Genomic DNA, 115343 nt, shown 5'->3' on the forward strand with positions numbered 1-115343 from the left:
TTCTCGACGCCGACGGGGGTTGCGGTGGTGGAGGGGGTCTGTGCGTTCGCACTCCCAAGCGTCGCCACAGACGCGGCGACAACGCAGATTACAGGCAAATACGGCATAAAATCTCCTCGATAATGCAATAGGTTACTTAAATCCCTAGCTTTGGGATTTTCTGTCGGTTGGCTTTCCAGATCCCCGCCGCGCACTTTGCTGCATCCTCCGAAAATTCGGACGTCCGCCGGCGAGGGAATGTTTACCGGTGAAATAGGAGACGCGTGTACGTCCTGGTGATTGTGGCACTTCGCTTGCCGTCCGCATCGAAGTATCTGTCTTCGCGGCATAGCCGCTCTTTGACGTCGCGGAAGATGCCATTGGCGAAAGTGAACTCCGCTTGGTCGAAATCACCCTGTGAAAACCGTTTGATTGCAGCCTTCTTACCAAGGTGCTTTTGCGTCAACCGGCGCGAAACACCCGTATTGTCGGCGCACATGTAGCGGTCACAGAGCACGCCTTTCTCCGGTGAGCGTAGCCCGCCCGCAGAAGAGGGTTTCCAAACGCTGCAGCCAGGAGGAGGCAGGAGGCGCTTTCTCGCTCGCATGGGGGACCACCGTGTCGCGGTTGTTTGCTGAGGGCAGAGCCGGACGCTAGATCAACCGGCTCGTGGAATACTTGAAAATTGTACAGAAGCCCGAGAATATTATCGTGCCGACAGAGCGGCTTCTTCCGCAACGCAGCTTGATGCCTCGGCCGCCCCCGCAGTCTTCAATTCGTCGCGTGCCGCCGCGACATCCGAGAGGAACTCTGCATTGTTATGCAGTTTTGCGACCGTCGCCGCACCCATAATGCGTCCCGCATCGACGTCGCTCTGCCAATGTGCATCACAAATTACGCGGCTCTGGCCGAATTCTATGCCGCGTTTCATCAGGAAATCGGCGCGTTCCGGGCTGATTTCGCTCAACACCAGCGCCCAGGCCCAGCCAGCCGCGGTATGGCCTGAAGGATACGAGCCGTCGGTTCGCAGCAGCGGCTCCTGATCGGGATAGCAGGTGCCTTCGTTATGGACCACGAAAGGACGAGTGCGATTGTAGGTGTTCTTCACGCCATACGTCGACAGGCCTGCATCAGTCAGGACCTTCTGCATCAAGCGATATAGGTGAGGGGTCTTTTCTTCATCAATATCGACGCCCATTGCGCAGGAGAAGTTTTTCGCCGGCTGCGGGAATTGCAGATCAGCGTCTGCGCGCGCCAGATCCCAGCGCGGCGTACCGCGCAGAGGTATGGTTGCGGCTCTCAACTCTTCGTCACGCGCAAGCGTCGCAGTACCGTCGGCCGGCGGCGGGGCAAGCAGCACAAGGCTATCGGGCAGATCCTTTTGCTTGAGATAGCCCGAAGCCAACTGGAAATGTGGATCCGTAATCTCTGGCTTTGCGGCGGTTTCTGCCGCGGCCGGTTCTATGCCTTGGCCGGCAAGTGCGATGACCGAGCACAAGGCCAATTGATAGATCTTCGATAGCATGCAAGAGCTCCTGGATATGCGATCTCGAGACGACCACATACGCGTGGCCGAACAATTCGATGGGGATGTGGGCAGGCATCAGCCGTAAACACGTAGAGAAGCCGGCTTACCCCTGATCGTCGCGGCCTCTTTCTTCTCGCCATAAAGTTGATACAGAGCTTTTGAACGGCACATTGTGTCGAACCGCACAATCTGGAGAAGAAAATGGCGCGTATGTCACGGGCGCATGCGGAACGCATCATGTGCGAGGCTGGGTGGCTGGCTCAAATGCCTGAAGCCTTCAGGGTACGCTTGCTGCAAAATGCGCTACTTCTGAAATTTGACGCAGGTCAGGTCATATTCCGTCCGGGCGACCCGGCCGGGGGCATTTATGGTCTTGTTTCAGGGACTGTGACCGTGGACACCGCGCCTCTCGACTCAACGCCGCGCCTGATCCACATCGCCGTACCCGGCGGATGGACCGGCGAAGACAGCTTCATGACCGGCAAGCCAAGACGGATCGAGCTGTTCGCGCGGAGCGAAACCTGGGTGATGCACGTCCCGCTGGAGACGATGGAGCAGATGGCCGCATCTGACCCGAACAACATTCGGGCTTTCGGCGTTATTTCTATCTTGGCGGCGGATAAACTACTTAGAATCGTACATGATCTGCAGAAGAAGAGTGTCAGCTCAAGAATTGCGTCAGTTCTGCATCGCATGTCCTGGTCGACAGATGCTCCTATTTCCGTTTCCCAGGAAAATCTCGGTATCTTGACGAACACATCCCGCAAGCAAGTCAACAGCGCCATCCAACGTTTCGTCGAGGCCGGTTGGATTGAAACCGGTTATCGCTCAATAATCGTTACCAACCCGTCGGCTTTGCGGCGGCATGCTGAACAGGATGTGGCAGACTGATATGTTTCAGCGACCAGAGAGCCCTGTTGTAAAGAACGAAATGGGTGCGGAATGGGATCTTTTGTGTTCACGACTACGTCAATGCGCGCGAGTCCGCCTGGATGCTTCGCAGAGATCGTGCGATACGCGAGCTGCTGACATGATCCAGGCGACGCTGCTCAATGGGAGCAATCCGCCGCGCTAAATCACGAGAGCGGCACTTTGGGTTCGAGTGGTGGCGCTATTTACCCCGCGCATATCTGGCCGAAAAAGCTAGTCGGCTTCGAGCCACCAACAAGAATGAGCGTACGAAGCGCCAGCAGCGCAGCTGACAGAGCCCGTTCGCGCGCGGTTTGACCGGTTAAAAAGCCTCGTCTCGGAGGATCAGCATCGCGACGGCAAACGGCCGAGATCCGGGAAGCCTAGGCCCGGCAAGCCGCTCCAATTGAAAAGCGCCCTGCCCTCACCTGCCCGACCGGACCAGCAAACCTGCGTATCGATGATACCGTCTCTGGCGGCCGTTGGATCCTCATTGAGACGATGCAGGGCGCATGCGTGGATGCCGCTCAATCTCTTGGTTTGGAAAAGCGAACGCCGACGCCACCACCATTTTCTGGGATGAACTCGATGCCGGCTTTTTCAAAAGCAGCTTGCACGACGTCCATGGTTGAATCTCGAAGCCGCTCGCCTCGTTCCAGTCGGGCGATGGTGTCAGGTGACACGCCGGCATTTTTTGCCAGATCCCGAGTGCCCCAGCCCAGCGCCACACGCGCCATTTTACACTGAATTGGCGTCATTTCGTAACACCGATACGATTTTGTATTGAAGAGAACGGCATTGGCAGCTATCGTATCCACGTTACGAATTTAAACTCGGCGCCGCTCCCCAAGCGGCCAAGACCAAAATCTAGTTTCAGAGAGCTTGGATCATGGCTGATTCTGAGAATAGCAGAACTTTGCCTGCAATCACCCGTAGAGAAGAAAATTTTGAGAACGGCGCGATCGAAAAGCTACCGTACGTGATCGACCGCCGAAACCTTCTGCCGGTCGCGGCGCGCTTTCTGAGCGCCCGTATTGCCGATCCGAACGGCCCGCGAAGAGCGAGCGGCCCAACGCCTGTCCGCGAAATGTGGCCACGATGGTATGCCCGTCATAAGCAACTGTTGGAGGCGACGCGCTTCAGACAAAAGCTAGAAGCAGAAATGCTGGAGCAGGCCGGCGGTTTTCCGGTTGCCGAACTGCAGATTGTTGGAAGCAACCAGCCGGTGGTGGTGCACTCTTTCGCCGAGCTCAATCGCCTGACCCAGGTGGATGCCGACCAACTGTCTCGGTCAAGGACTGAACTTCGTCAGCGCCGGAAACAATGGAAAAAGGCCGACAAGCACCTGGGCTACAGCGACGCTGTTACCCTGGAACAGGAGCTCGCGCGACATCTCGGAATATTGGGCCGTGTCATGTGGATCACGAGGCCGTCCTGCCTGATCGAAATCACCGCGAAGTTCCATTGCCTGATCGTGACACACGATCCGGGCTTAAAGCTCGAAGAGGCACCCTGGCCAGAGCTGCGGACCATGCTGAGGGATCTTATGCGCATGGAAGAACGGGCCGGCGAGACACGGGCTTGTCGCTCGAGCCTGGAGGCAAGCTGAATGGACCTGGCCTATCCTGATCAATCAGCAAAGGTTCGAGACATTCTGGCCTTGGCGACGCAGTACCGAGACGCGGCCGTCACGCTTGGTGAGGGCGTGTCCAAGTCCGGCCACCCGCCGCGACGCCTTCTCGCTCTCCATTCCATTGAGCTCCATCTGAATGCTCTCCTGCTTGCCAAGGGCCTCGATCGCGACACCGTAAATGGCTTGCAGCTCGATCTTGGCGAGCGGACACGAAGAGCAGTGGACGCCGGCCTCGTTCTACGCAGGCGCACGGCGGAGCACCTGGCCAGTCTCTCCTCAAACAGAGAGTATCTCGTCATCCGGTATCGTCCAGACCTGACTGCCTCGATCTCACAGATGAGCCGGCTTATGGCGACCCTTGATGAACTCTCGCGCAAGGTCAGAAAGATATTACGGGCTTCGTCGTGATCGAAAAAACCCGTCACCCAGGCTGCATTCTCCGCACCACGCATGCCTGGTTCACAACGTCCTTCGCTGCCTTTCGGGCCGCCGGGTTTTGGAGCGGCCGCACCCGCGGTTGCTCGTGGTGCATGGCGTGGGCCACTTGGATTCTCTTCGTTGAACCGGTGCGGTAGAAGGCTTCGCTCACCGCCTCTTCATCGGGTTTTGAAGTTGCCCGCAGCCGCGGCTGCGGGCCTTTTTTTTCAAAGGTCGAGTTCGGTCGGCATAACTCGCTTGGGGAATGGCGCGCGCAGCGATGGAAGTTTAAAGACTGGCGGACGGTGGCAGCCGTTGGGATATTCGACGCGTCGGCACGAGGCGACGCTCGAATATCCCTCGCCCATCATTCCGGCTCACGCTGCACCGCGGTCGTCAAGCCAAGAGCGCGGCCGCGCACCCTTTGCGGTGTCACGGCGACGTCGCCCACACCATTTTGTCGAACGCAAGGTGCCGATCAATGAAATGGCACGCCCACTCGGTCGGCATCGATTGAGGATCTATCGCGAGATCAGCGCAATACACTCCTCGATCGCGAGCTGCCGGGATATGGCGGTTACTTCTCGACGGTTGCCGACGACATCAGCAAGAGCGTCGGCGGCGCTTGAGGAAGCTCAGACGTCATCCGCAATTGCGCGAACTGGTCTTCGACAGATTGAAGGCCTATTGGTCGCCCGACTGAACCGATCGGAAGCGGCAACATGCCGCCAGCCCGGGATGTCGATTTCTATCCTTCGCCTTGAACGGAATCGAACCCTCGGCCCGGGAAAACTCTCTTCTCCACAAAAGTTATGCCAACGGCGAGATTCTGATGGCACTACGTTATTTGCTTTGATGCAACGGTTGCACAAACGATCGTTTGCACAACACGTAAATGGAAGTAGCATCGCCGCACCCACGCCCAGGGGGGACAATGCGAACGTTCGATTCTTGGATTTCAATTTCTGGCACCATCTTTTCTGCGGTGGCGGCGATCGCCGCTAGTGCAGCGCTCTATCACAGCTCTCAACAGGTGAGCCTGGCGAGAGAAGCGTTAAAGTCGAACGATCGCAATCAGGCGTTCGTTACCTATCTTAACGAGGTAGGGGCCTTCTGTGAGAGCCTGGATTTCAGCCAAGGTCAAAACGAACTCGAATGGAGTACATTCAAGAACGGCGCGCGGGTTAAAGTGTTCGCAAGTTACCGCTTCAATATGCTGGTAAAAAAAAGTAATGCCGCGATCTTGCTGGAAGCCTCCCGAAAAAAATATCGTGCAATTCAAGATGCCGGCATCAGCCTACAAGTCTGGCTCGACGACGGTGACTACGATGCCATATTTCGCGCGATGGATGGCCTGCATCGCGAATATTTAAGAAGGCTCCAGGCTACGGCAGCCGCCGGCGACCCCCAGAAGTATTTCGAATTGGCTGCGCTTTGTTACGGCATGCGGGACGCACTAATCGGGTGGTACAAACAATGCGAAACTCCTTTGTCGGAACGGATTCCGACGCTTTCGGATGTCACGGTTATCGTGCGCCCTGGTGCCATCTGATGCCCTCACGAGACCATCGGGCTGAAATAAGAGCGTATGAAATCTCCTGCGGTGCCCCAGCTCTCCCAGTCGAACGCGCCTTTTTCATTCTCACTCATGACCGCCCCCTAAGCAGTGTAAGTTTTATTTGCGAAATCCGGCCCAAAGCGAATCTATTAAATTAGATATCAGGGTTAGTTTCAGTGTAAACGCATCTCTGGCATAAGAATCTCCGCCGCGCATGAAAAATACTTCGTAAACTTTGCCCACAATATACAAAAACGCTAACCACAGTACTATAATTATGCTGTACTGACTAACGCATAGCGCAGCTACAATTCCTATTAATACCAAGCGATATAGCAATATGTGGGAGCGTATTAGATCTAACATTTCTGTTCCGTTTCAAATTCACGCACCGTTCTGGCCAGACGTTAGAAAAAGCGCTTCCAGGTTAGGTGTTATCGTCAGATTTGGTATTACGAGTAGCGGTAAAGTTGCAATAGGATAAAAAACCCAACTGCGTGAATGGATTACTTAAAAGTCAGTTCCTTACGAAACAAATGTCCACTCCTTACTGCGCTCTATCGCCGAAGCGTTGCTGAGCCCGCAAGCTGGCAGTCTTCGAACCGCCTGCCCTGGATTGCAAGTCCACCGCCTCTCCGACTGCTGCGTTTGGCTCTCGGCCATTCGGCGCGCGACGTGGGGACGCTACCTATTAAGGCCGGATGCTCCTCGCGCGATTTAATCCGGGTTGGACGGTGGTCAGCGCTCCGGCGTTCGTCATCACCAAGCCTTGGGATGGCAGGGCTAAGTCCAAATAGTGTTCAGCTCGCATCGTTTGGCCGCCGAGGAAATCTCGCCAGTTGGAGATGGTGTCAGCGATCTGCACATTCCCTACGACTCCCTACGGGATTTGTTACCGAAACCCGTGACAACATGGTGGCGACAAAGGGACTCGGGAACAAGGCCGCGAAACAGATCGCTGCTCAATGGAGCGATAACAATGCTGAGAAGTTCCACAAATTGGAGCTTGCCATTATAACGCGTCTCTTTCATTGCCCTTCTTGAACGTTGATGTGGTCGTGTTCCCGGAGTTCGCTCGCTACCTGGCCTCGACGAGCACGAAGCGATGGATTAGCTATCGCGAGGAGCTTCTTTCACCGATCCGGACGTTGCGGTATCTGCACATTCCGGACGATACATTATGCGATCTTTTTGGCCCAAAAGGTGAACATCACAGCAACACGCGGTGCAACGCTCGTGGGAGCACGAATCTGTCCGCCCCTAAGGCGACGTCCACGCTTAGGTCTGTGGACGGCAGCATTGCGCCCCCCCATGTCAGACGTTCAGAGGATAGGTGTTTGATCCTGATAGCTGTCGTTCGTCTGACCTGCCATTCATCCAGCGGCGATTAGAGCCTCGGCGGTTCTGAGGCAGTGCGAAATTGATAAACACACTTGTCTTGATCGTGCCCTCAATGCAACTATAGATGGCGGCAATTGGCCGCTCGACAGTCGGGTAGAAATGATGCGAGTAGCTCGAATTGTGATTCAGAATTTTCGTACGTTCGCGTCACTCGACGTGAATGTCGCGGATGATCTGTGCTGCATCATCGGAGAAAACAATACTGGCAAGACCGCGATCCTTCGCGCAATCCAGATTTGTCTAGACAATATGCTGCCATCGAGTTTCCGGTCGCTGCTGCGCGAGGACATCCACTCGGCGATCGATATCGCCGAGCCAAGCCAGGTTCTGATCGGAATTGAGCTGACTGGGTTCGAGGGGCGGGTGAACGAAGAGGCGCTGGTCAGTACCTGGAAGACGGCTCCGGACCGCGCGCGTATATTCTACCGCTTCCGCCCGCGCCCAATTGTCCGGGAGCAGCTTGCAAGTGGCGACATTGCACCCGGGGCGTTGACCCTTGAGGACTATCAGTGGGAAATCCGCGGTGGCGGTGATCCTGCGATCGACCTTACGGACATTGCCTGGAATGACGAGGGGATCGGCGAGTCCGTGCGCTTCGCCGATCTGCAGTCTTACCTCCTCGTTCATCTGCCCGCGCTCCGCGATGTTGAGAACGACCTGCGCAATCCCCGCCAGTCACCGCTCATTCGCCTGATCGAGGCGTTCGAGATCGATGCGGCCGAGCAGGATGCCCTGATTGCAATCCTCGACCAGGCCAATCAGGCAATCGCGAACTCGGCGACTATCGCCGAGATAGCAGGGGCAATCGACGCACGGTTCAAGGATGTCTCTGGCCCCGCGTTCGAGATGGACGCCGCGCTCGGCCTGTCCGCCGCGACCTTCCGCGCGATCATCCGCAACCTGAAAATCATTCTGTCGGATCTGTCACTCACCTCGTTCGAACCCGGCCGCAACGGTCTTGGCATGAACAACATCCTCTACATCGCGATCCTGATGGAATATCTACAGCGGCGGATCGCGCTCAACCGCTCGGCCGGCCAGTTGATCCTGATCGAGGAACCCGAAGCGCATCTCCATCCCCAGTTGCAATTCTCGCTGATCGCGGCACTGCGCGCGATCGGCGTGCAGACCATCCTGACCAGCCACAGCACCCAGGTGACCTCGCAGGTTCCGCTGAGCAGCATTGTATCGCTCACCAAGCGCGAGGACGCGACCATTGCTGCCGGCAATCTCGCGCTCAATGCGGCGCTGACCGCGCCAGAGATTGCCGATCTCGAACGCTATCTAGACGCAACCAAGAGCGCATTGCTTTACGCCCGCAAGGTCATGCTGGTCGAAGGGCCAGCCGAAATGTTCCTGATCCCGGCGCTGATCGAGCAGGTGTACGGCGTGAAGCTCGAGCGGCTCGGTATCTCGGTTATTGCGATCCACGGCGTCCATTTTGACGTCTATGCCAAGCTGTTCCGCACCGGCTCGCTCGAGAAGAAATGCGCCATCGTGGCCGATGCTGACATGAAGCCGTCCGACGCCGAGGACTTCGATCCGGAAACCGACGCCCCCGATCTGGTGGCACTGGAAAGCGACTTTGTGTCCACATTCGCGGGCGCCACTACTTTCGAACGCGAGTTGGTATCGGTCGGGCGCCTGCCGATGCTGATTGAGACCGTTCGTGCTCTCGACGCGCCGCAGATCCTTGCGCAGATGGAGAATGGGCTCACAACGCTTGCGCTTGGGGGACTGGGCCTCGCCGAAGAGACGGCGCTACGCGTCGAGCTTGGCCGTATCACGCTCAATACGGCCAAGCGCTTTGGCAAAGCGCGTTTCGCGCAGATAGCAGCGCGCTACGCTAACCTCGCGACCGATCTGCCGCCCTATATCGAGGAGGCCTATGAGTGGCTCACCGAATGATCCGGCTGACACCCGAACAGCGCGAGGCTGTCGAACATGACGGCAATCTGTTGCTGACTGCTTGCCCAGGCAGCGGCAAGACGCGGGTCATCCTCGCCAAGCTGCTGACGCTGGCCGATCAGGTCGTCGGCACGCCCCAGTTCATCGGTTGCATCACCTATACCAATGCCGCGGTCGATGAGATCGAGGCCAGGTTGCGCACCTACGGCAACAACGCGATCGCGGACCGCTGTGAAATCTCAACGATCCACGCTTTCTGCCTGCAATTCATTCTGCGTCCCTATAGCTGGCTGATTCCCGAGGTGCCGGCGTCGTTTCAGGTGCTCTCCCGCGAGAACAGCCTGTTCGAGCAGATCGTGACGGCGGTCGAGGACGCCTTCGGTCGCATGCCCGCCGGGCAGGTGTTCGAGGACTATGAATCGCTTCGCATCGACGTGAACGGCGAACCCTGCGGCCAGGGTATCGAGTCCGGCATCGTCACCTATGAATCCGCCGCGCTCTATTGGGAGCGGGTCCGCGCCCACGGATACCTCGATTTCGCGATGATCCTCTATTATTCATGGAAGATTGTCGAACAGCATCCGTTCGTCGGACGCGGCATCGCGAGCCGCTTTGCCTGGCTGCTGATCGACGAATTCCAGGACACCACAGACATCCAGATCGCCATCTTCGGCGCACTCCAGCATTTCCTCCACACCCGCTTCTTTCTCGTCGGTGACCAGAATCAGTCGATCATGCGCTTCGCCGGCGCTCGCCCCGAACTCGCCGAGCAGTTCGGCGATCAGATCGGCGCGCACCGCGACACGGCCTTGACTGGCAACTTCCGGTGCGGGCCGGCGATAGTTAGCACTGCATCAACACTGATCCCGACCGTGCCGGCGATGCAGTCGGCGGGCGATGCAGCCCAGCTCGCGGCGCAAGTGAACTACGTCCATGTCGGCCGGCCGATCGACGCCATCACCGACCATTTCCTGCCCGCCCTGCAGGATGCCGGCATCCCGCTCGGCAAGGCCGCTATCCTTGCGCCATGGTGGACGCATCTCATCCCCGTCGCCCGCGCCCTCCGCGAATTGGACGTGCCGATCTTCGGTCCGGGTGCACGCCCGTATAGACGTCGGCGTCTGCTTGCCGGACTTGCCGAGCAACTCGGAGCCTGCGCCGAGGCCGGCAATTACCTCGGAATCCCGGGTGTCGAGCGGGCACTGTTTCGGCTCATCGGCGACCTCACCGGGAACTCGCGCTATGACATGTTCAGCTATCAGGGGCGTCGTGTGGCGCTCGGCCTTATCTATCTCGCTCGCGAACTTGCCGACCAGCATCCCGGCGGCGTCGCTTGGCTGCGCGCCATCGCCCGCGAAGCTGGTGACTATCTCGATTGCGAGGAATGGTTGCCGGGCGGCGCCAAACAGCCGCTGATCGATTCCGCCGAGGAAATGCTGTCCGACATGCAGGCCAGCAAGGTCGATCTCGCGAATCTGCTGATCTCGGATATGGGCCTGTTCGCCAATCCCGAGCAGGCGCTCAAGCTGATCACGCTACACAATTCCAAGGGCCGCGAATTCGATGGCGTCGCCCTGATCTGCATGAACAATGGCAGTATCCCGCATTTCTCGACATCGACGCAGGAGGCGTATGACGAGTCTCGGCGGCTATTCTACGTCGGCCTAACCCGCGCCAGGCGCATCCTCGTTGTGGCGTCCGACCAGTCTCACTGGAAGAACACTCCGACCCCCTTCATCGCGGAGGCTGGCCTTGAATGAGACCATGCTTGTTGCGCATCGTTCGACGGCCGGTTGTGGTCGGTCGCTGAACGGCCGCTTCTTAAAAGTAGGTAGCCAAAGCGGACTATCCGCAACCGGCCCATTTGAGACGCTCGGATCATACTGGCCAGTATCCGCTCCTACAACGGGAAGCCGGCAACATGCCGCCCGGTCCGGATGTCCTACGCCTTGAATGGATTTGAACCGGCGGATCCGCAAAGGACCCGCAATTTAGCGTCCTAACTACCTGAGAATTTATGATATATCTCCTTTGTCACATATAGGATCGCCATCCAGCGGCCCGTTTATGAAACGGGTTCACCCGCGATCCAGAATCTAGTTGCCGCCTCGGCCAGCCGCGCGAATGATCGACGGATGTTCGCCAGTCATCATCGTCGAGAAAATCACCCGCGGTCGGGAAAGCTCCTTGCGGTCTGCACGTGTTACGTTGCCGTCGATAGCCCTTCGTATATCCTCCGGTATGTTATCGGTCGCGGTAATGGAACGCGTAGGGATGTCGATGATCGGACCCTTATCCCTGAGGTTTTCAAAGCGCCGCTCAAGACGTGCGGCGACAACATCTGGATGAAATGCAGGTGCAAAGGGAAAAACGCCCCGTGGTCCGCCGCTGATCTGAAAGCCAATTGTTCCCCGCGGCGACGGGCCTGACTTCGGAAGAGACACGAACGGCCAACATAGAATGTCGGAGAGCGGCATGAATGATGCGCGCCAGGTTTCAACCCTCTTTCGTTCCCGTTTGCAGCCACCGGCAACCACCGGTGCGACCTGATGGGCAAACACCAGGTTGATGCCCTCCACAGCAGGCTTGGTGGCAGACTTCGCCGATAGAGCTGAACTCGGATGATAGAAAATGTAGAGCGGAAGCGTGGACATGCCGTCTGGCGAGCTGCCGGCGAAAGCCATCAAGGTCTTGGCTTGCTTTCCCTTATCATGGTCAAGATGGTGATAGTACCAGTATCCACCCTTCGACTTGGCGAACTGGGCGCGCTTCGCCTGCAAGATGATCCGCAGATACCGTCCGCCCCGAATGTCCTGTGGAGCGGCGAAGATCCAATCCATATCACCACCGCTAGTCGGCTCGTCGGGAAAATCGACACGTATGCCAAGCGGCTCCAGACCGATCAGGCTTGCCATTAGAAAATCGGTCACGCTCTCTTCGCGGAAGTTTCGCTTAAGGCCGCGATCCCTTTCGAGCAATTCTGCAACTTTTGGCGGAAAGGAATGAGCGAGATCGCAAAGCATACTGCAAAAATCCAAGCGACAAATTCTTTGGGTGTGTTCAAGGGGCATAGCACACCAAAAGGTGTCGGCACACAAACGCAGTGCAAATTCCGCGCCTTTATGGAAGCCCACCTCCTCGCCTTAATAGTCGGTGATCTTAGAGAAATTGTCTTCGGCATCGTCCTTGCCCACGTCGTGCCAACTCGACGTGTCGATATATATGTTCTTCTTTTGTTCTTTTCATGCTATCGTCTGCGGGATTACACCTCTTCAGGCTTTTCCAGATGTCACGAAAGATAATTCATATAGACATGGACGCTTTTTATGCGTCAGTGGAGCAACGTGACAATCCGGCGTTGCGCGGCCTTCCGATCGCTGTAGGAGGCTCGGGGGCGCGCGGTGTTCTAACAACCGCGAGTTATGAAGCGCGCAAGTTCGGTGTCTACTCGGCAATGCCTTCGGTCACCGCAGTTCGCAAGTGCCCAGACCTGATACTCGTAAAACCGCGTTTCGAAGTCTATCGCGCCGTGTCACAGCAAATCAGAGAGATTTTCTTTGACTACACGCCGCTTGTTGAACCGCTGTCGCTCGATGAGGCTTACCTGGATGTTACCGAGAACTTCAAGGGAATGGGGATTGCGACCGAGATAGCTTCCGAGATTCGAGCGAGAATTCTGGCCGTGACCGGCCTGACGGCTTCAGCGGGCATATCGTACAACAAGTTTCTCGCAAAAACCGCGAGTGACCTCAACAAACCAAATGGGCAGGCCGTCATCGCGCCCAAAAACGGGCCTTCATTCATTGAGCGGCTCCCCGTCAAGAAATTCCATGGTGTTGGCCCTGCTACGGCAGAGAAGATGCATAGGCTGGGGATAGAGACCGGCGCGGATCTGAAAGAGCGACCAGCCGAGTTCCTGACACAGCACTTCGGCAAGGCAGGCGCGTACTTCTATGGCATCGCGCGCGGGCTCGATACCCGGGAAGTGCAGCCTGATCGAGAGAGAAAATCGATCGGCGCCGAGGACACGTCTCATGAAGACGTTTTTGAGCTCGAGACTGCACGCGACCAATTGCTTCCACTCGTATCCAAGGTGTGCCGGTTCTGCAGCAACAACGACACCGGGGGAAAGACCGTAACGCTGAAAGTCAAGTATTCCGACTTTCAGACGATTACCCGCAGCCGAACCTCACCGGTGGCCAATCGCACCGAGGCTTCTGTCTGGATGGTACTGGAGCCTTTGCTCCAATCCGTATTCCGACAAGAAAGGGTATCCGTCTGCTCGGTGTCAGCCTTGGAAGCTTGGAGGGAGCAGATCAGAATCCGTAGCTAGATCTTGCTCTCTAGGCAGAGGGCTTAAGGCTTGGCACCCAGGTCGTAACCACCAAGCTCTTCGCTGATCGTGGTCAATCGATCGAGCGCCGCTAGGCGTTTAGCATCACGCGCGGTCTTGAACGCTTCAACATCGTTGGCACGGAGCAGGCGATGCGTTCCGACCTTCTCTGCACCAATCTCACCCCGATCGATCAAGCGAACGAGATATTGCCGAGATACAACCAAAATCTCTGCTGCATCTTGGGTAGACAAGAGCTTTTCATCGGCAAGCACCGTGACATGTCGTCCCTCGGCCACCAACTGGGCTACGCGGAGCATCACGTCGGAAAGAACACTTGGCAATTCCACTGACTCGCCACTGACCAGGACGATTTGTACGGACTCTGGCTGCTTGGTCGAGCGAGAGACGAGCATTTTCGCGAGGCGCGCAGCGGCAGTCCTCTCCAAGGGGAGAACTGTACTAGACGACTGTTCCGATATTCCTGAGGAAGGATTGCGATGTGATGTAGCCACGGGCGCAATAGGACTGGACGCAAGCCGGCAGACGCAGCCGACACTTTGCGTGAGGTTATGGATGAAGCATTCCCCGAGGCGATGGTCGAAGGGTAGGACGAACTTGAACCAGCGATGACGCAACTACAGCAAAGACCGGCATGTTGCGGTGGCCGCAGCGGCATCGGGCGCGGTTGCATTTGTTACCACGAAAACCCGGGACTTCTATGATCTCCCAGCTGGTATCGGTAGGGCGCATCCTGATGCGCTTTGTTCGACGCAACGACTTCGAAGGTAAGCGACGTGCTCCATCGGCGAGCTAGCGGCTATCGCAGGCCGACGCTTTGTCGTTGAGCACATGAACGAACAGGGCTAGCGGAGCGCTCTTGCAGACCAGGCCCGACTACTGACGTGTGCCGCTCACACGCTGTCGGCAACCTGTCGCAACGAGGCCGGAAGACTTCGGCAGGCGGCAATTCGTGGCCCGAGTAGCTGGGCAATGAAACTATGATGGCGCTCGGGAATACCCATCCTGGCTCCGGTAAGTCCGTTGAAAACAAGGTCAGCAACTTGCTCACGCCCCAAGGCGGACATAACCAGATCCGAACATAGGATATCAGCGGTCGCGATCACTTGCAGTGCAGCAAATCGATCCGCGGCAATCCTGAGCGCCTTGCGTTCATCAATGACGACCGTTCGACCGTGCATCACTCCGAGCGCAAGGGTCGCAGCCTCACCGTCGTCCAGCGTCTGTTCAGCGGTCCCGGTGACAAGACTGGCGAAGATGAGCTCTCCGTCATCATCGAACGGAACGAATTCGAGAAGTCTATCGTCAACCAGTGCGCGCGCCAGCCCTGCGTCGTCGCGCCCATTGAAACGGTCAATCAGAAGCTCATCTCGCACAACCGTGCTCGCGCAGAGCGTCACTCCGAATGCTCGGACGATATCCGACGCCCGGCCCGTTGCGTTTAAGTTGATGATCACGCTCGAATCCACAACGAGGGGAGCCGAGATTTCACCGGAGAATAGAGGTTGCCGCATTGGGCCCACTTTCTTCGGCATCTATATCCATGAGAATGTCGCGCACTTTGACACGGTCCAGGCGTAACATTCTTGAAATCTGGCCTTCGCTAAGAAGTCCTCGTTTGGCTGCTTGGTAGGCCATGAGGCCGGTCTTGATAGGAACTGGTAGCGCCGCGTCATCCTTCATTCGATCATTTTGGGCCACCTCCCCCAAGACCTGCCTGACATGATCATCCGTGATGCTTCCATTTGCTTGAAACCAGTCCCAGGTTCCACGTTTGGTCAGCTGCAGCTCTTCGAGCCTTCGCACCATTGCCTCTCGCGAAACGTGAAAGAAATGCGCAAGAACGATTACGTGGCGGCGAGTGAGGCTGGAAGCGCCGGCAGTCACCTCTTCGAATTTCTGCCGGACGGCCTGAGCTGGAGTAAGGAACCCCCGCGCAAAGGCATTGGCATATTTTTCCTCTCGGGAGCTTTCCAGTTCGTCAATTTCGCTGACTTCAGCCTGCATTCGCGTCGCCACCAGATGGCCAACCTCGTGGGCTGCAGTCTGCGTTCGACGATCGAGGGGATGGCTCGCGTTCAGGAGGATGCAAGCGCCAATCGACTCTTCGAATGCGAAGAGCCCGGAAATTTTTCCGGGTAAGCGGCGGACATAGAGGCGAACACCCATCTGCATTTCCAGAACGGCGCCGATATCAGATATAGGCGCCAGTCCGAGCCCCAGCCAGTGACGCAGCTCCAGCGCATGTTGCTCCGCCTGCTGGCGAACATCCCCCGCCAGGATTGCGCGCTCGGGCGGAAGGTTTCGGACGTGGGCGATACCAAGAAGCGTTTCCAGCTCGACATCCGCACGGACAAGCTGGGCCATCAGTTCCGCTGCCGTATTGACGACCGGTTCGTCATGATCGGCCAGCTTGCGGAACTTAGGCGTGAGCTCAACATGAACGGCTTCTTTGCGCAGCAGCGCGTTCACGCTCGTGCCGTAGAAGTGGGCGAGTTGCTGGAGTTCGCCAATCTTGACCCTGCGTGCGCCCTTCTCGATTGCAACGAGGGTGGTACGTGCCGCACCGATCACCGCTGCCGCATCCGCCTGCGTCTTCGCTGCGTTTTCGCGGGCGATGCGCAAGCGTTCGCCGATCTGCTCCGGACTGAGCTGCTCGTGACTCTCGCTCATGACGTCACGCCAACCATTGGGCAACAAATGATTTCGGCCCGAGATCCTTCATAAACGCCTTCCATTCTCTGTCATGCTGTTCGAGTAGGCCGAAAAGTCTCTCCTCGGCTTCAATTGTCGTCATTTGCAGCTCCTCCGCCAGTTGCCAGGCGTGTCGCTTCAAGCGTGCGCGGTAGAGGGGGGAAGAGCGCATTTCGGCGAGATGATCAAGATGCAGCGCTCCGGCGATACCATATCGCTGCATTGCCCGGGTGACTTTCGTGAAGCCCGGGACGACTCCACCCTCGAATTTTTCCGACCGCAGATCTTCCCAAATGTAGTTCTCTATCGGCTCGCTAATCCCGGCAGAATGGAAACTGAGCCTGCGGAGCATACATGCTGCACAGATTCCGCAATGCCTGCGCGTTTTATCGAACGACGAATTTCTGCTCTGCTGCCAGCAAGAGCGAGTCTTGTTCCACTCTTCAGGACTGGATTCGATCGCAGCAAACTCTGCCAGGGTCTGTCCCTTCGTTTTCCAGAGTTGCGGCAATCGAAAATGGATCGAATAATCGAATAGAGCTTCAAACACGTCCTGCATCTTGCGTAGGAAGCGAGGGTGATTGCGATAGTCTTCATAGCCGTGGCTGGTCGGAACAAGAGTCGGTCCTAATGCACCTTGTCCGCTTTCCGGCATAGCCACGTCATGGGTTCCGACGAGATAAGCGGCCAGCGCGCTTAGTAGGGTGAACTTAAATCCCCGGCTTCGGACCGACGACTCTTTGATCCCAATCGGCTTCATGTTGACGGAGAATGGAATATTCAGAAACGGTACCTTCCTGCGATCGCGAACGGGCCGATCGTCGGCTTTCGAGCCGACGCGAACCCTGATCAACCTATCGATGCGTCCCTGCGCGGCGAGGATTGCCGAGACAGCACGCGAGTCTAAGCCATCGCTGAAGGGCGTAATCGTTCGACCGGGATCGCCCCATTCGAACAAGCTTTGTTGTCCGAAATCGTTGTCGGCGCTGACCTTGGCACCGGTGAAGGTCAGTATCCACTCATCTCCGGTCAAAAACTTCAATGCGGCGGCAATGCAGTCCATCACGCGTGGGTTTTGCCAGAGCGCGACGTCGTGCACGGGCAGCTGCAACTCAATGCGGCGCGCCCAGCCGAAGCCTGGGCGCTTCATGGCCTTGTCGCAATACTCGACCGCGGCGATGAGGACCATCGCATCATAAATGCGGCTGTCCCAGTTTTTCGTCCTGTAGTCGTTCAAGTCTTCCGTCTTGAAGACGATAGCCTTTCCGATTTCGGCCGTGCGCCAGCCTTCTGCCCCTTTAGCCCCGGGTTCCACAACCGCAACTCGGATCATAGGTATTTCCAAGGGGGCTTCGCTCATAGTGGAGGCCCCTGATCGACGCCGTCGTGCACCGTTGGCGATCTGGTTATGTTGACGGTGCGATCGCCAAGTATTGACCTCGCCATGCGGTTGAACGTTCCGCCGGCAGTCATCTCCCCGATGGTTTCTCCCATTCGTCGGCGCATTTGCTGGCAGGCGCCTGGACCCGCTTTCACAAGGTAATGCTCTTCCATCGCGCGAGCGCCGGCGGCCAAGCGTTCGCCAAGCGATGCGGCCAGGCCCTTCTCTACCGCAGCCAGTCCAACATATCCTTCCGAGATAGCCATTTGCGTTGCCTCGATGGCGCTTGCTGCCAAAGGCTGTACCGATGGATTGACGCGGAGGCGGTCGAGTTGTTCATTCGCGGAAGAAGCCAGCGTGAGAAGATCCCAACCGTCAGCTATCGTGACAAGCTGCTTCAAAGCCGGAACAACCTCAATTCTGACATCACGCATGAGTGCGGCTTCAGCCGCCTCGCTGACTTGTTGAATGCCAAACGCTGGTCTGTACGCCCATGCTGCGACACGTTGGTATCCGTGGCGTAGAGGCAAGCTTTTATGCGGGCCGTCGCTCATTGGAATCTCCTAATGTCAGGTAACTTGAATTTTTTTATATGACATGTCAACATTCGCGCGTAGATTGATTTTCACCGCACGCATGAAGGGAGAATAGATGAATTCGGATCGCTACAAGAGTTTTGACGAACTGGCCGCGTCTGAAGATGCAAGTGCTTTCCGTATCGAGGCAGAAAAACGGAATTCCAGTATCTGCGTGCTTGCTCCCCATGGTGGAAAGATTGAGCTGGGAACGTCTGATTTGGCCCGAGCAGTTGCTGGCAATCGTCTCAGCTACTACCTGTTTGAGGGCCGAAAACCGAAGGCCAATCGCGACCTCCATGTGACATCTGCGAACTTCAATCAGCCGCAGGCGATAGCGGTCGTCGAAAGCAGTGATGTTGCCCTAGCAATGCATGGTTGCGAAGGAGATGGCGAGGTGATCTATCTCGGGGGAAGGCACAGCAAACTGGCTGCAAGCATCGCAAAAGCGCTTTCAAACCGAGGCTTCTCGGTTGGGACTCACAAAAACCCTTCATTGCAAGGGATCGATCGATCAAACATCTTTAACCGCGGAAAACTAGGAATGGGTGTGCAATTCGAAATTACCCAGGCCCTTCGCGTTCGGCTGACTGATAAAAAGGGCCAGTTAAAGGCGCCCTCGCTCAAGGACTTTGTCGATGCGATCAACGAAGGACTGAGCCAATGAAGGCGCGTGATCTGTGACCCTTGTCGTTGACCACCTACCTCGCATTTTTCAAGCAAACCTCGAACGGCTATTTGTGCGCGTCATCCTACCAACGATGGACGCACTGGTGCCCCATCCCTCCTCGAAGAAGACGACGCCGGGTCGATGAATGAGTTTCTGGATCGCGCTGCCGCCCAGGTCAACAATTACACAGCAAACGAGGCAGCCAAGTCCTTTGTGCTAACGTTGGCCGCCATCTTCGAACGGCAGCTCAGTATTTGGGCAACGTCGACGGGGAGGAAGGATTTGGCGAAGTTGCGCGGCTTCCAAGAGCATCTGCAGGCCTGCGCCCAGCACGCGGGCGTCAACTTGGCGCCTGACGATCTTGGCGCCGAGCTCGACGAAATGTTCATGGTGGCCAAGGTCGTGCGTCATGGCGAGGGACCGTCATGCGAGCGCCTTCGTACCATGGCGCCCGCACTCTGGGACCACACGATCGCAGAATATCGTGACCTTCTACCGGGGCCTCCGCGCCCGAGCGAGACACTCAGGATCAGAAAGAATGATCTCGTCCGGTATATCCGGGCGACGACGAGGTTCTGGGGCCGGGCGGACCCTTTACCTATGGGCAGTAACGGATCCACCGTACTGGTCAAGTTGATTGAGCGGAGACGAACCATTGGGCGACGACGACTACATGCATGAAGAATATAATGATCGGCCGCGCTATCGCCCGGTCGCCGAAATCGGCCCGGGCGAACTTGTCGACGCGCTGATGACCCTTGCCGGGTTTTCTGAGAATACCTTCCTGGTGATGCAAGCCCACCAGCTCGGGATGGTCGACAATCTTTTGAACGCGCTGGAAGACGAAGTCATGCGCAATCGGGCCGATGACGATCCGCCTCGCGACAGCATGGCCTTGTTGGGGGCGCTGTCGCATATGTGGATTTATGCGGCCTATGAGCTCCAACGGACCTGGCGTCAGCGCTGTGAAGAGGTGATCAAGCTTGCTGATAGCGGCGGGCTGGATCTTAAGGCAGCTCATCTCGAGCGTGATCTCGGCTACCAGCATTATGACCGTGAACTCAGGGCCGAGCAACTGCGCACCGCACAACAACGTCCGGAGCTGGTCGCACAGATGCGCACCGACCTGCGGCGCACGGAAATGGGCTTCACCATGCTGGAATTCATCAGGGTAGCGCTCGCCAAGCATGAGGTGAGCAAAAAGGGCAGCAAGAAGCCGCCGATCGCCTTCGCTCCCGGACTGGCGCGGCAGAACCGCTACTGCGGCTCGATGGAATACGAGATGAGCAACGGCGGCACGATCATCGACACCATCACGCGCCGCGATATCGCCGAGACGATCAGGTTCATCCCTGAAGCCGAGATTCCGAGCGACGACGCACTCGCGGGCTTCCGGGCCTACATGAACCCGCCCGACGTCGATCCGTTTGCCAGAGGTAGACCTTGAGCGAAGAGGAGCAACCGGATTCGCCTAAGAGGCAGAAGGCCTTCGACTTACTCGCGTCGGTGGCGGTCTTTGCACGCAAGAACGGCATTGCGCTCAACGATCCCACGCTGGTCGATAGCTTCATGGCAGCCGCCGCACCGCGTTTGCGGGAAGCGCTGGCCGATCCGGCACTGATCCACGGGTCTAGGGTCGAACGTCTATTCGAAGCGACGGTACTGAGCCTCGGGCACTTCAAGCTTTTGAAGACCGAGGACGTCGGTCGCGTCCACGCCGCTGAGACCTTGCGCGCGCCGGACTTCCGCATCGTCCTGGATGACGGCGGGCAATGGCTTGTGGAGGTCAAGAACGTACGCAGGACGGACCCCTCCAGGCAGGAGTTGCGGATGTCGCGGAAGTACCTCGAGTCGGTGCAGGCCTATGCAGATGCCGTTGGAACGCCTTTAAAGCTCGCGATCTACTGGTCGGCGTGGAGGTTCTGGTCGGTGATCTCGCCGGAGCGCTTTCGGACCCGCAGCGGAGGGCTGCGCGTCTCTATGCAGGAGGCGATGCTCGCCAGCGAATTCGAGCGGCTCGGCGAAAAGCTAATCATGACCAAGCCGCCATTACGCCTCGTGCTCAGCGCAGCGACGGACGTACCGCGGTCCGTCAGCGACGAGGGCCTTCCTAACTTCATGATCGCATCGGCAAGGATCTACAGCCGCGACGTCGAGCTGACTGATCCGAAGGATCGCAAGCTCGCCCAAGTCTTCCTGTTTCATGGAGAATGGAAAGTGGAGGAACCTATTGCGCTAACGGAAGGTGACAAGATCGTTGGCGTCGAATTCGTTGCAAACCCGGTCGAGCCGACGCATCAAGGCTGGGAAGGGATCGGCTTCGCTAGCCGGATTTTCAGCAGCTTTTATGCCGAACAGACGATCGACGGCGACCAGGTCATCCAGCTCGATGGGGAACCGGCGCCGGACTGGTTTGCCCCGCTTGCGAACTGGGATTTCAAGAACAGCAAGTTGCCGCTGTTTCTCGGCGTTATTCAACCTTCGCACGGGCCCTAACCGTCCCCAGTCTCTAAACGCGATTGTCGAACAGCCGGAAGCGGCGCCTCAGCTCTCCCAATTTGAGCCAATCGCTCATCCTGTACCGATTTGTTAGTCTCGTCGTAGGCGGAACAGAAAACTGGGTGTTCCGCAATGACCACTAGTCTGCGCCATTCGACCATTTTTCCGGCATGCTGTTAGCAAGCCGCTAAATGCCACGGATTAAAAAGGTGAATTACACGTGCGCAAAGATGTACTTTGGGTTGCATCGGTCGCAGCTACCGTTATGACACAACCCACGACATCTGGGCTCTCCGCGCGCAAGTGAGAAAATAGCTGTGATCATCCGAAAATATCTCCGATGCCTGACATGCGATCAGGTTCACGCGCTGCGCATAGCAATTGGCGATGCAAAGCGACAGCCGCATCATTTCGCGTGTAGGAACTGCGGAGAGGAACTTGAGGTCGTGCTTACCCTTGGCACCGGAAGCGGCGAAGGGGCTTTTTCGTGTTCCGAAAACGCTGAATTTTGCGATGAAGAAGCCGGGGCCCTTACTGTCAATCTGGACCCCAACTTTGTAATTCCAAAAGATCAGGCAAATTCGCCGCTTTCGTTTCCCCGACTTGAGCAAATGAGGACGATGGTCAAGGCGATGGAAGCACGCGGTATAACGCTCGATCAGATGGCGCGCGCCTCCCGCGAACAAGGACCGACGTTTCCGACAGAGTGGACGCATCTGAGAAAAGCGATCGGACTTGAAATACGGGGCAAGTCGAAGCTTTCAAGGCGCGAAATCGACAAGAGTGGTGAGCTATTTTACGGAGTCGAGAGGCTCGACAGTCTAGACGATTGGTTCATTCGGTTTCTACGGAGGCTCGTCGGCCCGGACGATGCCAAGCTCTTTGAAAAAATCAGCAAGGAGGTCGAACGCATCGTTGAAGCGAAGGACGCGGACGACTTGATGAAGCACTATCTTGCCGATCTTAGAACCGCCAGACGAGACGCATATTTCGCGATCCTGACCGACTTCTTCCGGAACTATTCTGAATTTTCTCAGGTGCTGTATCGCGTCCGACTGGGTGCCGCACCGCCAGAAGATGCAACAGCCGGCTCGACGAATTTCGAGAATGTGAAGACCTTCTATGGAGATGCCTTTGAGACTTTCGCCGGTCTGGTGGAGCTTTTCACGATGCTCAACAACCTGGACGCCGGGCGCGAATACGACCAGGGAGAACGGCTGACCTTGAAGAAATATCGGGAACTCGACAACGCGAGCAAGTTCAATCCCTTCGCCGGCAACGCGGCCTTCACGGAACTCTGCGTCGAAATCGACAACCAGATCAGAAATGCTTCACACCATCGAGGGATCAAGCTTTCCGAGGATCGTCACAGCATTCTATACCGTGCGGGTAAGGGGGGCACCGGGGAAGAACAGTCCATGACCTATGTGACCTATCTTGATCGGTGCGTGCGTATTTTTATGCAGATCGCTGTGTTGCTCTGCGTCGAGATCGTGATGAACTTTCGCCAGGGACAGGCGCTATTTGGAGGCGAATCGACAAGCTAGTGGGTTCAGCGTCGCAAGGTGTGGCGCCTTCAAATAATCCCCACGCCCAAAAACCTCCCCCTCCCCGTCATCTCGCGAAGACCGAGGTCGCCGACGATCAGGCGCCGCCTGCGGCGTGACCTCGAGCGTCTTCACGACCATGCCGGCCGAAACCCTGGCCATGACCAGCTCAATCAGTTCCGGCAGCTTTGACGACGCCCGCCGGCCGGTGAGCCTTCGCTCTATCATCTGGCGCGCCAGCGCCAGCCGGTCGTTTCCTTCAGCCCAAGCTCGACGGCGGCGATCTGGACGAAGGGATGCCGCCGGTCCCGCCTGCCGGAGACCGTCGGGGCTGAGCGCCCAGCCGGGCGGCTGGGATGCAAGGCGCCGACGGCTCCGCAGCACGTCGCGGGCAATGGTCAGTTCGTGGGTTGGGGTGCGGATGTCGTGGCCGGCGTCGTGCAGGGGGGGACGAGCTCGCCGTCGATCCACAGCGAGGCGCAGGCATCGGCAAAATGGGATCGTTCAATCCACCCTTCGCCAACAGGGAAACGCGATGCCGGTGTGGGTTTGACTTTACCGTTTCAAACCGAAAATTGTTATATGTCCGTTGAGTTTAGGCGCTCAACACCGTCCGATTTTCCGCTAACGATTTCAGCGCGTCCCTTTTTGCAAGGCCATTGCAAGATCGAACATCAACAGCAACTTCGGCACTTGCGAGCAGCGATTGTCGATAAGCGTTCGTTCTGGAGCTCGGGCGTGCCAGCGCAGCCCGAACCACAGCGTCGGCCGCAGCTTCCGGCGCAATTTCCCCAAAGCGCCCGGGCTTTGAAAGCGCCCTCCCCCGGCTTGGCCTGAAGCCGTTCGGTCAAAGTTTCACGTCGTATTTTTCGCTAAGCGACTTCAATTGAAGTCAGGAAGTAAGAGCCACAACCGCCAGACAATCTGCCCCGGTGACGCGGCAATTGATTATTTAAATGATCATTAACCATATGAATTAACGTCTCAAATTTCACAAACGGAAGTCAATTGGCTTCATTTTTCCGTCATCCAGACGCGGCTTTTCGCACCCGTTCACTATCGATAGGTATCAAGTATCGATAGTGAGATGGTCCACCAGTTGACCAACACGTACGTGCGCTCTATTTTTAGCTCAGAACGTCAAATTTGCGCTCGTCCGAAATCTGCGCGACGAGAGCCATTGTTCAGCGGAGTTTCCATGAGCGTCACCGTCAAAGTCGCCGAGGCCAAGGCGCATCTCTCCGAACTCCTGGCGCGCGTCGAAGCCGGTGAAGAGGTCATCATTTCCCGCGGCAACGATCCGGTCGCCAAGCTTAGCCGGATCCACAAGGACAATGAGCTCGGCTTCCTGATGGCAGAAGTCCGGGCGGCTCGCTTGCGTGCCAAACCCGTTACCAACGATGAGATCCTTGACTGGAAGCGCGAAGGACAGCGATTTTGAGCGTCTTCGTTCTCGATGCCTCAACCGCAGCCGCCTGGCTGCTTCCGGAAGAGCACAGCGAAATCGCTGAAGAACTGATCGCCAGCATATCCGGCCAGTGTCCGGTCCCAGGTCTCTTCTGGCACGAAGCCAGGAGCATCCTTGTAACCGCCGAAAGGCGCCAGCGCATTGCGGCGGGTCAGGCATTGACGGCGATGACCAGATTGCGGCGCCTCCCACTTGAGGACGCCGGCGCCGGCCAGGACGGATCGGTGATCGAGCTTGCGACGGCGCAAGGGCTCAGTGCGTATGATGCTGCCTATCTCGAGCTCGCGATCGCCCGGTCCCTTCCGTTGGCGACCCTCGATCGAAAGCTGGCGGCTGCAGCGCGGGCAGAGAAAGTGCCGGTCCTGGGACCGTTCGGCAATGAGCACTGACGGGATCCAATCAAGTGCTCTGGCTCGAGCCGAGCAACTCGACGCCCTGGACGCCATCCTGCCCTTCGACCGCCGCGACCAGCTTGCTGCACTTCTGACCGACAACGATGTTGCGACGCTAAAACACCTCGCCAGCGAAGGCATGGGCAACAATACCCTGAGGGCGCTTGCTTCTGACCTCGGCTATCTCGAGGCCTGGTGCCAGCTCGCCACTGGCACTCCCCTCCCCTGGCCGGCGCCGGAGAGTCTGCTTCTCAAATTCGTCGCCCATCACCTCTGGGACCCGGCTAAGCGGGCCGAGGATCCAGGCCATGGCATGCCGGCAGAGGTGGAAAGCGGCTTGCGTTCTCAACGCCTCTTGCGCGCCGACGGGCCACACGCCCCGCAAACCGTTCGACGCCGGCTAACAAGCTGGTCGATCCTCACCCGTTGGCGCGGCCTCATCGGTTCCTTTGACCGCCCTTCGCTGAAATCCGCCCTGCGGCTAGCCGTTCGCGCCAGTGCACGGCCGCGGCAACGCAAGAGCAAAAAGGCTGTCACAGGCGATATCCTGGCGAAGCTTCTGCTCGCGTGCGCTGGCGAGCGCCTGGTCGATTTACGCGATTGTGCACTGCTTTTGGCGGCGTTTGCCTCCGGCGGACGCCGCCGATCAGAAGTGGCAGCGATGCGCGTTGAGGATCTCAACGATGAGGACCCGGTTCGCACAGATCCAAACGACGAGAAATCCCCTCCCCTCTCCTGCCTGTCGATCCGGCTCGGCCGCACGAAGACGACGACGAGTGATGGCGACGAACATGTGCTGCTGATCGGCCGGCCAGTGGTTGCGCTGAAACGTTGGCTGGGGGAAGCCAATATCGAAGAGGGGCCGGTGTTCCGACGCATTGACCAATGGGGGAATATCGACCAGCGGGCGCTGACGCCGCAGTCGGTCAACCTGATCCTGAAGGGCCGCTGCAAACATGCCGGGCTCGACCCGACGCTATTTTCCGCGCATGGGTTGCGGTCAGGCTATCTGACCGAGGCTGCCAATCGGGGCATCCCGCTCCCTGAAGCCATGCAGCAGTCGCTGCACAAATCCGTCACGCAGGCCGCTCGCTATTACAATGACGTGGAACGCAAACAGGGGCGCGCCGCCCGGCTGATCACCTGAAAGCGCTGGTCATGCCGGCGGAGGCGTGTGGTCCTGGACGTCCGGCCAGAGGCACCGCTGGAGCAGAACAAACACTGACTGCAGTAAGCTGCAGAATCGCAATGGGCTCAGGTCTGGAAGTTGTCGGCCGATATCTTGCCGGACTTATGGTCTTTCACCAGCTCATAGGTAATCTTCTGGCCGTCGTTGAGTCCGCGTAGACCAGCTCGCTCCACCGCGGAAATGTGGACGAACACATCGGCAGTTCCGTCATCCGGCTGGATGAAACCGAAGCCTTTTGTTGTGTTGAACCATTTTACCGTACCGGTTGCCAAAGTATCCTCCTTTGATCATTGTCCTGTCGGACTGATTGGCTCGAAGGACACTGGTGCGCTCACATTAGTAGACGGTTCCGGCGTCAACGGAAAGTCATGCGCCGGCAGAATTGATATGCCCGCCCTCTCAAGAATGCAGGCCATCGTCGCGGCCGCATTTTCCGGGGCCATGGCGTCGGTTGGCGCTCGGACTGACACCGAGCATTGATCGGACGACCATCGCGGCCGTCATCAGTTCGCGCCAACTCGAAATCGCGCCGTCCGGCCCATACATCGCGATCTTCTGAGAGCGCGACTTCAGCGGTTTCTTCGCAATCCATCAGCCCGGATACTTCTCTTGCATCAACACTGCGGTCAGGTAGAATACAGAAAATCAGGAACCTAGGAACCTTCGATGGCGCTCAGTATTAAAGATCTGGAGACCGAACGGCTTGCCAAGGCCCTGGCCGAGAAGACCGGAGAAACTATCACCATGGCCACGCGCCGCGCCCTGGAAGAGCGGCTGCGGCGCCTCGCAAATGCCGGAAATCGCGAAGTGCTTCTCGAGGAACTGGCGGCGAGCCGTAAACGCTGGGCGAAGCTCCCGGTGCTGGATAAGCGCTCTGCCGGTGAGATTTTGGGGTATGACGAAAACGGCCTTCCCAACTGATGGTCATCGACACATCAGCAATTGTTGCGATCGCGTTCAACGAACCGGACGCAGAAACCTACGAGCAAAAAGTAGTCGACGCTCCGCGGCGTTTCATTTCAGCTGCGACAATTCTTGAACTGTCCATCGTGATCGAGGCTCGCCTCGGCGAGGCGGGCGCTGCCGAGCTCGATCTATGGCTCTACAAAGCGGGTGTCGAAGTCGTCGCTGTCGACGCGGAACAGATTGCTATTGCAAGACGTGCCTGGCGCAACTTTGGCAAGGGCCGGCACCCGGCGAGCCTGAATTTTGGGGACTGTTTTTCCTATGCGCTGGCCAAGTCGCGCAACGAGCCATTGCTCTTCAATGGCGACGATTTCTCGCGCACAGACATAGAAGCAGCCTGACAATCAATGACCGGCGCAGGCTGCACTTGCCGTATCGAATGATAGGCGAATGTCGCGCGATGGAAACTCGCGCGCGATAACGGTAGGGACCGACTGTTCATCAGGTCTTGCGAAAGATGGATCCGAAATCGGCATCAAATGCCCCGTTCGCCAAAGCCCTGCCCGCGGTGCTACCTCCAACAACCGCCTGTCTCAATAGACGCAACATCGCTCAAAAGCGAGTCTGCCTGATCGATCTGCGCGATTCAGGCGGTGCTGCTGAGCGCGTTTGCGTCCGGGCCGCAGACGCTACCGCCGGCCTGGTGTAGTCCGCACGGCGTTAATTCATTGATTCTTCATCGGATTGTCCCGAAATTGCCGGCCGACAACTTCTTGCCTTACGGGCCCACTCGCGAGCGTTTTTCGGTCCAGGCTTTCATGCTGACCAAATCTCCGAATACACCATTGGGTTTGCACACCAATTTTCTGCTTGCTGGCAGACAAACTTTAAGACTCACCCGGCCTTCAGGATCCCTTTTGCAAACGGTCAATCTGTCCAAGCCTCCCAGCAAAGAAAGTGATCGAAACGAAAGCCCGTTGGGGCTCCCATTCAATCCTTCGCGGACAGGAACTCGGCGTAAAGCCGATCCAGATTGTCTGCGAGGTATTTGCCAAACCGCCCGGCATTCTTCGATTTCATCGAAAGCGCGAATGCCTTTCCGGAGTTCGAGTACTGAGCTTGCACAGCCTTATCTTCGGCTTGCCAGTGATCCTTGACCTGGAGCACCGCCTTCCTGACAGGCTTCCTCGAGGTCGCAAGCGCGTTGAAGAGCGCATTGAAACGCTCGTCGCTGGTGAGCGAGCCAAACGAGGGCTGTGCCAGAACTTCGCCGATCTGTCCCGCGTTGTCCGCCTTTCCAGCGAGCAGCGAGAGCTCAAGCCAACGATCGCGTCCGGTCGACGGGGCAGGGCCAATGCTCCTGATGACCTCCGGCGAAATCCGTTCGGTCACGGTCATCATCTTCGAGATCGCCGTCTTGTCGGCGGTAAGGGATGAAGAGATTACCGAGCGATCATGCCCAAGCGCCTCCAGCCGATGGGCAAAGCTCGCCCGCTCGATGAAGGAGAGATTGGCGCGCGCGGAATTCTCCTGCCCCTGCGCAATGACATGCGTGCGATCATCCAGCGCTCGAACAACGGCCTTGACCTTGGCGCCGAGTTCGCGGGCGGCCCGGACACGGCGATGTCCGAACACCACCTGATAGCGACCAGGCGCCGACGGGTGAGGGCGCACAAGGATCGGCGTATCCTGGCCTCGTTCGGCAATCGCGTGCTTGAGAGCTTCGAATTCCTCTCGGTCATCCTCAAGGCGGTCGACCACGAAGGATCCGTCGATCGAATCCGGGTCGAGTTCAACAATCGTTTCGCCTTCAAGGAACTTGTCGGCCTGCCTGGAAAGTTCATCAAGCGAACGAACCATGCTCTTCGATGCACCCCGCATTGGATAGGCAGGCGCGATGTCTGTCTGCGGAGTATCGGCCCCGTCAACCAGACCTGCCAGTAAGTTCTTTCTCGCCATCTCGTTACTCCGTTTGTCTGTACCGCATGAGCGGTCATCCCATAGTCGATCGTCAGCCGGCGACCTTACGTCCCCAGGAGGCGTGGACCAGGTCAGCGATTTCCGAATTGACAGCATTCAAGGCATCCATGGCGCGCTCATAGGTTGAGCGGGTCATCTGGCTCTTGTCGACTTCATAAAGTGTCTGCTTGGTGATGCCGGCATCCGACACCGCCGTTGATTTCAGCATCTGGTTCTTCAGGACGAACTGGTGAAACAGCGTCTGCATGAAGCCAACCATCTGTCCTTGCGGTCCGTCGGTCGGCTCGTACCTGGTGATCAGATAACGATACCATTCCAGATTGACCTCCGCGCCCGCATCGCGGATCGGCTTCAAGATGCCGCCGAGCATCAAGAGAAATTGTCCCATAGACATCACATCGAGCATCTGAGGATGAATCGTAATCAAGACGCTCGTGGCTGCAGTCAATGCCGTGATGGTGAGATAACCCAGCTGGGGAGGGCAGTCGATCACCACGACGTCGTATCGGTCATCCACTTCGGCCAACGCGCGCGAGATACGCGTGAAGAAGGTCTTACCCTCGTTCGAGCTTCTGTTAGACATCGCAAGCGGCGTATCATACTCGAACTCCTGCAGTTCGAGGTTCGCAGGGATGATATCAAGACCGGGGAAATTCGTCGGTAAGATCACCTCAGAAATCGGCCGGCGCTCTTCATCGTAACGGATCGCGTCGTAAAGCGATGGTGTCTGGTCGAGTTCCGGCTGGAAACCGTGAAGCGACGACAAGGAGGCCTGCGGGTCCAGGTCGACTGCCAGTACCCGGTGTCCGGTCAGAGCCAGGTACTGAGCCAAATGGGCAGCGGTCGTCGTTTTGCCCGAACCGCCCTTGAAGTTGACGACCGCGATGATCTGAAGTTTTTCACCGGCTCGGCGTTTCGGCATGTAATGGCGCGCTTCCGAGCGACCATGCTGGTCGAGATATCTGCGCAACTCCACCATCTGTTCGGCGCTGTAGGAACGCCTTCCCGACGTCGATGTCTGGGGGAGGGGACCCTTACCTTCAAGGTGCAGCTTCTTCAGGGTGCTCTGCGACACGCCCAGAAACCGTGCGACTTCATTCAGCGAAAACTGACGCAGCAGCTTTTTGGCGTTCGGGGGAAACTGCTGCATGCTGAGGAGATGGAGCTTCTTCGAGATCAGATCGCCCTGCTCCAGGATGAGGTCCTCGAACTGCGTTGGCTGAGCACGGGCTGCGGGAGGTGAATTAGCGTTCATTGCATGGGAGCTCTCGAATAACGGTTTTTCAGCCGGAAGGACTGCCTAAGCGTTATTATGGGTGAAATCGCCCTGCTGGCAAGGAATTTAGGATTAACAAAAGGTTAAGGTTGTTTCTGAGGCTTGGGAGCGAGCCAGCGGTGTGCCATCGCCGAGCCCAGGCCGGTCGATGTTCAGATAATGGCGGTCCTCTGAGCCCCGCGCCCATCGGACTCGGTCTGAAGACTTGCTTCCGCCGTCGCGCACCTCAGTTCATGCGGCATGATGTGGGTAGCGCGAGCGGCGGCTTTAGAAAGGTAATGGAAGAATTTGGCCCAGCTCCGAGAGAGGCACGAGATAATGATCCTTTTCGAAGCGGACGGAAAGGATCCCTTAAGGGCAATTGACTGGCGCGTTGGCAATACGAAAATGCCACCAATTGCGTGTGGAGATCGCCCGCGGGGCGAGATGAAACGGGAGTGAGCGCTTGTTGATGTCTGCGTGGCGGGCCTTGAGCAAACGGACCTTGTCCGGTTCAAAAAGGGGGCAGACTCATGAGCGGCAACCTCAAGGGCGATCTGTAGCTGGCAACTTCATTGATCGCCTCAGCGACACGAAGGGCGATCGGATTGAACGGACACCCGACAGGGCCAGGCGATGAGGTAGGGCATCACAGGCGAATAGCGTAACATGAGATACACCTGTGGCAGGTGCAGCAGGAAGGCGTTGGCAACTTCAAGTTCTCAATCGGGACCACGCGATGAGCAATGTCATCCAACAAGGTCGTGACGAACGCCGCTGGCCCCCGGTTCTGGCAATCATTGCGGTCTTCGCTTTTTTGGAGGTTCTACCGCATCACGTCTCCGCGCTGCCTCGATGGGTGTCATACGGGGTCCTGTTAGCAACTATTGCTCCAATGATCATGGTGACGGTGTCGACCGAGAAGGCTGTCTGGCTGCGGATCGAGCACGTTGCGATCATGCTCCTTTCCAGTCTCTACGCTGCCAATACGGCGGCGGAACTTGGCGATATGATAGGGATCATCACGATACACCCGCCCGAGACGCGAGCGGTGTCGTTGTTGAGTTCATCGTTTTCTATCTGGATCACCAACGTTCTGGCGTTCTCGCTTCTCTATTGGCAGGTCGATTCTGGTGGTCCCTCTCGCATCGCGCGTGGGATATCAAGGAGACCTGACTGGCTCTTTCCCCAGTCATCGGCTCCCGAATTCGCATCAGCCAATTGGCGGCCGCTCTATGTCGACTATCTTTTTCTGGCGTTTAATACCGCTACGGCTTTCAGTCCTACCGACGTGCTGCCGCTCACGCCGCGCGCGAAGCTCCTGATGATGCTCGAAAGCGCCATCGCGCTTCTGACACTCGTGCTCGTGGCCGCACGTGCAGTCAATGTCATCCCGTAGTGTCTTAACCGCGATTGCGGGCTTACGGCCGCTCCAAGCTGATGGGCCCCTCGGCCCACGTTGCGCCATGCGTTATGACGGGCCGGGCGACCTTGGAAGCTGAGCGTATGAAGCACAACGCCAGTTATGTTGTGCCCCGAGCCATCAGCCGCCGAGGCGTCAAGTCCGATGAGCACGCCTTCTGTCCTCCCATGAAACCCGCCTCCAGCGGAAGGGATCGTCTGGCAAGTCCAAATAGAAGCGGGCGCCGGCCGACCAGTCCTGCGAGGGTCCGAACTGAACGTGATACAATTCGCCATGGACATATCCGCCGGTGTTAGGGCTGAACCAATGATTTATCCAAGCAAAATGCATCGGGGTTCCACGCCGTGGTTAAGACGGGGCAGAACTGAGTAGCGATTTTGGCGGGTCGATTCGTTGTTCGTCCGGTGCACGTGTTCAATTTATCAATCTGGGATTGGTCCGGTAGGACGGGGGGAGAAACATGGTCTCTGTTGACGCTAACCAGCTTGCGAACATGATTAGTCATGCGGTCGCGCCGGCTTTCATGCTCAACGCGGTCGCTGCGATGGTGGCGATTCTGGCCAATCGGATTTCCGGCGTAACGGAGCGGATCAGAACGCTTCGGGAGCTCGACGAAAGCGATGCCCGAGCGTGGTTGAAGAAGGAAATGGCCGAACTGCGGCGGCGAGAACGTGTGCTCAACAATGCGCTTCACTTGGCCGTGTTGGCAGGAATCGGCGTCACGTTTCTGCTGATCTTCGGATTCGTCATCGCCTTTGTTGGGTACCGCCACGAACCAGGAGCCGCCGTTTTGTTCATGGCGGCTCTCGGCTTTCTGGCGGCGTCGCTCTTTCGCCTCCTGCAGGACATCAGGCTCTCCCAGCTTGAGCACGACGACGGCAATACGCCGAAATCGCCAATGCGCTGACGTCAATCTTCAGAAGTGGACACCCCGATGATTGATGTCGTCCGCGTAGTCGACGCCCACGTCGCTTTATCCGGCCACTGCCGAGAAAGTGTCGTTTGAATTTAGCCGAGTCCGGGGCCGCCATCCCCGTCGAAGTCGGGGCCGCCGCCCACCGCGTCCACCCACGTGGCACTGTCCTCCCGCTCGACATCGACCGGACTCTTACGCCACCGAACTCATCAAGCCGGCCATCCTGATCTTCGAGCAGAGCGAAACCCCAGAAGTGCGTCACTCCGACGCTGTAGGCCAAGATGCAGCGGGGCGTGTGCGGATCAGCTCTCAGTTCGATGTAGAACACGTCGCCGGCGATATTTTAGCGATCATACCGTGCCTCAGCCGTCGCATGACGGCGAGACGTCGAGGTTGTCCGAAATGTCGCCGAAATCACCGTCAAAACTGACCAACGAAAACTAAGTCATCTTACCTATATTGGTGCGTCCCAAGCCTTGCCGATTTCATCCTTCGGAGTCTTTCGATTCCTTCTTGGCCTGCCCTCTGTCGAGCTTGCCGAACTCGGTCATGATGCTAACCAGAACGCTGCCCGTCCATCCGAATGTAAACAAGCCCGACACCGCCATGATCGGCCCGATCAAACGCCAACTATCAGGTAGTTTTACCGTGCCTTCACCAAGCGTCGTGTAGCTCTCCAGGACGAAGTAGTAGCTGTCCCGCATTGAAGGGATTATCCCCATCATCGATATCGGCGCTGCCCACACGAGAGTCTCAGCGAAATGAAGGATTGCCAGCGATCCGATCGCGACCGCAAGCAAGAGATTGATACGCCAATGCGGCGTGGTGTTGTTCACGAGAACCCAGGACCTGCTGAAACGCCGATTGATCGTGCGAATGCCAACGCCGTGTACCAACATGATCAAAATGACCATGACGGTCCCAAGCGCTATTTCAAGAATTGGGTTGGGAGCAGATAATTTGTCCATGGTTATCCAAGGGCAAGGCGCCCGATCCGAATTAGCGAGCGGGCGAGGTTCAAGTGTCGCCAAAAGCCAGAGTTTCGACGGCACAGTAGTGAGCGTTGCAAAGTTGCTACTTTGGGAACAAGAACGTAACGATTGCACGAACTCCCCAGCCGTCAGGCCCGTTTTCCGGTGATTCCGCCCAGTAACGCGCGCCCACGCCAAAGCTCACGGGCTGTTCGTCGAACTTTACCACCTTGGAGACCTGAAAGTTAATTGGAACCGACCAGTCATTGGTTTCCCAGTCATAGGTACTCTCCGTGTTCAAGGAGAAGGTCCAGGCTTCCGGCGTGGTGTAAGAGATGAACGGTTGCAGGAAGGTCGAGCTGACATCCGTTCGGTCGCTCTGTCCGGCAAACGACCAAACATGGTTTGCCAATATCCCAAAAGTCCAGGGCCCGTCTTGCTTGAGAGCCACTCCGGTCGGCCCCGCGCCCCACTTTCCGCTTCCAAGCAACTCGTCGGTTGCTGTGGGAATCAGAAACACCGGGCCAACACCCCAGATGATTCCATCGGTTGGCTTGACTGGCGACAGGAAGAAGCTCTGCAGCGTATCACCGAGGCCGAACTGGCTCCCCGACGGTCCGGCAATGTCGTCTTGCCAGGTCACAGGCAGGATCGTACGGGAAATCAGGTTCCAGTCTGCATTGAGCGAAATTGGAATTACTGGCTGGATGTTCACCACGGTATGATCGCCGTCGTTCGGTCCGTAGCCCTGATCGTAGTTGAATTGGAATGGAACGCTGATCAGCGACGCAATTGGGTTTGAGAGCTTCTTCGCTAGCTCCTCGCTGCTGGACTGGGCATGCGCCGATGCGGTGATGGACGTGAGAAGGACGGCGTAACTCAAGAGTTTCAGCGAACCTGATGCCACAGTCATGCTCCTACCTGCGTGTAGTTTCAAACAACCGATGGAGCCATGCAGGAACCCCCCAGATCGCATGCTGCAGCCGACGATGATTGAGTCTTGTTTTCGTCGCAAGTGCAGGGCAACCACACACGGCAAAAAAGGTGGGCGGTGACAACCGTTCCACAAATGCAAATACTGGCAATTCCACAAGCACCGGGTGGTGCAAATTCCTGCTGTCGCAGCCGCACCTCGTAATTCGCCCGCGGCTTGCGTCGGTCGGAGTTTTATAAGGCAGGTCATGGCATCGATAGCGTTCGTGAGGCTGCGACCGATGAACGACGCGATCCGAGGTGAGGCAGGCGACCGACGCGCTCGCCGCCGATCGCCCAGTGTTGCGGTCCTCCGCCGCGGGCGCTCGAAGAACGGAAAAGGGGGATGGGGGCCTTTTTAAACGCGGAAATCTGTTCTGGGCAGACGATCCAGAGTCTACGGCGATGTTGCCGTGCTGCTTCAGCAATGCTGCAGATGCCGTATTCGACGAGGTAGGCCCCGCTGATGTAGCGGGGCCATGATCTAAGTCTCAGTCCCGGTTCAACCGCGACCAGATGAGCTTGAGGTCAACTTCGCCTTCGACCTCTGCAAGTGTGGCGTAGATCGGGGCTGAGAAGCTCGGGTCGTCGAGCTTCACCGAAAGATAGTCGCGGCCCTGATCGGAGGTCTTCTGCCAGGCCGCGCCCAGTTCGACGTTACCGGCGTAGATGCGGAAATGCGGCCCCTTGTCGGAGGGGTTCTCGACCCTGGCAATGCGAGCCTTGACGTTGAGTGCGAGGGTGCGGATTGAGCCGTTGAAGCCGTTTTCGGTGGAGGTGAAGGTGCCAATGGTTGCCATTGTCGTGTTCCTTTTCGCTGTGTCGGGCCGCACCATTGCGGCCTCGATGGCTGTCGCAAGGACCGGGGACGATTGGTCCGCACCCATAGGGCCGCAATGGAATGGAGGGCGGCAAGTCGCAGTTTTGTTAGTGCGCGAGGAATGGCGGCGCAGCTGACAGGGGTAAGAAAACTGCGACTTGCCGTTGCGGAAGGACGATCGAGGCGCAGCCGATCTTCGGTCAGACACGCCTCATCGAGCCCGCCGAGGGAGCGCTGTCACCAGTGGGTGAGAGGGACATGGCAATCGCACCTCTGACGAATGGAGCCTCCCGATCGGTGTCGTAGGTTCAATCCATTTCCGCAGGCCGCGATGTTCCGCGAGTACGGTATCTAACACCTGATGGGACGGTTGCATCCAACAGGCCTAACGAAAACGTTCAGTCGCGACTGGTCGCCTGGAGGGAGGTGATGTCAGGCAAAGTCGATTATCGATGGCCCACGCCAGTGAACTTGCCGCGAAGTTCAGGATTTTTGTAGCATTGGGAACACCATTCCAAATGTAATGGCAGCGATAGCAACGAACTGGGGAAGGGTCAGCATTTCCTCGAGCACTGCCATCCCGACCACACACGTCGTCACTGGAATGCACGGCATGAACAGCGAGGCCTCTCGCGGGCCAAGTTGATGAACCGTATAAGTATAGAGCACGATCGCAACCGCACCGGCAAGGAAGCCCTGGATCACGAATTGCGTCGCAATCTCGGCTATGGAGGCAGCTGCGAAACCACTCGGCGCCACGATGTACAACAGGGGCAGCGGCAAGCAGGAGAAGAGAACAGCGGCGATCGCCGCCGTTCTCGCGTCAACGGACCAGAACCTCACCAGCACCGCATAGAGCGCGAACATGATCCCCGATCCCGCAAAGAGCAGATCGCCGCGCAGGGTGTCGCCTGTCTTTAGGGCTGCGGGGGAAACGAACAGAAGCAGTCCGCCGATGATCGCGACCATGCCGATGATGCGCGCGCGGGAAACCTTGTCCTTGAACACGAGACGCGAGAGCAGGAACGAGAAGAAGACGATGGAGGCGGGAGACAGGGCTGCGGCATGGGCGGCCGGGGCGTGCGTAAGCCCCTGATTGATGATCAGGGTGTAAGGCAATCCCACGAGCAGTGCCAGCAGACCGGCTTTGCGCCAGCCTAACAGCCTCAGCTTTGCCGTGCCGGTCTTCCATAGCACCGGCAGGAAGACGAAAAGAGCGCCAGCAAACCGTAAGCCGACGATATCGGCGGCGGTCAGATGTTCGCGCAAGCTGAAGCGGGCGGCCACGAATTGCACGGTGGTAATCGCGACGAATGCTGCCCCTGCTATAACAGCCATCCGCTTGCTGCCGTCACTGTCTGCGAGGATCGAAATACGCACTCTTGCCTCCGTAAGGGCAGGGGACCCGGCCTGGCCATTGGCAGGCGACCGAATGTACCGGGAAACAACGGTCACATCGTATTGCTCAAGCGTGCGTGTCTGAATATACTTATTTCGTGATTTAGAAGTGAATATGGCTCAACTTTGGATAAAGCTGCGTGAAACAAGAAGCTGCCGAACTCGACGCAATCGACCGCAACCTGCTGAGGCTGCTGCAGGAAGACGGTCGTCGTACTACGCTCGAATTGGCGAACCGGGTCGGCTTGTCGCCGACCGGGGCGAGCCAGCGCCTCAAACGGCTGTTCCGGGAGGGTTATGTAAAAGCCGTCAGGGCGATCCTTGATCCGCAGAAGGTTGGCCGGGGAACAGTGGTGTTCATTCAGGTCCGCCTCGATCACACCGCTCCGCACATTTTCGAGCGGTTCGCCGAGGCAATCTCAAATGCATCGGAAGTTCTGGAATGCCACATGGTCATCGGCGGCTTCGACTATCTCGTCAAAGCGAGAATTGCCGACATGACGATGTTTCAGGACTTTCTGGAGCGGGTGATATTGCCTTTACCCGGTGTAAGGGAGACCCATACCTACGCATCCGTTGCAGATGTAAAGCCTGATGCCCTGTTGCCGATTTGAGGCTTTAACGCAGGACTTCCAACTAGAAACCGGCCAGCATCGAGCAGGGCAAATCGCGCGAGTGCCGATGAACTGCGATCCCAACCCTTCCAATCGGTGCGCTTGTCTGAGCGGCGGTTTATGGACCTCGACACAAGACCGGCAAACTGCACCAAAATGTCCAACCGTTCTTGGCGGGGCCCCACGCAGCGAAAATTAGCGAAGGAGGCGGCCTCTGCTGTAGCGACCTTTGCGCGTCTAAAGACGCGCTGGTAGCTCGCTCCTTCGCTTCCTTTCAGTCTGGGAGAGCCAGCAGGTAATCGCTGGCCTCGGACGCTTTGCTGGCGGCGGTGATGAACGCCTTGCGGTCGCCCTTCAGGATCTTGATCCAGCTGGCAAGATACTTGGCATGATCGGCGCGAGGCTCGGCCGAAACGCCCAGGCGGGCGCAGAGGAACGCTGCGCCCAGTTCGGCAACCAGCTCTTCGGCGGCATAGGCATCATCGCCAAAGCGCTTGCCAAACTCGCGCTTGAGCCGTGGTCCGCTCCAGTGGGTCAGCTCGTGAAGAACGACGCCGTAAAATGCCTCGGTGGCGCTGCTGGTGGACGTGCCGGTGAACAGGTGTTGCGGCGGCAGCACGATTTCGTCGGTGCTGGGCCGGTAGAAGGCGTTTGCGCCTTCGTGGCGGATTTTCGCGCCACTCGCAGTGATGAGGGCATCGGCCGTTTCGATCGGGGACACCTGATTGTGCTCGGGCGCGCGAGCCTTCTCGGGTTGGTAGCCATCGAGCTGAGCGACGTTGAACACCCAGCTGAGGCGGGCACAGGGAATGCGGCGGCCATTCTCGTCTTCGGCGTCGATGTCGCCGACTTCGTCGCCCTGGCGCTCGAGCATTTTGAACCAGATGACCGGGGTGCCTTTTTCGCCCTTGCGGACGCTTGCGCCGTTTTCGGACCACTGCTTGAAGGTCGCCCATTGATTTTCCGCGTAGCCGGCCTCGTTTGCGGCGACCCACAGCATGACGACGTTGGTGCCGCGGTATTCGTGACCTGACACGGCGTTGACCGGCATGGTCAGCGACGGGCCGACCCAGGGACGCTCGCAGGGTCCGCAGGTTTCGAGGGCTTGGAGAATGGTATCGGTGATGATCTGATAGGTGTCGCGCTTGGTGTGCATGGTGTGGCTCCTTTCTGGACCGCCTGAGCGGCGGGAGCTTCCAGCAGCGCAAGGCCATAAGCGGCGCATGCACCCGCAGGGCCGAAACGGACGTGAAGGAGGGCTTGCCCTTGCTTGCACCGCGGCCTGTAGCAGCCTGCTCCCCTACGCCGCGCCGGTCCCTGGAAGAGCCGATTGCCATGCCTCGCGCGATCGCCGGATTATTGCCGGGCTCCGTCGCCTCGTCTGCGGGCTTGCGGATCGCGTGAGGATAACCGGAAGAGGCAAAGCCGGTCGGGTCAGGCCCACGAATGCGCATTGAGGCGACAGTTGCTGCGGATTTCCGCAGGCCCCGCGCGAAATGGCGACCTGGTGGTGGTCGGGCGCATTGTCAGAGCGAAACCCCATGATTGGTTGCGACGCGGCGGGGGAGGGGGCGCGCAAGTGCCGGTAGAGGATGAAGCCGCTGCGGCCGCCGGAGAGTGTTTATGCTCAGGATGGCGACGAGAAAGGCTGCCCGCGGGCGTCCCCGGGCTAATCGCGTGAATAACGGTGGCGTGGGATCAGAACAGCGTGAGCTAGCTCCGCTTGATCGCCTATTGAGATCTGCGCACGACAGTTGATACCGGATCAAGAGCCGGTTGCTTTCCGTTCAACGGGGAGGTGCGCAGGCCAATCCATGCGGTCGCATTCGATGTCGGAAGTTACTCCACAAATTCGACAGAGACGCCTGGTTCGACCATCGCGGCCAATTCCTCTACATCCCAGTTTGCAAGGCGCACGCAACCATGCGAACCGACCTTATCGATAAGGGCAGGCTCCGGTGTCCCGTGGATGCCGTATGTCGGCTTCGAAAGATCGATCCATACGGTGCCAACTGGCCCATTTGGCCCACTGGGTATTGTCAGAATTTTTCTGTTGTCGCCCTGCTTGAAGTTGATCTTGGGGTTGTAGACATAGGTAGGCATTCGCGCCACGCCCTTGACTTTGTGCTTACCCGACGGTGCAGGTGTCTCGGAACTGCCGATGGTTGCTGGATAGACTGCCAATAGGGTGCCGTCTTCGCCATAGGCATAGAGATGTGCCGTCCGTCTGTTGGCCTCGATCCGTTTGACCTTCCCGGCCTTGGGCGGGCCTGGCATCGTTACCGATATCGTTTCTCCGGCGGCAAAGGACGCTTGCGGGTTGAGCGTCGTGATCAAGTCGATGTCCATATGAAAGCGCTCGGACAACTTCTCCGCCACGCTCGTATAACCGAGGTGATCCATCCGGGCTTTTTCACCATAGTCCGCCGGGATCGATTGAACCAGGCCGGTCGTATCTGCCGCGGTGATCTTGTAGCTCTGAACGACCGGGGCATTGTTGTTGAGACGAGTGATAACTTCCGGATCGAGCTTGCCATCGGAGGGTAGCCCATTCATCGCCTCGAAGCCTGCGATCGCTTTGCTGACATTCTCGCCGAAATACCCGTCGATCACGCCTGGGGAGGCGCCGGCACGGTCCAAAAGCACCTGAAGTTGCACAATGGCAGGATCCGGATTGTCCGGACGCGTCGATGACGTTTCGGCTGTTGGAATAGAATAGAGCGACGCCGTATTGATTGTCTCTGGCAAAAGTTCGAAACTCATGGCGGGGCCGCAGATCAGTGTTGATATCGTAAGTGCTGTAACAAATTCGTTTCTGTTCATGGCCTTCCAACGAGCGTCCACATGTATTGTTCCAAATCGACGCCCCGGCCGGGAAGATAACGATCGGAAGTCTTGGACATGCGAGTGATCTGCAGATTGGTGATGGGTGTGCCGGTGATGCCGTGGAAGGCTCTGGATGCGGTACAAACATGATCTCGGCACCCTATATGGGATCTGACATGCCCGGTTGGGGACGCTCATTGCGGCTGTTGAAACACCGCGCATACGTTTAGGCGGGAGCCATGGGGTTGCAGAAAAACAGCCTAGCGTCGTCAAACCGGAATTCTTGCATCGGAGGTGTATATGACGAAAGCGAGATACGAGGTTGTCCCCCATGACGGTGGTTGGGCGTACAAGTCGGGCGATGTCTTCTCGGAAACTTTCCCCTCTCATGACGATGCTCTTGAAGCCGCGCGCATAGCCGCTCAAGAACACCAAAGCGCGGGGAAAGACGCGGAAATCGAGTATCAAGACCGAACCGGGCATTGGCACCAGGAACACGCTGACGGCGAAGATCGGCCCGACACCGAAGTCGTCGATGACGGCAACCATCCAACGGGGCACGAAACCTCATAGCTGGTGGAACCAGCGGCATAAATATTTAGCGCGCCCATCGAAGCTATGCGGATAGCCGGCTAAGAACTTGGGTACACTGGACATCTGCCTCATAGAGGTGTGTTCCCAACGCACTATGCCGGCGGCAGCGCTATTCCTGACGCGTCAGGATGAAGAAATAGGGCCGAGGGTCACGGTGGGCCGACATCATTCCAAACAACTGATCGTCGCCCATCCGTCGAAATCGGTCCGTGATTGGCTGCCGGTCATAGACCATGGCTGCTGAACGTATTCCTTCGAAGTCCTGCATCTCGAGGGTAGCGGTTGGCCCACACGCCCGCAGGGGGCGTTGCAGGAATCGAAAACAATGACGAGCCAAGCGGGTGCGCCCGATTGACCCCAGGCGCAATGTCAATCCCAGCGGGATATAGGCCGGATCGAGCGCGACCAGTCGATTGGGACCGAACTGAAACAAAAGTGCATCGGCGCGAAGGTTCGGATGAAAGCGCTTGCCAAACCAGCCGAGGTTTTCAAGAACCCCATCCAAGGGATGGCCTGTTGGCAATCCAGAGCCGCGCCACAGGCCAGCGAGTTCGCGCCTATAGGCGGGTGGGAGTTCGCGAAAGCGTTCGAGGGCTTCCACGGTGGTAATCGGCGAGAGATCAATCATAGCATTTTGTTGGCAGAGACATTCTATCACAGGATACACGAGTGCGTGGTTTCATGGTCACAGGTTACCTTCTGTCGGGTGGTAGCCGTGAACCATAAAAGATGACCTCCAAGAAGGGTCGCTCATCTTGCACACGATCCGGAGGGATTAAGTTCTGGATCGTTTTTGCGCGTGCACTACTGAAAGCGCGGCACATCAAAATTGTTCCCGTCCCTAACCGGCGCGCGTGGTTCTCTGCCTTAACGGCCGGCGCGTGCTTTCGATGATACCAGCGCGCCGAAGGATAACCAACAGGCGCCAAAGGCGTACCTCCATGGTCCAGGCGTCGATCCTCTGCTCCCTCAACGACTACGCTCCCCCCACCAGGGCCTCTCCCACGCAGGCTGACGCAGCGCTCGTTGTGCTAAAGCCACCCAGCCTTGCGGAAGCGCAAGAAGAGCACCACACAGAGAAAGACGATCGCCCCGAGAACCACGTAGTAGCCATAGAGCGTGTCGAGTTCGGGCATGTGTTTGAAGTTCATGCCGTAAATGCCCGCAATAGCGGTAGGCACCGCAAGGATCGCAGCCCATGCAGCCAGCTGTCGCGTGATCGTTCCTTGTCTCTGTTGTTCGAGCAGGTTACTGGCTTCAAACACAGATGTGATGACCTCGCGCAAACCCGCAACCATGCCTTCGACGCGTCTGATATGATCCAGCACGTCGCGGAAATATGGTCTGGCGTTATCGTCGACGCACGGAAGTTCCAGATGAACCAGTTTGCTGGCGACTTCCGACATGGGACCGAGAATGCGTTGGAACAGGATGACCTGCCGCCGCAGCCGGAAAATTCGCCTGATTTCATCCCGCTCTAGAAAGGCTACAAGCATGTGTTTTTCCATGCCGAGAACCTTGTCCTCGATCGTTTGAACGATCGGCAGGTAGCCGTCGACAATGAAATCGATGACCGCATGAAGGACATAGTCGGTCCCTCGCGCCAGCAATTGCGGCGATGCCTCGAGCTGTGCTCTCAACTCTGTGTGACTGCGTGCCGAGCCCTGCCGGACTGTGATGATGTGGTGTCTGCCGACAAGGATCGCCGTCTCACCGTAGACGATCTTGTCCTTCTCCAGATGGGCAGTCTTGGCAATTACGAACAGTTGCTCGCCGTAGACCTCCACCTTGGCGATCTGATTTCCATTGAGCGCATCTTCAACGGCAAGTGGGTGAAGCCCGAATGCCGTGGCAACTGCCGTCATTTCCTCCGGCGTCGGGTCGTGAAGCCCTATCCAGGCGAATTCGCTTTCATCCATTACCCGCGCTTGTCCGGAAAGCTCGAGCGTATCCGCACGCTTTCCGTTGCGATACAAATACGACGCGACGACACTCATCAGTTCGATCCATATTGCGGGGGCTGGAAAAGGGCCCGTTGAGATTGGTGCCTGGGACAGGTAACGGTGCGACAAGAGCGGCGTGCCGGTCGGTTATTGGCAACAAAGCAACGAGATCCGACCTGCTTCCAACGCATCGGCATACCCACCGACTGCAGTAAGAGCAACTGCCTTCGTGCACAACCGACCGCGGTCGGCACGGCCAACTATCCGCGGTCCGCACCGAATCGGCTGACTACACGGCCAAACGCTGCTCACCCATAGCGACATGGTGAGCCTCCGTTGCAGTAGAGTCTGTAGCCGGCAAAAGACAAGTTTCTGTGCTTTCGCCGACTGGATATGCGCTCGACCTTCAGTGAAGTCCGTCAGAGCACACCAGCGGGCCGAGCCCTGCCATCATCACCAGGCGCGCGTCGAGCGAGGCATGAAGCGCGCGATACATGTCCTCGATCGCCTCGAAATCCTTGATCGCCTCGAGATCCGCGTTGCCGTCTTCCATTTCGTCGCCGACGGTTTGCGCCTTGACGCAAAGTTCCCCAACCCGTGACCACAGGTGAAGCGCTTCTGCCTTGGCAAGCTGCTCGCGTGACAGGGCCTGCAGTACAACTCTCTCGACCGCCATGGCGATCTCTGCCTGCTCAAGGATTACGGCGCGCCAATCGGGCATTCAGACATCCTGTTCGGTTCCGACGTCATAGCTCGCCATGCTGATCTTAAGGGGCGCCCTCACACAATTAACTTTGACATACTGGTGACAAGTACTGGCGCGAAACGCGTCGTGTGACGAAAACGTAATTTTGCTCACTGTCGCTGTTGTTCTATTGGTGTGCAGGGGGCGTCTTTGTTGCGAACTTTGGGAACGGCCAGGCGATGAGAAGACGTACCATCATTCTTGGAGCAGGAGCCCTTCTGGCAGGAGCAAACGTTGCTCTGCTGGCCGGCAGGAGCGGCGGCGGCGATGCGGTGTCGCGTGACAGCATCGACTGGACCGCCTCGGGGCTGCGAGCCGGCGGGACGGCTGGAGTACCCGCTGACTTGCCCGATCCGGTGTTTCGCGAACAGCCCCAATGCGTCACCACCCTCGCGCAGACCCTCGGTCCCTGCCATACCAATGACGTTCCCATCCGACGCGACGTGACGGAAGGCGTCAACGGACTGCCCACCCGCATCAGCTAGCGCCTTTTGCGGTCCGAGGATTGCAACCCGATAAAAGGTGCAGACGTCGAGATTTGGCATGCCGATACGCGCGGCGTTTATTCCGGGCGCGCGGCAGGGATGTGCAACGCGGACGATCAAGACGCCAGCAGCCTCGCGTTTTTGCGGGGCAGGCAGATCAGCGACGCCGAGGGCCGTGTGAATTTTCTCAGCATTTATCCTGGCTGGTACAGTGGCCGTACCGTCCATGTCCATCTGCGTATCGTGATTGAGGGCATGGAGTTGCTGGTCACGCAACTCCTGTTCGACGAACCGCTCAGCGATATCGTCTATCAAGGCCACCCCGATTATGCAGCGCGCCCGCAGCGCGATACGATGAACGGCAGCGACAGCGTTTTTTCTGCGGCGGAGGCGTCGGAATTCATCTTCGACGTCGAACGGCTCGAAATCGGCATTCTGCAAGCAAGCTACACTATCGGTGTCGCAGGCGCATAGATTCGCTTTGCGGGCCGGGCCAATCGCCGCGAACCCCGAAGGTCTGTGTTTCCCTCAGGTCAGGCGAGCCGGCCGACATCCTTCAAGATTGCGTAGAGTTCGGCCGCCGCTTCATTTTCGTCACCTGCATCGAGCCAGATCGGACCGATGGCAAGCTCAATGTCTTCCGCATACCTTTCGCCCATGATCAAGCTGACGGTATGGAGGCCTGCAGCCTCGGATATCGTAGGATTGACGGCGATATGAAAGAAGCCGTTTTGGGTATCTCCCGGCATTTCATAGACACGGGCCAGGAAGCCTTGAAAATCCGCCACGTCGTTGCGTTGCTCAAGCGCCGTGAGCAACGAAGGATGCAGAATCTCGACAGCGATTGATTGTGGCTCCAGCCAACGAGTACCAAGTTCACCAGCGGCCTCGACCTCACCTTGGACCCCGGATTCACTGAACATACGGTTTCTCCTCTCGACGAAGGTTATGGCAGAGTACGAACGCATCAGCGCGCATGGGAGCGCTTGCAGACCGACAACACGCCGTGCGCGCCGCTCAGGCATCGCGTCAACTGGCGTGCTGTCGATCTCCCATCGATGTGGCTATGCCGAATTGCTGCGCTTCCAGTTTATCGGCATGAGCTGCCAGATCGGCGCTCAAGGCTCTCGCTTGCGCCGCTGTCAGGCCGAACTGAAGCGCGCTGACGTGGTGCGATGCCGGTTCGTCCGAGAACTCAATCCGCAAGCCGATATCGGCATTTTCGCCTAGCAGTGCTGCACTTTTCCAAGCCAGGACTGCAGATATCCTGACACATCCATCGCCATCTCTGTTCCAACCGTCCCAAGCCATAGAAGCCCCCACGTTGTGATTGCGTAATTAAAGCAAACCAAAGACAAGTTGTCGATATAAGCACATATCGGTCTCGTAAGCGAACGATCGGCCCACTTGCAAATCGGGCCGGGCCGCCAGTGGCGCCACCCGAAGGGGGCGGATTGGACCGATTCGAGCCGAGAGCTGGAACCCTGACGGTCTACAGGTTCTGAGATAAAAATTCCCACGTAGCAACCGTCTCAGCACCGGACCAATAGCAGCCGTGGACGGCGCACATCCTTTCTATGGGTTCGAGGCGCCGCGCGCTACGCGAACCAAGCATCCTTCACATCAGGTGGTGGGGAGCTGGCGCGGCTATTACGACAAATGGTGGTGATTGCCGGCGGAGATGGTGGAGTCGGGAGTCAAGCCTCGCTCGGCTTGCACCTCAAGCGTTTGTCCAACGGACTTGGCCTCTCGCCCAATTGTGCCTGACGGCAGTGGGCGTCATGGCGGCCGCCGCTTGGTTCCTCCAGTCATGAAGAAGCGGCTGCCCTCGGTCGAGCATGTTGAGACGCTGTCCCTGGTGGCGATGCGCCGTCTCGTCGGTGGCCTTGTCGAGGAACTGCACGCGCTCAAGACAGAGGTCGCAACACTGCGATCCGAGAACGCAGCCTTGCGGGAAGACAATGCCCAACTTCGGCTCGACAATTCACGTCTTAAGGCTGAGAACCAACAGCTGCGCGACGAGATTGCGCGCTTGAAGAAACTGCCGCCGCGTCCGCCGTTTCGACCGTCCGGCATGGAGAAGGCGACAGAACCCGGTAACGGTGATCGTGCGGCTGGTAAATCGCCACGCGGCCCCAAGCGTGACCGGAACCGGATCACCCGCACCGTGACACTGAGGGCCGATGCGCCTGAAGGTTCTCGGTTCAAAGGCTACAAGAGCTTCTTCGTGCGCGATCTGGTGCTGGCGGCAGAACTTGTGAACTACCGCCGCGAGCGCTGGCTGACGCCTGAAGGCGTCGTCGCGCCGTTGCCGGAAGGGGTCTCCAGCGGCTTTGGCCGGAACCTGCGCCGCGCCTGTCTGGCGCTGCATGCCCAGGGGCAGGTCACGACGCCGCGCCTGACCGCGATCCTCAACAGCATCGGCGTCGAGATCTCCAAGCGGCGGGTTGTCCGGCTGCTCACCACCAACCTCGATCCGTTCGTCGAGGAAGACAGTGCGGTTCTTCATGCCGGGCTGGTGTCGGCGCCGTTCATCACGGTCGACGATACCGGTGCATGGCACAATCGGCGCAATGCCTCCACCACCCAGATTGGCGGCGAGCGTTTTTCCACCTTTCGCACCAGCTTCTCCAAATCGCGGCTTAATTTCCTGTCCGTCCTGCGATCGGGCCATCAGGATTATGTTCTCAATGACGAGGCGATGAACTGGTTGAAGGCGCAGGGCGTCGAGCACGCGATCATGGCCAGGCTCAAGACCAATCCCCCTGCAGTATTCACCGATCAGGTTGCGTTCCTCGAGCATTTGGCCAGCAAGGGCATCGATATCCTCGACCGACAGCTTCTGCGTCCTGTTGCGGAGGCGGCGATCTGGGGCGCCATCCGCCATCACGGCCTGCTCGGCAGCACGGTGATCGTTTCGGACGATGCGGGTCAGTTCCGTGTCGCCAACCACGCCTTGTGCTGGATTCATGCGGAACGCCTGCTGCAGAAACTGATGCCGGCGACAGCGAAACAAGAACGGCTGGTCACGACGATCCGTGACCTCGTCTGGCGCTTTTACAAGGCGCTGAAGGTCTGGAAACAACAACCTTCCCCGCAGTTGATCACCGGGTTTCGGCGCAGGTTCGACAAAATATTCGCGCGACGTACCGGCTATACCGAGCTCGACAAGTTGCTCTTGCGTCTCCACCGACGAAAGGCTGAACTGCTCAAAGTTCTCGAGCACCCATATATTCCACTGCACACCAACGCGTCGGAGAACGATATTCGTTCCTTCGTCACCAGGCGCAAGATCTCCGGCGGCACCATAAGTGCCGACGGTCGCATTGCCCGCGACGTCATGCTCGGACTGATGAAGACCTGCCAAAAGCTCGGCATCTCCTTCTATCATTTCCTGGGGGATCGCCTCGGGTTGGGAAGCGCTGGACGGCCAATTCCACCTTTGTCGCAACTCGTCATGATGGCGAATTAAAGTCAGGCCTTTCTCGAAAACGGCACCAGCTTGCCGCTCTGCTCCTCGTCAGGCCGCTTTTCCTTTCGCAGCAACTGCGGTGAGACATTCCATTGGCGGGCGTTGTCGCCGTGCACCGTCACCGTTTTGCGGTTGCGACGGATGACGATTCCGGCCTGCGTCTGGCCGTTATTGTCTTCGAACACCACGCGCTCGCCGATCGCCAGTTCAAGCAAGGCATGCGTCGTCTTCTGCTGATGCAGAAAGTGGAGCCGATCGACAACCGCGTCGTGCAATTCGATCAGCTCTGCTTCATTCAATGCGTCAAGGTCGATCCCGTGCATCCTGGGCCTCCATCCAGAGCGATCGTCACTCCGAAATTCGACCAATGCAACGCGGATCACCAGCTACCCACAACATCATCAACCAACTGAGTTTCGGCGCCGCCACCCTTTCTGCCCCACGTACCCGTTCTTGTCGCATCCCTAGTCGAAATCTGTGATTGTTAACTAATTGAATATGCTGCAGAGTTCTGGCAATCAGAAGCCAATCGGTCATTCCCTTCCGTCACTCTTGGCGTTGCAAGCGTTGCGCTCGGTCGGATAGGATCGACTGCTGGGGGTGATTTATCATGCCATTCGCGCCGCTTGGGCGCGCCAGTATAGGCATTCTAGCCTCCGTCAACTGTATGTCAAAGGCATTACCGTTTGAGTCAACTTGATATGATACCAACTTCAACACTGAATCCGGGTAATGTACAATCGTAATGTCGCAAGTTTTGGCCGGCGTCCTGAGCGTTACCCGACGACCGAGGTTGAACCGGCGATCGCCCGATGCACGATCGACGAGAAGAATATCGCTCGAAGCAGGATCGGCAATTGGTGCCGAACTGGGCCGCTTCGCGAGCATGGTCCGCAATTACAAAATCTGGAAGCTGAAAGATTTGGTAGACGACGCCCGTACACAGCCCCCTTCAACGGCAATCGACGGGGTCCCAGCCATGGCAATCATTCCAACTTGCTGCGTGTGTCGGCGCTCAGGTTGCCATGCGAAGTAGCCCGGCCTGTACGGCCTTATCCAATCCAGTTAGCCTGGCAAGAAATTCCCATCGCGTACCGCAAGTGCGTTGCGATGCCGGCATGCGTATCACGCCGATCGTATAGAATGGCACGTCTTCACGAAAGCGACGATTGGAAGACCGAAGCCAACAATACGCATTCAGTACAGTCGACCCGGGAGGCGATATCCCCGCCAATGCTCCAATTGGCAACGCTTAATGAATCGATCGCTCGGTAGAGTCGCGCTCATCCCATCTTGTCCCGAACAGCAGGCTCGCATTGAAATATGTCCCATCGCGGGCACTTTTTATGCCGGCCGCATACCAGCCTTACCGCGATAGGGCTTCAAACTCCGGTGGCTCGCCCGGGTCCCATGGCGCCAACCGATGTAGCGCGGCAACACGCTATGACCTCAGAAGGCAACGACAAATACCGCTCCAGATGCAGAAGCTAACGCGATCCACCGCGGTGCCCATGGGCACATTGTCACTCACTGGGTGGACGCGAGTAATTGCTCCCACCCTGCGTCAACAGCAGCGACGAACATATGCCCAACTATCCCCGCAGCCGATTGGCGGCTCTATCAGCAGCGTCGCGATCGCCACCATGCTGCTTGATGATACGCCGGGCGTCACTCTCCTTGATCCCGTGCTTTTTTTGCGAAATAGCCGACTTCATATTTCTGGCTACCTGCCGCGAGCCGGCGAGGGCTGGTTGTCTTCGTCTTGTCATCTTGCATCTAGGATCTCCTTCCTAACGATCAACGCAGACGAGAATCCCAGGTTCCATATCTTCAAAATTGCCCACACGGGGTGATAGCCGCTGGCCCGCCGTAACGGACACTTGGTGAAACGGAAGGCGCCATGTTGTCTGCAGACAACGTCGCCCCCTTGCCAACACCTGCAGTCTAGAAGAGGGCGCATCTAGGGAGAGATCACCCGTTTTGAGCTCCGACCAGGCCGGCACAACGAAAAATAAGCCAGAACGCGTTTCCCGGCTTCCGGCAGTCTTGAGCCCGGTTGTTGTCAGCAGACAACAACGAGAGCGGGCCGTCGACCCAACGCAGCCAGCGCGACGCGACGATGCAGTCCAATCCAATCTCAAATGTCGTTGGCACTGAAGCAGGGCAGCACGACGCGCACAAACACTTCGCCTTGGCATTCGTCCACCGGGAAACTGCATGCGTTGCCGAAACAGCGCCGCGGTTTGACGCCGCTGCCTACTTAGGGATGCGCCTACGCGCCTGGCGGCGGCTATGACGAGCGGGGCTCATGCATCGTCCCATGTTGTCTGCAGACAACAACGCATGTACCGGGCCAGGTCAAATCCCCTGAATACCACCTATGCGTGCTGTCTTGCTGCATAGTCAACCGACATCGTTGTCTGCAGACAACAAATCAAACCTCACCGGGCTCGCTTAAGTCAGCTGACTGCCGCCCCGAGGCCGTGCCGGCCTCTGATGCTTCCACAGAGGTCGCGAAATTTACAGACGAAGATGCGCGCGGCGGTAAGGGTACGAAGGAACCTCTCAGAACACTTAATTTCAAGCACCCTCTTCCCTTCTCCGCCCGATCCATTAGTTTTGATGGCGCAACAAACGCCGTGCGAACCCCTGGTTCCAAGGCTCACGAAGGGGAATGTTATGGCGACTGGTACCGTGAAGTGGTTTAATTCGACGAAGGGCTATGGCTTCATCCAGCCCGACGATGGCGGCACGGACGTCTTCGTCCATGCGTCTGCCGTCGAGCGGGCAGGCATGCGTGGTCTGAACGACGGCCAAAAGATCAGCTACGATCTCGTCGAGGACCGCAAATCAGGCAAGACATCGGCTGACAACCTGCGGGCCTGACACGGCTCCCAGCGTAACTTTACCATTGGCCGGCTGCGCCGGCCAATGGTAGGCGACGTAATGAACTCCAGATCTGCCTACGACATCAAGGCACAAGTTCGTTGTCAGCAACGCAAATCAACCGCATTTTCGTTACAGAACCATGTCACCCTTGAGGCAACTCAGCGGCGTCCATTGCGCCCACATAGATTGGCAAAAATCGGGTTCAAGGGCACCTAGGCGACAAAGAATGCAGCCACCGCCGACCAGAAGCTTTGCGGACGCTCCGAGAGTAAGCTTCGGACCTGGCGAGCCGCTGCAGCCGCACTCACCGTCCTGCCGAAGTGGCAGTAGCAGACGATGTCATGCAGTTCCTCGTCACTGATCTCAAAGAACCGTTTCGCCTCGCCGTAGGTGTCGTTGTCCAAGCCGGCCGCATGCAGCACTGGATCGCGGAAGGCAACCGTTATCGGCGAGTAGTCGCTACGCAGTGCATTTCGTTCGTCGCTAAACTGGAACTCGGTCTCATGAAGCGTGTCGAGGTGCCTGTGCCGAATTTGCTCTAGCAACTCGGCCCAACGTTCCAGTCGCTGTCGGCGTGTCATCCCGCGCGCGCCGAAAATTGGCTCTATCTGCGCGATGGTCTGCAACTGCTCCAAGGTGTGATGCTTCATTGTCGCCTCCAATCAAACGACGTTGCGAGAGCCAGCCCAGCACCAGCCTGTTCCTAGTCGTTGGCGCTGTCCAATCACGATGCTGGTGACAGGCAATATCGTAGCTGGAATGGAGCTTTGGTGCGTAAATTCGCTCGTTTTTGAACTCGTCTTTCAAAACAACGATTGAGGCATCATGATCTGGGCGAAACGACGAAACGTGCGGGATCATGGCGCAATTGGAGGTTTGGAGATGGTGAACCGCCTTTGGGCTTGGTCGGACACGGTCCGCACTCCCGACGAAACACCCGGCGAATTGCTCGCGAACTGCCACACCCGTTGTATCGGTTCTCCCAAACCGGCAACCCATCGCCCCCTGATTGTCCAGTAGGTAACCCCTGCGCCGGGTTCCGGCCGATCGGTATTGAATGAAACTGACGGGCCCGCCGGGCAACGGGTCCTCATCTTTCATCAATTGTGCCAAGCATGGTACCCTTGAAATCTTCAACTTGGGCATCAACCGTTTCGACATACGGCGCAATTTTTCGCAATACGTCTACGCGCTTTTGGGCGTTTGCTTAATCCATCCTTGGAAAGGCAAAGCCACCGCACTCTTTCGCGCGACATCCCTGTAGCGAAAATCCGGCCACCAGATCGATGCGGCGCATGGGTTGATTTTCCCTCGACAGCTGTGAGCATCAGCGCCGGGGAATTTGCTCAACTGCGGACATACGCGCCAAAGGGTCACGACATAGGCACATGCTGTGCAAATCGGATGCTGGCGACAGGATCGCCAAAACCGGCTTGGATCCTTGTATGGACAGGCAGTTTCCTATTCACGCGATGCGCCTCTGCCCACAGCTTCTTGAGCCGCAGCATTGCAGTCACTTCGTGCGGCGCGAGCACTCCATCGTTCCGCACCATTCCCGCCGAGAACTTCGTAACTGCCTCCGCGCCCATCAGCCCCTCCTAATGTGTGGAAGAGAGACTAGTTTTAGGTATCGCTACCGGACCAGGTTTGCATGTCGCCCGACAACTAAAACAGCCGGGCGATGTGCGGGTTGAAAATGGCAGCCCCGCGCCTTGCTGCCGAATTTTCTGACCCAAACGCAAGGCCGCCAAGTTGCGGATTCCGACGTGAAGCCGGCCGCCATTCCGATCAAAGACCGGCCACCATTCCGATCTGAAGCCGGCCACCGTTCCAATCAAAGACCGGCCGGTTTTCGGCACTGAACATTACCTCCTGGGTCAGCAACTTTGGCATCAATTACACCACGACAAACGTGGAGATTTTGATGCCGGCAAAGAGAAGGCTGACCATGAGACAGTTACGACAAATGCTGCGGCTTGCCGGAAGCGGGACGAGCTCCCGCGAGATTGCCGTCGTGTTGGGAATAGCGCGCAGTACGGTGCAGGATAATCTGCGGCGCGCAGCAGCGGTTGGATTGACCTGGCCCTTGCCGGGCGAACTGACCGACGATGCGCTTGCGAACAAGCTCTTCACTCGCAACGGCGTCAAACAGGGCGCGAGGAGACGCGTCGAGCCGAACTGGGCCGATCTTGCTGTCGAGCTCAAGAAGCCTGGTGTCACCTTGCTCATCCTGTGGGAGGAGTATCGTGGCTCGCATCCCGAAGGATATGGCTACAGTCGCTTCTGCGAACTCTTTCGCGGTTTCGAGCAGCGGCTTTCGCCGACGATGCGCCAGGAGCATGCGGCCGGCGACAAGGTGTTCGTCGACTATTCCGGCAAGAAGATCCCGATTGTCGATCGCAAGACCGGCGAGATCCGCGAGGCAGAGATCTTCGTGGCGGTGCTCGGCGCATCCAGCTTCACCTATGCGGACGCGACCTGGACGCAAACGCTCCCCGACTGGATCGGCTCGCATGTCCGGATGTTTCGTTTCTTTGGAGGCGTTCCCCGGCTGATCGTTCCCGACAATCTGAAGTCAGGCGTCAGTCGTGCCAGCTTTTACGATCCCGAGATCAACCGCAGCTACGGCATGATGGCATCGCACTACGCCGTCGGTGTTCTTCCGGCACGGCCGCGACGGCCGAAGGACAAATCGAAAGTCGAGAATGGCGTCCGGTTTGCCCAGTCCTGCATTCTGGGGCGATTGCGCAATCAGACCTTTTTCTCGCTTGCTGAGGCCAATGTTGCCATTGGCCAGGCACTCGATCGCATCAACGGCCACGTCATGCGCCGGTTGGGCGTCAGTCGCCGGCAACTGTTTGAGAGCGTTGAGCGTGCCGCACTCGCAAGTCTTCCGAGCGAAGACTACGAATTCGCCGAATGGCGTTTGGTCCGCGTCTCGACGGATTACCACGTCGAGTTCAAGACTTTCTTTTATTCCGTGCCGCACAGCCTCATTCGCCAGCAGGTCGATCTGAGGGCAACGGCACGCACCATCGAGATCTTCCACCGCGGCAAGCGCATTGCCGTGCATCAGCGCCGCTATGGTGGTCCTCGCCATGGAACTGATCCGGATCATATGCCCAGTTCCCACCGGCGCTATGCCGAGTGGACACCGGATCGCTTTCGGCGCTGGGCCGCATCCATCGGCCCTCAGACCGAAGGGTTGGTCATCGCAATTCTTTCCAGCCGTCCTCATCCCGAACAGGGCTTTCGAACATGCCTGGGTGTCCTGCGGCTGTTTCGCGACATCGAACGCAATCGGGCTGAGGCCGTTTCAGCCCGCGCCGTCGAGATCGGTGGACTGAACTGCAAGAGCATTGCCTCGCTCATCGCCAACCACAAGGCCGCGCGCCATTCCACCGAACCGACCGCCATTATCGATCACGCCAACCTGCGTGGCCCTGATTATTTTCATTGAGGAGACACACCATTGCTGATCAACCCCACCATCGACATGCTGCGCGAACTCGGCCTTTACGGCATGGCAGCCGCTTTCCAGGAGCTCGATGCACAATCAGAAGCACGTGGCCTCGAGCATGCAGAATGGCTTGCCATGTTGCTCGAACGCGAGGCCACCATGCGTCGACAGAAGCGCTTCGAAGCCCGCGCCAGGGCTGCCAAGCTTCGCCACGACGCGCAGATCGAGAATGCCGACTTTCGTGCTGCACGCGGCCTCGATCGCAATCTGTTCATGGCGCTTGCCGGCTGCGACTGGATCCGCAAGCACCACAGTCTTCTCATCACCGGGCCAGCCGGTGTTGGCAAAAGTTGGCTGGCCTGCGCACTCGGCCACAAAGCATGCCGCGAGGATTTCTCCGTCGCCTATCACCGCGTCCCGCGGCTGTTTGCAACTCTTGCCCTTGCAAGGGGCGACGGGCGATACGGCAGGATCCTCAAATCCCTCGCCAAGACCGACCTGCTTATTCTTGATGATTGGGGACCGGAAAAACTCAACGATGATCAGCGGCGTGACCTCCTCGAGATCATCGAAGACCGCTACGAGCGTCGCTCGACAATCGTCACCAGTCAGGTGCCTCTGGATCACTGGTACGAGATCATTGCAAACCCAACGCTCGCCGATGCCATTCTGGATCGCCTCGTTCACAACGCATACCGCATCGATCTGACCGGCGACAGCATGCGAAAACAGCGTCCGCTGGTCGCCGCTGAAACACCTCAAACTTGACCTGAAACAAAACCCGATCCAAACATCAAACAGACCCAGGATCAGTCCGAGAAATGGCCGCCTTCAAATCGGAACGCCGGCCGGAATGAAATCGGAATGACTGGCCGGCTTCAAATCGGAATCAATGGCCGGCTTCATCGGAATACGCAGCCAAGTGGCATCTCAAAGGATTTCTAATCCGAAACCAGCGCACCTCGCCATATCCACAATCAGACCCTTTCTGCAGTAGAGTTTGCGTGGCGGAAGTAAACTGAACTTTTCATTTTGTTAGGCCGTACATTGAAAGCAAGTTCATGTAGTTAGCACACGCCAAATCGGGTCCGGACGCTCCTGCCTGGTAGGACATGGGGCAGAAACGGTGACGGCGGCGGATTTCCCCTTTTGCCGGAGGATCTTGTGGGTTGTTGGTGCGGCGCGATTGCGTTGGCGCATGTTCCAGGCAACCATCTTCATGAATGGAGCCAGCATACAGAAGTTCGACCTTGATACCTCGAGCGAAGTAGAGCTGATCGAATTGCACGATGCGGTCGTCGACCGGCTGCACTTTCTGCATCAGCAGAAGGACGCATGCCTTGCTTGAACTGGCGATCGGCGAGCGCGTGATATTCGAAGACAGTAACGGCCAGACGCAGGCTGGAATCGTCATCCGTCGCAACCGCAAAACGGTGACTGTGCACGGCGACAACGCCCGCCAATGGAACGTCTCACCGCAGTTGCTGCGAAAGGAAAGGCGACCTGACGAACGGCAAAGCAGCAAGCTGGTGCCATTTTCGGGAAAGGTCTGACTTTAACACGCCATCGTCACGAGTTAGGGAAAGGCTGGAATTGGCCGCCCTGAGCTTCCCAACCCGAGGCGAGCCCGAGCAAATACTACTCATTGCCTAGGGTCGTTGTGCGCAATTTTTAGTGTCAGGGTTGGTGAACACGCCCCCGCTTTTCCTCGGCAAATGAAACCGAAAGCGGTTGTTCAAAAGGCTCACGCTACGACAATCAAGACTTCCGCGACGGATTTGCAGCGCGAATGACCGGCTCGACCGTCGAGCCTTTGAGTGATTGGCAGGATGTCCTTGGAAATGAGATCGTCGCTCTTCAACTGGCACTCGTTCGAGTGGTCGGTGATAGCGTGAGCGATGTCGCCGTTTTCCGCACGCAGTCACGCAACCGTGACTGTCAACGGAACCTCTCGACGAGGCTGCTGCGCGGTATACATCGGAGGTGCGCTTGAGGTCGCATGTCTGAACCGTATCAAATTCGACCGCTAAACAAGCAGTTGTTAATACGCCGTCGAGCGTTGGTCGATCCGACAGATTGTTCGAGCCCCAAATGGTAGCCCGAAAAACAGATGCGGCTCAAATGCCGGTCGTGGTCGATCTCCTGCGACGGTGCCTACGCCATGGCCAATCATCACAGGCCTTTGCGAAAAGACACTTGCCTCTCGCCGCTGATATCTTGCGATGCTTTCGTCATATTTCCCGCCACTTGTGTTTGCTGCCGTCATAACCAAGGACGGTTTCGGACGTCGGCAACTGTAAAAGCGCCGGTGAGCGCCGGAGTTGTTTCGACCCCACGAGCAGTTTGCCTCGAGGGAGACGGGCCCAGGTGGAAGTCCTTCACATATCGCACGCCGATCTCGAGATGCTCGTGCGATTATGCGGAGCCCAACAGTCGGTCGCAGTGCTGGCAGCTCACTGTTGGGCTCTCGCAACAGTCGCTTCCAATCATGTTGAACCCTGCGCATCGATGCCCTTTTTCCGCTCTCGTGCTTAAGCACCGATCGCGCTGAATAGTGAAGGTCGAAAGACCTCAATTGCGCAGGCAACAAATACGGACCATGTCAAGGCGTGCGATCGAGCCACTTGTCGGGAGCCGCCGCCATCGGCTCATTTTTCCATAGGTCTGTTCCGGTAAACGACAACCGCTTGCGCACGCCGATCCCGTGTGAATCACTTGACTGATAGGTCTCAGGGACCCTTCAGCCTGAAGACCGCGTTCCCCACGGAGCAGCGCCGGACTTCGGGAATCTGCGTTTGAGCGACCAGGGCGAAGGCTTTGTCGGCATATTTCGGCGCCACCTGTTTGAAAGCGCCCGAATTAGCTACGAACAAGCGCGAACAATCTAAATATCCGGGCCACATGCTACCTGCGGTCTCAGGCGAGACACCGCTCATGGTGCTAAAATGTCGGCCGCAGGTTCAGAACCTGTCCCTCAGCTCCGCCCGTTTCCCGGGAACCACCTGCACCCTTTCCCCGTTCCGGTCGTGCAAATGGAGTTCGCTATGTTGGGTGAAAGAAACTACCTAAAGCCAGAACGTCACACCTCCGGCGGCCTGCCCGTTGGTATCTTACTCATCTCGGTCCTCGCACTTTCGGCCTATCTCCTTGTCGGAAGCTCGTTTGTTGGCAACAAGCCGTCAACCCCGACTGTCTACCTCCCGGTGGTGTCGCAGCAATCGCGCTAACTGCATCCTCTACCAAGACTAAAGAGGAGGAGGGGAGGGCGACTGCTGTGGTGACGCCGACAGCCGAGACCAAACCTCCGCAAACGGCGACCTGCATGTCAAACCTTTCGAAGCAATGGCCGGACCCGGGTGTGGCAAACACTAACTGACCGATGGCAAATCGCTGTCACCGGCTAGGTGCAGTTCACGTAGGGAAGTGTCAAGCCGAGAGCAGTCTGCCCAACCGCAGCCCGGCTCACGACGCAGAAGCCAGATTGGATGTCGGCGCCCCACGAAGCAGTGCCATGAGCATCGGCCCGAGCGAGAACTCCCCGCGCCGCGCCCGGTTTGTCAGATCTCTGAGATAACCGCCGGGCGAATTGATGTGTCCGGACCGCTCGTACATGCAAGCCACCACGGACGCAGCCGTCGCCGGCCCCATCACCTCGCACGCTTCCTCATAGGCCGACGGGCTGACCGCAAGCATCGAGCGGACGGTCACCGCGGCCATCATCAGATCACGCCAACTCGAAACCACGCCGTCCGGGCCGAAAGGTTTGATCTCGGGGCAGGCCCGCAAAACCATCTCCAACGGGAATGGCTGTACGCCCTTCGGCTTTGCTCCGCTTTTCGCCCTCGGCTTTTCGTCCTGCTCTTTTTCAGAGCTTGGTTCAAGTTCATTGAAGGATTCGGGATTTGAATTCTGTATGTGCTGCTCAGATAGACCATCATTGCTAGCCATATTTTCGGAAATCGCGTTATCATCCAGCATGTTGACGACTTCTTCGTGCAAAAGCGTCATCTCGTCGGCAATGGCCAGCAAATCCTTGAGGCTCGGTCGGCGTGGAATTCGTGCGATAAGCGCGACAAACATGTCTTCGGCGTGCCCCCAATCGCCGGATGCCCCCTCCTCGATCGCGGCAGTAATCAGCTTGCGAACATCCCGGCGGCACAATGAGACACGCTCCTTGGCGATCAGGAACCGCCGGCGTTCTGCCGCAACTTCCTGGGCCAGGCCTGCCAGTTCTTCCGAGCGGGCCAAAAGCGGGGCGAGATCAAAGCCGTAGGCCTCCTCTATGCCGCCTTCGCCGTCCTTGCGTGCATATCTCTTGCCATTGGGGCTGTCCTTGCGCGAAACCAGGCCCGCCTCCACCAATGCAGCAAGGCAGCGGCGTAGCGTGCTGCCGGCGATGCCATTGGCGCGGTGGGTCAGCTGGGCGTTCGACGGGAACACGACGAGGTCATTGCCCTCAGCCAATTCGCCCTGCGGATAGAATGACAGAAGTGCGTTCAGCACAGCCAGAGCGCGGTCCTGGACGCCAAGAAGGGTCCGTGCCTCGCATACGTCGCGAAGCACCTTCCACTTGTCGACGGTTTTTCCGGCTTTGATGCCGGACGATCTGATTTGTCCCCTCACCAGGGCAAGCGACATCGGCCGCCGCCCGAATGGCGTCGTTACGGATAACCTGTCCATTTCAGCCTTACCTTTTTTCAGGCAAAGGAATGCCGGTCACCGAAACGGCGCCAAATCTCCGAAGAGAGTCTTGACTGTGAATCCCGGAAGTGCGAATCTCGAAATCGCCAAATGACGAGAAAGGGCCTTCAGAGACGGTGTTTCGGGGGCCTTTTTTCTTTTGCCGTGCTGCTCCTCTATATTTTCAGTCTTCAGGACGGCGCCCTATTCGGCGCTGCTCTGCGTTTTCTCCAGCGCCGCCTCGTAAGCTTCAAACAGCTCGGGCAATTTCGCCGTCAGATAATCTGCAAATCCGTCATGCCGATCGCGCCGGATCGACAGGCGCCATTGCTTGTCGCTCGTGGCCACTTTTCCGATCTCCGCACCCGATCCACTAGTGACAGTCTCAGGTGCAAGCCCAGCGGCTGGCCCTTTTTCGGACTTTGTCGCGGCCGCAAAGGCCAGCATAAAGCGGTCATCCGTTTCCCGTGTCGTAAAGCCGGCTTTGGTTGCAACCGCCAAGGCGCGCTTCAATGCCGGCTCGTTGCCGATCGCATCAACCAGTGACTGCCAGCGGCCTCGACCGATTTTCGGTGCCCGCCCGATGGCGTCCACAAGTTCGCGCGGCAATGCGCGTGCGACAGCGACCAGCTTGGAAACTTCAGCCCGGTCGACAGAAAGTGCCGACTGGATCAGCGCACGGGCAAAGCCGGCATCCTCCAAACGGCAAGCAAATACCGCGCGTTCGATGAAGCTCAGATCTTCGCGGGCGGAGTTCTCCACACCTTGCGCCACGACTAGATCTTCATCGCTCAGCGAGCGCACATAGGCCTTGACGGGAATGCCGAGCGCACGAGCGGCGCGAATGCGCCGATGTCCGTAGGCGCTCTGGTAGCGACCGGATAAAGAAGGATGCTCGCGAAGGAGGACGGGAATTTCCTGTCCTCTTTCCCGGATCGAAGTTATCAGCGCCTCGAAACTGGCTGGGTCCTGCTCGCTGAAGCGATCGGCCAAAGGCGAGGGGTCGATCAAGGTGGGGTCGATCTCTACGGCGAGCTGGCCCGACGCGAGCTTTGCGCGAAGAACTTCATACTCCTTCTCGACGTCCGAAAAGGTGTCCTTGAGCGAGCGGACTGCGCCGGAGCTCATACGCGGCAGCGCCGGCCGCTTGATGTCACCATCAACGGAGTGCTCGCTCTGGCCGGAAAACATCGAGCGAATGGACTGGGTGCGTTTGCTCAACGGAGAGACCTCCTCGTTACAGGCGAGGCGTTGTCTGTAGACAACATTCCCCGCCCAAGGGGAAAGAGTACTGGCACGGAATAGGAGCAATCACTCATCGCTGCCATACCTTCGAAATCAGGTCGATCACCTCGGTGTTGACCGCGTTGACGGATTCCATGGCTCGGTCATAAACGGACCGCCCGACGGCGCCTTTCGACAATTCGAACAGCGACTGCTTGGTAAGGCCGGCATTGGCAATGGCCGTCGACTTCCATGCCGTAGCCCTGAGGACATCGCTTCCGAAGAGGTCGCGCAACAGTCCGACGATCTCCTGCTCGGGCACGTCGCGCGGATCGTGCCTGGTCACGACGAATTTCATGAAATCGTAGTTCAGATGCGCGCCGGCATCCTCGATCACCGCGATGAGATCGGCTGTCATCAACAGGAACTGGCTCATCGATGCGACATCGACCATCTGCGGGTGGATCGTCACCAGCATGCCGGTTGCCGCATTGAGGGCGCCCATGGTCAAGAAGCCGAGCTGCGGCGGGCAGTCGATGACAACGACGTCATAGTCCGCTTCGACTTCATCGATCGCGGCAGCGACGCGGCGAAAGAACAGATCCTCGGGTCCGGATCGTTTGCCCATTGCACGCGGGGTTTCATGCTCGAACTCCATCAGCTCGAGATTGCCCGGGACGAGGTCTATGCCCTCGAAATAGGTCGATCGGATCACCGAACGCATGTTGACCCGCTCCTCATCGTAGCGGATCGCGCCGTAGAGGGTGGTGTTTTCGGCAATGTCGAATTCCGGCTGGTAACCGAACATGGCAGACAGCGACGCCTGGGGATCGAGGTCGATCGCCAGAACGCGGTAACCCTGCAGCGCCAGCCCCTGTGCGAGGTATAGCGATGACGTCGTCTTGGCTGAGCCGCCCTTGAAGTTGGCGACGCTGATGATCTGGAGCTTGTCACCTACGCGGCGGCGCGGCCAGAACTTCAAGGCTTCCTTCGGGCGTGCTTCGGCAAGATAGGCGCGAAGCTCGTTGATTTGGCGCAGTGTGTAGGAACGGCGACCAGCGGTGCCCAGTTCCGGCATCGGCCCGAGACCGTCCAAGGACAATTGCCTGAGATAACCGTCCGATACACCAACGATCTGCGCGACCTCTCCTGAGGTAAACGACCTCAGGCTCTTCATCGCCTTCGGCGGAAAAGCAATTTCACCAACGGCCCGCAGACGGTCCGAAAGCGCGGTCGCCTGGCGTGTGATACGCTCGGAAGTCGTCTCGTTTTCAACCTGGGGATTCGCGGGCTTCAACATCGGGGTCTCTTCAAAACGGTTTCTTCGCGTCTGACGCATTGTTTCCGTCTGGAAGTAGAGACACGATTCGTTGTCGGTCGACAAGCCGCTTTAGGGATAACAAGAACTTAGCAGTTGCAGCGGAAGCGGCATCCCACTGCTTTCTCCTTGACGCATTCCGTATACTTATCAGCAGCTTGGCGGCACTTTGGCGTCACCTTTCCGCCCAACAATCCCTTGCTTTTGCGGGCCCTTCACGTGGCGTTGTCAACCGTTTCTTGCACTGACTGACACGGCCAACAGGGCAAAACGGCGAAATCGCCGCTCCCGGCAGTCTACTTCCGCAGCCAAATCAATTGATTCGCACTGAGCCGGAAGAGCGTCAGCGGCTGAGTGGGACCGCGTGGTCACCCGATCTTCCACGGCGATGTGTTCTGCCGGGTGGCGGTGAACTCACCTGATCTGGCAGTTGCTTCCGCCTGCCCAATCGGTATCGTTTGAACGCGATTCGTCGCTTGGAGGATCTATGCGTCAGCAGACAAAGCCGTTTATTGTTGAGATAAAGCCGTCCCGCAAGGTGAAGGCCGATAGCCAAAAGACATCGATCTGGGGGAAACTGGATCTGAGTCCCGAACCCGATCTGCAAGCAGAGCCCGTTGGGGCAGAGGAGCTAATCCTCGAGGCTAGTCGGCCCTAGATAATCCAACACGTGTTTGCCGACTGCAGACGGGCCTGAGGTTTGCAAGCCGACTCGCCTTTCCGGGCAAAACAAGTGCGGCCACATGTCGTACTGCAGAGCGACATGGGCGCCAAGCGCACCGGGCAACCACACTGGTCAAGGCGTAGCTCGAGGCTATGTCAGTTCGAGACTTTGACCGACAAAAGCCGAAATCATAAATCGCGCACGACGCAGCTCTCCGGGCATGGCTTTAGCGCACACTTCGCTTCAGTCGATCAGCCGATCGACGTTGGCGACGCATTTCCGAAGAAGAAGACCCTCTGCGACACAGCTAGTTGATCCCTGCGCGGCTGTATCCTAGGGCTGCTTGCCAGCGGCCGTCCGGTTGGCATTAAGCGCGATCAAGGGAGTGTCAGGTGGGAGGAGCCATCGTCGGACACGAATGGCAACCGGTTTCTGCGCTGACCGGTCGCGCCGATTGATCGGGCCGGCCAAAATTTTGGCAAAAAAAATGGGCCTGCGGAAAACCGCGGCCCATGAAGTGTGAAGGTCATAAAACCTCCAGAGGGGAACAGCTGCTGCGGCGGCACTGGGAGGAGAAGCCGCCATGTGCATCAGCTGTGAGCGTTATGATCGTTTTTTGATCATTTGGAAAACATTTTTTGTGCAATGCAGCTATGCGTATGCTGCGTTGCTTGTCCGCTCCAGGACAGGCAAACGATTGGTGCGAAGCGATCCCCTGGCTGACCGGCACTTAAAAGCTCCAAGCGTTAAGCAGCGCATTGAACGCGCAGAACCGGTGCAGAGAGAGCTCAAGGAAGATTGTCAGTTCGGCAATTTCGCATCGCTGGATGGGGCGGGCCATTGGCCTAGAAGGCGAGATTGTGACGTAAAGCACGCTGGCCGCAACGTTGGCTATTCGTTTTCCCCACGAGAGTGATTGACCGCTTCCTGGCTTTTCGCCGCGACACTCGAATACATCCCGGTCGTACGGAACTCGGTGGGACTCGCACCAAAATAGCGTCGAAACACTTTGGCGAAATAGTTCGGGTCTTCGAAGCCGGACATGATCGACACTTCCTTGACCGAGAGATGTGCCGCCTTTGTCAAAAGTTTCGTTGCCCGCTGCAATCGCTTGCGCAGCACGAACTCCGCGGGCGGCATGCCTTCGCTAGCGGCAAACACGCGCGAGAAGTGCGCGCGGCTGAGCCCAGACACTTCGGCAAGCGTCTCGACGGGAAGGGGATGCGCAAGGTTCGCCATGATATGTTGAATGACATGCTGCATTGTCCGGTATTCCTGGCTGAATACGGGATGGGCGCCGAAGACGTCGTCATAGAGTGCCATTGCGGCCTCGTAGGCGATTGCCGATGCGCTGCCCGGCGCTTCGCCGCCGCCTGAAATCAGCCGCAAACTGCAGTCTGCCAGATGCTCGATTGTCTCGGGCTTCAGGTTCAGGATTGGGCCGGTTGTCGAAAGAATGGCCTTGTGGATGCGCAGTGCCTCTTCGCCGTTCATCGATATCCAGAAGAACTCCCACCGACCATTCTGCTCGAGCCAGTAGCGATGGTTGTGCGGCACCAGCAAGAGAAGCGTTTCGCCCTCGCGCACACGGTGATTGCGCGCTTCGTAGCGCAGGTTTCCCGCGCCTGAGATCGTATACTGCAGCACGGTAAACGGTGTCTGTCCCCGCTTGCGACCATCCCAATCGTAACTTCCGTCCGTGCGGATCTCATAGCCCGTGCTGGTCGGCATGGTGTGCAGGCTGTGACGCCCGCGCGGTAGCGAGACCGTCTTCATGGCAGGGCCATTCTCGATCAGCCGTTTCAGCATAGAATTACCCATGAAAGCACAATACCTCTCTGGCGACGCCAAACATTATACGCATAATGCCCCACAACAAGGCAAGACGGCCGATTTCAGGCGGCACGTGGGAGTAAACCGGGAGGGAACCGCGCTTTGGCGCAACCTTGTCGGCGCACCAATTTTACCCAGACCGCCTTTATTCGGTTGAACGAACAGCGACGAGGACAGCATGAGTAACTTCAAGATTGCCATCATCGGCGCCGGCAGCGTTGGTTTCACCAAGAAGCTCTTTACCGATATTCTCTGCGTTCCGGAGTTCCACGATGTCGAGTTCGCGCTCACAGACGTCAGCGCGCACAACCTCGACATGATCAAGTCGATCCTCGACAAGATCGTCGAAGCCAACAACTTGCCGACCAGGGTCACAGCATCCACCGACCGCCGCGAAGCGATCTCAGGCGCGCGCTACATCATCAGCTGCGTGCGGGTCGGCGGGCTCAGTGCCTATGCCGATGATATCCGTATCCCGCTCAAATACGGCGTCGACCAGTGCGTCGGCGATACGATCTGCGCCGGCGGCATACTCTATGGCCAGCGCAACATTCCGGTCATCCTCGATTTCTGCAAGGACATCCGCGAACTGGCCGAGCCGGGCGCGAAGTTCCTCAACTATGCCAACCCGATGGCGATGAACACCTGGGCGGCGATCGAGTACGGTAAGGTCGACACGGTCGGGCTTTGCCACGGCGTCCAGCATGGCGGCGAGCAGATCGCCGAGATCCTCGGCGCCGGGGAGGGCGAACTCGACTTCATCTGCTCCGGCATCAATCACCAGACGTGGTTCGTCGACATCAGGCTGCGCGGTCGCAAGATCGGCAAGGACGAACTTGTCGCCGCCTTCGAGGCTCATCCGGTCTTCTCGAAGCAGGAAAAGCTCAGGATCGACGTGCTGAAGCGCTTCGGGGTCTATTCCACCGAGAGCAACGGCCATCTCTCCGAATACCTTCCCTGGTATCGCAAGCGTCCGGATGAGATCACCCGCTGGATCGACATGTCGGACTGGATCCATGGCGAAACCGGCGGCTACCTCCGCTATTCGACGGAAACCCGCAACTGGTTCGAAACCGAGTTCCCGCAGTTCCTGGAGGATGCCCGGCGTCCGATCGATGCGACAAAGCGCTCGAACGAGCACGCCAGCCACATCCTGGAGGCTCTGGAGACGGGGCGCGTCTATCGCGGCCATTTCAACGTCAAGAATACCGGCGTCATCACCAATCTGCCTGCCGATGCGATCATCGAGTCTCCCGGCTTCGTCGATCGCTTCGGCATCAACATGGTCTCGGGCATCACGCTTCCCGAGGCCTGCGCCGCCACCTGCCTGTCCTCTATCAATGTCCAGCGTATGTCGGTGCATGCGGCCATTTCAGGCGATCTCGATCTGCTCAAGCTGGCGATGCTGCACGATCCGCTGGTTGGCGCCATCTGTACGCCAGAGGAGGTCTGGCAGATGGTCGACGAGATGGTCGTCGCACAAGCCAAATGGCTACCGCAATACGCCCACGCGATCGACGGTGCCAGAGAGCGCCTGAGCCGGGCGACCGTCAAGACCCGCGATTGGAACGGGGCGGCACGACGCCAGGTGCGCTCGGTGGACGAGATCCGCGCCGAGCGACACGAGACCAAAGCCCGCGCTGCCGGTTGACGGCCGGCGGGGCCACTGCGTGAGGAGACGCGGACCCCGCTTGCCGCCACATGCCCGCCCCCGCGGGACATTCTGAGACTTTCTAGGAGGAGGCCACCTTTCGGCGTGGCAGATACATGAGGGAGAACCACAGACCATGAACAGCCACCGACTGACAAAAATGGCGAGCCTGCTGCTTGTCGGCATCTCAAGCTTCGCGCTGCAGGCGGCCGCATCGGAGCCGACTGTCGTGCCCGAGCAGCCACCGTTTCCGGCGCAGGGCAAGATCACCTTCGTGCCACGCGACTCGATCGCCGAGTTCAAGGCGTTGCCGGAATACAAGGAGCCGACCTGGGTTACGGAAAAATACGTGAAGGCCGGCAAGCTGCCGCCGGTCGCCGAGCGCCTGCCGAAGGAGCCGATGGTCTTTCAGACCGGCAACATGCCTGACGGCGTCGGCGTCTATGGCGACACGCTGCGCCACGTGATCGGCGGCCGGCCGGAGGGCTGGAACTACAGCGCCGGCCAAAGCCAGGGCTGGGGCGGCATCGATATCGGCATGTCGGAATGTCTGACGCGCACGGCGCCGCTCTTCCAGGTGGAGGCGAAGGACGTCGAACCGCTGCCGAACCTTGCAAAGAGCTGGGACTGGTCCGCGGACGGTCACAAGCTGACCATGCATCTCGTCGAGGGCGCGAAATGGTCGGACGGCGATCCCTTCGACGCCGAGGACGTGATGTTCTACTGGGAGGACAATGTTCTCGATCCGAGCGTGACGCCCCTGAACGGCGCGACGCCTGAGACCTTCGGCGAGGGAACGACGCTGAAGCAGATCGACACGTATACGGTCGAATGGACCTTCAAGGAGGCCTTCCCGCGCCAGCACCTCTATGCCATGGCCTATGGCACCTTCTGCCCCGGCCCGTCGCATATCCTCAAGACCAAACATCCAAAATATGCTGGCACGACCTATGACCAGTACAAGAACGGCTTTCCGGCGGAATACATGAATATACCGGTGATGGGTGCGTGGGTGCCGGTCGCCTATCGGCCGGACGACATCATCGTGCTGCGCCGCAACCCCTACTATTGGAAGGTCGACGAGGCCGGCAACCAGCTGCCTTACCTCAACGAGCTTCACTACAAGCTCTCGACCTGGGCCGACCGCGACGTGCAGGCCGTCGCCGGTTCGGGCGATTTCTCAAACCTGGAACAGCCGGAAAACTTCGTCGAATCGCTGAAGCGCGCAGCCGACGAGGCAGCCCCCGCACGGCTTGCGTTCGGTCCGCGTCTCATCGGCTACAACATGCACATGAACTTCTCGGCCAATGGCTGGGGTGAGCCAGACGAGCGGGCCCAAGCGGTGCGCGAACTCAACCGCAACGAGGATTTCCGCAAGGCGGTGACCATGGCGGTCGACCGGAAAAAGCTCGGTGAGGCTCTGGTCAAGGGACCCTTCACGGCGATTTATCCGGGCGGCATTTCCTCCGGCACGAGCTTCTACGACCGGCAGTCCACGATCTATTATCCCTATGACCTCGACGGTGCGAAGGCGTTGCTCGAGAAGGTCGGCCTCAAGGACACCGACGGCAACGGCTTTGTCAACTTCCCGTCCGACAAGCTCGGTGGGCGCGATGTCGAGATCGTGCTGCTCGTGGGCTCGGACACAGGCACAGACAGGAATCTGGCCGAGGGCATCATCGGGCAGATGGAGAAGCTTGGCTTGCGCGTCGTGCTCAATGCGATGGACGGCAAGCAGCGCGACGCGGCCAACTATTCCGGTCGCTTCGACTGGATGGTGCACCGCAATCAGGCGGAGTTTGCCTCCGTCGTTCAAAACACCCCGCAACTCGCGGCAACCGGCCCGCGAACGAGCTGGCACCATCGCGCTCCGGAAGGCGGTGTTCCTGACCTGATGCCGTTCGAGAAGGAGCTTGTCGACATCGTCAACAAGTTCATCGCGACCAACGACAACGCCGAGCGCGCGGAATTGATGAAGCAGTATCAGAAGGTCGCAACGACCAATGTCGATACCGTTGGTCTGACCGAATATCCCGGCGCGCTGATCATCAACAAGCGCTTCTCGAACATTCCGACAGGCGCGCCCATTTTGATGTTCAACTGGGCTGAAGACACAATCATCCGCGAGCGGGTCTTCGTGGCGGCCGACAAGCAGGCCGACTTCGAACTCTTCGCCGAACAGCTTCCGGGCAAGCCTGGTGAGAGCGGGCCGAGCAACTAACGAGACCTCGCCTCCTCCGGCCCGATCTCGGGCCGGAGGAGGCACCCGCATTCACCCGGTGCGCTGTCTCTAGCCGGCGCACTGCAAGTCCATCCGACAGAAGGAAACGGCATGTTCAGATTTCTGCTTGTCCGCATCGCCTCTGCCATTCCGGTCCTGCTGGTCCTAAGCGTAGCGACCTTCGCCATCATCCAGGCGCCGCCGGGAGACTATAGCGACTACATCCGCTCGCAGCTCATCAACCAGGGCGGGGCGTCCTTCGAGGAGGCCGATGCGCAGGCCCAGGCCTATCGCAAGGAGCATGGTCTCGATAAGCCGATGGCGGTCCAATACGTCACCTGGATGACAGGCATTCTGACGCGCGGCGATTTCGGCCACAGCCTCTACTACAACAAGCCCGTCGCCGATGTCGTCAGCGAGCGCTTGCCGCGCACGCTCGTGCTTGCTCTCGTCTGCCATATCCTTGCGTCGGTTATCGGCATTTCCTTCGGCATCATTGCAGCGACCCGGCAATATTCCTGGATCGACAGCCTACTTTCGACCGTCTCCTTCCTCGGCATGACGGTGCCGCGCTTCCTGATGGCGCTGATCATCGTCTATGTCCTCGTCTTCCACTTTAATGTCAGCGAAATCAACAGCTTCCACTCCGCCCGCTATGGCGGCGCGCCCTGGTCCTGGGGCAAGTTCGTCGATCTCATCAAACATGTTTGGCCGGTCGTGGCGATCGCAACCTTCGGCGGCCTCGCCTACAATATGCGCGTGATGCGCGGCAATCTGCTCGACACGCTAAATGCGCAATATGTCGAGACCGCCCGGGCCAAGGGTTTGAGCGAAGGGGCCGTGGTCATGCGCCATGCCGTGCCCAACGCCCTGCATCCGCTGATCATGTATCAGGGCGTCGTCCTGCCTTACATGTTGACCGGCGAAATCGAGACCGCAATCATCTTCGCGCTGCCGACAGTCGGTCCCGCCATCGTTGGCTCCATGTGGGTGGGAGACGTCTATGTCACCGCAACCTTCATGCTGGTGCTCTCGGCGACTTTGATCCTCGGCAACATCATCGCAGACCTCTTGCTCGCCGCTCTCGACCCGCGCGTGCGCATGGGGGGAGGAGCCCACGCATGACCATCGAGATGCATAGCGCCATTCCCCTTGCCGTCGACCCCAAGGACGAACAGCACAACGAAAGCTATTCGGCGCTCGTCTGGCGTCGGCTCAAACGCTCCTGGACCGGGATGCTCGGACTGATCCTTGTCGGTCTGCTGCTCGTCATGGCGATTTTCGCCGATTTCCTGTCACCGGTTGATCCGAAGGCGACCGGTGTCGGCTTCGCACCGCCGCAGGCAATCAGCTTCAGCGATCAGAACGGCGATTTCGCCTTCCCGCCGCGCAGCTATCCGCTGCGCGAGACCGAAGAGCTCGATCCCATCACCTTCCAGCCGAAGATCGGCCCGGACTATGCCAATCCGCAGGTCCTCGGTTTCTTCGTCAAGGGATCGCCTTATCGGCTCTTCGGCCTGATCCCGGCCGAGCGGCACCTTTTCGGCGCGATCGACGGTTCACCGGTCCACCTGCTCGGAACCGACAAGTTCGGCCGCGACGTGCTCTCGCGCATTCTCCATGGATCGCGTATTTCGCTGATGATCGCCTTGGTCGTCGTCTCGATCGTCACTGTCGTCGGCACCACCGTCGGCATGGCTTCGGGCTATTTCGGCGGGCGCTTCGATGCCTGGACACAGCGTTTCGTCGAGCTGGTGTTGGCCTTTCCGCAATTGCCGCTCTATCTGGCACTGACGTCGCTGATCCCGGTAACGGCGCCAACGAATGTGTTCCTCGCCTTCGTCATCATCGTCATGTCGGCGCTCGGCTGGGCGCAGATGTCGCGCGAGGTTCGCGGCAAGACGTTGGCGCTCGCCCGTATCGACTATGTGCGGGCGGCCATCGCCGTCGGCGCCAGCGATCGGCGCATCATCTTCCAGCACATTTTCCCGAACGTGATGAGCCATGTGATCGTCGCCGTCACCCTGTCGATCCCCCAGGTGGTCCTGCTGGAATCGTTCCTGGGCTTCCTCGGTTTTGCGGTCAAGCCACCGCTGATTTCATGGGGACTGATGCTGCAGGACACCGCCACCTATTCGGTCATCGGGTCCTATCCCTGGATTCTATCGCCCGTTGCCTTCGTGCTTGTCACAGTCTTCGCCTTTAATGCGCTGGGCGACGGCCTGCGCGATGCAATCGACCCCTATTGAGGAGGAGCGTCTCATGGCAGAAACGATCGACTTCATGGCCGCTGCTCCCGTCGAAAGGAAGGACCTTTCGAGCCGAGACGGCAAGCCGGTCATCGACGCGCGCAACGTCGCGGTCAACTTCAAGGTCGAACACGGCACGGTAGAGGCGGTGAAGGACGTGTCCTTCCAGCTCTATCGCGGCGAGACCATCGCCATCGTTGGCGAATCCGGTTCGGGCAAATCGGTGACGGCGCGCACCATTATGGGGCTTCTGTCGAAACGCGCGACGATCGCCTCGCTGTCCCGCATCGAATATGACGGCAAGGACGTGCTCAAGTTTTCCGCGCGTGAGCGCCGGGGCCTGCGCGGCAATCGCCTGGCGATGATTTTCCAGGAGCCGATGAGCTCGCTCAATCCCGTCTACACGGTCGGCGCGCAGATCGTCGAGGCGATCCGGGCGCATCGCAAGCTCAGCCGGCGCGCGGCCACCGAGCGCGCCATCGAATTGCTGCGCCATGTGAGGATCCCGGATCCCGAGCTCAGGCTCAATCAGTATCCGCACCAGCTTTCCGGCGGCCAGCGCCAACGGGTCATGATCGCCATGGCGCTTGCCAACGAGCCTGACGTGCTGATCGCTGACGAGCCGACGACGGCGCTCGACGTCACCGTTCAGGCGCAGATCCTCAACCTGATCCGCGAGTTGCAGCGCGAGCTTGGCATGGCGGTGATCCTGATCACCCATGACCTGACCGTGGTGCGGCAGTTTTCCGACTACGTCTATGTCATGCAGCATGGCGAGGTGAAGGAACACAACACCACCGCCGCTCTATTCGGCAATCCGCTGCATCCCTACACGAAGCGGCTTTTGTCGTCGGAACCATCGGGGGCGGCCAATCCGCTGCCGGACGATGTGCCGATCATACTCGATGGACGAAACGTCCGCGTATCCTTCATGCTGAAGAAGGGCGGATTGTTCCGACCCCAGCTTTCCGAGCTCGTTGCCGTCGACAGTCTCAGCCTTAATCTGCGCAAACATGAGACGCTCGGAGTGGTCGGCGAATCCGGATCGGGCAAGACAACCTTCGGACAGGCTCTGATCCGCCTGATCAACACCGATGGCGGCGAAGTCTTCTTCGACGGCGTCCCGATCCACGACAAGGACCGCACCGCAATGAGGCCGTTGCGCTCGCGCATGCAGATCGTCTTCCAGGATCCCTTTGCCTCGCTCAACCCGCGTATGTCGGTGGGCCAGATCATCGAGGAGGTGCTCGTCGTCAACGGGATAGGGCAGAACCGCAAGGAACGGCTCGACCGGGTCGTGGATGCGCTGGTCGCGGCGGGCATGCCGGGCAATATCCTGTCGCGCTTCCCGCATGAATTCTCCGGCGGTCAGCGCCAGCGCATCGCCATCGCCCGCGCCGTCGCGCTCGAGCCGGAATTCATCCTGCTCGACGAGCCGACCTCGGCGCTCGACCTTTCCGTTCAGGCGCAGATCATCGATCTCTTGCGCCGACTGCAGGATGAGCGGGGCCTGAGCTACCTCTTCATCTCCCATGACCTCAAGGTCGTGCGCGCACTCTGCCACCGCGTCGTGGTCATGCAGCACGGCAAGATCGTCGAGGAAGGGCCGGTGAACGACATTCTTACCAATCCCAAGACCGCCTACACGGAGCGGCTCGTTCGAGCCGCCTTCGATGTGGCAGCATGATCGTCAGAAAGCAGAGGCAATCCATGACCAGACAACCCAAGATCACTTTCATCGGCGCCGGCTCGACCGTGTTCATGAAGAACATCATCGGCGACGTTCTGCAGCGTCCGGCCCTGTCGGATGCAAAGATCGCGCTGATGGACATCAATCCGCAACGGCTCGAGGAAAGCGAAGTCGTCGTACGAAAACTGATCTCAACGCTCGGCGCCAAAGCGACCATCGAGTTGCACGCCAACCAGCGCAAGGCGCTCGATGGTGCCGACTTCGTCGTCGTCGCATTCCAGATCGGCGGCTATGAGCCCTGCACGGTCACGGATTTCGAAGTGCCGAAGAAGTATGGCCTGCGTCAGACGATCGCAGACACACTTGGCGTCGGCGGCATTATGCGCGGGCTGCGCACCGTGCCGCATCTGTGGAAGATCTGCGCCGACATGACCGAGGTCTGCCCAGAGGCAATCCTCTTGCAATACGTCAACCCGATGGCGATCAACACCTGGGCGATCGCCGAGAAATATCCCCGGATCAAGCAGGTCGGCCTTTGCCACTCCGTGCAGGGCACGGCGCTGGAACTCGCCGAGGATCTGAACATTCCTTACGAGGAGATCCGCTACCGCTCGGCCGGCATCAACCATATGGCGTTCTTCCTCAAATTCGAGCACCGCCAGCCGGACGGATCCTATCGCAACCTTTATCCAGATCTCCTGCGCGGTTATCGCGAAGGCCGCTTCCCGAAGCCCAGCCATTGGAATCCGCGTTGCCGGAACAAGGTGCGTTACGAGATGCTGACGCGGCTCGGCTATTTCGTCACCGAAAGCTCGGAGCACTTCGCCGAATACACGCCCTATTTCATCAAGGAAGGCCGCGACGATCTGATCGAAAAATTCGGCATCCCGCTCGACGAATATCCCAAGCGCTGCATCGAGCAGATCGAGCGTTGGAAAGGGCAGGCGGCGGCCTATCGCTCCGCCGACAAGATCGAGGTCAAGCCGTCGAAGGAGTATGCCTCCTCAATCATGAACTCCGTCTGGACCGGCGAGCCCTCGGTGATATACGGCAACCTGCGCAACAATGGCTGCATCACCTCGTTGCCCGACAATTGCGCAGCGGAAGTGCCATGCCTGGTGGATGAAAACGGCATACAGCCGACCTTTATCGGCGATCTGCCGCCGCAGTTGACCGCACTGATCCGCACCAACATCAACGTGCAGGAACTGACGGTCGCGGCGATGTTGACGGAGAACCGCGAGCATCTCTATCATGCGGCCATGATGGATCCGCACACGGCCGCCGAGCTCGATCTCGATCAGATCTGGTCGCTCACCGACGACCTGCTTGCCGCTCACGGAAACTGGATCCCGGAATGGGCAAGAAGCGAAAGAAAGGTTCACGCCGCGTAGCTTTTTCTCCCGGTCGCGCGGCGAGGAAGCCCCGGAACCTCCCAGTTCCGGGGCTTTCCTTCGGTCGCCAGCCGGACGGGTCAGTTGCAATCAACATGCTATGCCGGTGCGGGTGATAAACCCTTTGCTACAAACCCCTACTGCAGTTGATTGGTGCCTGAGATTGACTCAATTATCGCGATCGGGTAGTTACTGGGTAACCGTTAACCCAAGGGCCTGCCCGTGACGACCTCATTGAGCGATATTGCTGAACGCGCTGGCGTTTCCATCAAAACCGTTTCGGGCGCGTTGCATGGCGGCTCGGCGCGGATGTCGGAACAAACGCGACTGCGCATCAAGGAAATCGCCGAAGAGTTGGGTTACGTCACTAACCTGGCCGCTCGTGGCATGCGACAGGGTTGGATGCCACTGATCGGTGTCGTTGCCGATGACTTGATCACCTCGCCCTTCGCCACCGAGATCATCCGCGGACTGGATGGTGCCGCCCGCGCGGCGGACATGGCGGTCTTTGCAATGACGCTCGGCGGAGGTCGCGACGTGGCCTCCGTGCTTGAAGAGGTGCGCCGCTTCCGCCCACGCGCGATTGCCTACGCCGCGATGTATCACAAGATGGTATCGCTGCCGGCGGAGTTCGCAGATACGGTCGGCGTCATGATCAATTGCCGTGAGGCCAATGGCAAAGTGACGTCCTTGGTGCCGGACGAGATCGCTGCCGCTCACGAGATCACGACCTATCTGATCGAGGCTGGCCGCCGGAACATTGCCTTTATCAACCTGCCGGGGCTTCTGGCAGGAGAGCTGCGCGAAGCCGGTTTCCGGCGTGCCCTTGACGAAGCCGGGCTTGATGCAGGTGGTGCCTGCGTCCTGCCGGCGGTCCGCCGGGCGATCTATAGCGACCGGGCGCACAGCCTCGTGCTTGCACACGTAACCGCGCTGATGGACGGACCGGAGCGCCCGGATGCGATCCTTTGCGGCAACGATCGCGTTGCCATGGAAGTCTACGCCGCATTGCGCCGGGTGGGTGCACAAATTCCAGATGACGTCGCAGTCGCAAGCTTCGACAACCAGGTGGACATTGCCACCAGGCTCGATCCCCCTTTGACGACCATGGCATTGCCGCACCGTGCCATGGGCCGCCTGGCAGCAGACATTCTGCTTGCCGAAAATAGCGCCCCCCGCGAGGTGCGCAAACTCGCGTTCCAGTTGGTGGAGCGCTCATCCGTCTGATCAAACTGAAAGACCAAACCCTGTTGAGGAGGAGTTGCAGCAATGGGTAAACGTTTACTTTCAATGTTAATGGGGTCGGTTGCCCTTATGGCCACCGCCGTGGGTGCAGAGGCGAAGACAGTCTTGCATGTCATGCACCAAGGCGACCCAGGCTGGGTTTCGACCTATGGCGAGGTCGCCAAACGCTTCGAAGCCGCCAATCCGGATGTGGATGTCGAGCTGATCTACGCACCGCACGATGCCTACAATGAAAAGTTCAGCGCAGCGGTCATGTCCAAACAACTGCCTGATGTCATGGAGCTCGATGCCCCCTTCCTCGCCAACTATGTCTGGTCCGGCTATTTGCAGCCGATCAAGCCTCTGATCGATCAGGATGTGCTCGATGACATGACCCCGTCGAACATCGCCCAGGGCACCTATCCGATCGACAAGGATCTCTATGCAATCGGCCTGACCGACTCCTCCGTCGTGCTCTACGGCAACAGGAAGTATCTGGAAGCGATCGGCGCCCGCATTCCGAAGTCCGTGGACGATGCCTGGACCCAGGAAGAGTTCGAAGGCTACCTCGAAAAACTGGCAAAGGTCGATGGCGTCAAGTGGCCGATCGACACGTTTCGCGGTTACGGCATCAAAACCGAATGGATCACCTACGCCTACGGCCCGATCCTGCAGTCGGCGGGCTGCGACCTGATCAATCGGACGACCTGGAAATCGACGGGCACCCTTGATAGCGATGCGTGCGTCAAGGCACTGACTATGATGCAGACATGGGTGAAGAACGGCTGGGTCGTGCCGCAATCGTCCGGCACCAACCAGTTCTTCGCTGAGGGCCATCCTGCAGCGCTCGCACTCGGGGGCCACTGGTTCTACGCCGAAGCTGCCGCGTCGATGAAGGACGACATCGTCGTCATGCCGTTGCCGAAGTTCGGGCCGAAGGGTGCTAGCCCCAACGGCACCTGGATCTGGGGCATCACGACCGCCTCCGAGCATCCGGACATCGCCGGCAAGTTTGTCAGCTTCATGCTGAAGGACAAGCTCTACCGGGATTATGCAATCGCCGATTCCGGCTATCCCGGTTTGAAAAGCTTCGCGGCAGCATCGCCCTTGTACAACACCGGTGGTCCGCTCGCCGTCGCATTCGAACAGGCGTCCAAGACCGCGGTCGCGCGTCCTCCGCATCCGGCCTATCCAGTCATCACATCGACCTTCATGCAGGCCGTCGACGAGATCTTCAACGGGGGCGATGCCAAGACGGCATTGTCGGCGGCCGCGGCCAAGATCGACGAAGACATCGAGGAGAACGACGGGTACCCGCCATTCGACGAGCAGCAATAGGCAACCAAAGACGGGACCACGATGGTGCGGCCGCAGCCGGTCTGACGCCATCGTACCCGTCGCCGGCCTGCGCATCGATCCGAGGAGGAGGAGGAGGAGGAGAATATGACATTGCAACAATCAGCCGAGCCGGCGATTGCAGCGCGTCCCGCCTGGCGCCGGGACAAGAGCCGGCTGCTTCAGGAGATGGGCATGCTTGCGCCGGCAGTGGTGCTGCTGACGATATTCCTTATCGTTCCGTTCCTGTTGTCGTTCTGGACGGCGATGACCAATCAACCGCTGGTCCCGCGGCCAACGCCGGTCCGTTTTGTTGGCTTCGGCAACTTCCTGCGCATCTTTAGGGACGATCTCTTCTGGACATCGCTCTGGAACGTCTCGCGCTTCACTTTCTGGATCCTGCCGGTGCAATGCGGCCTGGCATTTGCCACCGCACTGCTGTTGCACCAGAAGATGCCGTTTCGAAATCTTTTTCGCGGACTGTTCTTCCTGCCAGCGATCACGTCGATGGTCGTCGTCTGCGTCATCTGGGGAACGCTCTTTCAGTACCCGACCGGACCATTCAACCAGGTGATCGGTTTCCTGTCGGGCGGAGCCATCGAACCGATCGACTGGCTCGGGGACCCCAACTGGGCAATGTTCTCGATCGTGCTGCTGTCGGCCTGGCAGGCCTACGGCTTCCAGATGATTGTCTATCTCGCTGGCCTTCAGTCCATTCCGGATGAACTCTACGACGCAGCGCGGATCGACGGCGCGAACGCGCTGCAGCGCTTCTGGCATGTGACCATGCCAGGCTTGCGGCCGACCCATGTCTTCGTGCTGGTGATTACGACAATCCAGGCATTCAAGCTCTATACCCAGGTTGCCATCCTGACCCAAGGCGGTCCCAAGAGCAGCACGGAGACCGTTGTCCACTACATGGTGCGTTCCGGCTTCGAGGAGCAGAAGCTCGGTTATGCTTCGGCCGTATCGGTCATTCTCTTTCTCATCGTTCTCGTTATCGCGCTGCTTCAGCGTCAACTTCTGAGGCGTTTCGATGTCTGATATCGCAATTTCCACACCACACGCTCAGGCGATGCACACCCGCTCGGCCGTTGGTTCGCTGCGCATCGTCCAGACGGCCTGCATCCTTGTTATCGCGCTCGTCATCGTCTCCCCCCTGTTCATGCTGCTGATTGCCAGCCTGAAGGACGATCGTTTCCAGATCCTGGCCGACATGGGGAGTTTCAGGGCGTTCTGGGTCTCCGATCCGACGCTCGCCAACTTTGCGGAGGTCGGCAATTTCTCAGGCGAGCTTGCCTTTGGGCGCTATCTGCTGAATTCGCTAATCATCCTCGCGCTGACGGTCGGGTCGGGCCTGATCGTCAATTCTATGGCAGGCTTTGTCCTTGCCTGGGGCTCCGTACGCGGCCGCGCAGTTATCCTTTCGCTGGTCATAGCCCTCTACGTCATTCCGCAGGAAAGCATCATCATGCCGCTCGTGATCATGGTGTCACGCGCCGGAATAACAGATACATTCGCCGTGCAGATCGTGCCCTGGATCGCTAGCCCGCTCTATATCTTCCTCTTCTACCAATTCTTTGCCCAGCTTCCGAAGGAGCTCTTCGAGGCCGCGCAGATCGACGGAGCATCGATCTTTCGCATCTACCGGTCGATTTTCCTGCCGCTCAGCCTGCCGGCACTTGCCACTGTCTCGATCCTGATGGGGATCGAGAGCTGGAACCAGTACCTTTGGCCGATCCTCGTCACCCAGACCGACTATGCGCGGCCCATAGCCGTCGCGATCGCTACGTTCTTTGGCCAGGACAGCATCTATTGGGACCGCGCTATGGCGGCATCCGTGTTGATGATGCTGCCTATCCTCGCCCTCTATCTTGCCTTCCAGCGCTGGTTCGTAAGTTCCTTCGTTGGTTCGGCCGTGAAAGGTTGATCAATGACAACGCATGCAGAAATCGCTTCGGCCGCCGCGGCAGACGTCGAGAACATCAGCGCAGTCCTTGCGGATGCGACCACGATCCACATCTGGCTCAAAGCGAGACAGATGGGAACATCGGCCGAGATCAAAGCGACCGTCGCCGGCCGCGAAATCGACCGTCTGATGGCGTCCAACAGCGACGAATTCGAGCAGCGCAGCCTGGACCTGGGGCAGGGCGGTCGAACCGTTCTCTCCTATGATCCGACCACAACGCAGGTCTCCGTTGCCTATGCCTTTCAGCACCAGAATGTGCTGACCGAGGGCGTTCAGATCCTGCACAGCAGCCGGGAAAATGCGGCGCCGACGGTCGTCGGCGGGTACCACTTCCGCCCACCCTTCGGATGGATGAACGATCCCAACGGGTTTGGCCGTTTCAGCGACCATGTCCATCTCTTCTACCAGCACTATCCGCACAGCCTGCGCTGGAACACCATGCATTGGGGCCATGCCGTATCGGATGACTACATTCATTGGCGACACTTGCCGATCTTCCTGTTTCCCTCCTCGGACCTTTCGGCCCGCGCCGATGGCCGCGGCGGGGCGTTTTCCGGCTCGGCAATTCCGCTATCGTCAGGTGAACCGGGTATCCGTGTCTTCTTCACGGAGCAGGTCAAGGACCGGGAACCCGAAGAGCAGATCCAATTGACGGCGGTATCGCACGACCAAATCACGGCCGGCGCGCAAGAGATCATTCTTGCCCACCGGCCGTCCGGCCTTGACCTGACGCTCGACTTTCGCGACCCCTATGTCTTCAAGGGCCCGGACCACCTTTGGAAAATGTTGATCGGCAGCCGCGACCGCGCCGGCGGCGTCGTCCTGCTCTACGAAAGTGGCGATCCGAACGGTGCTTCCGACTGGACCTTTGTCGGCATTATCCACCGGGAAGACCGGTACGGGATGACGGCGGCGGAGTGCCCGTGCATCGTGCCGCTCGACGGCCCGGCTGATGATCCGAAAACGCGCTGGGCGCTCATCTTCGGACTGCTGACGAGCCGCGACCCGCAGACCGGCCGCCGGAACATCACAGCGGCGACTGTCGGCCGCTTCGACGGCCGCAGCTTCGTCAAGGAATTCGAGCAGGAACTGGATTTCGCGACCGATGCCTATGCTTTCCAGGCATTCGTCGATCGATCCGGGCCAATCGGCATCGCCTGGCTTGCCAACTGGACCGAGGTGTCAAAAAAAGTAGACTTTCCAACGGCAATGACACTGCCTCGCCAGCTACTGCTGGAAAAGGACGCATTGCTGACGCCGCCGGTCGAAACGGTTGCGACGCTGCGTCGTGACCTGATCGACGACAACAAACTCAAGGGGCAGGAGCCTGTCGGCCTTAACAACGGGGCGGTCGAGATCGTCATCGAACTCGCGGGGCCGGGTGCGCAGTTTCATCTCGAGCTTGATCATCCGGACGTTGGCCTCGGCGTTCAGCTCGGAGCGGAAGGCCTGATCATTCACTACGACCTGCCGGACGGCAAGGGCGCACCGCGCTACATCGCTGGCGGGGCGCAACCGTCGACGCTGCGTATTTTCCTCGATGTCGGCTCGATTGAGGTCTTCGCCGACAACGGTCGCTGGACGGGAACGAAACGTCTGCCAGGCTTTGCCGCCGTCAGCACGGCACGCCTATCAGCGCCCGCGGGCAACATTACCGCCGCCACGATCTGGCAACTCGAACTGTGATCGCGCAAGGGGAGGAATAAGCAATGGCATCTGTCACGATCGAACAGGTTAGAAAGCAATATGGCGCCGTTCCGGTTATTCACGATGTTTCCATCGACATCGAGGATGGCGAGTTCGTCACACTCGTCGGGCCCTCTGGATGCGGCAAGTCGACATTGCTGCGTATGCTTGCCGGTCTCGAAGACATCAGCGGTGGCCAGATCCGCATCGGCGGCCGCATCGTCAACAATATCGCGCCCAAAGAACGCGATATCGCCATGGTCTTCCAAAGCTACGCGCTCTATCCGCATATGACTGTGGCGGAGAATATGGGATTTGCGCTGAAGCTGAAGGGACAGGACAAGGCCGCGATCCAAAGCCGGGTAAAGGAGGCGGCCGATATCCTGGCACTCGAACCTTTGCTCGACCGCCTGCCGAAGCAACTTTCCGGCGGCCAGCGCCAACGCGTGGCGATGGGCCGTGCGATCGTCCGTCATCCCCAGGTGTTTCTGTTCGACGAACCGCTGTCGAACCTCGATGCCAAACTGCGCGTAACCATGCGTGCCGAAATCAAGGATCTGCACCAGCGGCTGAAGACAACGACAGTCTACGTCACGCACGATCAGATCGAGGCAATGACAATGGCAGACCGGATCGTCGTCATGCGTGGTGGTGTGGTCGAGCAGATTGGCCGGCCGCTCGACCTCTATGATCGACCCGTAAACACCTTTGTCGCCACGTTCATCGGTTCGCCCGCCATGAACCTTTTCCACGGCTCGATCCTCGATGGGCAGTTCGTCACAGAGGACGGCAAAACGCTTCCGCTGCCGCCGGGTTATTCCGGCGGTGCTGCGCACACCTATGGCATCCGGCCTGAGCATCTGGCTATTGCCGAGAGCGGCATTCCAGCGACAGTCGGCGTGGTGGAGCCGACTGGCGCCGAGACGCATCTGGTCGTCAAGCTGGGCGCATTCGATACGACATTGGTGATCCGCGATCGAATGGAGCTTCGACCCGGGCAGACCGTGGCGATCGCCCCTGATCTGGCGAAAATCCACCTGTTTTCGTCACAGGGCTCGCGATTGAACTGAGACAATGGTTTCGTCAGTTGACGGGTTTCGACGCCGCTTGCGCACAGTTCGATCACTTGCGCGCAAGCGGCGCTTCTTCGAGGTCGGACGGGGGCAGGACAGCCGTTACCCCTTCCTTCGAGCGGCGATGACGCGCGACCATCGGTCGAGCCGAAAAGGCTAGGAAAACGATCGCCTCTGCTACGGAGCCACCGATTTCGCTATCTGAGACGGATGCCATCCTTGTCGAACAGGAAGGACCGTAATGCGGCGATGCCGATGCTGAGGGTTTCGCGACTTGCGATGTTGCGGACGTCACCGTGTTCGATGATGATCCGCTCGCTGTCCGAGACATGAGCGTAGACATAGCTGGTATTGCCGAGGTGCTCTGCGACATCGACCTTGACTGTGAGATCAACATCACCCTTGCCTTCAGCGAGAAAATGCTCGGGGCGAATTCCAAGCGTGACGACGTCGCCGATGGCAACAGATGTCGATGTAACGGGTAGAGTCAACGCGACACCGGGCTGGCTCGTGAGTGCCACAGTCGCGCGGCCGTCTGCGACGTTTGCGACATGGCCTTTCAGAAAGTTCATGCGCGGTGAGCCGATAAAGCCGGCAACAAAGGTGTTTGCCGGGTCGTCGTAGAGATCGAGCGGTGCGCCCACCTGTTCGACGACACCCGACCGCAGGACGACGATCTTGTCGGCCAGCGTCATCGCTTCCACCTGGTCATGCGTCACGTAGATGACGGTCGACTTCAGTTCCTTGTGCAGCTTGGCGATTTCGACGCGCATATGCACACGCAACTCGGCGTCCAGGTTCGACAGCGGCTCGTCGAACAGGAAGACGAGCGGATTGCGCACGATGGCGCGGCCGATCGCGACGCGTTGCCGTTGACCACCCGAGAGCGCTTTCGGCTTGCGATCCAGCAGCGGTTCAAGCTCGAGAATTCGTGCCGCGTCGTTGACCCGGCTATCGACTTCCTCTCTTGCCATACCGGCGAATTTGAGCGCGAAGCCCATATTCTCACGCACCGTCATGTGCGGATAAAGCGCATAGGACTGAAACACCATGGCGATGCCGCGCTTGGAGGGGTCAACGTCGTTCATGACTTCGCCGCCGATTGTGAGTTCGCCGGAGGAGATGTCCTCCAGACCGGCGATCATGCGCAGCAGCGTCGACTTTCCGCAGCCCGATGGGCCAACGAAAACGACGAACTCTCCGGCATCGATCGACAGATCGACACCCTTGATGATTTCGAGCGCGCCGAAGCGCTTGCGAATGTCGGTAAGACGGACTTCGGCCATGGCGGGTACTCAGCTGACGGTAAAGGTGATGGACTGGTTCTCGAAGCGGCGGCTCGTCACCGTTAGTTCGAGCTTGCCCTTGGCCTCGCCGGCCTCGATCCAGAAGCCGGTCGCGCCGCCCTTCAGCGTATGTTCTGAGGGCCCTATGATCCGGCCGGGGCCATCCAGCGAAAGCAGGACAGGCTCTTCGAAATAGGGCAGCAGATTGCCGCATTGATCGAGCGCGCGCACCACCACGCGCACCGCATCCTTTTCGCAAGCGCGAAGCTCCGTATCGTCGGCTACGACCTCCAGCGTCGCCGGGACCGGGTCGGCCGGAAGGGTCAGCGTCTTTACGGCTTTGCCGTCGACGTAGCCGGTAAAGGTACCTTCGCACCAGACTCGACCCCAGGTGCCGAATTCTTCCGGCGTCACGCTGCGCAGGTCGAGCACGACGGGAGGATGCGGCAGATGCGGGTAGTTCTCCCTGTCGGGGTAGATCCGCTTTACCGGCCATTCGCCGAACTTCACTTCGACATAGTCACAGTTCGTCAGCACGATCAGCGGCAGTACACCGCCGATATTGCGTTCGCCGCGTGCCCAGAAGGTCACCGGCTGAAGCACGACATTGTCGTTCGGATCTCCCTGGGAGGCATAGGCATAGGCAGCAAGTTTCGGTATCCGGTACATGTCGAGCACACCGTGATAGCAGATGCGGTCGCCGGCGCCGAAGTCCTTGTGGGTGTTGTAATCGAACATGCACCAACCGGTGGAGCCGGAAATATCCTGGTCGCCGGCAACGGCGTTGAGGATCAAGAGATGACGCGTCACATGCTCGGCCTGGCGCTGTTCCTGGTCGAAGCGCTTGGTCGGATACATGTGGCCGTTGTATTCGGTGATCATATAGGGGATCGGCCGGCGAATGCCCGTCGTCTCCACCCGATCGCGCAGGACCACGCGCCCGCGGTTGTTGCCCGGCAACTCCTCGTTTCCGAGGATGAAATCGTTCATCGTGTAAACGTCTTCGAGCAATTCCGAATTGGTGATGAAGCGTACGCCGCCGGTCTGGCGGGTCGGATCAAGCTCGCGCGCCAGACGGTTGGTCTCCGCGTAGAAGGCGTGGTTGTCCTGGCTTTCGTTAATGCGAACGCCCCAGATGATGATCGAAGGATGGTTCCAGTCACGCTCGATCATGCGGCGCACATTCTCGATCGATTCTTTCTGCCAGGTCTCGCCACCGATATGCTGCCAACCGGGGATCTCCTCGAAAACGAGCAGGCCGATCTCATCGCAGCGCTCGATGAACCACTTCGACTGCGGATAGTGTGATGTGCGCACGACATTGCAGGCGAGTTCATGCTTCAGGATGTCGGCGTCTTTTTCCTGCGCGCGCCGACCCATGGCGTAGCCGGTGTGGGGAAAGGCCTGGTGCCGGTTCAATCCGCGCAGTTTCAATGGTCGACCATTCAGCAGAAAGCCTTCCGGTGTGAAGAGCGCAGTGCGGAAACCGAAACGTTGCGTCAGCACGTCTTCGCCGTACTCTGTCTCAAGTTTGAGCGACAGGGCGTAGAGCACCGGATTGTCGATATCCCAGAGTTCGATATCGGTGAGATCGGGAAAGGCGAGGGCCACCTCGTTGCCATCGAACTTGATCGAGGAAGCCGCAACGTCGCCGCCGCCCCTGCGGCGGATCTTGGCAGAGAGCGTGCCGGACAACGTGTGCCCTTGCGGATTGGCGAGAAAGACGCGAGCGGTGACGGACTTTTTCTCGGCAAGCGCATCCGGCGTCTCAATCTTCACATTGGCGATCGAGACGGGGTTTGTCACTTTCAGCCAGACGTCGCGGTAGATGCCGGCATAGCAGAGGTAGTCGATCTGGCCGCCAAAGGGGGGGATCTCGGGGTTCTCAGAGCCATCGATCTTGACCGTGATCAGGTTTTCGCCACGCGTGAGATGCGGCGTCAGTCGCGCCTCGAAGGGCGTATAGCCGTCCTTGTGCGCGATGATCTCCTGGCCGTTCAGATAGACGACGCTGTCGGCCATGGCGGCATCGAAGATGAGCGAGACTTCGCGCCCCTCGAATTCCGGGCGCCAGTCGAGCCGCTTTTGATAGGTGAAGGGCTTCTGGTAATCGGTCTCGTCGAAGTAGTTGTAAGGCAGCTCGACGGCGCTGTGCGGCAGGCGCACGGTTTCACCCGGCTGAAGTGCTTGCACATGTGCCGGCTCGAAGCCGTGGCGGAAGACCCAGTTGGCATTGAAGTTTTCAGTAATGCGCATTGACGACGTTCCTATTTCACTGAGCCGAGCATGCCCTGTACGAACTGGCGCTGCATGACGAAGAAGACGAGGAGGGTGGGGAGCGTGGCGAGGATCGTGCCGATCATGACCACGCCGTAGTCGGGGTAATAGGCCGAGGCGAGTGAGGAGACGACGAGGGTGATCGTCTTGGTCTCGTTCGACTGGAGGACGATGAGCGGCCAGAGGTAGTTGTTCCAGTTGGTCATGAAGACGATGACGAAGGCGGCCGCGTAGGTCGAGCGCATCACCGGAACGTAGATGTAGAGAAAGATCTGCCATTCCTTGAGGCCGTCGACCTTGGCGGCGTCGCGAAGCTCTGTCTGAAAGGCCTTTGTCGACTGGCGGAAGTAGAAGATGATGAAGGCGGACGCGATCGTCGGCAGCATGATGGCGATATGCGTGTTGATGAGGCCGCTTTTCGCCATCATCATGAACAGCGGGATCATCAGCGCGGCAAACGGCACCATGAGTGTCAGAAGCACGAGCGCGTAGATCCGGTCGCGCGCCTTGGATCTGAACATCTCAAAACCGTAGCCGGCGAGCGACGACACGACGATCGTCAAAAGCGTCGCAAGCACCGCGACCTTCGTGGAGTTCCAGAAAACCAGTGGCACGTCGACCTGTGCGAAGAAGTTGGTGACATTTGTACCGAAGGCATCTCCGATACCCGTTCTGCCGCTAATGATGTCGATCGACTTGTTCGTCGAACTGATCACCATCCAGATGAACGGGAAAATCGACAGGAAGGCTGCAGCCGCGAGGAAGGCGTATTGCAATGCGGTGGCGGCCAGGCGTGAGGCGTTCATGACCGATCCCTCGCCGCGTAGAATTGGAGGAAGGATAGAAGCGCCACCATGATCACGATGACGTAGGAAATGGTTGCCGCGTAGCCGAAGCTCGGCATGAAGCGGAAGGTGAGATTGTAGATATAGAGCGAGAGGGTGATCGTTGCGTTCGCCGGGCCGCCGCGGCCCTCGGTCAGGTTGTAGACTTCGTCGAACAGCTGGATCGTGCCGATGGTCGAGATGATCGTCGTAAACAGGATCACCGGCTTCAGCATTGGTACTGTGATGTAGACGAAGCGAGCCCATGCCGGCACGCCGTCGATCCGCGCCGCCTCGTAGATCGACTTGTCGATGTTCTGCAAGGCAGCAAGGTAAAAGATCATGTTGTAGCCGGTCCAACGCCAGGTGATGGCCAGGATGACGAGCACCTTGGCCCAGAAAGGTTCCGTCAGCCAGCCGATCGGGGTGGCGATCAGGCCGACCGCCAGAAGTCCGGAGTTCACCACGCCATCGACGGAAAACATGCTTTTGAAAAGCACGGAATAGGCAACGAGCGAGGCGACGCAGGGCAGGAAAATGGCGGTGCGGAAAAAGCCGATGAACTTCAGTTTGTCGTTGTTCAAGACCGCGGCAAGCAGAAGCGCCAGCGTGATCATGATCGGCACCTGGACGATGAAAAAGGTGACGGTGTTTTTCAGAGCCTGAAGAAAGACCGGATCGTTCCATAGCCGTGCAACGTTTCCGAAGCCGGCAAACTTCATCATCATTCCCTTGCCCGAGAAGAAGGACAGGTAGAGCGAGCGCAAAATCGGATAGACGAGGAAGATTGCGATGAGAAGCAAGGACGGGGCGATGAACAGCCAGCCGTTGAGGTCGTAGTAGCGCTTCAATCCGCCTGTTTTGCCGGCAGCCATGGGTGCCCTCAACGAAAAGGGATGATGTTGCGGAGGGCACGCGACGTGATGGCCGCATGCGCCCGAGCGAGAAGGCAGGCGGTTGCCGCCTGCCTTTGAGCCGTTACTGGATCTGGCCCTGCGCTTGGCTATCGACCGCCTTCAGCACGTCATCGATGGGCGCGCCCTCGCCAAGCGAAGGCAGATGCGCCGTTACTGCCGTGTCCACCTCGTTGGTGAAGACGCCGTAATTGACCGCTGGAACCTTCGCCAACCAGTCGGAGAAGTTCTGCCAGACCTTCTCGCCACCAAAGAATGCATCGGCTTCAGAATAGGCGGGACCGTTGCGGGCCGCGAGCAGCGAGCCGACGGCACCGCGCTCCGTCAGGATCTTCTGATAGAAATCGACGTCCTTGGCATAGACTTCGTTGAGAAAGTCGATGGCTTCGTCCTTCTCGGCGGAGCTGGCGGTTACGTACCAGCTGGAACCACCAAGGTTGGACGCATGCGAGGCGCCCTCGACGTCAAGCTTCGGAATCGGTGCCACGCCCCACTTGCCGGACTGATCGGCCTGGGCCTTGACCGTACCGGTGATCCAAACGCCTGTTGTCACGGTGGCGACATCGCCGGAGGTGAAGGTCGCGACCCATTCCGTCCAGCCGGCAGCCGGCTTATGGATATTGGCCTGCAGGATCTTCTGTTCGGTTTCGAGCGCTGCCTTCAGGGCGGCGTTGTTCTCGATCGAAAGATTGCCGTCCTTATCGAAATACCAGCCGCCGGCGGATTGCATCAGGATGCGGATGAAGCCCGCATCGTTGACGTCGAGGCCGAGCATCTTCTTGCCGGTCTTGGCTTCGACCTGCTTGCCGATCTCGATGAAACGGTCCCAGGTCAGGTCCTGCATATCATCAGGCTTGAAGCCTGCCTGCTCCAGATAGTCCTTGCGGTAGTAGAGGCCGGTGACGCCGGAATCGAACGGCATGCCGTAGACGGCCCCGTCCATCGTCATCAATTGAACCTTGTAGGGCGCGAAGCCGGAAAAATCGACCTTGCTGGAAAGCTCGGCGAAGGCTCCGGGAAAGGACTGGAGGTACTTCTGCGCACCGTAGTCCTCGATCAGCACGATATCCGGCAGCGCGTCAGTGGTGCCCGACGACAGTGCCGTCTGCAGCTTCTGCTCGACATCGGCCTTGGCGAAATCGACGATGTTGAACGTCGTTTCGGGATGCTTCGCGCTATAGCGCGCCGTAGCTTCCTTCATGATAGCAACGTTGAAGTTGGGATCCCAACACCAGATCGTGACTTCCCCGGCAAAGGCGGCGGTGGACGCAAGCAGGCTTGCTGCGGCGAGCACGCCAGCCGCAACGCGCGACAGGTTCGTTTTGCGGTACATCGTTTCCTCCCTAGAAACTTGCTGAGGGCAGGTTCTCCTCTCCTGCCGTCCGCGCAAGATTTACCGAAATTCAGGCAACACGCAAGGAAGATTTAGTAAATATTTATCACGCGCAATGAAACAGCTCACAATGACAAGGATTCCAGGGGCTTTCGGCAGCTGTCGCGCCAAACGAGTTCCGTGGCGATGCGTACCTGCTTGCCGTAGCTGCGGCCTGAAAGTCGCTCGAGCAACAGATCGACAGCCGTCTCGCCGATATGTTCGCCATGGATGCGCACCGTGGTCAGCGACGGCGTCAGGAACTGGGCAACGGGAATGTCGTTAAAGGATATGACGCCAATGTCGGCCGGGATCGAAAGGCCGAATTCCTGGATCGCCCGATAGGTGCCGATTGCCATGTTGTCGTTGGATGTCACGATCACATCCGGCCGGTCAGTGAGCGACAGCAAATCGCGCGCGAGACGATAGCCGGTTTCGAGCCGGAGGCTCTGACCCGATGAGCAATCGGAGAGCGCCAAAAGCTCAGGCGCGAAGGTGCCGTTCTTCTTGTGCCAGTCGATATAGGCCACACATCGGCGCTCGGCGAAATGCTGGACAGTGCCGTTGAGGTTCTCGTGGCTGCCGATAAAGCCGATGCGCTTGTATCCGCTGGACTTCAGAGCGTCGAGGATCTTGCACGTGGCGAGCCCCACATCGGAAAACACGCTGTCGATAAGGTCGCTCCTCGGGTCGAAATCGGCAAAAATGACATGTGGAGCATTCTTGCTCAGCCATGCGATCTCGTTGTCGGAATGCTTGCCTATGACGATGACACCCGATGCGCCTGCAAGCAGGGACGCCTCAGGCAGCGCGTCTGAATGGAAGACCTTGACGATCTCCGTCCTCAGGTCGCGGCAGCGGCTTTCGATGCCAAGCCGCACGCCGACGTAATAGGGGTCGGCAATCTCGTCCGAAGGCTCGAGAAAATGCACGATGACGAGCTTGGTCAAAAGGCTGGGGGCAGCCTGTCCGTTCGCCTTGTTGCGATTGCGCGGGGTCTCATAGTTCAGAGCCTCGGCCGTCTCGATGATCGCTTGCCGTTTTGCCGGTGAGATCGACAGGGCGGGGTCGTAGTTGAGCACCCTCGAAACCGTAGCCGACGACACGCCAACACTCTTGGCGATTTCCTTGATAGTGACCATGCCGTCATTCCATTGTTGTCATAGGGCGATCGTTGTCATTGGCGAATGTGCCATATGCAACGGCATTTCGAAATCGTCTTTAGTAAATTTTTACTCAACATTCAATTAGGCGCCAACGCAGGCAAACGCCACGGTCACGATGTATGCGGCGCTCAATCTCATCAGCGGCAAGTGACAAGGCATGATCCTGTATGATCTTCTCAAGGGTACCTTGCGGTTCAATGCCCTGAAAAGAGAACTCGGTGACTGCTCACAGCGGCTCCTGATCAAGCAGCTAAGGGAACTCGCAAAGGATGGCCTAGTCGAACGCAAGGTGTTCGCAGTCATCCCGCCACAGGGAGGTCCGGGCGAAGTAACGGGCGGCGAAAACCGATGCCAGCACCTGAAATGCTAATCATGCCAACATCGCCAGCAAGCCAAGAGCAATGACCGCGATCATGGAGGCGGATATTCAATTCGCGGCCCGCCCTCAATGGGTTCGTCCCGCAGCCACTCCATGAGCAGTACATAGCCAACAGCCAGGAGCACAGGGCCCACAAACAGGCCGAGAAGCCCGTCAGCGATCATGCCGCCGATTACACCGATCAGAATGATCGGCATTGGAACGTCAAGTCCGCGGCCGAGCATCAATGGCTTGAGGAGGTTGTCGCTGAGCCCGGCAATGATGGTCCAGATCGAAAAGATGATCGCCGGCGTGGTCGCTTCCGTCGCAAGAACATAGGCTATGACAGGTAGCGTTACCAACACCGCCGGCACCTGCACGATGGCAAACAATAGCACCAAAAGCGTCAAAACTCCGGCTGCCGAAAGACCTATTGCAAAAAAGCCTATCCCGATCAGCAGCGACTGGATGACGGCCACGCCGACTACGCCGACCGCCACACCTCGAATCGTCGCGGCCGTCATTGCAACCAGCCGGGTACCTTGTGCCTTGCTGCCGGTGATACGTTCCAACAGACGTCTGGCGAACTCGGTGGCGCCCTCGCCATAGGCGATGAGCACGGCAGCGACTGCGAACGAAAGCACGAATGACAGCTGACCGGCGGCCAAACCGCCCGCGAACGACGCCAGCCATGATGCAATTCCACCCAGCATCTTGCCGTACTTGGCAAGCGCCGCCGGCATGTTTGTCGCAACGAGAGCCCATGTCTCGGTCAGTTTCTGGCCGACCAGCGGGAGGTCGGCAAGCCATGTCGGCGGCGGCGGCACCGTCAGGCTGCTGTCTTGCAAGCCCGAGACGAACTCAAGTATGGAAGATCCAAGCGACGCCACAACCATGACCAATGGAACCAGCAGCAGCGCAACGCTGACCAACCCGATTAACGTCGCCGACCAGCGATTGCCAACCCGGTCGACCAATCGTTGGTGCAGCGGATAGAGCATGACCGCGAGGATGACCGACCAGAGCAGGATGCCAGCAAAGGGCAATATGATGCGGCTACAGGCAAAGATCAGTAAGGCTACGAGTCCGATCTGAAGTGCAGCGTCGAGCATTCTCAAGAGCGACGGCGCGCGCTCAGGGATTGTCACGTTCGGCTCCATTGTTGCTGGCCCCCTTCCCAGCCAATCCGGATTTCCCAGGTAGCTCGGTACTCTGGCTGATTATTTACCTGTTTCGGTCTTCCTGCAAGACAGACGCAAAAGTGCTCGCTGGACGCGCCTCGAACAGGCCATTTGAGAAGCCGATGCAGCCTCAGCCTGGCGCGGTTTTATGGGTGGGTACCTGGGGTCGCATCGGCGGCCGTTGCGATGGCGACAGCTTAGGACTAAATTGCCAATCCAACGCAGGTGCTGGCGCAAGGAGAGCCTCGGCGCGACGGCCGCGTGATCTTAGGGGGGAAACGTCATGGCGTCGGATGCAACTGAGGCCCCTCATAATGATGCTCCAAATACAGTGAGCGCGCCTGTTAAAGAGAAAAACCCGCAGCGCACGGTCGCAATCACTGTGCTCCTGATGGCTTTGCTTCTGTTCGTCGTGACGGTGTTCATGGAGCGGCGCACTCCTTCTTCCTCGCAGGCGACCGTCAGTGCATACGTCGTTGGCGTAGCGCCGGAGGTTACCGGGCGGGTCATTGAAGTGGGCGTGACCGACAACAGCGCCGTGACGTCCGGCCAGATGCTGTTTCGTCTGGACCCGGAACAGTACCGGCTCGCCGTTGCGGAGGCGGAAGCACGCCTTGCAGGGGTAGGTCAGACGATCGGCGCTTCGACGGCGGCCGTCGATGTCGCCCAGGCCAAGGTGGTGGAGACGAAGGCAGTGCGCGTCAACGTCCAGGATCAAGCCACCCGCGCCATGGAACTTGTCAGGCGCGGAATCTACGCCCAGGCGAAGTATGATGAGGCCGCAGCCGCGCTGGATCAGGCAGATGCAGGCGTGGATGCAGCCACAGCCGAGCTCGTGCGGGCTCAGGAGGAGCTTGGGCCTGCGGGAAAGGACAATCCACAGCTTAAGGAGGCGCTCGCGGCGCTTGAAACCGCTCAGCTTGATCTGCTGCGCACGACGGTTTCAGCGCCGGCGGAAGGCGTCGTCACCAATCTTCAGCTTTCCGTCGGTGGTATGCTTAGCGCTGGCGAGAGTGCAATGACTTTCATCGATACCGGCACGATCTGGATCACCGCCGCGTTTAAGGAAAACAGCCTTGAGATGGTTGCCGCCGGCGACCGTGCGGAGGTGCTTTTCGATGTTCTCCCCGGTCAGATTTTCGCCGGGACCGTTGAAGGCATCGGGATGGGAGTGGCTCAGGGGAGTGTCGACCCGGCAACGGGCCTGCCGAAGATTTCCACAGACACGGGATGGGTGCGAACACCGCAGAGCTTTCCCGTCCGCCTGGTCCTCGACGAAGGGCGGCCCAAGGGCGTTCGGTACGGTTCGCAGGCGAATGTGGTGATCTATACCGGGGACCACCCGATCACCAATGCGCTTGGCAGTCTCTGGATCCGAATTCTGTCGGTCCTGACCTATGTCAGCTGACACGTATCTTTCGCACGAGGAGGACCGCGTCAATGTAAAGCGCAAGGGTCTGCGCATAGCGCTTGCCGTTGCGGTCGGCTTTTCCTGCTCAGTCTATTCGGGGGCTATCATCCCCTTCCTTGGGCCATTGTTTGCAGCACAGTTTCTCATCGCCAGTGATCGCCCTATGCCGTTGCAAAAGGCGTTAGCGGTCACTTTGTTTATTCTTGTCGTCGGGGCACTTCTGCAATTCGTAACGATGCTGACTGGCGACCGGCCGCCGGTTCTGTTGCTACTGCTTGGGCTGATTTACTTTGGATGTTTCTACCAGCAGGCGAACGGCAAGGGCGGCCCCACAATCTTTCTTGTTCTGGTCATTGCGGTTATGGTGCCGCTCCTCACAATTCTGAACGAGGATCTCGGCGACACCATTCTAATGATCCTGGTGCAGGGTGTGGTGACCGGAATGCTCTTGATGTGGCTGGCATATGTCTTTATCCCGGACAAAGGCAGCCCCACTGTTAAGCCGGCGACGGCAGCGACATATCCGCGTGCGGCACACTACGCTGCCGCCAACACCACCATACTCCTGATCGCGGTGGTTGCCTGTCTGACACGCGAAGCGCTAGCCACGGCGATTGTCATTCCGATAACAGTCGTGTCACTGCTCTCACAATTCGACGCAACAGCCAGCACGCGCGCGGCCCTGGGGATCGTGATAACCAATATCACTGGAGGCGTGGCCGCGTCCGTCGCATTCGGGCTGCTTCAGCTACGGCCGTCCCTCATTTTCCTCTTTCTATTGGTCCTGCTGGCCGGCCTGGTATTTGGCGGTCGTGCCGCCATGCGTGCGCCGGCCGCCAAACTTTACGCGGGCGCCTTGACGATCTTCCTCCTCGTATTCGGAACCGGCGTCTCACCGCTTCCGGGGTCTGCCGCCGAGTCCTTCTCCACCCGCGTCACTTACATACTGGTGGCCATCGCCTTTGCCACATTCATGACGACGTTGCTTTGGCCTCGGCAGGAAGGCAGTCGCGATTGAGTGCTTGTCGGCGGCTGACGCGCGCCGATTGATCGCCGCCTCCTCCTTGGCGAGCCGCGGAGGCTGACAACCCAGCGGACATCATCGCGAACAGCGTCAGAGTGCAGCGTCTCTCGCCAACTAACCCCGTAGTCAACGCGAATGGCCGCGGTTGCCGCGACCGGTTGTTGCGGAAAAAGTCGGCTTTTCTATAAGGTCTGATTATTTGAAGGGTCGTAGAGGCCGACACAGAAAATTGGCGTGGGGGCCTTGCCAATTTTCGATCAAGCAGCGTGTGAGCCGTGTAGCGGAATTGACTCAGCATCAAACGGCAAACATTCACGCAGAACGTGAATTGGCCGACTTTTCGGCAAACCCACGATTTGGGACTTTTTCAACAATATCGGCACAAAGAAGCCCTCGCAGGCTTTGAGAACCGCACTAAGTGCTCTTCTTGTCCCATTCCAACAGCAGTCTGTCCTGAACATCGATCGGCCCATGCAAATCAAGGCTTTGCGGGCATGAAATCAACACCGGTTCAATTGGGACAGCGGAACAAGCCTTCGCGATGGCCCCGGAAAAGGAGGAACGCGTTTCGTGTCCAACAAATCCACTGGCCTCAATTTTAGTATGATGTAATTTTGACGCAGCCATCCATAGGCTGCATCCCAAGCTTGCCTTTCTCCCTAGGTTATGGAGTTATCATCGATGCGCGTCGCATTCGTCGGGACAGTCGAGGGTTCGAGGATCGCTCTTGAAGCGCTCGTGTCTGTGGGTCGCCCGCCCGGCCTGCTCCTCACCCTTCCCGGTGCAAAAGCAGGTCGACATTCGGATCATGCCGACCTTATGCCGATTGCGCGAAGAGCAGGGATCGATGTTGTCGAAACCTCTGATGTCAACGACGAGGCCACGCTTGCAACCCTCCGACAGTTCGCGCCCGATGTCATCCTTGTCATCGGGTGGTCTCAGATCTGCGGCCCCCAGTTTCGAAGCATCCCTGCACGCGGTTGCCTGGGTTTCCACCCGGCCGCCCTGCCAAGGCTACGGGGGCGGGGAGTCATCCCCTGGACGATACTCTGCAACGAAAAGGTCACGGGATCGACCCTCTTCTGGCTCGATGATGGCATGGATTCCGGCGACATCCTGCTGCAACGATTGTTCGATGTCGCCGCCGACGAGACCGCGCGGACCCTCTACGACAAGCATACGCGCAACCTGTCGGAGATGATCGTCGAGGCGACGGATTTTCTGGAGAAGGGCTCGGCGAAAGGTATCCAGCAAGACGAACAGGGCGCAAGCTATTGCGCGCGCCGAAGAGCCGAGGATGGGTTGATCGATTGGCGAAGTTCGGCCGTGGACATCGAGCGCCTCATTCGCGCCGTCGGCGATCCTTATCCCGGGGCATTCACCTTTTTCGGCGATCGCAAGATCGTTGTCACCCGCGCGACCGTGCACCCGAATGCGGGCAAATATATCGGCCTGACGGGCCAGGTCCAAGTGTACACGAAAGCCGGCTTCCTCGTCTTGTGTGGAGACGGCAATTGCCTGGAAGTCATTGACTGGCAGGGGGATCGGCCAGCGTTACATGGCAAGCTGACGGATGGCCGCCCGGGACTTTAGACAGGGGCAGCTTGAATCCAGGACGACAGGCGCCAACGGAGGGCTTTAACGATGAGCAGACGGGAGTTGTGCGTTCTCTTTTCTTCCGCCGGACGGCGGGTCGAACTCATCCAGTGCTTTCGCGCCGCGGCCGCGCGGCTTGATGTGACGCTGCGAGTAATCGCGTGTGACAGGAGGCCGGAGCTCAGTGCCGCCTGTCATACGGCCGATCGGGCATACGCCGTGCCCAGTTGTGACGACGAGGCGTTCATCGACGCCGTCGCCGACATCTGTCGAACAGAAAACGTCGATCTCGTGGTGCCGACAATCGATCCCGAATTGTTGCCGTTTTCCCTCAACACCGAGCGCTTCGCCGAGGCGGGAACACGGATCCATGTGAGCCAGCCCTTGGTGGTGGAAATCGCCCGGGACAAGCTGCGCACGATGCACACGTTCCACCGGGCGGGCCTCGCCGTCCCACGCACCGATACGCTGGAGAATGCCCGTCAGGCGATCTCCGACTGGACGTGGCCGGTCTTCGTCAAGCCGCGCTCAGGCAGCGCCAGTCGCTCCATCAGTATGATCCGCGACCCAAGCGCTCTTCCCAAGGATTGCGCCGAACCGATGATCGTCCAGGAATACCTCTCCGGCCCCGAATACACGATCAGCATGTTCATCGATCGTGATGGCGTGGCCCGATCTTGCATCGCACACGAACGGCTCTCGGTGCGGGCGGGCGAAGTCGAGAAGGGGCGAACTGTGCGCCTGTCGGAGCTTCCCGCGCTTGCGCGGGGGATGGCTGAGGCACTGCCCGACGCACGCGGCGCCCTCTGCTTTCAGGCAATCGCCGATGCAACCCGCGGATTGCAGGTAATCGAACTCAACGCGCGGTTCGGAGGCGGTTATCCGCTTGCCGATCACGCCGGGGCGTGTTTCGCGCAGTGGCTGCTTGAGGAAGTCGCCGGCCTTCCCGTCAGCGCCAACGACGATTGGCGAGATGGAGTACTCATGTTGCGCTATGATCAGGCTCTTTTTGACGGGTGACCAAATGCGCTCCTTTGCTCGCGGGATCATCTTTGATCTCGATGACACACTCTATTTAGAGCGCGACTTCGTCTTCAGCGGCTTTGCGGCTGTCGGCGCATGGTGGCAGCAAAGAACCGGACAGACCGATTTTGCTGTGCGGTGTGCCCGTCTTTTCGCGGCGGGAGTCAGGGGCCAGGTTTTCGATCTTGCGCTTGCGGAAACGGAGGGCGAGGTCGACCCTTCTCTGATAGAGCAACTGGTGACGATTTACCGGCACCATCAGCCATCAATCTCACTTGCCCCCGACGCGGCGCGTTTTTTGTTCGATCGCCCGAACGATGACTTCATCGGCATCATCACCGATGGACCAGTCTCGACCCAGCGTTCGAAAATCAAAGCCCTTGGACTCGAGCATAAAGCTGACCTCGTCCTCTTTACGGATGCCTGGGGCATGTCTTATCGCAAGCCACACCCAAGAGCATTCGAAGCTGTCGAGACTGCGTCGCATCTAACGGCAGCGCAACTCACCTATGTTGCCGACAATGCCATCAAGGATTTTGTCACGCCCCGAACAAGGGGCTGGCAGACCGTTCAAATCCTGCGCGACGATCGCATCCACCGGTGCGACGCGCCGACGCCGATGCACCAGGCACAATCACGAATCGTTACATTCGACGAACTCGAGTTAGCGCTCGACCGCTGTCCTTAATCCCCTCACTTGTCGCAATTCGACACTTGCGAACCTAAATGCTTGATCTTTATGGACGTCTGCCTGCGCCATCAAAACCCATCGATCTTGTAGATTACGTTTATCGCCCCAAAGGATTAATCCTTCAAAATTAGTTTACTTTCCGAAATCAAAGTGGTCTCTAGAGTTCAATGCAAATAGGGAAAAGGTAAAACACGCTCCGACACCGAACAGGTCGAGAGCGTATATCTTTTTTATGCTATGGAATTGACGGAACTCCACCAGAAGTAACGCATATACTTTCGGTCGTATTACTCGCCCGGCCCATTCTGGCCACCGGTTAGCGAAGCCATGTCGAAGGAGGGGCGTTATGTTTCGCATTCCGACCGCCTTTAAGGCGTTTTACGGTGCGTGGGCATTTCGTGTAATGAATCATCGAGCCATCGCAGACAGCGCAGCGTTCCCGGCAACTGCCCGGGACGCCGCGATCACACTTGCGCAGCTTGGCGTCAGGAAACTCAAATCGGCCGCTCGTGGCGCACGAAAGAACGCTGCTCTCTATGCGGTGGATTTGGCATCCGCTGCGATCGCGCTTTTCCTCGCACTATTCCTGCGGTATGGGCCTGGAGGCCTGAGCGATCGCCCCGATACGATGCAGATCCTGGCTTGGTCGTCTGCCCAGTATTTGGCGGTCTGCGCGGCCATGTTCCCGCTCTCGGGTCTCTACAGTCGAAACTGGAAATACGGGTCAATCAGCGACCTCGTGATTATCATCCGCGCGGTGGTCCTGACCTCGCTCGTGCTCATCGCCCTTTTGTTCTTTTCGACACGCCTCACCGATATGCCGCGAACTGTCGTGCCGCTGCAATCGCTGCTTTTGATTGCCTTCCTTGCGACCTCCCGCTTAAGCTTCCGCGCAGACGAATTCCTGCCTTCCAAAAACAAGCGTTCGGAAAAGGCCGACGCCGATGGCCATCGCCACCGCGTTCCCCTGCTTCTGGTTGGAGCCGGCAACGCCGCGGATCTCTATCTACGCGCTTTGTTTCGCGATCCGGCGGCGCCCTATGTGCCGGTCGCCTGTCTCGACACGAGTGAATCTCAAGTTGGCCTGATGCTGCATGGGGTACCGATCGCAGGCAGGCTCGAGGATCTGGAACAGGTCGTCGCCGATCTCAGGGCCGAGGGCAAGCAACCCTGCCATATCGTTTTCACCGAACCCCTGTCGTCCTTCGATGAGACGGCTTCGGGCGAGTTACTCCAAGCCGCCGAACGCCTTGGGATCGCAGTCTCGCGGCTGCAAAGCGCTACGGAGTTCAAGCAGACCAGCAACGAGAACCCATACGAGCTCCGATCGATCGAAATGACAGACCTGCTCGAACGGCCGCAGGCCGCCCTCGACAAGGACGCCATCAGGCGCTTGATTGCCGGCCGGCGAGTTCTTATCACTGGGGCAGGCGGGTCGATCGGCAGCGAACTTACCCGCCAGATCGCCGCTTGCGGCCCGGCCGAGATCGTCCTGGTCGACAATACCGAATTCAATCTCTATTCGATCGACCTGTGCCTAAAGGAAGAGTTTCCGGAGATCCGCCATTCGAACTGCCTTGGCAGCGTTCGGCGCAGCCAGAGGGTCAATGAGATCTTCGAAGCGCACTTGCCGGAACTGGTCTTCCACGCCGCCGCGCTCAAACATGTGCCCATGGTTCAGATCAATCCCTGCGAAGGCGTCCTGACCAATGTCATCGGCACCATGAACGTCGCGAACGCAGCCAAGCGGTTCGGTGCACTCGCCATGGTGCAGGTGTCTACCGACAAGGTGGTGAACTCCTCCAGCATAATGGGCATGACGAAACGGCTTGCCGAACTCTATTGCCAGGCGCTCGATCTCGATGGTGTCACAAGCGGGCAGGGACCCCGCTTCATGACCGTTCGCTTCGGCAACGTGCTTGGATCAAGCGGATCCCTTATCCCGCTCTTTAAGCATCAGTTGGCCAAGGGCGGTCCGTTGACGGTCACGGACGCGAGAATGACGCGTTTCTTCATGACCATCCGAGAGGCCGTCGAGCTGACGCTTCAGGCATCGGCTTACGGTTTTCAGAAGCAGATAGGCCAAGGCGAAATCTTCGTTCTCGACATGGGCGAGCCTGTGAAGATCATTGACATCGCTCGACGCATGATCCGTCTGGCGGGCTTCGTGCCGGACAAGGACATCATGATCGAGATCGTTGGATCCCGACCGGGCGAAAAGCTGTTCGAGGAACTGTTCGATCCGACCGATAAGCGCATCCAGTCGGCCATCCCCGGCGTGCTTGGAGCGGTCCCTCAACCCGTGCCCTCTTCGGTGTTGAAGAGCGCATTCAATCGTATGCAGCGCGATGCCGAACGATGTGACGAGAGTTCTGTTCTGGCAGCGATCGCGCAATTGTTGCCGAATGCGGAAATCCCCCAAGACATGATTTCCGCAGCAAGGGCGGCTCGTCGATCGACCGGTCGCAGTGTTGGCGTTATCGCGCTCGGCAAAAAGACGGCGGTGCGGCCGCAGACCACCAGCAGGCCGCGTCAGTAGGTATTGGTGTACGCAAGGAAGGAGCATGGCATGGCAGGGATCCCCGTACTTCATTGCATCACGGGGCTGAATGTCGGCGGTGCGGAATACATGCTCGCGCGCTTTGGCGCAAAGCTCGCTCAAACGCATTACGACCCTTCCGTGCTGTCGCTGATGTCGCCCGGCCCGATCGCGCGCGATTTGCAAGCGGCCAACATCGATGTCGCGACACTCCAAATGAACCAGTCTCGACCAGGCCCTCGTGCCTTGGTCAGACTGCGTGCGATCGTGAGATCGTCTCGCCCGAGCCTGCTTCACGGATGGATGTATCACGGCAATGTCGCAGCATCGCTCGGAGCGCTGCTCGGCGAGCGACAGCCCACCATATGGAGCATTCACCACTCCATCGCCAACCTCGCCTCAGAGAAACTGCTGACACGTGCCGTTATCCGGCTGAGCGCTTCCCTTTCCCATCGCACAAGCGCAATTTCCTACTGTTCGCGGGTGTCGGCCGACCAGCACGAAGCGCTGGGTTTCGATCCGGACAAGCGGCGTATCATTCCAAACGGTGTCGATTGCGATCAGTTTCGCCCACGGCCCGACGCGCGACGGTATCTCTGCGACACGCTCTCAGTGCCCACTGAGCGCTTTCTTGTCGGCAATGTCGCGCGCGCACATCCGATGAAGGACCATGGCACCTTCGTGCGTGCAATCGCCACGCTTCGCAGCCTGGGGCTTGATGCTCACGGGATCCTGATCGGCGACGGCCACGAAAATGGGATCGTCCGACATTTGGCGGCCGAACTCGGCATAACACCGATGATCACCGTCTCAAACGCACGTGCGGACATTGACCGCCTGATGCCGGGCCTCGACCTATTCATGCTGTCGTCGGCTTGGGGGGAAGCATTTCCACTGGTCGTGGCTGAAGCAATGGCCAGTGGCGTGCCGGCGATCGCCACCGATGTCGGAGACTGCGCATGGCTGCTAGGAGACCGGCAGATGGTCGTTGAACCGGAAAACGCAGATGGCCTTGCAAAACTTGCCGCGTCGATCCTCTGCCTGTCGCAAAGCGCCCGGCGGCAACTGGGAGAACGCGCGCGTAGGCGCGTCGTCGAGCGGTTCTCCCTGAGATCCTACGTCGACAGCCACCTCGCGCTCTACGACGAGATCCTCGACCAGCAAGCCACCAATGCGGCGCGGCAAATTGGGTGGCAGGCACCGGTCAACGCAGCCCGTCGTATGCGGTAGCGGCCATGAAGGCATCAAAAACCGTTCCCAGCAAAACGGAAGCACCCCGCACCAGGATAGTCCTGATTGCGAGCTTGACGTCGTCGCTAACGAACTTTCGTCGCGAATTGATCAAGGATCTTGTCAAGGCAGGGTTTGATGTCGATGCCATGGCCCCTGACCATGATCCGATCGTGGAAGAAGAACTGGATACGCTTGGTGTGCGTTTCATCCGAATTCCCATGTCGAGGGCCGGGCTGAACCCCTTTGTCGACCTGGTGACGCTCGCTGCTCTGGTCCGTCACTTCCTGAAAGAACGTCCGGCGGCGATCCTGCCCTATACGATGAAGCCGATCATCTACGGCGGCATTGCCGCGCGGCTCTGCGCGGTGCCCCATAGGTTCTTTCTCGTCACCGGACTCGGCCATATGTTCGCTGTCGAGCCTGACGAAAGCGCCGTTCGCCGATCGCTGCGCTCGATTTGCGTCGGGCTCTACCGATGCGCGATGAAGAAGGCACGGGCCGTCTTCGTATATAACGAAGCGGATCTTGCCGACATCAGAGAGCGCCGGCTGGTCGACGACCCCTCTATTGTCTCGACAGTGCCGGGGTCGGGCGTCGATCTTGATTACTACCACGCATCGACGCCACCGCTTAAGCCGACGGTTTTTCTTCTGATCGCCCGGCTCCTGCGCGACAAGGGGGTCCCGGAATATGTCGCTGCGGCGCGGACAATTCGCGCGCGCCATCCCGACGCCATCTTCCAACTGCTGGGGCACTATGATCCCAACCCGACGGCGATTAGCCAAGGAGAAGTCGCTGGATGGGTGCAGGAAGGTGTGGTGCAGTATCTTGGAACCACCCGCGATGTGCGTCCGTACCTTGCGGCGTGCAGTGTGTTCGTGCTCCCCTCCTACTACCGGGAAGGCATCCCCAGAAGCATTCTGGAGGCGATGGCGACCGGACGCGCAATCATCACGACGGATCTACCCGGCTGCAGGCAAACGGTGGACCCAGGTGTCAACGGCGTTTTGATCGAACCTCGCAGCGTCTCGTCGCTTGTTGAAGCGATGGAAGGCTTCATTGAGAAGCGTTCCGCGATTACCGCCATGGGGCGCGCTTCGCGCCGGATGGCGGAAGAACGGTTCGACGTCAGGCTGGTAAACCGCCTGCTTCTTGCGCGTATGCAAATAGACGACAAAGCGACGACCGCATGCACCGACGACAGTCAGCACCAACCCTCAGGCGGGGCTGCGGCCCAGGCGACGAAGTGAGGGTTGGCGAAGTCGCAATCGCTCACCTGCCGGCACTTGCCATACCTCAGGACCGAGCCGTCCAGGCGCAGCACCGTTCCGCCGGCAGCAGCCAATACCGCATCACCGGCGGCAGTATCCCACTCCATCGTCCGGCCAAAACGCGGATAGACATCCGCCCGCCCCTCGGCCAGCAGGCAGAATTTTAGGGATGAACCAACCGAGGTACACTCCTGGACATGGTGCCGGGCAAGGAATCTCTCGGTTTCCGCGCAGGAATGGCTGCGGCTCGCGACCGCGATGATCGCGGTTTCACGACCGCGCGCGCGGATCTCCCGTCGCTCGCACACGCGACCGAAGCGATCGATCTCCAGGCGCTGCGCGATGCCACCGGCCGCAACATAGGCTCGTCGCAAGGCCGGGGCATACACGATACCGGCAATCGGCTTGCCGTTCTCGATAAGGGCAATGTTCACAGTGAAATCGTCTCGGCGAGCAATAAACTCTTTGGTGCCATCGAGTGGGTCGACCAGATAGAAGGTGCCTTCCTCAACGGAGGGAGCACAGCCCGCAGCTGCCGCCTCCTCCCCGACGATGGGGGTGCCGGGCGAAACTTTGGCGAGACGTTCGAATATCACCGCCTCGGCCCTGAGATCGGCTTCGGTAACGGGCGATCCATCGGCCTTCGCAACGGCGTCAGCGCCGGCATGATAGACATCGAGAACGGCGATGCCCGCAGCCAGTGCCGTCTCCTCGAAAAGTTCGGACAACGCGTTCATTGCAACTGTCGCCGTGCGAGAAAATCTTCGATCTGGAGGGCGAGATCCGTCGGCTCGCTGTCGATAGTCGAAAGGCGCAGCTCCGGATGCTCCGGCTCTTCATAGGGTGACGAGATGCCGGTGAAATTGGCGATCTTGCCGGCACGGGCTTTTTCATAAAGCCCCTTGGGATCGCGGCGAGCGCATTCCTCGATCGGCGTATCCACGAAAATCTCGATGAATTCACCTTCGGCCATCAGTTCGCGTGCCATGCGCCGCTCGTCGCGGAACGGCGAGATGAAGGAAACCAGAACGATCAGGCCGGCATCCGCCATCAATTTTGCCACCTCGGCCACGCGCCGGATGTTTTCCACCCGATCCTCGTCAGTAAAGCCCAAATCCCTGTTCAGGCCGTGTCTGACATTGTCGCCGTCGAGAAGATAGGTATGCCTGCCATGGGCATTGAGGATCCGTTCGAGCGCGTTGGCGATCGTCGATTTGCCAGAGCCGGAAAGCCCCGTGAACCACAGGACGGCAGGTGTCTGCTGTTTCTGCGCACTTCGCGCCTGCTTGTTGACGTCCATGGCGTGCCAGTGGACGTTGGCCGCGCGCCTCAGTGGAAAATCGATCATGCCGGCGCCAACGGTGTCGTTGGTCAGGCGGTCGACGATGACGAAATTGCCGGTTGCTTTGTTGTCCTTGTAGGCGTCGAAGGCGATCGGAGCCTGCGTCGAGATATTGCAGACGCCGATCTCGTTCATCGTCAGCGACTTGGCTGCCTCCCGGGCAAAGCTGTTGACGTTCACGCGATGCTTGAGCTTGGTGATCGTCGCGTTGACGCTGTCGGTTTCGGTCCTCAGGATATAGCTGCGGCCCGGAAGCAAAGGGTTGGCGTCGAACCAGATAACATGAGCTTGCAACTGATCGGCGACGAAAGGCCGAGCTGATGGCGACGTCAGCATGTTGCCGCGGGAGGCATCGACCTCATCTCTAAGAACCAGGGTAACGGCCTGGCCGGCCTCGGCGCTTGCGACTTCTCCGTCATAGGTCACGATGGACTTGATCGCCGTTTTTTGTCCAGACTTGGCGACCGTGACCGGATCACCGACGGCTATCCGGCCGGACGCAATCTCGCCGGCATAGCCGCGAAACCCGGCATTGGGCCGATTGACCCATTGTATTGGAAAGCGGAACGGGCGCTCGGCGACCTCTTTGCCGACATCGACGGTTTCGAGATATTCGAGCAGGCTCGGCCCCTGGTACCATGGCGTGTGCATTGACCGGGAGGTGACGTTGTCGCCATAACGCGCTGATACGGGAATGGCCTGCACGGTTTCAAAACCGAGCGTCAGCACGAATTTGCGATAGTGGGTCTGTAGCGCTTCAAATATGCTCGAGCGATAGCCGACGAGATCGATCTTGTTCACCGCAACGACCACGTGGCGAATGCCAAGAAGCGAGGCGAGGTAGGTGTGGCGGCAGGTCTGCGGCAGCATGCCGTGCTGGCTGTCGACCAAGATAATCGCCAGATCCGCCGTCGATGCGCCGGTCACCATATTGCGGGTATATTCCTCGTGGCCGGGCGTGTCGGCGACGACGAACTTGCGCTTGGCGGTCGAGAAGTAACGGTAGGCGACATCTATGGTGATGCCCTGTTCTCGTTCCGCCTCAAGCCCGTCCAGCAGCAGCGAGTAATCAAGGTGATCGACCTTTCCCTGCCGTTCGCTCTCCCGTCCCAGGTCCGCGACCTGATCCTCCAGGATCAAGCCGCCGTCATAGAGCAACCTGCCGATCAAGGTGGATTTTCCGTCGTCGACCGATCCGCAGGTGATGAAGCGAAGAAGCGACTTGCTACCTTCGACATCAAGGAGCCCCGCCACTTCAGGCGAAAATACCGAAGGTTGACCGTGCATCAGAAGTATCCTTCCCGCTTCTTCCTTTCCATGCCGGACGCTTCGTCGCGATCGACAAGCCGGTTGCGCCGCTCCGAGGAGCGGCTGAAGACCATCTCCTCGATGATCTCGGGAACAGTCGTTGCCGTGGACGGGATGGCGCCGGTGAGGGGATAGCACCCCAAGGTGCGGAAACGCACTTGGCGCTGACGGACGATCTCGCCCGGCTGCAGCGGCATGCGGTTATCATCAACCATGATCAACATGCCGTCCCGTTCGACGACCGGACGTTCGGCGGCGAAATAAAGCGGGACCACCGCGATGCTTTCCTGCAGGACATATTGCCAGACATCCAGTTCAGTCCAGTTCGAGAGCGGGAAGACCCGCATGGTTTCTCCCGGCGTGAGCCTGGTATTGAAGGTCTTCCACATCTCCGGTCTCTGTCGCTTGGGATCCCAAGCCTGACCGGCAGTGCGCAAGGAAAAGATCCGTTCCTTCGCCCTCGATTTTTCCTCATCGCGCCTCGCGCCCGCGATCGCCACGTCGAAGCGATGTTTCTCCAGCGCCTGGCGCAATGCCACCGTCTTCATGAGGTGGGTGTGGACGTTCGAACCGTGCTCGAAAGGACTAATGCCTTGAGCGACACCATCTTCGTTGATGTGAACGATAAGCCTGAGATCGTTGTCTCGTGCGACTTGGTCCCTGAAGGCGATCATCTCCTTGAACTTCCAGGTCGTATCGACGTGAAGCAGCGGAAACGGTGGTTTTGCAGGAAAGAATGCCTTCATCGCCAAATGAAGCAGCACGCTTGAATCCTTGCCGACGGAATAAAGCAGCACTGGGTTGGCGGATGTTGCCGCGACCTCCCTCATGGTGTGGATGGCTTCGGCCTCAAGGCGGGCAAGATGCGAAAGAGCCATGCGACAACCCCTTTGTGTCGCGTTGCGAAATCGACCGGCGCAAATCAATTGTCGTCGGGAAAGCGGCACAGCGGCTTCCCGAAACAGGTTTCGTAAATGATGTTCGAATTTAAGGTCCGCGCCGCCCCGGTGGCAATTAGCGAGAACGGGTTAGCCTAAAAGGGTAGGTCGGGTCAGGCGTGTCGCCCCTGCGCCCCCTGGTAGTGGGCGATAATGGCCTTCGGGGAAATCGGCGCCTGCGCTTTCCGACCATAAAAATACACGCCGCTTGCGCCATCCTCCGCAAAGCGTGCGGGAATGATCGCATCCAGATATTGCGTCCAGAAGAAGGCGAGCTTTGCAAGCTTGCCCAGCATCACCGACCGAAAGACACTGCGAACGAGATAGTCGACTGACCACATGAACTGCGTGCCGGGGCCACCATTGGCCCCAGATGAAATCGTCTCGAACCAGCGGAACAGATATCGATGGCCGCTTTCGCTGAACCGGGTGAAATCGAATGCTCCCTCGTGCACCTGCTGCATGAAGGGCGTTTCAGCGTAGACGAGCCCCTTGTCGCTCAGGACGCGCCAGATCTCGGACACGACCTGGGCAGGCTGGAGGACGTGCTCAAGAACGGCCTGGATGACCACTGCGTCGAAAAAGTCGTCCGGCAAGGGAATCTGATGGGCGTCGGCTATGAACTGGGTGAGGGGGGAGGCATAGACGTCGAAGGAGTAGACGCTGATCTCCGGATGCTCATAGAGCGGTTCCATTCCTTGGCCAATACTCCCGCCGCCGATGACAAGAAGCTTGGCCGGGCGGGCCGCGGTCGTCTGCAGGTCATCAACCAATCGATTGACGTTGGAGACAGTACTCTTTTTTGTCGGCGAGAGCAGTTTCTTGAAGAACCTCGTCAAGCGACCGTATTGTTTGCGCTCGATGGGGCTTGCCGCCTTCGAGCGTAGGAAATCGCCTTCGCTAAACACGGATTCCGAAAAATCGATCATAACCGGCTTGCCGTCGACCAGGCGATAGGACATCTCGGGGTTCTCGGGACAGACCGGTTTCAGCACATCGGGTGAAACGCGCGCCAGTTTCGAACCGGTGCGCGGGCAACGCAATGCTTCAAAGCATTCTTCCACTTCGACCAGCATCACTTATCCTCGCCCTCAGCAACTGGAACCGCATCTGACAGTTTGCGTTGCGACAGAAACTTGCGTTCCTTCAAACAGTTTCCGCGCACGAACTAGCGAATAGGACCTAACCCTGACCTAGGGCGTCCGGCCCGCAATATTCGCGCAGGCGGTAGCGCTCCATTGCCGATGCTCCTTTTCTCCACAGCGCGACAATAGCTTGTTGCCAGTCCTAGCGTAAGGATTATTGGGACAGTCCAGAACCGCCCATAAAGGTGAGGAAACGCATTAGCCATCAACGCGAACATAGACACGCTGACAAGCGCGCAGGCAGCGTAAGCTGCACCTCCCGGCACGCGATACGTCCGCACAATCGGGAGAAACGTGGCAGCAATCATAACACCAAAACCTATGGCGGCCATGATTCCGCCTTCGGTCGACAACAAAAGATACAGGTTGTGCACGGGCTGCCTGATGGCGCTGGTGACTTGGTATTGATCGGCGCCGACACCGATCCACAATGTCTCCTGCACTCGACCAAGGGCCTCATGCATCAATTCGACGCGATGGTCAAAGGTTCCAGCCTGGCTTAGATCGCCCGTTTCCAAGGCGCCGAGCACGCGTTTTTGAAAGACCGCCGGCAGGTAGTCGCGGCCGGAGTGCACAATCCAAATGGCAAAGGGTGTCAAACAGGCAAGGCCGACCACGACATACTTCCAGCTGCCGCTCAGGACCATGAACCCGAGGAAAGTGAACGCAAAGCCGGCAAGACCGGTATTCGAACCCGTCAGCAAGATGCCATAGGCCATGGTTGCCCCAATGACGATCGCATAGACTTTGCCGACTTTTCCCTTGGAAGCCAGCAACATAAGCATCGGCATCGCAAGCGCGATTACGGCCGCGCATTCGTTCTCCCTTTCGACAAATCCCGTCAAGCGACCATTGCCGCTTACGAAAGCGGTGTTCTTCTGGCCATCGATATGGATCAGGTAAATCCCATGCAAGCACATGAGGAAGATCGACGCTACGTAGACCTTGGCGAAGGTCCACATGGTGCCCAGATCGCGCCCGCAAACAACAAGGGCAACAACCAGATAGGCGAACAGATATTGCCCGACGATGACGATGCCCCGTATCGGGGCGGTGGACAGAAGGCTGCTGATCATCAGCCCGGAGCACAGCAACACCAGACCGCAAAGCCACACAGTCGCCGATGCCCGCCCCCACAGCCGTAGCGGCAATCCACCGGTAAGCGCACGCAACCCAAGAGCGGCGCAAAACAACAAGTCGCTCAAGGTGAAATAGAACATGTTCGTGCGCAAGAAATTCACCGCCGAAAGGAAAACGGCACACACGGCACAGGCGAATTCAATCCTTTGCCAAAAGGTGTGTCGGTCGGAGGAGATCGGCTGAACACCGGACGTTCGTGTCATGTGCGTCATTGACGTCGACCACAACCATTGGGAAATGAGTTCGTTATTCTACAGGCCACATATTTGCACACATGCTTGAAATGAATCCGCTAAAATTCCCTTTGACATTGTTCCCAAACTGCTCCCAAGTAAATAGGCGAATGTGAAGCCTAATATCACTTGTTGACCGACCGACGTGGACGCAAATGGCTCCAACGGAGGACTCGGGATAGGCCATCATGCTGTTATATGACCGAGAGTACGAAGCCGATGAGAAGGGTGGGCGCCGATTTGGACCAGTACCGCCGGTCTCGCGCGACACCTCGTCCTATGAACTTGCGGATATCGTCGACTTCTTCCGGCGCCACGCCAAGCTCATCTTGATTACAGCCCTGACGGGCACCCTGCTCGCTACCATTATTACCCTGTCGCTCACCAAGATCTATACGGCCTCCTCGACGCTCGTCTTCGACCGCAACGATATCCGGCCGTACGAAGCCGTCATCGAATTGCAAAAACAGGAACGTGACAAGTCCGCGATGGAGACCGAAATGGATCTCATCAAATCTCGCGAATTCCTCGGCTTTGTGGTTGACGACTTGAATTTGATGGAAGACCCATACTTCAATGCCAGATTGTCAGCAGACACTCAGCAAGACGCATCGTCGTTTTGGGGATGGCGGTGGTCTCCACGCAAAGCGCAGGCAGGACCGCGGCGCGTGACGGCGGGCCAGAATGTTCATCGGCCCACTACCCTCGACCCAGTCAACCGTGATCGGGTCATCACAAAACTCGCCGCTGCCATCTCTGCCGATCGCAAGGGCGAAAGCCTTGCGATGACAATTTACGTTCAGCATCCCTTGGCGCTTTATGCAGCCGAGATCGCCAATGGCGTAGCAGCGGACTACGTGGTTTGGTCAACCCAGATGAAAGAACTTGCAGCGCATGCGACTGTCGATACCCTTCGCACCCAGGCCAAAGATCTAGTGCAGTCGATAGCCAAGAAGGAACGCGAGATCGCCGACTTCACGATGCGCAGCGACCTGACATTCGATCCACGCGACGATGTTCTGCGTGCCCGCACCGAACAGCTCAATCAGCAGTTCATTCTGGCGAGGGTCGACGAAGCCGGCGCATGGGCGAAGTATAATGAGGCCAAGAACATTCTTTCAAAGACCGGCATCGACTCCGCCGGCCGCGTTATGACGTCGGACCTGCTCGGCTCGCTGCGAACCGAACAAGGAAGGCTGGAACGCGGCCGGGCCCAACTTGCCTCGAAATTTGGCAAGAACCACCCCCAGGTAGTCGAGGTCGATGCGGAATTGGCGTCGAATCGCCAAGTGATCGAAGGTGAAATCAATCGCATCCTCCAGGAACTGGAAAACGATGCGAAAGTCGCAACCGTCAGGGTGCAGAAATTCCAGGAGGAAGTCGGTCGGCTGCAAAAACAAATGCAGGACCGAAATCTCGATGAAATTCGCCGTCGTGAATTGGAGCGTGACCTGCTGACCGAGCAGAAGCGCTATGATGCAGTGGTCCTGAGACTCGGCACGCTCGATCCGGAGAAGGATGAGATCAAGGCCACGGCCCGCATTGCGTCGTTCGCCGAAGTTCCGATCGATCCGTCGTTTCCCAAGCCCGGCTTACTCATTCCCATTGGCGGCTTGGCTTCGCTACTGCTGGGCATGGTTGGCGCGATGGCGGTCGAGGCGGCGGACGGACGCGTTCGGACGGCCCGCACGCTCGAAGCGATCGTCAACCAGCCGAACTATCTCTCCATCCCCGATCTAACGGCGACGTTGAAACCGGATCAAACGCTATATCGCTCCATTCTCGCCGACCCACGCTCACCATTCGCACGCTCAATGCGCTCTCTATGTCTCGGCTGGAAGAGCCAGGACGCATCCAAAGTCGTGATGTTCTGCTCTCCTTCAGCCAATGAAGGCAAGACAACTTGTGCCGTGGGCATGGCCACCGTTGCCGCTCTGAACGGTTTGCGTTCCGTTATCCTGGACATGGACCCCGGCCCTACGGGGGCGACCACGATGATCGGAGCGCCGCAAAGGCCATTCAATCTCGATCTTGTGGCCGATGGCGCCACCGATCTGACCTCAATTAGCGCGCAAGCACCTGACTTTCCTTTTGTTCACGTTCTCACCTCGCGTCTGACGCTCCAGGATCAGGAGCGTATTTTTGGAGAACTGCGCAGGCACTTCGATCTTATCATCGTCGATACGCCTGCGGCCGATAATGATGACGACGCGATCTGGCTCGCAAGCCATGTCGATGCGGTGTTTGTGGTTGCCGCTGCGGAGCGGACCTACGAGAAGAACCTCCTTGACCTTGTCGAGCGACTAACGACAAGCCGCGCGAGGATCATCGGGAGCATCCTAAATTTTGCCGGCATCTATCGGCCAAAGCCGATGTGGAAATCGCCGCGTGACTGGCTCCGGAACAGGTTTGACTCATGGAGGAGAACGGATAACTTGGGATTGCAGGTACGGCGCTCCTAACCCGAGTTCGAGCCGTCTACACCGATCGGCGCTTGATATCTTCCATGGGGGCTTTCAACCAGTCGCCCAAGTCGCGGCCAAGCAAACCTGCAAGGCGGTCGGTCTCGTCCTCATAGTAACCGATCATCCGCGAGGTCAATTCCTTGTTGAGCGGTACATACTTGAACTCTGCCGAGATCATTGATCTCAAAAATTCGAAGCCTTTCGTGTCACGCAAGGGCGCAACGATCGGCTTAAGTGGCTTGAGTATCTGCCGTAATCTGGCGTCCACCAGAGGTTTGGTCTTGTCCTTTACCCTCTGAGCGACTGGCTCAAAAGCGGGGTTTCCGTCAAGGCCGAGAAAGTGCCGCAGGTCCTGAACCTGCCCGGCGGCATCCCTCTTGAGGTCTTCGTAAAACAGAACGAGCAGCCTTTCCCGAGGGAAGAACTCGAGAAACCGGCGCAACTGCCGGAAATACAACCCACCCTCGAGGAACCTGCCGCCCGCACCCTGGCGCGGATCGAGATAGCGCTCGATGTCGCCAGTCGCCTCGCCGCGGCGATGGAGCATGCAGTAGTCAGAATAGGCCCGCTCGACGGGATTTCTCAGCTGTGCCACCAGCAAGACGTGCGGCAGACTGTGGTGGATACGCGCCGCGGCGGCAGGGGTATCAAGGTAGGAGTTCGACTTTTCACCGATGATAAGGCCCTCGCTGGCCGGCTTGAAGTTCTCCAGATACCAACGATCTCCGCGATCGTGGTAGCGACTGAAATAATGGATCTCCGGATCCGGCATATGGACACGTGGATCCAATTGCAGCGATTGTTGCAACCAGGTGGTGGCGCTCTTCGTTGCGCCAATGATCAGGAAGTTGATATCGCCCATTTCCATCGTCTGCTCCTCAAGGCCAAACTCAGGGTGCTGTCCTTCTTACTCCAAAGCTCCGGTACTCGCGTCCAACGATGCGCTCATAAAGCAGGCTGATGCCTTTGACATGAGCCTCGGTGCCATATTTCGTCAAAGCGTTTTCACGAGCCGCCGAACTGATGCGGCGATGTTCCCCGGCGTTCATCAGCAGTCTCGCCAGCGGATCGACGAAGGCCTCCGGCTTTTCAGGCTCAACGAGGAAACCAGTCACACCGTCGACGATTGCCTCGATGTTGCCGCCGTGGCGGGTCGCAATCACAGGGGTCGCGAGCAACATGGCTTCAATCAACGTCCGCCCGAATGGTTCGTTGATGGCCGGTACCAGCAATGCGTCGAGCGCACTCATGCAAGGCGCGACCGGCGCGCGAAAGCCCATCGTTTTGATACGCCGCTCGACTCCAAGTTCCAGCGCGCGCGCTCGCATCTCCGGTTCCGGGTTCGGAAGGTCCGGTGATGGGATGCCGAAGACGAGACCAACCAGCGGGAAATCCGGAAAGCGCTGGAGGAAAGCGTGGATGACCTCGACAAACCTGACCGGGCGCTTCCTGTCGATCAAGCCACCCACATAGCCGACGAAGCGGGTTTCCTCGGGCAGCTCGAGTTCCCTGACGAATTCGCGCCTGCAGTCGTCCCGATCGGGCAAAATGGTTGGGTGATCGAAGGGGCTGTGCAGTACGCTCAGCTTATGGGAAACCGGCAGGATCGGCCGCGTCGGCTGCACGTAGCGCGAGACCGTAACAATGTGATTTGCCAATAGAGGCGCCATGACGTTAACGCCGAAGGCACCGGGATCGCCGCGATGATGCCAAAGCAGCCGCGCGCCGGAAAGGCGAGCCGCCAGGCCCCAGGTCGCGTGCATCTGGCCGTCGTTGGTATGTACGATATCAACCTCATGTTCACGAAGGAATGAACTGAGCAGCGCAGTGGTTCGTGCATATCCAAAACCGCGCGAGAGCTTGCCGGCCACGCCATATGAATGGCGAGGCGACATCACCGCAACTTCGGGCGACTTGACGAAAGGCACTCCACGTTCTGCGAGATAGGCTTCAAGTGCCTTTCCGGGCTGATGCAGAATGACAAGTGGTTTATATTTCGATTGATCGAGCGCACAGATCAAACCAACGGCGGAGATGTGGCTGCCGCCGACTTCATCTCCCACAAATGGATAGGCCACTACGAGACGGTCAACGTCGCTCAGGATATTCTTCTCCCCGGATCGCCTCTCCCTGGGAGCCACGGTCCTTTCTGCGGTTGAGCTAATCTAACGCGGCTTCTTCCGATGATCCATTACAATCCGACTGCCGGCTGTCGATCGCTCGCCGCCGCAGTAAAGACCATCGTCAGCCGTCCAGCCTTCATGTGCAGACCCACCCCTGAGGGCTGGAAATTGGTAGGTTGAGGCAGCGACGGCGGCTTGTTTTGCGTTTTCAAGCAATCCCCGCCAGTTGGGCCGCAACCTTCGGCAAGTATCCTGACGAAATCGTCGCCGTCGGCCACAAAGCGCTCATCGAGCCAGAAAATTTAGAAACCTGGGAACCGATATCAAAAGTATCGCATTGGGTCAGCCCCGTCGCTTCGACCTGATGGGCGGTCTAGTGACAATCAAGCGGCATTGTGAATGCAAGTCCCACAAACGAACGCAGGGTCGTAGACGTTGACACCGTCTCGAATGCCGATTTTTGCTAGCCGAGAACAACGATCCGCCGCAGCTCTTCAATTCGGGCATCGATATCACCCAGTTTCGGATGTGCCGCGCCAACGACCGTGCATCCCGCTCGCATCGGAAATTTCCCCCGATATATCCAACGACATATACTCCGCCAACGGGGAACGAGTTACAGTCTTTTGTTGAATGGCTGGCGGATAATCCGATGGGTGATTTGCTGTGCGATGACTGTCCTGCGTACGGCGGTATTGCCAAGTCGGAATGATTGGGCTGGAGTTGACCATGTTAGGTTGCAGCGTCATCGAAATCATGCCATCGAACGGGCGGGTCCCTGCGGAATTGATCGAAGCAGGCTATCGGTCAAGCCAGTATGGTCTCGTCGTATTTATCCTGAACAACGTGACCTACCAGGCTGTTAATTTGGTTCTCGATCCGGTCGTCAGGACAATGCCCCTGTCAATCCCAGGCGTGCTTTACGTAAAAATTGGCGACGAGCAACGAGTGCGCGAAGCGGTAACTTCCGCTTCGATCGTATATTTCGCGAGCAATTCTCTTTACAACTTCGCTGCAAATTATGGCGCAGCGCCCAAGCTGGTCCATTTAGATTTGCCCCCGCAGTCGAATGACACAGACGAGTTATCAGCTATTCGAGAACATATTCCCCCACCACAAACCGTCGATTGGCACCACCACAGCTTTCATCATATTTCCGCGGCATAACTCAGACTTCAATTCTGCTGTGAAGAAGACAATTGTCAGTTGCTGCGAATCCCAAATGAGCAAGAAGGCGACGCTGGCGAAAATGGGCCTACCAGCCCCTTGAAAAAGTCGGTCGTTGGCACGGGCAAGGCTGTGCAATTGATCATTCGGTTTAAGTTCATTTTTTAGTATGTTATGCTGACGTAATTAAGCGTTTCAGGCTGGAATGCAGCAAATCCAGTGTCTGAGAGGAAACAACGGCCGGTCTCGTATAGAGCAGATAGCAATCAATAGCTTAATTCTGAGCGCCGTTTACGAGCGAGGGTAAGGCGGCCCTAGCTCGGTCATCGCTGGAGACGGGCCATGCGTATGAATGCCTGGCGGAACTTCATACTTAGGGGCAACATTGCCTCGCCTCTTCGACCCCAAGGTTTTAGCAACACCTGCGACGCGGACGCAGCACGCGGTCGAACGACCTGGATCAACACACACCGTGCACGTGCGGATAAGGTCATTGCTATTGGCCGTATCATGTCAGTGATCGCAAGCCTCTCGATAGCCTGGCTCGGAGCGATGCATCAGCCGCGTCCTCCCCAGTTTGTACTTCCATTTCTGTCGGTCTACCTCGCATACGCGATCCTCTGCGCAATCCATGTTTGGCGAAGCAAGATTTCGCGTGTTAGCGGCACCCTGATACGCCATGTGGTGGATGTCGTTACCTTTGTTGTTTTCATGCTACTAACTGGGGGCGCTTCCAGTCCATTCTTCATATTTATGCCCTTCGTTCTCCTGAGTGCAACGCTGCATTGGCGTTGGCGAGGTGCGTTTTGGACCGCACTCGTCTGCATGGCAGTTCCTGTTTGCCTGGTAGCGTTCGGAACCGCTGCTGACGTGACGACGGATGTCTCACACATCCTATTCGTGACTGTCGCCGGCGTCCTACTGGTCTGGCTCGGGGCTCACCAGGAAGTGGTTCGCGCGGAGATGCTGCGCCTGGTGGAGAAAACTCCTGCGACACCCGAAGGGCCTGAGTGGCCCGCTGGTGCCGCTCTTGAATACGCAGCGCACGTGATGCGCTCGCCCCGCGCGTTCCTGATTTGGAGCGACCCGGACGAGCCATGGACCTATGTAGCAGTTCGCGAGAATGGCGCTTGCAGTGTCACGCAATTGCCGCCGGACGCCTATTGGCCATGGGTTGCCGAACCATTGCAGCGCGCCAGCCTTCTAATCGCAGACGCCAGCCATTCTCAAATCCTCATCCACCGGGGTGAGGGATATTTCGACGAATGGGCTGACGCAGTGTCTCCCGTTTCTCATGCTCTCGCTGGCGATTTTTCGATAGCCTCTGCCGTCTCGGCGCCATTTCGAGTAGGTGATCTTGAGGCACGCATCTTTCTCTTGGATCCACCGACACTTTCGCTTGACGACGTGGCCATTGCAGAGGTCATCGCCGACAGGATCAAAGCATTGTTCGAGCAGGCTATCTTGATGCGCAGGCTTAGCGATGCAGCGGCTGTTGAGGAACGTATCAAGATCGGGCGCGATCTTCACGACGGAGTACTTCAAGCTCTGGCCGGAACGGCGTTGCAACTCCAGTCCCTGCGTTCGTTCACTCTCGGGGAGCATCAACAGATCGACGGGCGTGTGACCGCTATCCAAGCCATGCTTGCCGATGAGCAACGCGAACTTCGCGCTTTCATCCGCGCGCTCGAACCAGGCCAAGGATACCGCAACTTCGCCGAATCCCATTTAGCACTGCAATTCGAGGCATTGGCTCGGCGTTTGCGCAAGCAATGGTCGATTGATATTCGCTTCGCTCTAAGCCCCATAGATCTGCGTCTTCCCGCCACGATGGTCTACGAGCTCATACGCATGGCTTCCGAAGCGACTGCCAATGCGGTGCGTCACGGTGGTGCGCGAACACTTGAAATCAACTTACAGCTGGATGCCGGTGCGATCTTGTTAACGGTCGATGATGATGGATCAGGCTTCGGCTTTGAGCGACGGTTTGATCATGCGGAGCTGAAGAATACCAAGACCGGACCTCGCAGCCTTCGCGAACGCGCCGCAGCGCGTGGTGGAGAGCTTTCGATCGACAGGGTTGCGCAATGGACACGGATCTTGATCAGATTGCCGGTGCACCAATGAGCCTGCGCGTTGTCATTGTCGATGATCACCTGATTGTTCTGGACGGGTTGCGCCGCATGATCGAGACCGCGGAAAATGCTTGGGTGGTCGTCACATGTCGAAGTGCGTTCGACGCAATTGAGGCGATCGATCGGGAACAGATTGATCTCGTCGTCGTTGATTTGCGAATGCCCGGAATGAGCGGACTCGAGTTCATTCATTACATCCGCACCCGTTGGCCAGATCTGCCAATTGTCGTCCTTACCGCGGATATCAGCGACGAAGAACTTGCCATAGCAATGCAATATCGCGTGAATGGAATTGTACTGAAGGAACAGGCACCGACCATATTCCTCAACTGCCTGCGGACCGTTGCCACCGGCGGTACATATTTTATGGACAGAAACATGGCCTGTGCGCTGGACCGGCTGCGCGAACGTGAATCCAAATACAACGTCCTGCTGCAGGCGTTGACACCGCGTGAAGTTGAGGTTTCGCGCCTTGCCGCCGACGGATTGCGTAGCAGGGCGATAGGGGACGAGCTTGGGATTTCTCCCGGCACAGTCAAGCTTCATCTTCACAGCATCTACGGCAAACTTGGTATTTCAACGCGGGTGGAGCTCGCAAACCTGGCGAAACGGCAATGGATGACGAACGAGACCCGATCTTAGGAAGACGTGAAGCGCGGTTTGCATGAAGCGAGCATTGAAGCGCAAAGGCGAGAAAGCGGAAACGTTGTGATCAAGCGAAACCTTGGCATATTAATCTGCGTGCTCATTGCAGTTTATCTCCTGGTGAGCCCCGCATATGCGCTTCTAAATTTCCGGGATTTTGCCTCGGATGTTCCACTTTTCTTACGCTATGTTGCCATCCCCGGCCTGCTTGGCATCGCCTTCCTGGGAATAGGTTTTTTGGCCAAACCGTCTTTTGCAATGGCTGTTGGCGTTTACGGTCTGAGCGTTCTCATGGCCCTTTTCGCATTTGAGGCGTTTCTCGCCTTCCAATCGATCTCGGTGCGACTGGCTATGCTGGGTCAACTCAACCCTGCTCAGGCTGAAACAGTTGAGCAGGACAAGAACATCGTACGAGGCTTCGCCCTAGGCAGTCTGAACCGTTTTTTGCAAACACAAAAGCTATCGACAGCACTTTTGTCGGGCTTCCCAAATACCAGCGTCGTCCTGTGTACACCTGACAATCAAATCATAAAGTACACTGCGGACCGCTATGG

101 protein-coding genes and 3 pseudogenes (2 of these 104 only partly in view) are annotated in these 115343 nt (G+C 58.4%); 56 read left to right on the forward strand and 48 right to left on the reverse strand.

The window, feature by feature from the left end; translation table 11 throughout:
* From J3R84_RS37055 to J3R84_RS37065, 3 genes are all read right to left on the reverse strand, one after another.
* A protein-coding gene (locus tag J3R84_RS37055) for a DUF1254 domain-containing protein (protein WP_057216407.1) crosses the window boundary here: on the reverse strand, positions 1–107 show its 5' end (the start). Its footprint begins 925 nt before the window's first position; 107 of the gene's 1032 nt are visible here — the first part of the coding sequence; it begins with the start codon at positions 105–107; its stop codon lies beyond the left edge, outside the window.
* A gap of 134 nt (positions 108–241) precedes the next feature.
* Positions 242–586 (reverse strand): YcgJ family protein, encoded by a 345-nt coding sequence (locus J3R84_RS37060; protein ID WP_082523523.1) that lies wholly within the window; start codon positions 584–586, stop codon positions 242–244.
* Between the two features lie 99 nt (positions 587–685).
* A complete protein-coding gene (locus J3R84_RS37065) occupies positions 686–1504 on the reverse strand; it encodes an acid phosphatase (protein ID WP_057206666.1) in 819 nt (272 codons plus the stop codon).
* A 204-nt stretch (positions 1505–1708) separates the two neighbouring features.
* Here J3R84_RS37065 and J3R84_RS37070 point away from each other — a divergent pair, with 204 nt between their 5' ends.
* The gene (locus J3R84_RS37070; protein ID WP_057206664.1) at positions 1709–2398 is read left to right on the forward strand and encodes a Crp/Fnr family transcriptional regulator; all 690 of its coding nucleotides are present in this window, start codon (positions 1709–1711) and stop codon (positions 2396–2398) included.
* A gap of 545 nt (positions 2399–2943) precedes the next feature.
* Here the strand turns inward: J3R84_RS37070 and J3R84_RS37075 are convergent.
* Positions 2944–3174 (reverse strand): helix-turn-helix domain-containing protein, encoded by a 231-nt coding sequence (locus tag J3R84_RS37075; protein ID WP_200957348.1) that lies wholly within the window; start codon positions 3172–3174, stop codon positions 2944–2946.
* A gap of 131 nt (positions 3175–3305) precedes the next feature.
* Here J3R84_RS37075 and J3R84_RS37080 point away from each other — a divergent pair, with 131 nt between their 5' ends.
* The 6 genes and pseudogenes from J3R84_RS37080 to J3R84_RS37105 all read left to right on the forward strand — a co-directional run bounded on the left by J3R84_RS37080 (position 3306) and on the right by J3R84_RS37105 (position 11093).
* Positions 3306–4025 carry a hypothetical protein gene (locus tag J3R84_RS37080; RefSeq protein WP_225906364.1) on the forward strand — a complete coding sequence of 240 codons (720 nt, stop codon included), beginning with the start codon at positions 3306–3308 and terminating at the stop codon, positions 4023–4025.
* Positions 4026–4457, forward strand: coding sequence for a hypothetical protein (locus J3R84_RS37085; protein ID WP_225906365.1), 432 nt, complete (start codon positions 4026–4028; stop codon positions 4455–4457). It begins immediately after the preceding gene.
* A 438-nt stretch (positions 4458–4895) separates the two neighbouring features.
* A pseudogene (locus J3R84_RS37090) lies at positions 4896–5166 on the forward strand (IS30 family transposase); the annotation flags it as partial.
* Between the two features lie 234 nt (positions 5167–5400).
* Positions 5401–6018, forward strand: a complete 618-nt coding sequence (locus J3R84_RS37095) for a hypothetical protein (protein ID WP_203528533.1) — start codon at positions 5401–5403, stop codon at positions 6016–6018.
* A gap of 1509 nt (positions 6019–7527) precedes the next feature.
* Positions 7528–9333, forward strand: coding sequence for an ATP-dependent nuclease (locus J3R84_RS37100; RefSeq protein ID WP_203528535.1), 1806 nt, complete (start codon positions 7528–7530; stop codon positions 9331–9333).
* Positions 9318–11093, forward strand: coding sequence for a UvrD-helicase domain-containing protein (locus J3R84_RS37105; protein ID WP_225968634.1), 1776 nt, complete (start codon positions 9318–9320; stop codon positions 11091–11093). Before J3R84_RS37100 ends, J3R84_RS37105 begins: the two co-directional genes overlap by 16 nt.
* A 336-nt stretch (positions 11094–11429) precedes the next feature.
* On the opposite strand, the gene J3R84_RS37110 is transcribed toward J3R84_RS37105, so the two are convergent.
* Positions 11430–12356 carry a DUF6615 family protein gene (locus J3R84_RS37110; protein ID WP_203528537.1) on the reverse strand — a complete coding sequence of 309 codons (927 nt, stop codon included), beginning with the start codon at positions 12354–12356 and terminating at the stop codon, positions 11430–11432.
* Between J3R84_RS37110 and J3R84_RS37115 the strand changes: the two genes are divergently transcribed.
* Positions 12336–12635, forward strand: a complete 300-nt coding sequence (locus tag J3R84_RS37115; RefSeq protein ID WP_203528539.1) for a hypothetical protein — start codon at positions 12336–12338, stop codon at positions 12633–12635. The two genes, J3R84_RS37110 and J3R84_RS37115, sit on opposite strands and share 21 nt — an antisense overlap.
* On the forward strand, positions 12620–13666 hold the full coding sequence (gene dinB / locus J3R84_RS37120; protein WP_373688536.1) for a DNA polymerase IV: 1047 nt from the start codon (positions 12620–12622) through the stop codon (positions 13664–13666). Before J3R84_RS37115 ends, dinB begins: the two co-directional genes overlap by 16 nt.
* A gap of 23 nt (positions 13667–13689) precedes the next feature.
* On the opposite strand, the gene J3R84_RS37125 is transcribed toward dinB, so the two are convergent.
* The 5 genes from J3R84_RS37125 to J3R84_RS37145 form a co-directional block, all read right to left on the reverse strand.
* Positions 13690–14016 carry an excisionase family DNA-binding protein gene (locus J3R84_RS37125; protein ID WP_239637608.1) on the reverse strand — a complete coding sequence of 109 codons (327 nt, stop codon included), beginning with the start codon at positions 14014–14016 and terminating at the stop codon, positions 13690–13692.
* A gap of 564 nt (positions 14017–14580) precedes the next feature.
* Positions 14581–15222 (reverse strand): PIN domain-containing protein, encoded by a 642-nt coding sequence (locus tag J3R84_RS37130; RefSeq protein WP_203528542.1) that lies wholly within the window; start codon positions 15220–15222, stop codon positions 14581–14583.
* Positions 15176–16360: an XRE family transcriptional regulator gene (locus J3R84_RS37135; RefSeq protein WP_203528544.1), complete on the reverse strand. Its 1185-nt coding sequence runs from the start codon at positions 16358–16360 to the stop codon at positions 15176–15178. Before J3R84_RS37135 ends, J3R84_RS37130 begins: the two co-directional genes overlap by 47 nt.
* Before the next feature lie 4 nt (positions 16361–16364).
* Entirely contained in the window at positions 16365–17741 is a 1377-nt protein-coding gene (locus J3R84_RS37140) for a 7-cyano-7-deazaguanine synthase (RefSeq protein ID WP_203528546.1), read from the reverse strand.
* Complete coding sequence (locus tag J3R84_RS37145; protein WP_203528548.1) at positions 17738–18316, reverse strand: hypothetical protein; 579 nt, start codon at positions 18314–18316, stop codon at positions 17738–17740. Before J3R84_RS37145 ends, J3R84_RS37140 begins: the two co-directional genes overlap by 4 nt.
* Positions 18317–18413: 97 nt before the next feature.
* On the opposite strand from J3R84_RS37145, the gene J3R84_RS37150 reads away from it, so the two are divergent.
* The 5 genes from J3R84_RS37150 (at position 18414) to J3R84_RS37170 (ending at position 23053) form a co-directional block, all read left to right on the forward strand.
* Positions 18414–19004, forward strand: a complete 591-nt coding sequence (locus J3R84_RS37150; RefSeq protein ID WP_203528550.1) for a poly-gamma-glutamate hydrolase family protein — start codon at positions 18414–18416, stop codon at positions 19002–19004.
* Positions 19005–19148: 144 nt separating this feature from the next.
* Positions 19149–19688: a hypothetical protein gene (locus J3R84_RS37155; protein ID WP_203528552.1), complete on the forward strand. Its 540-nt coding sequence runs from the start codon at positions 19149–19151 to the stop codon at positions 19686–19688.
* Positions 19663–20454 carry a hypothetical protein gene (locus J3R84_RS37160; RefSeq protein ID WP_203528554.1) on the forward strand — a complete coding sequence of 264 codons (792 nt, stop codon included), beginning with the start codon at positions 19663–19665 and terminating at the stop codon, positions 20452–20454. Before J3R84_RS37155 ends, J3R84_RS37160 begins: the two co-directional genes overlap by 26 nt.
* Positions 20451–21503 carry a hypothetical protein gene (locus J3R84_RS37165; protein WP_203528556.1) on the forward strand — a complete coding sequence of 351 codons (1053 nt, stop codon included), beginning with the start codon at positions 20451–20453 and terminating at the stop codon, positions 21501–21503. The genes J3R84_RS37160 and J3R84_RS37165 overlap by 4 nt, the downstream gene beginning before the upstream one ends.
* Before the next feature lie 449 nt (positions 21504–21952).
* Entirely contained in the window at positions 21953–23053 is a 1101-nt protein-coding gene (locus J3R84_RS37170) for a hypothetical protein (RefSeq protein WP_203528558.1), read from the forward strand.
* Positions 23054–23082: 29 nt separating this feature from the next.
* Here J3R84_RS37170 and J3R84_RS37175 read toward each other — a convergent pair.
* A pseudogene (locus J3R84_RS37175) lies at positions 23083–23589 on the reverse strand (helix-turn-helix domain-containing protein); the annotation flags it as partial.
* 662 nt (positions 23590–24251) lie between these two features.
* On the opposite strand from J3R84_RS37175, the gene J3R84_RS37180 reads away from it, so the two are divergent.
* From J3R84_RS37180 to J3R84_RS37190, 3 genes are read left to right on the forward strand one after another with little or no spacing between them, the layout of a single operon-like run.
* Positions 24252–24494 (forward strand): type II toxin-antitoxin system Phd/YefM family antitoxin, encoded by a 243-nt coding sequence (locus J3R84_RS37180; RefSeq protein ID WP_057210673.1) that lies wholly within the window; start codon positions 24252–24254, stop codon positions 24492–24494.
* Entirely contained in the window at positions 24491–24910 is a 420-nt protein-coding gene (locus J3R84_RS37185) for a type II toxin-antitoxin system VapC family toxin (RefSeq protein ID WP_057210669.1), read from the forward strand. Before J3R84_RS37180 ends, J3R84_RS37185 begins: the two co-directional genes overlap by 4 nt.
* Positions 24900–26060 (forward strand): site-specific integrase, encoded by a 1161-nt coding sequence (locus tag J3R84_RS37190; protein WP_203528560.1) that lies wholly within the window; start codon positions 24900–24902, stop codon positions 26058–26060. The genes J3R84_RS37185 and J3R84_RS37190 overlap by 11 nt, the downstream gene beginning before the upstream one ends.
* A 107-nt stretch (positions 26061–26167) precedes the next feature.
* Here the strand turns inward: J3R84_RS37190 and J3R84_RS37195 are convergent, their stop codons facing one another.
* Complete coding sequence (locus J3R84_RS37195) at positions 26168–26374, reverse strand: cold-shock protein (RefSeq protein ID WP_203528562.1); 207 nt, start codon at positions 26372–26374, stop codon at positions 26168–26170.
* Between the two features lie 100 nt (positions 26375–26474).
* Positions 26475–26657 (reverse strand): annotated as a pseudogene (gene repC / locus J3R84_RS37200) (replication initiation protein RepC); the annotation flags it as partial.
* Positions 26658–26768: 111 nt separating this feature from the next.
* Here repC (J3R84_RS37200) and J3R84_RS37205 point away from each other — a divergent pair.
* Positions 26769–27023, forward strand: a complete 255-nt coding sequence (locus tag J3R84_RS37205) for a type II toxin-antitoxin system VapB family antitoxin (RefSeq protein WP_203528564.1) — start codon at positions 26769–26771, stop codon at positions 27021–27023.
* Positions 27023–27409, forward strand: a complete 387-nt coding sequence (locus J3R84_RS37210) for a type II toxin-antitoxin system VapC family toxin (protein ID WP_203528566.1) — start codon at positions 27023–27025, stop codon at positions 27407–27409. Before J3R84_RS37205 ends, J3R84_RS37210 begins: the two co-directional genes overlap by 1 nt.
* A gap of 589 nt (positions 27410–27998) precedes the next feature.
* Here J3R84_RS37210 and repB (J3R84_RS37215) read toward each other — a convergent pair.
* Together repB (J3R84_RS37215) and repA (J3R84_RS37220) are read right to left on the reverse strand one after the other, a co-directional pair.
* Positions 27999–28967: a plasmid partitioning protein RepB gene (gene repB / locus J3R84_RS37215; protein WP_057213810.1), complete on the reverse strand. Its 969-nt coding sequence runs from the start codon at positions 28965–28967 to the stop codon at positions 27999–28001.
* Positions 28968–29019: 52 nt separating this feature from the next.
* Positions 29020–30243: a plasmid partitioning protein RepA gene (gene repA, locus J3R84_RS37220; RefSeq protein WP_203528568.1), complete on the reverse strand. Its 1224-nt coding sequence runs from the start codon at positions 30241–30243 to the stop codon at positions 29020–29022.
* Positions 30244–30982: 739 nt separating this feature from the next.
* Here repA (J3R84_RS37220) and J3R84_RS37225 point away from each other — a divergent pair.
* Positions 30983–31642, forward strand: a complete 660-nt coding sequence (locus tag J3R84_RS37225; protein WP_057213816.1) for a hypothetical protein — start codon at positions 30983–30985, stop codon at positions 31640–31642.
* Between the two features lie 484 nt (positions 31643–32126).
* Positions 32127–32573: a DUF2721 domain-containing protein gene (locus J3R84_RS37230; protein ID WP_057213819.1), complete on the forward strand. Its 447-nt coding sequence runs from the start codon at positions 32127–32129 to the stop codon at positions 32571–32573.
* Between the two features lie 494 nt (positions 32574–33067).
* Here J3R84_RS37230 and J3R84_RS37235 read toward each other — a convergent pair whose 3' ends face one another.
* The 4 genes from J3R84_RS37235 to J3R84_RS37250 all read right to left on the reverse strand — a co-directional run bounded on the left by J3R84_RS37235 (position 33068) and on the right by J3R84_RS37250 (position 36725).
* Positions 33068–33550: a hypothetical protein gene (locus tag J3R84_RS37235; protein ID WP_057213821.1), complete on the reverse strand. Its 483-nt coding sequence runs from the start codon at positions 33548–33550 to the stop codon at positions 33068–33070.
* A gap of 106 nt (positions 33551–33656) precedes the next feature.
* On the reverse strand, positions 33657–34445 hold the full coding sequence (locus J3R84_RS37240) for a transporter (RefSeq protein ID WP_373688539.1): 789 nt from the start codon (positions 34443–34445) through the stop codon (positions 33657–33659).
* Positions 34446–35016: 571 nt separating this feature from the next.
* Positions 35017–35325: a DUF736 domain-containing protein gene (locus tag J3R84_RS37245; protein ID WP_057213826.1), complete on the reverse strand. Its 309-nt coding sequence runs from the start codon at positions 35323–35325 to the stop codon at positions 35017–35019.
* Positions 35326–35828: 503 nt separating this feature from the next.
* Positions 35829–36725, reverse strand: coding sequence for a DMT family transporter (locus J3R84_RS37250; protein WP_225968640.1), 897 nt, complete (start codon positions 36723–36725; stop codon positions 35829–35831).
* A gap of 158 nt (positions 36726–36883) precedes the next feature.
* On the opposite strand from J3R84_RS37250, the gene J3R84_RS37255 reads away from it, so the two are divergent.
* A complete protein-coding gene (locus tag J3R84_RS37255) occupies positions 36884–37357 on the forward strand; it encodes an Lrp/AsnC family transcriptional regulator (protein ID WP_057213829.1) in 474 nt (157 codons plus the stop codon).
* Between the two features lie 274 nt (positions 37358–37631).
* Here J3R84_RS37255 and J3R84_RS37260 read toward each other — a convergent pair whose 3' ends face one another.
* Positions 37632–38513 carry an ArdC family protein gene (locus J3R84_RS37260; RefSeq protein WP_057207676.1) on the reverse strand — a complete coding sequence of 294 codons (882 nt, stop codon included), beginning with the start codon at positions 38511–38513 and terminating at the stop codon, positions 37632–37634.
* A 683-nt stretch (positions 38514–39196) separates the two neighbouring features.
* Positions 39197–40180 (reverse strand): L,D-transpeptidase family protein, encoded by a 984-nt coding sequence (locus tag J3R84_RS37265; RefSeq protein WP_057207677.1) that lies wholly within the window; start codon positions 40178–40180, stop codon positions 39197–39199.
* A 303-nt stretch (positions 40181–40483) separates the two neighbouring features.
* On the opposite strand from J3R84_RS37265, the gene J3R84_RS37270 reads away from it, so the two are divergent.
* Positions 40484–40756, forward strand: coding sequence for a DUF2188 domain-containing protein (locus tag J3R84_RS37270; RefSeq protein WP_057207678.1), 273 nt, complete (start codon positions 40484–40486; stop codon positions 40754–40756).
* A gap of 130 nt (positions 40757–40886) precedes the next feature.
* Here the strand turns inward: J3R84_RS37270 and J3R84_RS37275 are convergent, their stop codons facing one another.
* The 3 genes from J3R84_RS37275 to J3R84_RS37285 form a co-directional block, all read right to left on the reverse strand.
* Positions 40887–41405 (reverse strand): DUF4334 domain-containing protein, encoded by a 519-nt coding sequence (locus J3R84_RS37275; protein ID WP_057207679.1) that lies wholly within the window; start codon positions 41403–41405, stop codon positions 40887–40889.
* A 403-nt stretch (positions 41406–41808) separates the two neighbouring features.
* Complete coding sequence (locus tag J3R84_RS37280; protein ID WP_203528570.1) at positions 41809–42774, reverse strand: magnesium and cobalt transport protein CorA; 966 nt, start codon at positions 42772–42774, stop codon at positions 41809–41811.
* 352 nt (positions 42775–43126) lie between these two features.
* Positions 43127–43441, reverse strand: coding sequence for a hypothetical protein (locus J3R84_RS37285; protein ID WP_057207681.1), 315 nt, complete (start codon positions 43439–43441; stop codon positions 43127–43129).
* Positions 43442–43644: 203 nt separating this feature from the next.
* Here J3R84_RS37285 and J3R84_RS39230 point away from each other — a divergent pair, with 203 nt between their 5' ends.
* Together J3R84_RS39230 and J3R84_RS39235 are read left to right on the forward strand one after the other, a co-directional pair.
* On the forward strand, positions 43645–43950 hold the full coding sequence (locus J3R84_RS39230) for a hypothetical protein (RefSeq protein ID WP_373688537.1): 306 nt from the start codon (positions 43645–43647) through the stop codon (positions 43948–43950).
* Between the two features lie 6 nt (positions 43951–43956).
* Positions 43957–44424, forward strand: coding sequence for a dioxygenase family protein (locus J3R84_RS39235; RefSeq protein WP_373688538.1), 468 nt, complete (start codon positions 43957–43959; stop codon positions 44422–44424).
* A 59-nt stretch (positions 44425–44483) separates the two neighbouring features.
* Here the strand turns inward: J3R84_RS39235 and J3R84_RS37295 are convergent, their stop codons facing one another.
* Both J3R84_RS37295 and J3R84_RS37300 read right to left on the reverse strand, forming a co-directional pair.
* Positions 44484–44873: a hypothetical protein gene (locus J3R84_RS37295; RefSeq protein ID WP_057207682.1), complete on the reverse strand. Its 390-nt coding sequence runs from the start codon at positions 44871–44873 to the stop codon at positions 44484–44486.
* A 106-nt stretch (positions 44874–44979) separates the two neighbouring features.
* Positions 44980–45261, reverse strand: coding sequence for a hypothetical protein (locus J3R84_RS37300; protein WP_156407948.1), 282 nt, complete (start codon positions 45259–45261; stop codon positions 44980–44982).
* A 499-nt stretch (positions 45262–45760) separates the two neighbouring features.
* Here J3R84_RS37300 and J3R84_RS37305 point away from each other — a divergent pair, with 499 nt between their 5' ends.
* Positions 45761–47422, forward strand: coding sequence for an IS66 family transposase (locus tag J3R84_RS37305; RefSeq protein WP_113567923.1), 1662 nt, complete (start codon positions 45761–45763; stop codon positions 47420–47422).
* 2 nt (positions 47423–47424) lie between these two features.
* Here J3R84_RS37305 and J3R84_RS37310 read toward each other — a convergent pair whose 3' ends face one another.
* Positions 47425–47745 (reverse strand): hypothetical protein, encoded by a 321-nt coding sequence (locus J3R84_RS37310; RefSeq protein ID WP_057207685.1) that lies wholly within the window; start codon positions 47743–47745, stop codon positions 47425–47427.
* Between the two features lie 2356 nt (positions 47746–50101).
* Between J3R84_RS37310 and J3R84_RS37320 the strand changes: the two genes are divergently transcribed.
* Positions 50102–50308, forward strand: a complete 207-nt coding sequence (locus J3R84_RS37320) for a cold-shock protein (protein ID WP_057207687.1) — start codon at positions 50102–50104, stop codon at positions 50306–50308.
* A 215-nt stretch (positions 50309–50523) separates the two neighbouring features.
* On the opposite strand, the gene J3R84_RS37325 is transcribed toward J3R84_RS37320, so the two are convergent.
* Positions 50524–50961, reverse strand: a complete 438-nt coding sequence (locus J3R84_RS37325; RefSeq protein WP_057207688.1) for a hypothetical protein — start codon at positions 50959–50961, stop codon at positions 50524–50526.
* A gap of 723 nt (positions 50962–51684) precedes the next feature.
* The gene (locus tag J3R84_RS37330) at positions 51685–51900 is read right to left on the reverse strand and encodes a hypothetical protein (protein WP_203528572.1); all 216 of its coding nucleotides are present in this window, start codon (positions 51898–51900) and stop codon (positions 51685–51687) included.
* A 359-nt stretch (positions 51901–52259) separates the two neighbouring features.
* On the opposite strand from J3R84_RS37330, the gene istA reads away from it, so the two are divergent.
* Both istA and istB read left to right on the forward strand, forming a co-directional pair.
* The gene (istA, locus tag J3R84_RS37335) at positions 52260–53771 is read left to right on the forward strand and encodes an IS21 family transposase (protein WP_373688562.1); all 1512 of its coding nucleotides are present in this window, start codon (positions 52260–52262) and stop codon (positions 53769–53771) included.
* Positions 53772–53783: 12 nt separating this feature from the next.
* The gene (gene istB / locus J3R84_RS37340) at positions 53784–54539 is read left to right on the forward strand and encodes an IS21-like element helper ATPase IstB (protein ID WP_203530155.1); all 756 of its coding nucleotides are present in this window, start codon (positions 53784–53786) and stop codon (positions 54537–54539) included.
* 259 nt (positions 54540–54798) lie between these two features.
* Here the strand turns inward: istB and J3R84_RS37345 are convergent, their stop codons facing one another.
* The gene (locus tag J3R84_RS37345) at positions 54799–55092 is read right to left on the reverse strand and encodes a hypothetical protein (RefSeq protein WP_203529116.1); all 294 of its coding nucleotides are present in this window, start codon (positions 55090–55092) and stop codon (positions 54799–54801) included.
* Positions 55093–55111: 19 nt separating this feature from the next.
* Between J3R84_RS37345 and J3R84_RS37350 the strand changes: the two genes are divergently transcribed.
* Positions 55112–55324, forward strand: coding sequence for a hypothetical protein (locus J3R84_RS37350; protein ID WP_225906445.1), 213 nt, complete (start codon positions 55112–55114; stop codon positions 55322–55324).
* A 1909-nt stretch (positions 55325–57233) separates the two neighbouring features.
* On the opposite strand, the gene repC (J3R84_RS37355) is transcribed toward J3R84_RS37350, so the two are convergent.
* The 4 genes from repC (J3R84_RS37355) to J3R84_RS37370 all read right to left on the reverse strand — a co-directional run bounded on the left by repC (J3R84_RS37355) (position 57234) and on the right by J3R84_RS37370 (position 63478).
* Positions 57234–58451, reverse strand: a complete 1218-nt coding sequence (repC, locus tag J3R84_RS37355) for a plasmid replication protein RepC (protein ID WP_203529065.1) — start codon at positions 58449–58451, stop codon at positions 57234–57236.
* Between the two features lie 204 nt (positions 58452–58655).
* Positions 58656–59672 carry a plasmid partitioning protein RepB gene (gene repB, locus J3R84_RS37360; protein ID WP_057207691.1) on the reverse strand — a complete coding sequence of 339 codons (1017 nt, stop codon included), beginning with the start codon at positions 59670–59672 and terminating at the stop codon, positions 58656–58658.
* Between the two features lie 94 nt (positions 59673–59766).
* Positions 59767–60975 carry a plasmid partitioning protein RepA gene (gene repA, locus J3R84_RS37365; protein WP_057207692.1) on the reverse strand — a complete coding sequence of 403 codons (1209 nt, stop codon included), beginning with the start codon at positions 60973–60975 and terminating at the stop codon, positions 59767–59769.
* Between the two features lie 1573 nt (positions 60976–62548).
* Entirely contained in the window at positions 62549–63478 is a 930-nt protein-coding gene (locus J3R84_RS37370; protein ID WP_107027794.1) for an AraC family transcriptional regulator, read from the reverse strand.
* A gap of 190 nt (positions 63479–63668) precedes the next feature.
* Here J3R84_RS37370 and J3R84_RS37375 point away from each other — a divergent pair, with 190 nt between their 5' ends.
* From J3R84_RS37375 to J3R84_RS37430, 12 genes are all read left to right on the forward strand, one after another.
* The gene (locus J3R84_RS37375) at positions 63669–65141 is read left to right on the forward strand and encodes an alpha-glucosidase/alpha-galactosidase (RefSeq protein ID WP_203529066.1); all 1473 of its coding nucleotides are present in this window, start codon (positions 63669–63671) and stop codon (positions 65139–65141) included.
* Positions 65142–65277: 136 nt separating this feature from the next.
* Entirely contained in the window at positions 65278–67362 is a 2085-nt protein-coding gene (locus tag J3R84_RS37380; RefSeq protein ID WP_203529068.1) for an ABC transporter substrate-binding protein, read from the forward strand.
* A gap of 111 nt (positions 67363–67473) precedes the next feature.
* Positions 67474–68487: an ABC transporter permease gene (locus J3R84_RS37385; RefSeq protein ID WP_057207696.1), complete on the forward strand. Its 1014-nt coding sequence runs from the start codon at positions 67474–67476 to the stop codon at positions 68485–68487.
* On the forward strand, positions 68484–69611 hold the full coding sequence (locus J3R84_RS37390; protein ID WP_057207697.1) for an ABC transporter permease: 1128 nt from the start codon (positions 68484–68486) through the stop codon (positions 69609–69611). The genes J3R84_RS37385 and J3R84_RS37390 overlap by 4 nt, the downstream gene beginning before the upstream one ends.
* Positions 69612–69624: 13 nt before the next feature.
* Complete coding sequence (locus tag J3R84_RS37395; RefSeq protein WP_203529069.1) at positions 69625–71298, forward strand: ABC transporter ATP-binding protein; 1674 nt, start codon at positions 69625–69627, stop codon at positions 71296–71298.
* Positions 71299–71321: 23 nt separating this feature from the next.
* Positions 71322–72695, forward strand: coding sequence for an alpha-glucosidase/alpha-galactosidase (locus J3R84_RS37400; RefSeq protein WP_203529070.1), 1374 nt, complete (start codon positions 71322–71324; stop codon positions 72693–72695).
* 222 nt (positions 72696–72917) lie between these two features.
* Positions 72918–73922, forward strand: coding sequence for a LacI family DNA-binding transcriptional regulator (locus J3R84_RS37405; RefSeq protein WP_057220960.1), 1005 nt, complete (start codon positions 72918–72920; stop codon positions 73920–73922).
* A gap of 42 nt (positions 73923–73964) precedes the next feature.
* Complete coding sequence (locus J3R84_RS37410) at positions 73965–75257, forward strand: ABC transporter substrate-binding protein (RefSeq protein WP_203529071.1); 1293 nt, start codon at positions 73965–73967, stop codon at positions 75255–75257.
* Between the two features lie 105 nt (positions 75258–75362).
* Positions 75363–76298, forward strand: coding sequence for a carbohydrate ABC transporter permease (locus tag J3R84_RS37415; RefSeq protein ID WP_057207701.1), 936 nt, complete (start codon positions 75363–75365; stop codon positions 76296–76298).
* On the forward strand, positions 76291–77184 hold the full coding sequence (locus J3R84_RS37420; RefSeq protein ID WP_057207702.1) for a carbohydrate ABC transporter permease: 894 nt from the start codon (positions 76291–76293) through the stop codon (positions 77182–77184). The genes J3R84_RS37415 and J3R84_RS37420 overlap by 8 nt, the downstream gene beginning before the upstream one ends.
* A gap of 3 nt (positions 77185–77187) precedes the next feature.
* Positions 77188–78909, forward strand: coding sequence for a glycoside hydrolase family protein (locus J3R84_RS37425; RefSeq protein ID WP_203529072.1), 1722 nt, complete (start codon positions 77188–77190; stop codon positions 78907–78909).
* Between the two features lie 23 nt (positions 78910–78932).
* Entirely contained in the window at positions 78933–79979 is a 1047-nt protein-coding gene (locus J3R84_RS37430) for an ABC transporter ATP-binding protein (protein ID WP_057213855.1), read from the forward strand.
* Positions 79980–80179: 200 nt separating this feature from the next.
* Here J3R84_RS37430 and J3R84_RS37435 read toward each other — a convergent pair whose 3' ends face one another.
* The 6 genes from J3R84_RS37435 to J3R84_RS37460 form a co-directional block, all read right to left on the reverse strand.
* Positions 80180–81268, reverse strand: a complete 1089-nt coding sequence (locus tag J3R84_RS37435; RefSeq protein ID WP_057207705.1) for an ABC transporter ATP-binding protein — start codon at positions 81266–81268, stop codon at positions 80180–80182.
* A gap of 9 nt (positions 81269–81277) precedes the next feature.
* Positions 81278–83524 (reverse strand): glycoside hydrolase family 2 protein, encoded by a 2247-nt coding sequence (locus J3R84_RS37440; RefSeq protein WP_203529073.1) that lies wholly within the window; start codon positions 83522–83524, stop codon positions 81278–81280.
* A gap of 11 nt (positions 83525–83535) precedes the next feature.
* Complete coding sequence (locus J3R84_RS37445) at positions 83536–84351, reverse strand: carbohydrate ABC transporter permease (RefSeq protein ID WP_057224167.1); 816 nt, start codon at positions 84349–84351, stop codon at positions 83536–83538.
* Positions 84348–85244 carry a carbohydrate ABC transporter permease gene (locus J3R84_RS37450; protein ID WP_057213861.1) on the reverse strand — a complete coding sequence of 299 codons (897 nt, stop codon included), beginning with the start codon at positions 85242–85244 and terminating at the stop codon, positions 84348–84350. The genes J3R84_RS37445 and J3R84_RS37450 overlap by 4 nt, the downstream gene beginning before the upstream one ends.
* Before the next feature lie 103 nt (positions 85245–85347).
* On the reverse strand, positions 85348–86616 hold the full coding sequence (locus tag J3R84_RS37455) for an ABC transporter substrate-binding protein (protein WP_057220966.1): 1269 nt from the start codon (positions 86614–86616) through the stop codon (positions 85348–85350).
* Positions 86617–86741: 125 nt separating this feature from the next.
* Positions 86742–87797, reverse strand: coding sequence for a LacI family DNA-binding transcriptional regulator (locus J3R84_RS37460; RefSeq protein WP_203529074.1), 1056 nt, complete (start codon positions 87795–87797; stop codon positions 86742–86744).
* Positions 87798–87978: 181 nt separating this feature from the next.
* On the opposite strand from J3R84_RS37460, the gene J3R84_RS37465 reads away from it, so the two are divergent.
* Positions 87979–88191, forward strand: a complete 213-nt coding sequence (locus J3R84_RS37465) for a winged helix-turn-helix transcriptional regulator (RefSeq protein ID WP_225906446.1) — start codon at positions 87979–87981, stop codon at positions 88189–88191.
* Positions 88192–88232: 41 nt separating this feature from the next.
* Here J3R84_RS37465 and J3R84_RS37470 read toward each other — a convergent pair whose 3' ends face one another.
* Entirely contained in the window at positions 88233–89339 is a 1107-nt protein-coding gene (locus tag J3R84_RS37470) for an AI-2E family transporter (RefSeq protein WP_057220968.1), read from the reverse strand.
* Positions 89340–89643: 304 nt separating this feature from the next.
* Between J3R84_RS37470 and J3R84_RS37475 the strand changes: the two genes are divergently transcribed.
* The 8 genes from J3R84_RS37475 to J3R84_RS37510 all read left to right on the forward strand — a co-directional run bounded on the left by J3R84_RS37475 (position 89644) and on the right by J3R84_RS37510 (position 100127).
* Positions 89644–90768, forward strand: coding sequence for an HlyD family secretion protein (locus J3R84_RS37475; protein ID WP_057220969.1), 1125 nt, complete (start codon positions 89644–89646; stop codon positions 90766–90768).
* The gene (locus tag J3R84_RS37480) at positions 90758–91789 is read left to right on the forward strand and encodes a DUF2955 domain-containing protein (protein WP_057220970.1); all 1032 of its coding nucleotides are present in this window, start codon (positions 90758–90760) and stop codon (positions 91787–91789) included. Before J3R84_RS37475 ends, J3R84_RS37480 begins: the two co-directional genes overlap by 11 nt.
* Positions 91790–92476: 687 nt before the next feature.
* The gene (locus tag J3R84_RS37485; RefSeq protein ID WP_057220971.1) at positions 92477–93388 is read left to right on the forward strand and encodes a methionyl-tRNA formyltransferase; all 912 of its coding nucleotides are present in this window, start codon (positions 92477–92479) and stop codon (positions 93386–93388) included.
* 51 nt (positions 93389–93439) lie between these two features.
* Complete coding sequence (locus J3R84_RS37490) at positions 93440–94411, forward strand: ATP-grasp domain-containing protein (RefSeq protein ID WP_057220972.1); 972 nt, start codon at positions 93440–93442, stop codon at positions 94409–94411.
* Positions 94412–94415: 4 nt separating this feature from the next.
* The gene (locus J3R84_RS37495) at positions 94416–95102 is read left to right on the forward strand and encodes an HAD family hydrolase (protein WP_203529075.1); all 687 of its coding nucleotides are present in this window, start codon (positions 94416–94418) and stop codon (positions 95100–95102) included.
* Positions 95103–95508: 406 nt separating this feature from the next.
* Positions 95509–97644, forward strand: coding sequence for a nucleoside-diphosphate sugar epimerase/dehydratase (locus J3R84_RS37500; protein ID WP_082555561.1), 2136 nt, complete (start codon positions 95509–95511; stop codon positions 97642–97644).
* 30 nt (positions 97645–97674) lie between these two features.
* A complete protein-coding gene (locus tag J3R84_RS37505) occupies positions 97675–98874 on the forward strand; it encodes a glycosyltransferase (protein ID WP_203529077.1) in 1200 nt (399 codons plus the stop codon).
* A complete protein-coding gene (locus tag J3R84_RS37510) occupies positions 98835–100127 on the forward strand; it encodes a glycosyltransferase family 4 protein (protein ID WP_239637609.1) in 1293 nt (430 codons plus the stop codon). The genes J3R84_RS37505 and J3R84_RS37510 overlap by 40 nt, the downstream gene beginning before the upstream one ends.
* Here J3R84_RS37510 and cysQ read toward each other — a convergent pair.
* The 5 genes from cysQ to J3R84_RS37535 all read right to left on the reverse strand — a co-directional run bounded on the left by cysQ (position 100082) and on the right by J3R84_RS37535 (position 106233).
* Positions 100082–100885 carry a 3'(2'),5'-bisphosphate nucleotidase CysQ gene (gene cysQ, locus J3R84_RS37515; protein ID WP_057220975.1) on the reverse strand — a complete coding sequence of 268 codons (804 nt, stop codon included), beginning with the start codon at positions 100883–100885 and terminating at the stop codon, positions 100082–100084. The genes J3R84_RS37510 and cysQ overlap by 46 nt on opposite strands.
* Entirely contained in the window at positions 100882–102777 is a 1896-nt protein-coding gene (nodQ, locus tag J3R84_RS37520) for a bifunctional sulfate adenylyltransferase/adenylyl-sulfate kinase NodQ (protein ID WP_057220976.1), read from the reverse strand. Before nodQ ends, cysQ begins: the two co-directional genes overlap by 4 nt.
* Positions 102777–103676 (reverse strand): sulfate adenylyltransferase subunit CysD, encoded by a 900-nt coding sequence (gene cysD / locus J3R84_RS37525; protein WP_057224183.1) that lies wholly within the window; start codon positions 103674–103676, stop codon positions 102777–102779. Before cysD ends, nodQ begins: the two co-directional genes overlap by 1 nt.
* A 173-nt stretch (positions 103677–103849) precedes the next feature.
* Positions 103850–104812, reverse strand: a complete 963-nt coding sequence (locus J3R84_RS37530) for a class I SAM-dependent methyltransferase (RefSeq protein WP_057220978.1) — start codon at positions 104810–104812, stop codon at positions 103850–103852.
* A 92-nt stretch (positions 104813–104904) separates the two neighbouring features.
* Positions 104905–106233 carry an O-antigen ligase family protein gene (locus J3R84_RS37535; protein ID WP_082555560.1) on the reverse strand — a complete coding sequence of 443 codons (1329 nt, stop codon included), beginning with the start codon at positions 106231–106233 and terminating at the stop codon, positions 104905–104907.
* A 209-nt stretch (positions 106234–106442) separates the two neighbouring features.
* Here J3R84_RS37535 and J3R84_RS37540 point away from each other — a divergent pair, with 209 nt between their 5' ends.
* The gene (locus tag J3R84_RS37540; RefSeq protein ID WP_057224188.1) at positions 106443–108716 is read left to right on the forward strand and encodes a GumC family protein; all 2274 of its coding nucleotides are present in this window, start codon (positions 106443–106445) and stop codon (positions 108714–108716) included.
* Between the two features lie 16 nt (positions 108717–108732).
* Here J3R84_RS37540 and J3R84_RS37545 read toward each other — a convergent pair whose 3' ends face one another.
* Together J3R84_RS37545 and J3R84_RS37550 are read right to left on the reverse strand one after the other, a co-directional pair.
* Positions 108733–109587, reverse strand: a complete 855-nt coding sequence (locus tag J3R84_RS37545; RefSeq protein ID WP_057224190.1) for a sulfotransferase family protein — start codon at positions 109585–109587, stop codon at positions 108733–108735.
* A 22-nt stretch (positions 109588–109609) separates the two neighbouring features.
* Entirely contained in the window at positions 109610–110590 is a 981-nt protein-coding gene (locus J3R84_RS37550; RefSeq protein ID WP_203529079.1) for a glycosyltransferase family 4 protein, read from the reverse strand.
* 981 nt (positions 110591–111571) lie between these two features.
* On the opposite strand from J3R84_RS37550, the gene J3R84_RS37555 reads away from it, so the two are divergent.
* From J3R84_RS37555 to J3R84_RS37570, 4 genes are all read left to right on the forward strand, one after another.
* Entirely contained in the window at positions 111572–112009 is a 438-nt protein-coding gene (locus tag J3R84_RS37555; protein ID WP_156612952.1) for a hypothetical protein, read from the forward strand.
* A 342-nt stretch (positions 112010–112351) separates the two neighbouring features.
* On the forward strand, positions 112352–114136 hold the full coding sequence (locus tag J3R84_RS37560; RefSeq protein ID WP_225906448.1) for a sensor histidine kinase: 1785 nt from the start codon (positions 112352–112354) through the stop codon (positions 114134–114136).
* Positions 114097–114786, forward strand: coding sequence for a response regulator (locus J3R84_RS37565; protein WP_063991828.1), 690 nt, complete (start codon positions 114097–114099; stop codon positions 114784–114786). The genes J3R84_RS37560 and J3R84_RS37565 overlap by 40 nt, the downstream gene beginning before the upstream one ends.
* A gap of 66 nt (positions 114787–114852) precedes the next feature.
* Positions 114853–115343, forward strand: partial view of an SGNH/GDSL hydrolase family protein gene (locus J3R84_RS37570; protein ID WP_057224196.1) — the beginning only. 841 nt of this gene lie beyond the right edge of the window; 491 of the gene's 1332 nt are visible here — the first part of the coding sequence; the start codon lies at positions 114853–114855; its stop codon lies off the right edge, out of view.

The organism is Ensifer canadensis (genome assembly GCF_017488845.2).
GTDB lineage: Bacteria > Pseudomonadota > Alphaproteobacteria > Rhizobiales > Rhizobiaceae > Ensifer > Ensifer canadensis.

Bases quoted from the DNA above. Each gene is read 5' to 3' on its own strand.
- J3R84_RS37390 (WP_057207697.1), top strand. From the start codon at position 68,484: ATGACCATCGAGATGCATAGCGCCATTCCCCTTGCCGTCGACCCCAAG.
- J3R84_RS37325 (WP_057207688.1), bottom strand. From the start codon at position 50,961: ATGAAGCATCACACCTTGGAGCAGTTGCAGACCATCGCGCAGATAGAG.
- J3R84_RS37395 (WP_203529069.1), top strand. From the start codon at position 69,625: ATGGCAGAAACGATCGACTTCATGGCCGCTGCTCCCGTCGAAAGGAAG.
- repC (WP_203529065.1), bottom strand. From the start codon at position 58,451: ATGGACAGGTTATCCGTAACGACGCCATTCGGGCGGCGGCCGATGTCG.
- J3R84_RS37190 (WP_203528560.1), top strand. From the start codon at position 24,900: ATGAGCACTGACGGGATCCAATCAAGTGCTCTGGCTCGAGCCGAGCAA.
- repA (WP_057207692.1), bottom strand. From the start codon at position 60,975: ATGTTGAAGCCCGCGAATCCCCAGGTTGAAAACGAGACGACTTCCGAG.
- J3R84_RS37410 (WP_203529071.1), top strand. From the start codon at position 73,965: ATGGGTAAACGTTTACTTTCAATGTTAATGGGGTCGGTTGCCCTTATG.
- J3R84_RS37480 (WP_057220970.1), top strand. From the start codon at position 90,758: ATGTCAGCTGACACGTATCTTTCGCACGAGGAGGACCGCGTCAATGTA.
- J3R84_RS37380 (WP_203529068.1), top strand. From the start codon at position 65,278: ATGAACAGCCACCGACTGACAAAAATGGCGAGCCTGCTGCTTGTCGGC.
- J3R84_RS37375 (WP_203529066.1), top strand. From the start codon at position 63,669: ATGAGTAACTTCAAGATTGCCATCATCGGCGCCGGCAGCGTTGGTTTC.
- J3R84_RS37475 (WP_057220969.1), top strand. From the start codon at position 89,644: ATGGCGTCGGATGCAACTGAGGCCCCTCATAATGATGCTCCAAATACA.
- J3R84_RS37435 (WP_057207705.1), bottom strand. From the start codon at position 81,268: ATGGCCGAAGTCCGTCTTACCGACATTCGCAAGCGCTTCGGCGCGCTC.
- J3R84_RS37110 (WP_203528537.1), bottom strand. From the start codon at position 12,356: ATGCTTTGCGATCTCGCTCATTCCTTTCCGCCAAAAGTTGCAGAATTG.
- J3R84_RS37320 (WP_057207687.1), top strand. From the start codon at position 50,102: ATGGCGACTGGTACCGTGAAGTGGTTTAATTCGACGAAGGGCTATGGC.
- dinB (WP_373688536.1), top strand. From the start codon at position 12,620: ATGTCACGAAAGATAATTCATATAGACATGGACGCTTTTTATGCGTCA.
- J3R84_RS37300 (WP_156407948.1), bottom strand. From the start codon at position 45,261: ATGGCTTGGGACGGTTGGAACAGAGATGGCGATGGATGTGTCAGGATA.
- J3R84_RS37490 (WP_057220972.1), top strand. From the start codon at position 93,440: ATGAGCAGACGGGAGTTGTGCGTTCTCTTTTCTTCCGCCGGACGGCGG.
- J3R84_RS37245 (WP_057213826.1), bottom strand. From the start codon at position 35,325: ATGGCAACCATTGGCACCTTCACCTCCACCGAAAACGGCTTCAACGGC.
- J3R84_RS37450 (WP_057213861.1), bottom strand. From the start codon at position 85,244: ATGGCTGCCGGCAAAACAGGCGGATTGAAGCGCTACTACGACCTCAAC.
- J3R84_RS37095 (WP_203528533.1), top strand. From the start codon at position 5,401: ATGCGAACGTTCGATTCTTGGATTTCAATTTCTGGCACCATCTTTTCT.
- J3R84_RS37150 (WP_203528550.1), top strand. From the start codon at position 18,414: ATGAATTCGGATCGCTACAAGAGTTTTGACGAACTGGCCGCGTCTGAA.
- J3R84_RS37545 (WP_057224190.1), bottom strand. From the start codon at position 109,587: ATGGAAATGGGCGATATCAACTTCCTGATCATTGGCGCAACGAAGAGC.
- J3R84_RS37470 (WP_057220968.1), bottom strand. From the start codon at position 89,339: ATGGAGCCGAACGTGACAATCCCTGAGCGCGCGCCGTCGCTCTTGAGA.
- J3R84_RS37330 (WP_203528572.1), bottom strand. From the start codon at position 51,900: ATGGGCGCGGAGGCAGTTACGAAGTTCTCGGCGGGAATGGTGCGGAAC.
- J3R84_RS37075 (WP_200957348.1), bottom strand. From the start codon at position 3,174: ATGACGCCAATTCAGTGTAAAATGGCGCGTGTGGCGCTGGGCTGGGGC.
- J3R84_RS37555 (WP_156612952.1), top strand. From the start codon at position 111,572: ATGTTAGGTTGCAGCGTCATCGAAATCATGCCATCGAACGGGCGGGTC.
- J3R84_RS37280 (WP_203528570.1), bottom strand. From the start codon at position 42,774: ATGAGTGTCGTCGCGTCGTATTTGTATCGCAACGGAAAGCGTGCGGAT.
- J3R84_RS37445 (WP_057224167.1), bottom strand. From the start codon at position 84,351: ATGAACGCCTCACGCCTGGCCGCCACCGCATTGCAATACGCCTTCCTC.
- J3R84_RS37540 (WP_057224188.1), top strand. From the start codon at position 106,443: ATGCTGTTATATGACCGAGAGTACGAAGCCGATGAGAAGGGTGGGCGC.
- J3R84_RS37135 (WP_203528544.1), bottom strand. From the start codon at position 16,360: ATGAGCGAGAGTCACGAGCAGCTCAGTCCGGAGCAGATCGGCGAACGC.
- J3R84_RS37455 (WP_057220966.1), bottom strand. From the start codon at position 86,616: ATGTACCGCAAAACGAACCTGTCGCGCGTTGCGGCTGGCGTGCTCGCC.
- cysQ (WP_057220975.1), bottom strand. From the start codon at position 100,885: ATGAACGCGTTGTCCGAACTTTTCGAGGAGACGGCACTGGCTGCGGGC.
- J3R84_RS37345 (WP_203529116.1), bottom strand. From the start codon at position 55,092: ATGCAGAAAGTGCAGCCGGTCGACGACCGCATCGTGCAATTCGATCAG.
- J3R84_RS37205 (WP_203528564.1), top strand. From the start codon at position 26,769: ATGGCGCTCAGTATTAAAGATCTGGAGACCGAACGGCTTGCCAAGGCC.
- istA (WP_373688562.1), top strand. From the start codon at position 52,260: ATGAGACAGTTACGACAAATGCTGCGGCTTGCCGGAAGCGGGACGAGC.
- J3R84_RS37225 (WP_057213816.1), top strand. From the start codon at position 30,983: ATGAGCAATGTCATCCAACAAGGTCGTGACGAACGCCGCTGGCCCCCG.
- J3R84_RS37235 (WP_057213821.1), bottom strand. From the start codon at position 33,550: ATGGACAAATTATCTGCTCCCAACCCAATTCTTGAAATAGCGCTTGGG.
- J3R84_RS37180 (WP_057210673.1), top strand. From the start codon at position 24,252: ATGAGCGTCACCGTCAAAGTCGCCGAGGCCAAGGCGCATCTCTCCGAA.
- J3R84_RS37500 (WP_082555561.1), top strand. From the start codon at position 95,509: ATGAATCATCGAGCCATCGCAGACAGCGCAGCGTTCCCGGCAACTGCC.
- J3R84_RS37100 (WP_203528535.1), top strand. From the start codon at position 7,528: ATGCGAGTAGCTCGAATTGTGATTCAGAATTTTCGTACGTTCGCGTCA.
- J3R84_RS37130 (WP_203528542.1), bottom strand. From the start codon at position 15,222: ATGCCGAAGAAAGTGGGCCCAATGCGGCAACCTCTATTCTCCGGTGAA.
- J3R84_RS37060 (WP_082523523.1), bottom strand. From the start codon at position 586: ATGCGAGCGAGAAAGCGCCTCCTGCCTCCTCCTGGCTGCAGCGTTTGG.
- J3R84_RS37145 (WP_203528548.1), bottom strand. From the start codon at position 18,316: ATGAGCGACGGCCCGCATAAAAGCTTGCCTCTACGCCACGGATACCAA.
- J3R84_RS37140 (WP_203528546.1), bottom strand. From the start codon at position 17,741: ATGAGCGAAGCCCCCTTGGAAATACCTATGATCCGAGTTGCGGTTGTG.
- J3R84_RS37265 (WP_057207677.1), bottom strand. From the start codon at position 40,180: ATGAACAGAAACGAATTTGTTACAGCACTTACGATATCAACACTGATC.
- J3R84_RS37230 (WP_057213819.1), top strand. From the start codon at position 32,127: ATGGTCTCTGTTGACGCTAACCAGCTTGCGAACATGATTAGTCATGCG.
- J3R84_RS37065 (WP_057206666.1), bottom strand. From the start codon at position 1,504: ATGCTATCGAAGATCTATCAATTGGCCTTGTGCTCGGTCATCGCACTT.
- J3R84_RS37505 (WP_203529077.1), top strand. From the start codon at position 97,675: ATGGCAGGGATCCCCGTACTTCATTGCATCACGGGGCTGAATGTCGGC.
- J3R84_RS37440 (WP_203529073.1), bottom strand. From the start codon at position 83,524: ATGCGCATTACTGAAAACTTCAATGCCAACTGGGTCTTCCGCCACGGC.
- J3R84_RS37270 (WP_057207678.1), top strand. From the start codon at position 40,484: ATGACGAAAGCGAGATACGAGGTTGTCCCCCATGACGGTGGTTGGGCG.
- J3R84_RS37415 (WP_057207701.1), top strand. From the start codon at position 75,363: ATGACATTGCAACAATCAGCCGAGCCGGCGATTGCAGCGCGTCCCGCC.
- J3R84_RS37305 (WP_113567923.1), top strand. From the start codon at position 45,761: ATGAAGAAGCGGCTGCCCTCGGTCGAGCATGTTGAGACGCTGTCCCTG.
- J3R84_RS37080 (WP_225906364.1), top strand. From the start codon at position 3,306: ATGGCTGATTCTGAGAATAGCAGAACTTTGCCTGCAATCACCCGTAGA.
- J3R84_RS37260 (WP_057207676.1), bottom strand. From the start codon at position 38,513: ATGCACACCAAGCGCGACACCTATCAGATCATCACCGATACCATTCTC.
- cysD (WP_057224183.1), bottom strand. From the start codon at position 103,676: ATGGCTCTTTCGCATCTTGCCCGCCTTGAGGCCGAAGCCATCCACACC.
- J3R84_RS37210 (WP_203528566.1), top strand. From the start codon at position 27,023: ATGGTCATCGACACATCAGCAATTGTTGCGATCGCGTTCAACGAACCG.
- nodQ (WP_057220976.1), bottom strand. From the start codon at position 102,777: ATGCACGGTCAACCTTCGGTATTTTCGCCTGAAGTGGCGGGGCTCCTT.
- J3R84_RS37420 (WP_057207702.1), top strand. From the start codon at position 76,291: ATGTCTGATATCGCAATTTCCACACCACACGCTCAGGCGATGCACACC.
- J3R84_RS37285 (WP_057207681.1), bottom strand. From the start codon at position 43,441: ATGCCCGATTGGCGCGCCGTAATCCTTGAGCAGGCAGAGATCGCCATG.
- J3R84_RS37425 (WP_203529072.1), top strand. From the start codon at position 77,188: ATGACAACGCATGCAGAAATCGCTTCGGCCGCCGCGGCAGACGTCGAG.
- J3R84_RS37495 (WP_203529075.1), top strand. From the start codon at position 94,416: ATGCGCTCCTTTGCTCGCGGGATCATCTTTGATCTCGATGACACACTC.
- J3R84_RS37460 (WP_203529074.1), bottom strand. From the start codon at position 87,797: ATGGTCACTATCAAGGAAATCGCCAAGAGTGTTGGCGTGTCGTCGGCT.
- J3R84_RS37385 (WP_057207696.1), top strand. From the start codon at position 67,474: ATGTTCAGATTTCTGCTTGTCCGCATCGCCTCTGCCATTCCGGTCCTG.
- J3R84_RS37370 (WP_107027794.1), bottom strand. From the start codon at position 63,478: ATGGGTAATTCTATGCTGAAACGGCTGATCGAGAATGGCCCTGCCATG.
- J3R84_RS37560 (WP_225906448.1), top strand. From the start codon at position 112,352: ATGCGTATGAATGCCTGGCGGAACTTCATACTTAGGGGCAACATTGCC.
- repA (WP_203528568.1), bottom strand. From the start codon at position 30,243: ATGAACGCTAATTCACCTCCCGCAGCCCGTGCTCAGCCAACGCAGTTC.
- J3R84_RS37295 (WP_057207682.1), bottom strand. From the start codon at position 44,873: ATGTTCAGTGAATCCGGGGTCCAAGGTGAGGTCGAGGCCGCTGGTGAA.
- J3R84_RS37535 (WP_082555560.1), bottom strand. From the start codon at position 106,233: ATGACGCACATGACACGAACGTCCGGTGTTCAGCCGATCTCCTCCGAC.
- J3R84_RS37070 (WP_057206664.1), top strand. From the start codon at position 1,709: ATGGCGCGTATGTCACGGGCGCATGCGGAACGCATCATGTGCGAGGCT.
- J3R84_RS37530 (WP_057220978.1), bottom strand. From the start codon at position 104,812: ATGCTGGTCGAAGTGGAAGAATGCTTTGAAGCATTGCGTTGCCCGCGC.
- J3R84_RS39230 (WP_373688537.1), top strand. From the start codon at position 43,645: ATGAGAAGACGTACCATCATTCTTGGAGCAGGAGCCCTTCTGGCAGGA.
- repB (WP_057213810.1), bottom strand. From the start codon at position 28,967: ATGGCGAGAAAGAACTTACTGGCAGGTCTGGTTGACGGGGCCGATACT.
- J3R84_RS37310 (WP_057207685.1), bottom strand. From the start codon at position 47,745: ATGCACGGGATCGACCTTGACGCATTGAATGAAGCAGAGCTGATCGAA.
- J3R84_RS37485 (WP_057220971.1), top strand. From the start codon at position 92,477: ATGCGCGTCGCATTCGTCGGGACAGTCGAGGGTTCGAGGATCGCTCTT.
- J3R84_RS37565 (WP_063991828.1), top strand. From the start codon at position 114,097: ATGGACACGGATCTTGATCAGATTGCCGGTGCACCAATGAGCCTGCGC.
- J3R84_RS37085 (WP_225906365.1), top strand. From the start codon at position 4,026: ATGGACCTGGCCTATCCTGATCAATCAGCAAAGGTTCGAGACATTCTG.
- J3R84_RS37275 (WP_057207679.1), bottom strand. From the start codon at position 41,405: ATGATTGATCTCTCGCCGATTACCACCGTGGAAGCCCTCGAACGCTTT.
- J3R84_RS37465 (WP_225906446.1), top strand. From the start codon at position 87,979: ATGATCCTGTATGATCTTCTCAAGGGTACCTTGCGGTTCAATGCCCTG.
- J3R84_RS37400 (WP_203529070.1), top strand. From the start codon at position 71,322: ATGACCAGACAACCCAAGATCACTTTCATCGGCGCCGGCTCGACCGTG.
- J3R84_RS37115 (WP_203528539.1), top strand. From the start codon at position 12,336: ATGAGCGAGATCGCAAAGCATACTGCAAAAATCCAAGCGACAAATTCT.
- J3R84_RS37155 (WP_203528552.1), top strand. From the start codon at position 19,149: ATGAATGAGTTTCTGGATCGCGCTGCCGCCCAGGTCAACAATTACACA.
- J3R84_RS37430 (WP_057213855.1), top strand. From the start codon at position 78,933: ATGGCATCTGTCACGATCGAACAGGTTAGAAAGCAATATGGCGCCGTT.